We start from the raw sequence: 115,343 nt of genomic DNA, 5'->3' as shown, positions 1-115,343 counted from the left end.
GCAAGCGCAGACAAAAACCAGCTTAGCGGAACATGCGCCCTATATTTTTAGGGCGTGAACCTTTGAAAGAACTATTGCAATCAACAAGATAATTTTAAAGCCTTTATTGCGGTGATATAGTGCATTTTTCTGTAGTCCACTTAGGTGAGAGAAATGCGCCCGCTATTTGCGTTAATGGCTTTGCTGTTGCTGAGCCCGCCAACTATTGGCAAAGAATTTTCAAGCTTTTCACAAGCAAAGAAACACCTCAATAAAACCTTACCTCAAGATGCCACCACGCTTTATTGCGGCTGTAAGATCAAACGCCAAGGCAAAAAACTTATCCCTGATGCATACAGCTGTGGTTATGAACCAAGAAAACCCTACACCCATGCAGGCAAACCAAATAGCCGCGCCACTCGTATTGAATGGGAGCACATTGTTTCAGCTTGGGAATTTGGCCACCAGCTACAGTGCTGGCAAAATGGTGGTAGGAAAAACTGTAGAAAAGTCAGTGCTAAATTTCGCAAAATGGAAGCTGATATAAACAATTTAGCGCCCGCTATTGGTGAAATAAACGGTGACAGAAGTAATTATCGTTTTGGTATGTTACCAAATACAGAACTAAAGCATGGTGCTTGCCCTATTAAAGTTAATTTTAAAACACGGACAGTAGAGCCGCCAGATTTTGCAAAAAAGCGTATTGCGGATGCTTACTTTTATATGCAGAGCACTTATGGCTTGAAGTTATCTAAAAAACAGCAACAATTATTTACAACTTGGCAAAAAAAGCACGGGTACAATTAGCATTAATTTCGCTTTATCGAGCTGTACCAATTGTGTTCACAAACGCTTGTTGGTATTTTGATCACACACAATGTGATAGGAATATATTATGAAACTAAATACATTAAGCTTCAGCATTGCGCTTGCTTTATCTGCAACAGTATTGGTTGGTTGTGGCGGTGGTAGCTCAAATAACGATAATCAACAAACAACAAATCCTACAACGCCTTCAACAAATACAGGAAGCACTGGTGGAACAGTAACAGAGCCAACTTGGACGCTAAATAAGTACGATCCTTCGAGCAGCTTTATAAATCAATGTGAAACGCCGCGTACTGGTACTGACCCTTATGAAAATGCACCTTACCCTGACAAAGCAGGGACTGCCATGCACGAAAAAATGTTTCTACGCTCATATACTAACGAAACTTACCTTTGGTATGACGAAGTAGAAGACAACGACCCTAAATCATTTGATTCAGTAGGTGATTATTTCGCACAGCTAAAAACTACCGCGATCACAGACTCAGGCAAAGCTAAAGACCAATTTCATTTCTCTGAAAGTTACGATGACTATAAAAAAGAAGCACAGTCAGGAGTGGTATCAGGGTACGGCGTAAAGTGGGCATTTATTAGTCGGACGCCCCCTCGCATACTTAAAGTTGCCTTCACACAAGATGGCTCACCAGCAGCAAATGCAGGGCTACTTCGTGGCGATACTATTACAGCCATTAATGGTGCGGATATAAGTACTGCAGATTCGGCAGAAGTAGATAAATTAAATGCAGGCCTTCAACCAAAAGCCGGTGAAGAACATACTTTTACCATCAAGCGCGAAGGAAGTGAAGACCCCATAGAGATTGTAATGACCGCCGGTGACGTACAATCAACACCAGTCCAAAATGCTAAAGTAATTCAGCATGCTGATAAAAAAGTGGGCTATGTACAATTCAACCAATTCATTTCTGTCGGTCAAGATCCACTCGTTGCAGCATTCCAGCAGTTTTCAAATGAAAACATCAATGAGCTTGTACTCGACATGCGTTACAACGGTGGCGGTTTAGTTGTGATGTCTGCGCAGCTTGGTTACATGGTCGCCGGTGAAGAGCAAACTCGAGCAAGTGAAAACAACGGAGCCGCTAAAAGCGCTCAAAATAATGCCAAGGTGTTCAGCCGTACGCTGCGCAATGACAAGCTCGAAGCAGCAAGTGCCGAGGAAGATTATTATACGTTTGAGAATCGTAAAATTGATTGGAGCAAAAGCGTATATACCAATCAAATATTACCAAGTGTCGACCTAGATACTGTGTATATACTTTCAAGTGCTGGAACCTGCTCTGCCAGTGAATCCTTGATTAATGGTCTACGCGGTATAGATGTGAATGTGGTGCTTATTGGTGGACAAACTTGCGGAAAGCCATATGGTTTCACCCCGACTCCAAACTGCGGTGAGGTTTATTACACAGTGCAATTTAAAGGTGCAAACGCCAAAGAGTTCGGAGATTATGCAGATGGTTTTATACCCGTCGAAAATGAGAACTCTGAAGCTGGACTTTCAGCGAGAGTACCTGGTTGTAACATCGCTGATGACTTCTCAAAACAGCTTGGTGACACTCAAGAGGGTATGCTAGCGGCTGCACTCACACATATCGAAACGGGCGCTTGTCCAGTCGTAGCAAAAGAGACCGCTAACCGCGCTCCAAGTATTAAGCAGTCTATTAATGATAACAGCCTCAGTATCTCTCAACCATTCCACCCAATGCGCAATGGTTTGGTTGATATCAAGGTGAAAGAGCAGTAATGCGATACACTTTCGTTACTCTGCTATTAGGTTTAACATTACTGGCTGGGTGTACTCACACTCAGCCTTCTAAACCTATTCCAGCAGTGATTGAATACGCCACCCCAACAATGAAAGCTGAATTGCAACAGGCTATCGTTTCATTGAAAGGCGGAATTGCTCCACTTCTATCTGATACCGCTTTTATTAACAGTAGCGAATTGTTGCTTGAGCATGGTCTCTCAACCGATCACTCAAGTAACACTGCTTTTGGTACAAATTCATTTTCTATTCAGCGATTCGTGCTACAACTTAGAGAAGTGGGGTGTGTGCTTTTTTACACCGAAACATCGCAATTTATAATACTGAATAGCGTACCTTGTCATCCCATGGTCGAGTGATTTACTCATAATATAACCACACATTGCACTTTGAGGATTTTATGAAAAAACAATGGAATAGAATATTATTATCTGGCGCTATGATAGGACTATTAACTGCTTGTCACCACACACCTACGCCAGTAGGTCAGCCAGATAAAGTATATGACTTTGATCATAAGGTGCATTACGAACAAACTAAGTTTAATGATGAACATTATTTCCTGAAAATTCGCTCAGATGCTTACGCACATTTCACACAACAAAGCGTATTTTTATTAAGACATTCAGAAAAGCTTTGCCAAGGCATGAATGCGCAACTAACCTTACAAAAAGGCGTGCAAGCCTTTGAAAGGCTGCCCACTCATCCTCGCGCTTATCAACCTGACCTACAGGTCGAAGTAAAGTGCGTATCTAAATGATACCTGATTAAACTCAGCCCTTAAAAGCATGGGCTTTCATTACGGTTGCAATCATCCGAAATGTATCCACCCAGGCTTGGCGCAATTCAGGTGTCCACGCATCCCCTAGTCCCATTTTTAATGTATATAAAAGCGCATTACCGACCGGGGTGAAGTCCTTGGCCTGCACCCCATACCCTACGTGCCGCTCTGCCAATTGAACGAGCACAGGCACCAGCGCATTGACATCATCAAGCCCCCTCACTGCAACGCGTAAAGTCATCATAAATTTGTGCCCTTGGCTTTTTATATCATTTTTGAATAGTTGCTTTAGTGACGGGTCATATTGGAAAAGTGTTTGGTAGAAAAGCTCTGCGGCTTCTTCAGCATAGTGCTCTATTTGAACAAAACTACGTTGTACTAGCTTTTTTTGCCTATCGGTAATCGACATAACTGACCTCACATTGGCAGATGCCGAGCCACTCGACACCATCACGACATGTTTAAAGCTAGTCGCAATAGTGTCAAAAAGCGAATCAACCAAAACCTTGGAAATTTAAAGAAACTTATCGACTAAGTATCAATGTTTTCGTAAATCGCTTTACCAAAGCTTAGGTTAATAGAGAAAAAGGCTAGTCTTTATAACCCCAAGGTGCTTTTGGTGGTGTAATGGGTTTCGTTAAGTCAAAGTCGACTCTGAATTCACGACCTTCACGTACCAAACGGTAAGTAAACTTATCGTCATAAATGTACATTTGCCAAGTGTTGCCCATTGACTGAGGGATACCTTGGCTCACAAATAATTTTTTTGAATATTGATCAGCTGGGAATGACTGTACATTCGCAAAGCCAGCATCCGTTGTGTGACCACCATACATAGTTGATGGGTCATCCTCTCCATTTTCTAAACGGTGATCATGTTTCAAGCTCAAACCACTACCTGTTTTTGTGATGATCCAAGTGCGAGATGCATCGTCTCCAACATGAAAAGGGACTTGTAACTCGATGTGATTACAACGACGAACATGCATCACTAACTTAGACTTATCAAACTTACTTGGTCCCTGGTTATCAACAGTTACTTTACCTTGATACGCTTTACCACAATGCGCAGCAATTTTATCGAAAAATGCATCATGCGTTGCAATTGATACGATCGGGGCTGGACGCCCAAAGGCTGTGCCACTAACAAGTAAGGCAAGCAATGCTAGGCTTTTTTTCATTATTCTTATCCTAAAAAGAAAAACCAGAGAGTAGTCAGTTCTCTGGTTATATGCAAAAAAACGCGATTAACGTTAATTATTGTTTTATTGCCAAGGGCGAACAGCTGCTAGATTCGCTTCAAACGCATCAATTTGTGCATTCAATTGCTCCGTCTCACCAATAAAATCTAAACCACTTAATAAGCGCGCTTTGATATCAGAGCGAACATCAAACTCAATGGCATCGAAGTATTGACTGCGGATCAGTTGATTTTCTAAGTCGATTTCAACCCTTATATCTTGATATTGCTCTGTAATCGCGAACAAGTTATCTAATGTCTCTGCTGATAAAGCGATACATAACATTTGGTTATTACCACAGTTATTAAAGAAAATATCAGCAAAACTTTGCGCCAATATCACAGTAAATCCATACTGCTTTAATGCCCAAGGCGCATGCTCACGAGATGAGCCACAACCAAAGTTATCACGAGTCAGTAACACCGAAGCACCTTGATAACAGTCTGCGTTTAACACAAATTCAGGATTTGCACTGCCGTTATCTAGATAGCGCCAGTCATAAAACAACGCTTTATCAAAGCCATCGCGACTGGTTGAAGTTAAGAACTGCTTTGGAATAATCTGATCAGTATCGACGTTATTTTTGTCTAAAGGTGCCAATAAACCCTGATGATAAACAGCCATTACACCGCTCCTCTGATATCTGTAAAGTGACCGGCTATCGCCGCAGCTGCAGCCATCGCAGGGCTTACTAAGTGAGTACGGCCTGCACGGCCTTGACGGCCTTCAAAGTTACGGTTAGAAGTCGACGCACAGCGCTTCTCAGCCCCTAATTTATCATCGTTCATTGCTAGACACATAGAGCAACCAGGTTCACGCCATTCAAACCCTGCTGCCTTGAAGATATCCGCTAATCCTTCTTGTTCTGCCTGCTGTTTTACAAGACCCGATCCAGGTACTATTAAGGCTTCAACACCCGTCGCAACCTGCTTGCCATTGACAATCTCAGCGGCTGCACGTAAATCTTCAATACGACTGTTAGTACAAGAACCGATAAATACGGTATCGACTTTTGCATCAGATAACTTCTGGCCCGCTTCTAAACCCATGTATTTCAACGCTGCTCGCATAGCATCAGCTTTAATTAAGTCGGCTTCTTCATCAGGGTTTGGTACCAGCTCATCAATACCAATGACTTGCTCTGGGCTTGTGCCCCAAGTCACTTGTGGTTGAATATCTTGTGCGTCTAACTCAACCACTAAATCAAAGTGTGCGTTTTCGTCTGACTTCAGAGTTTGCCAATATTCAACGGCTGCTTTGAAATCATCCCCTTTGGGTGCGAAAGGACGACCTTCAAGATATGCAAACGTCGTGTCATCTGGTGCGATTAAACCCGCTTTGGCACCCATTTCGATACTCATATTACACAGTGTCATACGCGCTTCCATTGACAGGGCTTCGATGCCTTCGCCACAAAACTCTGCCACATAACCCGTGCCACCAGCTGTACCTAGCTTGCCAATCACAGCTAAAATTAAGTCTTTTGAAGTGACGGTTGGACGTAGTACGCCATTAATTTGGATCTTCAACGATCTGGCTTTTTTCTGCTGTAGTGTTTGCGTAGCTAGTACGTGCTCTACCTCAGAGGTGCCAATACCATGTGCTAAAGCACCAAATGCACCATGCGTTGAGGTATGACTATCACCACATACAATGGTGGTACCTGGTAAGGTGATCCCCTGTTCAGGACCCATTACATGCACTATGCCTTGGTTAATCGAGTTTAAATCATACAACTCAATGCCAAAGTCTTTACAGTTTTGCGCAAGCGCCATTAACTGATTTTTCGACACGTCACTCGCTGCATCTAACGAACGACTCTTAGTCGAAACGTTATGATCCATCGTCGCAAAGGTTTTCTCAGGACAACGTACTTTGCGGTTATTTTCGCGCAACCCAGCAAATGCCTGAGGTGACGTTACTTCATGTACTAAGTGACGATCAATATAAAGTAAATCGGTTTGTTCGTTAATGTTAGCAACCACATGAGATTGCCAAATCTTATCGTATAAGGTCTGAGCCATTGCTACATCCTCTTATTTGGCTGCTGACGGTGCAGCCATCAGCCAAAATTAAATGCGAGCAATAATTGCCTGTGCTACATCTTGTGTTGTATATCCACCTTCAGGGTAAATATCTGGCGTACCCACACCTGCAGCGACAGCTTCAGCAACTGCTTTCTCAATGGTACGCGCCGCTTCATCTTGGCCAAGAGAATAGCGAAGCATTAGAGCGGCACTTAAAATTTGCGCAATTGGGTTTGCAATACCTTTACCAGCGATATCTGGCGCTGAACCACCTGCAGGCTCATATAGGCCAAAGCCAGATTGGTTTAAGCTGGCCGATGGCAGTAAACCCATTGAACCAGTGATCATGGCGCATTCATCAGACAAAATATCACCAAATAAGTTATCACAAAGTAACACGTCGAATTGACTTGGCTGTTTAACCAGTTGCATCGCTGCGTTATCAACATAAATATACTCAAGCGTCACTTCTGGATAATCTTGACTCACTTCAGTAACGACTTCACGCCACAATACACTTGAAGCTAATACATTAGCTTTATCTACTGACGTAACATGGTTACTGCGAAGACGCGCTGCCTCAAAAGCAAAGCGCGCGATTCTTTCTATTTCTTTGCGCGAATAACGCTGAGTGTCGAACGCAGCTTCACTGGCCCCCTCACCTTCACGACCCTTTTCACCAAAATAAATTCCACCCGTTAATTCTCGTACGCACAAAATATCGAAGCCTTGCGCACTAATATCAGCTCGTAGAGGGGATGCCGCACTGAGTGCAGGTAAAAGTTGTGCAGGGCGAAGGTTGCAAAATAAGCCAAAGTGCTTTCTCAACGGCAACAAAGATGCTCGCTCTGGTTGCTCATTCGGTGGTAGATGCTCCCAATCAGGCCCACCTACAGAACCAAATAAAATGGCATCTGCCTTTTCACATGCCGCTAGCGTTTGATCTGGAAGTGCCACACCAAATTGATCTATGGCGGCACCGCCAATCGCATGATGTTTTCTTTCTAAGGTAAAATTAAATTTGGCGCTCACAGCGTCTAATATTTGCTCGGCGGCAGACATGACTTCTGGGCCGATGCCATCTCCAGCTAAAACGGCGACTTGGTAACTTTGTTGGCTCATCCTGCTTTCCTTTGTTGTTTTAAATCAGACACTTTTTGTGCCCTATCTATTAAGTTATAAACACGGATCATCGCTCGCACAGAGGCTTCTACGATGTCGGCAGCAAGGCCAGCGCCGTGGTATTGGCGACCATCATATTTAGCAATGATATTTACTTGACCAAGCGAGCTTGCACCTTGGCCTGTGGCATCTAAGTTATATTCAATCACGTCAACGGCCATACCTGTAATACGTTCAATGGCCTTAAACGAGGCTTCAACTGGACCATTTCCTGTTGCCGCTTCTTGTCTTGATTGTCCGCCCACTGTCATACCAATTGTTGAGCTGGCTACTGATTGAGAATTTGAAGCTGAGTTTACAAACTCAAGTTGGTAAGTTTCGTCTTTATCACTGATCTGATTAAAGTAGATCATAGCCTCTAAGTCATAGTCATAGACCGTGCCTTTTTGGTCAGCTAGCGCTAAAAAGCTTTCATATAAGCTATCCATATCATAATCAGATTTTTGATAACCTAACTCTTCTAAGCGATGTTCAATGACATGACGACCTGAACGTGAGGTCATATTTAATTGATTATTTGGTACGCCCACCGTTTCTGGGGCCATGATCTCGTAGGTATTTTGTGCTTTTAACACGCCATCTTGGTGAATACCCGAACTGTGCGCAAAAGCATTTTCGCCGACAATGGCTTTATTTGGTTGCACAGGCATATTACAAATGGTTTCAACTTGGCGCGAGGCACGGTAAATTTCTTCGCTGCGAATATCGGTGTAAACGCCTAAATGGTCTTGACGCATTTTCATGATCATTGCGACTTCTTCTAACGAGCAGTTGCCCGCTCGCTCACCGATACCATTAATCGTACATTCGATTTGTCGCGCACCCGCTTGTACCGCAGCAATCGAGTTTGCAACCGCTAAACCTAAATCGTTATGACAATGCACGCTTAAACGCGCTTGATCGATATTTGGCACGTTATTCATTAAATGATGGATCATCGCGGCATACTCGTCTGGCGTTACATACCCCACGGTGTCAGGTAAGTTGATGGTTGAAGCGCCCGCTTTAATCGCTTGCTCGACAATGCGACATAAATCCCAATGCGGTGTACGGCCGGCATCTTCACATGAAAACTCCACATCATCAGTGTAATTGCGTGCTAGCTTGATTGATTTCACCGCCATCGCGGTAGCATCATCTAGGCTCATGCGTAACTTATGTTCAAGGTGTAAAGGGCTGGTTGCAATGAAGGTATGAATGCGACTTTGCTCTGCGGGGCGTAGAGCTTCACCACAGGCTTCTATGTCTTTTGCCACGGCCCGAGCTAAACCACAAATTGAAGGGCCTTTGATTTCAGTGGCGATGCGCTGTACTGCACGAAAATCTGCAGGACTTGAAACCGGGAAACCAACTTCCATAACATCCACATTAAGTCGGCTGATTGCATGTGCAAGCTGTACTTTATCGTCTTCAGTTAAACTGGCCTTTAGCGCCTGCTCACCGTCTCTTAATGTTGTATCAAAAATCCAAACCTTATCATTCATACCTTAACTCCTCACCCCTTTGTATCGCCCTTCGAATACCTCTGCCATAAGCAAATAGTTCTAATCAATCATTTGATTACAGCGTTAAAACAAAAAACCCCGCAATGTGCGGGGTTTTCGTAATGCTGCAATTCACGCGCACACTGCCCCGCACCGATACTTGATCAGTAAGAGGTTTAATAGCAGTGACAATTGCGTGAATTTTTTCATTTTTTTAATCTGCATGTTTTGTGTTTATGCTGTAACTGATGCGATTTTTAACATGGCACCACACCAAAGATCAAGCATAAACAATTCACTAAAGCAGCGAAATAAGAATTAAAAAAGAAACCAAAAAGCAATAAAACTTCAAAATAAGAATAAAAAAACCCTTAAACATAAATTTAAGGGTCTTTTTAAATTTGAACAGTAAACAATCGAGTAGATTAATTTTTATATAATTTTTTATGAAGGTTTTGAATTTACCTGATGCGTGCCGTAATGATTCGCACCTTTTGCGATATAACGTAACTGCCAAATCAGGCGCTCAGTCAACTCTTCTCGTTGCTGTGTGTCTTGATCAAGTGCATCAGCGCCGGCATTAAATACCAAGGTAACCATGGCTTCAGCTTGCATGTAAGCATGATTCGCATCGCATGGAGTTTCTGCTTCTAAGTAATGCGCAAGCTCTAAAATAAAATGCTGAATTTCACGAGCGACTGCAGCACGAAATGCTTTTGATGTGCCAGAACGCTCTCGTAACAACAATCTAAATTGGTTACTCGATGTATCGATGAACTCCATAAAAGTCAGCACAGAGGTATTGATCACACTGCCACCACTGGCAATACGACGGCGTGCTTGGCGCATCAGTTGGCGTAACGTCAAACCTGCTTCATCAACCATGGTTAAACCAAGTTCATTCATGTCTTTAAAATGTCGATAAAACGATGTTGGCGCAATACCCGCTTCTCTTGCCACTTCCCTTAAACTCAAATTAGAAAAACTGTGCTCTGCACTGAGTTGATTAAATGCAGCTACAATCAAGGCTTGTCGGGTCTTTTGTTTTTGTTGTGCACGAACGCCTGACATATTTTCTCCTTAGAGTTTATCGGTAACTTGTGCAGTCTAATACTTGACGTGATGAGAATGAAATACTATTTTAGCGTACAAGTGTACGCTGAGATTTTTTAAGATGAAAAAACCCCCTCTTCTTTGGACAAATGTGTTGTTTTTTGCCCTGTCATTTTTGGCAGCAATTACCCTAGTGCCTTGGTATGGATTCACCCATGGCTTTGAAACCAGCACTTGGATCGCTTTTGTTGCTTGTATGTTTTATGCCGGCTTGTCTATCACCGCTGGTTACCATCGCTTATGGGCGCACAAAACGTACGAGGCTCATCCTGCTGTGCAATGGGTATTTGCGCTAGGTGGTGCATTTGCATTACAAAATAGTGCATTACATTGGAGTAGCGACCACCGTGTGCACCATGGTCAAGTCGATGATCCAGTAAAGGACCCTTATGCTGCGACGAATGGCTTTTGGTATAGCCACATTGGTTGGATGTTGCGTGACTACCAAGGTAAAAACTATGGCGACTACAGCAATGCTAGAGACTTACAACGCAACCCTATCGTGATGTTTCAACACCGTCATTACATGAAACTTGTGTTACTAACGAATGTGGGTATTCCATTACTGCTAGGTGCACTGTTTGGTGACATTATTGGTATGTTGTTATTGGCAGGTGTATTAAGACTGGTATTAAGTCAGCACTTTACTTTCTTTATCAACTCACTGGCGCATATTTGGGGCTCTCGCCCATATACTGAAAAAAATACCGCCCGTGATAATGGCTTTTTAGCGTTGTTCACCTATGGTGAGGGTTATCACAATTTCCACCATATTTTTGCCAGTGACTATCGCAATGGTATTCGTTGGTACCACTACGACCCAACAAAATGGATGATCCGTGCATTTGCAGCAGTCGGCCTTGCCAGCAAACTCAAACGCACACCAGTCGAGCGTATCGAAAAAGCCAAAGCTGAAACCTTGTTACTTAAGACTAAAGTTAAGCTGGCAAAATTGCCTTTAGCCCAAGATCAGCTTACATTGTTACAACAAGAATATGATTTGCTTCTAAAAAAGTTACAAACCTTTTGTGCGGCACAAAAGCAGTTATTAGAAGCAAAAGCTGATTCCATGCGTGAGCAATGTGATACTTCGGCAATTGCCAAGCAATACAAAGAACTTGAAGCTGCTTGGCAAACGCAAAAACAAGCATGGTTAGCACTAAATGCAAGGCTATTATCGAACGCTTATACCAAACCGCTTAACTAAGTGGTCTATTTTGAGGCAAGAAAACCTTGTTGGTAGCAAGGCAAAGATTTCGTTATTTAGTTGTTCTAAATGAGAAACCTTTAACGCGGCTATCATCAGGTTTAATCCCTCAAAATAATTAAGTGTTATTGCGGATTGGTATTAATTTGTTCGGTGATAGCCAACTCGCAAGTTGAGGAGGGGCTGTGGCCAAACAAAAAGCAGAATCAAATACAGACAAGCCGGCGTCATTTATGTATGACGCCATTATCATAGGTTCAGGTCCTGGCGGTGAAGGTGCCGCCATGAACCTATCTAAAAGTCACAAACGTGTTGCCGTTATCGAGCGCCATAAAGCGGTTGGTGGGGGTTGCGTTCACTGGGGCACTATTCCTTCAAAAGCACTCAGACACTCTGTTAGCCGTTTAATTGAATATAAACAAAACCCACTTTTTAGCCTCACTGAAAAGCCGCAGCGTTTAACCTTTGGTGACATTCTTAGTCATGCCAGTAATGTGATCTCTAAGCAATCAAATCTGCGCAGCAGCTTTTATGACAGGAACCGCATTGAGTTATTTCAAGGTGACGCCAGCTTTATCGACCGTTACTCAATTAAAGTCACACATGCAGATGGCTCTTATGAAGTGATCACAGCACCGATTATTGTGATTGCCACAGGCTCACGTCCATATCGTCCACCTGGTGTCGATTTCTCTCACCCTAGAATATATGACAGTGACACCATTCTAAGTCTAGAGCATGACCCTCAGCGCGTTTTAATCTATGGTGCCGGTGTTATTGGCTGTGAGTATGCCTCTATCTTTAAGGGCCTTGGTGCCAAAGTTGATTTGATCAATACCCGCGATAGATTATTGGCGTTTATGGACGCGGAGATTTCTGATGCACTCAGTTACCACTTCTGGAATAGTGGCATTGTTATTCGCCACAATGAAGAATTCGCCAAAGTTGAACCACATGAGCATGGTGTAATACTCCATCTACAATCAGGAAAGCGCGTACGTGCCGATTGTATTTTATTTGCCAATGGCAGAACCGGTAACACGGATAAGCTTAATCTTGCCGCAGTAGGCCTAAAAGCAGATGGCCGCGGACAGTTAAAAGTAAATGAGTGCTACCAAACTGAAATCGATAACATTTATGCCGTTGGTGATGTAATTGGTTATCCAAGTTTAGCCAGTGCCGCTTTTGACCAAGGACGTATCGCAGCCAAAGCCATTGTTTCAGGTGGTTGTAGCGAGAAGCTGATCAATGACATTCCGGCTGGTATTTATACCATTCCTGAAATGAGTTCAGTGGGCAAAACAGAGCAAGAGCTAACAGCAGCTAAAATCCCTTACGAGGTTGGTAGAGCGCAGTTTAAACACCTTGCACGTGCGCAGATCACAGGCACACAAGTTGGTAGCTTGAAGCTGTTATTCCACTCGGAAACTAAAGAGATTTTAGGTGTTCACTGCTTCGGTGAGCGTGCCTCAGAAATCGTCCACATCGGCCAAGCAATTATGGAACAAAAGGGCCCGGGTAATAACATCGAGTACTTTGTTAACACTACTTTTAACTATCCAACCATGGCTGAAGCCTACCGTGTAGCAGCGTTGAATGGTTTAAATCGATTGAGTGATTAAGTAGCTCACCACATAAAATGCAAAAACCCGAGAAACTAAGTTTATCGGGTTTTTTATTCACTCAAGTTTTGGCTTATGCAATCAATTGACTTAAAGGCTCCATGCCCCACAAGAAAATTAATACCGCCGCTAACAGAGCAAAGATGATATAAGCTATCCAACCAGCCTTCATTTTTGGTTGTTGCAAGCTTGATTCTGCTGTTCCCGTTAAAAGCGTCTTGATGAGGTTTTTACCTTTAAAACGATAGGCAATGATAGCCAAAATATGCAATGCAATTGCGGCAATTATAAAATCGATATTACTGTGGTGTATTGATCCTGCTAACTCGACAAGATCATAGCTGACATACTGAACTAACGGACCATCAACAAGAATATCGTCTGTGGTAAATAACCCTGTAACGAGTTGTAGAAGGATCAACACAAAAAACAGCACAACCATCAGACTGCCTGCAGCATTGTGGCCAACTCTGTCTTCTTTGCCTTTTAATGCATTAACAACCTTTGCCGGGTGATTAATCAACTTGCTTAGTCTGGCTGTTTCACTACCAATTACACCCCAAATTAATCTGGCTAACATCAGTGCTAACAACATATAACCAGTAACAAAGTGCAATTCTAACCAGCCTTCTTCACCACTGATATAAAGCACACCTAGCGCAGTAACCAACAACCAGTGAAAGCCTCGAATAAAACCATCCCAAACCTTAACTTTGCCCATATTAATCTCAAACTATTTTATGCCATGTGCACCATTATGCCGCACTGCGAGAGCGTGTCTAGATAGTTGAGATTTAACGCAGAGCTACTGCCTGATCTGACTTTGATTTAAACCAAGAAACTCGCTTCTAACAGCTCGCTTTGTTTAATCAATATCTCCAAACTCATCATCGCCTAAACATTCGCGTAAGCGCTTCTGTTCAAAATAATCTTCTAACCTTTTTCGAGCACGGCGCTTTTGTATGCTAGAAGACTCTGTATTTAAATCATCTAACTCCGCACCAAATTCATCATCAATAGGCACATCTTCAGAAAAGGAATTACGCATGGCAACAACCTCATGACTATAAGCACAATACTGAATTAATAATTAGCCCGATTTTTTAGGTTTGCAAACTTTACGATGTCATCTTGCGTGAAAGCAGCGATGTTAAAAATCATAATAATTGGTTAAATAGACCACTTTTATTTTTGTTTTAGCTATATACACACTTACCAGTAGAAAACAAAAAACACATAAACCGCTGATTTTAAACGATTTTAACTTTTGGCATTCATCTTGATAAGTAATCATCGAGTCTATCAACAGGAATGATAATTATGAAAAAGTTTATGCTAGCAACATCGCTAATTTTAAGTACTTCAGCAATCGCTCATGAAGATCACGGTATTCAAATTAGCAGCGATCAGTGCCAAGTCGATTTCCAAAACGATGTTCGCATCACACCGAATCAACTACAGATCACTGCAGAGAATAATAAACAACTAACGATTGACAGTTATGGTGAGCTTTATGTTGATGGACAGGCAATAACATTAACTCATGAACAAAAAGACGCCTTAGCGAATTATGCCGATTCACTTAGGGTGCAACTGCCACAAGTAGCGAACATCGCCCTTGACGGCGTGAAGCTTGCGGGTGTTGCATTGGATGAAGTCGCGCAAGCGTTCAACCTACAAGGACTAGAGTCCCTTAACGGTCTGATGGATGAACTACACGTTGAGATCAGTGATACCTTCTATCAACAAGGTGCATTTGTCATGGGCGAAAAGACCTTTCATGAGTTCGGAGAAAATTTTGATAACCACTTTGAAACTCACATAGAAGAAGCCGTCGAGTCAGCCATGATGGAATCAATTGGCAGTATCTTAATGTTGATCGGCTCTGAAATGGTCAGCTCAGGTGGCGACATGGAAAGCTTTGAAGCGCGCATGGAAAACATGGGTAAACAAATTGAAGAAAAAGTACAGCTACAAGCAAAACAAATTGAAGAACAAGCAAATGGCTTATGCGATAAATTTGAAGGTATTGCACATGCAGAAACTAATTTAGTTGCGCAGATCCCAGCAATGAATGGCTACCAGCTTTTTAACTTTAAATCTAAATAAGCTTTATTAAATTACAGTATTAATTATCTCCCTCTATGAGCTGACTAATGTCAGCTCTTTTTTATAACCTCATTTTCAGAGCGCCGCGACAGACTTTAATGACTGCCGGTGTCACGCCTATCATTTCACCATCAGCTTCAATTAACAGATCAGGATCAGAGATTTCATACTCCATCAACTCACTCACCTCAAGGTGAGATGACTTTTCATGTTGTCGTACTAGCATCAGCAAAAAGCTCCAAAGCCTACTCAATATAGACTCTGCCCTAAAATGCAGCATTAATAGCTTGCCATTATCAACCCTAGCACTCGGCGCCACTTTTAGGCCTGCAGCAAAAAACTGACCATTTGCAAATACACGCATCAAAGAAGGGTCATGCGATGAAGTGTGTTTAAAGCTAAACAAGTGCTTAATACCCGCAAAAATATAGCTCAGCTTATGACGGATTTGGAACGTATTCATATCTTTTACAACTGCAGCATTAAAGCCTATACCAGCCACATTAATGAAAAAGCGCTGATTGACTTTACCTAAATCTAATAACCTATAAGATTCAGAAAAAACCAAGGCTCGCCATTGCTGTTGAGAATAGGCGAACTGTCTAACAAAATCGTTACCCGTGCCAGCAGGCAGCACAGCAAGCGAAACAGCTGAATTCGCCAATGCATTCGCGACCAAATGCAATGTCCCATCACCACCAACTGCAACAACTGTTTCTACTTCTGCCAACTTTTGCTTGATAGCGGTGACATCGGTCTCAAAACACCCTGATGTAAAAAACCACTGATTTTTGCGCCCTCTTTTTACACATTCTTCTTTTATCCATTTAACCTGCGCTTCGATAAAAGGCGAATCACTTGGCTTTACAACAACGAGCATAAAATTAATTAACCTAGCTTATTAAATAATTATTCACAAAGAACCAAGAAGGCCCTTAAATCATGAAAAAAAGACAAGAATAACTATTCAAAAAACACAATGAAGAATTAAACCCATTAGAAAAACTTATCCTAAAATAGCAATTTTTATTGTTTTTAAATTAACCAAATCGAATGCAAAATACACTCAATCAAGCATTACTCACTTACATAACTTAGGAGCTCATCATGATCCAGACAGCTGCGGCGTGCAGCAACACGCAACCTCGCTTAAAGAAATCAACGATTAAAAAGCCAAGCTTTAGCTGGCAGTCTCTTTTTGCAGTCTGCGGTCAAAAGTTGTCTATGGCTCATATGTGTCTTTATAAATAACAGAAATAATGAAGTTATGTTTTTGATTTCACTATACACAATTTAACCGATGTGGCTATCTAAGCTAAAAAAAAGAATTTTTTCTTTAATTTTAGGTTAAATTTTAGGCAAACAAATCAAAAGCTATTTACAGCAGCATAATCGCTGAGTATTATCTTTGCCCATGGAGAGATGGCTGAGTGGTTGAAAGCACCGGTCTTGAAAACCGGCATACGTTAATAGCGTATCTAGGGTTCAAATCCCTATCTCTCCGCCACATTTAAAGTTTGCGCCGGAGAGGTGGCCGAGTGGCTGAAGGCGCTCCCCTGCTAAGGGAGTATAGGGTTTGTAGCCCTATCGAGGGTTCGAATCCCTCCTTCTCCGCCATTAACTTGTATTAAAACCGCTTAATAGCGGTTTTTTTATGTCTGCAATTCAACATCAATACAAGAACTACTTACACCAATCCTCTTGGCAAGGAAAACTGCTCTAGTACCGCTCACGCGCCCTGCTATCGCTGAGGTACCTACTTGGCAAAACTTCTTATTTAGTTGTTCTAAATAAGAAGTTTTTAACAAAGCTAGCGTCAGTTTTAGTCCCTTAAAATGATTGCGTATTATTAAGGCTTGCTATTACTAAATCGAGCAGTCTATTTTCAAGTTAAGAAAGTTTAGCCTAATTATCTAGAGCCTTATCATTAACCTCAGCTCAAGTTAAAGCAATTCATATAGTGCCTAAAGCACAGGTTCATATTCTCTATGCTTGAATAAATCATCAATAGAATGCACACTGGATAAAAAAAGAGCGAACTAACTTATGCAAAAAGCCATTATACTAACAGCCGTTTTACTAGTTTTATCTGGGTGTGGTCAAACTGATAATGTAAGTAATGCTGAGCAACAAAAGCCACAAAGTGCGACCAAGGTTTCTTCTAAGGTGGAAGATAAGCCTGCCCCAGCACCTAGAGTCACTGAGCTTGCAAAAATAAATCAAACAGAACTTGGTCTAGAAACAGTGTCTCAAGAAAAGCTAAACTCCCTTAGAGCAAAAGTGACCTTAATAGAGCAAGCTAATGAATGTGATTCTAATGCACAGTGCAAAGTCATTGCTGCCGGCAATCGACCTTGTGGGGGACCAAGTCATTATATGCTCTACTCCACTAAAATCACATCTGACGAAAAAGCCAAATCTGTAGCTGATGAACTTACAAAGTATGAAAGCCTTCATAATGCGCAAACGGGTATGCAAAGTATATGTGCCATGTTAACTAAGCCGACGACACAATGTATCAATAACAAGTGTGTTACACTAAGCGACAGTACTTATATCGCGCAATAAAAGGAACATACATGAAAACAGTTTTGGCCCTAGTTACATCAACTCTGCTCATGTTGTCAGGCTGCCAGTCCCCAACAGGTACTCAGATCGAAGAGAGCAACACCCTGAAAGCTTATGTAGCTGATCTAAGCTGTGATGCCAGCTTTCAATGTAAAGTAATAGGTGTGGGTGAGAGAGCAGCGTGTGGTGGCCCAAGTAACTATGTTGTGTTTTCGACTAAGAATGTTGATGAAAATGAAGTGGAACGCTTAGCTGATGCCGAAACTGCACAAGAGCGAATACTCAACGAACGACAAACCCCTGATGAAACTTGCAAGCAAGTGCTTCCTATTCAATCTCTGTGTATTAAAAGCAAGTGTGAGAGCTTCACACAGTAAGTAACTAAAACAGCAAAGCCCCTATTGCTGACAATGTCATAATCAATAGGGCACACCCCCCAGCTTTATAGATCAGCATTTGATCCATATCTTTATGAACCCAATAGCGATAAATAAAACGCGCAAAATAACTCGCTGATGTGCCGAATAAAGCAAACATAACAAGTAAATAAATTAAGTATATCGACACACATCAAACCTTTTCTAAATACCTTTTAAGCATAGCCATTAGTTAAGCTTGTTTCAAATTAGGTGCAAAGTTAATGACAGCGAGCAAAGCGAGTGCATTTACTTTGCGCAAGGTGAGATAAACCAGTTTAGCTGAAGATAAGGGCGTAGGTATTTACGCGTGTGAAAAGAGTTTCAAAATGAGCAGAGTGGCTTCAGTGAAGGTTGCTCATTTCACCTTGCGCTAATTCGTCTTTTCATCACCGAGCTTTGCCTCATCACCGTGCAGGACGATTTAGCACCATAAACGCAAAAAAGCCCGACTCTTTCGAATCGGGCTTTCTTTAAATAGGTGCTTGGCAATGTTCTACTTTCACATGGGAGACCCACACTATCATCGACGCTGTTTCGTTTCACTTCTGAGTTCGGCATGGAATCAGGTGGTTCCAAAACGCTATGGTCACCAAGCAAATTTGGTTAAAATCTGGAAAAAATCTGATAATTCTAAAACTTTCTACTTTAGTTCATATTAGCTTCTGAGCTAAAACCACTTTGGCGTTGTATGGTTAAGCCTCACGGGTAATTAGTACTGGTTAGCTTAATGTATCACTACACTTCCACACCCAGCCTATCAACGTTGTAGTCTCCAACGGCCCTTCAGTTAACTTAAAGTTAAAGTGAGAACTCATCTCGAGGCTCGCTTCCCGCTTAGATGCTTTCAGCGGTTATCGATTCCGAACGTAGCTACCGGGCAATGCAATTGGCATCACAACCCGAACACCAGCGGTTCGTCCACTCCGGTCCTCTCGTACTAGGAGCAGCCCCTCTCAATTCTCAAACGCCCACGGCAGATAGGGACCGAACTGTCTCACGACGTTCTAAACCCAGCTCGCGTACCACTTTAAATGGCGAACAGCCATACCCTTGGGACCGACTTCAGCCCCAGGATGTGATGAGCCGACATCGAGGTGCCAAACACCGCCGTCGATATGAACTCTTGGGCGGTATCAGCCTGTTATCCCCGGAGTACCTTTTATCCGTTGAGCGATGGCCCTTCCATTCAGAACCACCGGATCACTATGACCTACTTTCGTACCTGCTCGACGTGTCTGTCTCGCAGTTAAGCTGGCTTCTACCATTACACTAACCGTACGATGTCCGACCGTACTTAGCCAACCTTCGTGCTCCTCCGTTACTCTTTGGGAGGAGACCGCCCCAGTCAAACTACCCACCAGGCACTGTCCACAACCCCGATTAGGGGCCTATGTTAGAACATCAAACATACAAGGGTGGTATTTCAAGGATGGCTCCACAACATCTAGCGACGCTGCTTCAAAGCCTCCCACCTATCCTACACATGTAGGCTCAATGTTCAGTGCCAAGCTGTAGTAAAGGTTCACGGGGTCTTTCCGTCTAGCCGCGGGTACACAGCATCTTCACTGCGATTTCAATTTCACTGAGTCTCGGGTGGAGACAGCGTGGCCATGGTTACACCATTCGTGCAGGTCGGAACTTACCCGACAAGGAATTTCGCTACCTTAGGACCGTTATAGTTACGGCCGCCGTTTACCGGGGCTTCGATCAAGAGCTTCGCCTAAGCTAACCCCATCAATTAACCTTCCGGCACCGGGCAGGTGTCACACCGTATACGTCATCTTACGATTTTGCACAGTGCTGTGTTTTTAATAAACAGTCCCAGCCACCTGGTCACTGCGGCTCCCGTCCGCTTAGAGAGTAAATCTCATCACAGATAGGAGCGTACCTTCTCCCGAAGTTACGGTACAATTTTGCCTAGTTCCTTCACCCGAGTTCTCTCAAGCGCCTTAGTATTCTCTACCTGACCACCTGTGTCGGTTTGGGGTACGATTCGGTATAATCTGAAGCTTAGAGGCTTTTCCTGGAAGTAGGGCATCAGCAACTTCATTTCCGTAGAAACTCGTCTCGTGTCTCAGCCTTAAGAACCCGGATTTGCCTAAGTTCTCAGCCTACTCACTTTCACATGGACAACCAACGCCATGCTTGCTTAGCCTGCTCCGTCCCCCCATCGCAATTATACCAAGTACGGGAATATTAACCCGTTTCCCATCGACTACGCTCTTCAGCCTCGCCTTAGGGGTCGACTTACCCTACCCTGATTAACATGGGATAGGAACCCTTGGTCTTCCGGCGTGCGGGTTTTTCACCCGCATTATCGTTACTCATGTCAGCATTCGCACTTCTGATATGTCCAGCATGCCTCCCGGCACACCTTCAGCCACTTACAGAACGCTCCCCTACCCCGCATACTAATGTATGCAGCCGTAGCTTCGGTGGTATGTTTAGCCCCGTTACATCTTCCGCGCAGGCCGACTCGACTAGTGAGCTATTACGCTTTCTTTAAAGGATGGCTGCTTCTAAGCCAACCTCCTAGCTGTTTTAGCCTTCCCACATCGTTTCCCACTTAACATACACTTTGGGACCTTAGCTGACGGTCTGGGTTGTTTCCCTCTCCACGATGGACGTTAGCACCCACCGTGTGTCTCCCGGATATTACTTTACGGTATTCGGAGTTTGCAAAGGGTTGGTAAGTCGGGATGACCCCCTAGCCTTAACAGTGCTCTACCCCCGTAAGTATTCGTCCGAGGCTCTACCTAAATAGATTTCGGGGAGAACCAGCTATCTCCCGGTTTGATTAGCCTTTCACTCCAAGCCACAGGTCATCCCCTAACTTTTCAACGTTAGTGGGTTCGGTCCTCCAGTTGATGTTACTCAACCTTCAACCTGCCCATGGCTAGATCACCGGGTTTCGGGTCTATACCTTGCAACTCAACGCCCAGTTAAGACTCGCTTTCGCTACGGCTACCCTAAACGGTTAACCTCGCTACAAAATATAAGTCGCTGACCCATTATACAAAAGGTACGCAGTCACCCTCGAGGGGCTCCTACTGCTTGTACGTACACGGTTTCAGGTTCTATTTCACTCCCCTCACAGGGGTTCTTTTCGCCTTTCCCTCACGGTACTGGTTCACTATCGGTCAGTTGGGAGTATTTAGCCTTAGATGATGGTCCACCTATATTCAGTCAAAGTTTCACGTGCTCCGACCTACTCGATTTCACTTTAGATAAGTTTTTGTGTACGGGACTGTCACCCTGTATCGTCAAACTTTCCAGAATGTTCCACTAACTACACTAAAGCTTAAGGGCTAGTCCGATTTCGCTCGCCGCTACTTTCGGAATCTCGGTTGATTTCTTTTCCTACGGGTACTTAGATGTTTCAGTTCTCCGCGTTCGCCTCGTTAACCTATGTATTCAGTTAACGATACCTGCAAGCAGGTGGGTTTCCCCATTCGGAAATCCTAGTCTCAAGCGCCTCTTACTGGCTTGACTAGGCTTATCGCAAGTTAGTACGTCCTTCATCGCCTCCAACTGCCAAGGCATCCACCGTGTACGCTTAGTCACTTAACCATACAACCCAAAATGGTTTGTATCGTCAAAGACAGTTTTAACTTCGCCAGAAGTTAATATTGAATACTAAAGTAGACGCTAATAAACAATTAAATGTTTATCGGCATTGTTTTACTTTTGAAAACTCTTTTTAGAATTTCTTCTAAAAGAATTAATTATCAGCTTTTCCAAATTTTTAAAGAGCAAGAGAATTACTTCTCAGAGTTAAAGACTCTGAAGTCAAAGCATTTATCTATGAGGAGTAAGTAGTAAAGTGGTGGAGCTAAGCAGGATCGAACTGCTGACCTCCTGCGTGCAAGGCAGGCGCTCTCCCAGCTGAGCTATAGCCCCACATTACTAGGAATACATTGTTTGACCGAGCTTCTTTTTGAGGCAAGGCATAAAGCGAGGAAGTTTAGTTCGACTAAACGACGAGCTTTATAACGCAGCATCGAGAAGAAGTGGTGGGTCTGAGTAGACTTGAACTACCGACCTCACGCTTATCAGGCGTGCGCTCTAACCAGCTGAGCTACAGACCCAAACAATGTTTGTGTTCTCTAATTCTATTCAACAATCATCTGTGTGGACACTACGAACAAATCTGTTCTAAATCGTTAAGGAGGTGATCCAGCCCCAGGTTCCCCTAGGGCTACCTTGTTACGACTTCACCCCAGTCATGAATCACTCCGTGGTAAGCGCCCTCCCTAAGGTTAAGCTACCTACTTCTGGAGCAACCCACTCCCATGGTGTGACGGGCGGTGTGTACAAGGCCCGGGAACGTATTCACCGCGGCATTCTGATCCGCGATTACTAGCGATTCCGACTTCATGGAGTCGAGTTGCAGACTCCAATCCGGACTACGACGCACTTTAAGTGATTCGCTAACTCTCGCGAGCTTGCAGCACTCTGTATGCGCCATTGTAGCACGTGTGTAGCCCTACACGTAAGGGCCATGATGACTTGACGTCGTCCCCACCTTCCTCCGGTTTATCACCGGCAGTCTCCTTAGAGTTCCCGACCGAATCGCTGGCAACTAAGGATAGGGGTTGCGCTCGTTGCGGGACTTAACCCAACATCTCACAACACGAGCTGACGACAGCCATGCAGCACCTGTATCAGAGTTCCCGAAGGCACCAAACTATCTCTAGTAAGTTCTCTGTATGTCAAGTGTAGGTAAGGTTCTTCGCGTTGCATCGAATTAAACCACATGCTCCACCGCTTGTGCGGGCCCCCGTCAATTCATTTGAGTTTTAACCTTGCGGCCGTACTCCCCAGGCGGTCTACTTAATGCGTTAGCTTTGGAAAAGTTGTCCGAAGACCCCAGCTCCTAGTAGACATCGTTTACGGCGTGGACTACCGGGGTATCTAATCCCGTTTGCTCCCCACGCTTTCGTACATGAGCGTCAGTATTGACCCAGGTGGCTGCCTTCGCCATCGGTATTCCTTCAGATCTCTACGCATTTCACCGCTACACCTGAAATTCTACCACCCTCTATCATACTCTAGTTTGCCAGTTCGAAATGCAGTTCCCAGGTTGAGCCCGGGGCTTTCACATCTCGCTTAACAAACCGCCTGCGTACGCTTTACGCCCAGTAATTCCGATTAACGCTCGCACCCTCCGTATTACCGCGGCTGCTGGCACGGAGTTAGCCGGTGCTTCTTCTGTAAGTAACGTCACAGCTAGCAGGTATTAACTACTAACCTTTCCTCCTTACTGAAAGTGCTTTACAACCCTAAGGCCTTCTTCACACACGCGGCATGGCTGCATCAGGCTTGCGCCCATTGTGCAATATTCCCCACTGCTGCCTCCCGTAGGAGTCTGGACCGTGTCTCAGTTCCAGTGTGGCTGATCATCCTCTCAAACCAGCTAGGGATCGTCGCCTTGGTGAGCCATTACCTCACCAACTAGCTAATCCCACTTGGGCTAATCTAAGGGCGAGAGCCGAAGCCCCCTTTGGTCCGTAGACGTTATGCGGTATTAGCAGTCGTTTCCAACTGTTGTCCCCCACCCTAAGGCATATTCCCAAGCATTACTCACCCGTCCGCCGCTCGTCATCTTCTAGCAAGCTAGAAATGTTACCGCTCGACTTGCATGTGTTAGGCCTGCCGCCAGCGTTCAATCTGAGCCATGATCAAACTCTTCAATTAAAAGTTTTTTGAATCCTAAGATTCGTGCTCAATGAATTCTGTATAAATTGACTATATAGTCACTCATAAGAAATTGAGACTCTAAATTTTTTGCTCCTGAATCAAGAGCTGTTAGAACTCAATCTGTACGAGTGCCCACACAGATGATTGCTTCATATTTTTAAAGAACATTCCGGTTACCCGGGTGTAACTCGATGAGTTACCGCAGACTCGCTGCGAAGTGGAGCGCCATAATAACGACTTCACTTTTTATGTCAACACTTAATTTTAAAAAGTTATTTAAGATTAAGTTTTATTTGACTCGACATCGTTTTGATTTGCTTTTCAGCGTTTCGCCCCGTGTCAGTGGGGTCGCATTATAGGGAGAGCAGAAAATTACGCAACCCCTTTTTTAAAGAAAAATGCAAAAAACTGACTGTTCGCGTGTATTTTAAACGAAACTGTATAATTTCGATGTTTTAAGTAGAATTTATGAGCAGTTTTAGCTACTAAACTGCCAATTTAACTTTGATTGATACACGCTTTCTTGTTCCAGTTCACTTTTCATAAGTGGGTGTTGAGCTAACCAGTCTTCTGAAAAGCTAATATTAAGTCTGTTTTTATCTGCTTTTACTTCAAAGGTAGGTAAAACATCATCTTTACGACGCATAGATAAGATAACGGCTAGCCTAATTATGCGTACTAACTTTTCGGTCAGCGCTTTATTAGCACCAAGATGTGAAAACAGTGCATCATTTAAATCGGCACGGTGGCCTTTTAAAAGACTCACAATGACTTTCTTTTCTGCTGGCGAGTAACCCGGCATGTCGGTATTACTTAATATATAAGCACTGTGTTGATGATATTGTTTGTAATCTATAAGCAAACCAATTTCGTGCAAGTGCGCTGTTGCGCAAAGCAATACATTGACTTGCTGTAAATCTAATTGCCAGGCATGCTGAAGTTGCTTTGCTATTAATAAGGCAACATCTGAAACGCGTTTAGCTTGCTCTTTATCAGTATGAAAACGCAGCGCAAAGCTTTCAAGCGTTCTTTCACGAATATTAGAATGGTGTAGATCTGAGATCATGCTGTACAGCACACCTTCACGAAGTGCGCCACCTGCTAGTCCCATCTGCTGAATATTCAGCGCTTCAAATAATGCAATGAGAATTGCTAACCCAGAGACAAACACCAAACGACGTTCTTCACTGAGACCTGGCAAAGAAAGTGTTGATACATTTTTAAGTTTTATCGCTTCGGCTTTTATATGCTGTAACTTTTCTAAAGAAAGTAGATCGGTTTGACCTGTCGCAGCTAAGATTTCTTGAATTGCTTGCACAGTACCAGATGCGCCAATAGCAAGCTCCCAACCAGTATCAATGTATTGAGACTTAATCGGCGCAATTACAGTATGTGCTGCGGCAATTGCTTGCTCAAAATTCTTCTCAGAAAGTAAGCCATTCTGAAAATAACGCTCTAAATAAGTGACACAACCCATATCTAGGCTTTTATAGAGCAGCGCTTCAAACCCTTTACCTATGACAACCTCGGTACTGGCACCACCAATATCGATCACTAATTGCTTCCCTTGGCATGCAGAAGTATGTGCCACACCTTTATATATAGTGCGTGCTTCTAATTCACCACTGATGATATTGATTTTGTGATTGAGGATTTTTTCAGCTTGGGCTTTGAACTTTTGGGCATTGGTAGCAAGCCTCAGCGTTGCCGTTGCGACAATGCTGATATTTTGCTTCGGTATATCTTGCAACCTTTCGGCAAATAGTGCCAAACACTCCCAACCTCGTTGCATTGCATCAGAAGATAACGTGTTATTTTCGTCTAAGCCTGCAGCTAGTCGAACTTTACGTTTAACTCGACCGATGGTGTGAACACCACCGGCAATGTGTTTTGCAATCAACATATGAAAGCTATTAGAGCCTAAATCAATAACGGCAAAAACGTTATTATTATCTATATTTTTGGCCACTTTGTACCTCTAGCTGCAAGATCCCGCAATTACAACTTCTTAAGTGTTCGCTTTCGATTTATTGTAATTTGATTGACGTCGGTTGTTTCCCTTTCTTGGGCCAGAGTGATGACGTCTTCTCTGCGTATTCGGTTTAGGTAAATCTTCAATTAATGCTGTTTTATCATAATGAGACAGAGGAATCGAATGTTCTATGTATTCTTCAATCTCATGTAAGTTGTATGCATACTGTTCACACGCAAAACTAATTGCATGACCTGATGCACCAGCTCGACCTGTACGACCAATTCTGTGTACGTAATCCTCACAGTCATCCGGTAAATCAAAGTTGAACACATGACTTACTTCAGGAATATGCAGGCCGCGCGCAGCAACATCAGTTGCCACAAGAATATCTAAATCGCCTTTGGTAAATTGTGCCAAAATTGACTGACGTTTCTTTTGATTTACATCACCCGTTAATAGACCAACGCGATGTTTATCTGCTTTTAGCCAAGCATACACGTTTTCACAACTTTGCTTCGTATTTGCGAATACGATTGCTTTTTCAGGCCACTCTTCTTCTATTAATGTAAGAAGTAACGGAATTTTGTCATCGTGAGATGAGTGGAATAACTCTTCTTGAATACGCTTACCCGTTTTCACATCAGGTTCAATTTGTACATGCTCTGGATTGGTCATGTGCTCAAAAGCCAACTCTTGTACACGGTAAGATAAAGTTGCAGAGAAAAGTAGGTTTAACCTTTCAGCAGTTGGTGGCATACGATTAAATAGATAACGGATATCTTTAATGAAACCCAAATCAAACATACGATCGGCTTCATCAAGCACCACCACTTCGATCTCATTTAGGTTATAAGCGCCTTGCTTATAAAAGTCGATTAGACGGCCCGTAGTACCAATTAAAATATCGACACCTTTTTCGAGTTGTGCCCGTTGTTTTTCGTAATCTTCGCCACCATATACTAAACCTAAGTTTAGACCACAGTGTGGCGCAATAATTTTTGCATCTTTATGGATCTGAATCGCAAGCTCTCTCGTAGGAGCCATGATCAGCGCTCTTGGGTGCTTTCTGGAACGACCTTCTGTTTGCATTAAACGGTGGCAAGTGGCTGTTAAGAAAGCCAATGTTTTACCAGTACCGGTTTGTGCTTGACCAGCGATATCTCGCCCGTCACAGACAAAAGGTAAACACTTTGCTTGGATTGGCGTGCAATATTCAAAGCCATTCGCAGCTAAACCGGCGACCACTTCCGGTGCAATAGCAAAGTCAGAAAATTTTTTATTGGTCAAATGTGTCTTAGTCATAGCAATTAAGCATAACGTTTAAACTTGCAATAAGAAACAAGAGTGTTTAAATACGCAATAAATAATTCGCCAATTTCTAACGGAGAACGCAATGAGCGACAAAATTATCCAGCTTACTGACGACAGCTTTGAAGCTGATGTAATTAAATCAGACCTACCAGTATTAGTAGATTTTTGGGCAGAATGGTGTGGCCCTTGTAAAATGATCGCGCCAATCTTAGACGAAGTTGCTGAAGAGTTTGCTGGTAAAGCAGTTATCGGCAAGCTAAACATCGACCAAAACGCTGGTACACCGCCTAAGTTCGGTATTCGTGGTATTCCTACACTGCTTCTTTTCAAAGATGGTGCTGTAGCTGCGACTAAAGTTGGTGCGTTATCAAAGACTCAACTTGTTGAGTTCTTAAACGACAACATCTAAGTCTGTATATATACGCCTCGCCTTTGCTAGGCGTATATCCCACCTGCCTGCCCATAGTTTTTTCGACTAAATTTGCTTAAAGACTGGACGACTAGCAAGCTAACTGCTAATTTATAAAGCCACTAACCTTTAGCTTTATCAAATCAACCTCTCATCACTGAGATGACAATTGTTATAAAGAACCCACCAATATGCATTTACGCGAATTAAAAGACAAGTCAATCAACGAACTTGTAAAACTAGCTGAGTCCATGGGACTTGAAAACGTAGCCCGTCTAAGAAAACAAGACATCATTTTTGCCATTCTAAAGGCACATGCTAAAAGCGGCGAAAACATTTATGGCGGCGGCGTTTTAGAAATTCTACAAGATGGCTTCGGCTTTTTACGTTCATCAGAAGCCTCTTATTTAGCTGGCCCTGATGATATTTATGTTTCACCAAGTCAAATTCGACGCTTCAGTATGCGTACTGGTGATACAATTAGTGGTCTTATACGTCCACCTAAAGATGGTGAGCGTTACTTCGCGCTGTTAAAAGTAAATGAAGTTAACTTCGATAGACCTGAAAACTCTCGCACTAAGATCTTATTTGAAAACTTAACGCCTATTCATGCGAATGAGCGTTTTGTGATGGAACGTGGTAACGGTAGTACTGAAGATATTACTGCTCGTGTTCTTGATTTAGCATCACCAATTGGTAAAGGTCAGCGTGCTTTGATTGTAGCTCCGCCTAAAGCGGGTAAAACAATGCTGCTACAAAATATCGCGCAATCGATTACCTACAATAACCCAGATGCAACACTGATGGTGTTACTGATCGATGAGCGTCCGGAAGAAGTTACTGAGATGCAACGCCTTGTAAAAGGTGAAGTTGTTGCTTCAACATTCGATGAGCCGGCAAGCCGTCACGTACAAGTTGCCGAAATGGTTATCGAAAAAGCAAAACGCTTAGTTGAGCACAAGAAAGACGTTATCATCCTGCTTGATTCAATCACACGTTTGGCACGTGCTTATAACACGGTTATTCCTTCATCAGGTAAGGTACTAACGGGTGGTGTTGATGCGAATGCACTACATAAACCTAAGCGTTTCTTTGGTGCTGCACGTAACGTTGAAGAAGGCGGTAGTTTGACAATTATTGCAACAGCCCTTATCGATACTGGCTCTAAGATGGATGAAGTCATCTACGAAGAGTTTAAAGGTACGGGTAACATGGAATTACACCTAAACCGTAAGATTGCTGAAAAGCGTGTATTCCCTGCCATTGACTTCAACCGCTCAGGCACGCGTCGTGAAGAACTACTGACTAAAGCCGATGAGCTGCAGAAGATGTGGATCTTGCGTAAGATTGTTCATGAAATGAGTGAAATCGACGCAATGGAGTTCCTCATCGATAAGCTCTCGATGAGTAAAACTAACGACGAGTTCTTTGAACTCATGCGTCGTAAGTAAATATCCTAAAAAAGCCTGCTTATGCAGGCTTTTTTGATCTTAATTACTATCGCATTGCCCCCAATTTTTGACTATTCTAGTTATAGACTTACGTGCTTAGACAGGGAGCTGTTCAGTTTATGAAGCCCTTTCAACTAATTCGAAACTTTCTAATCCTCAACACCTTAGTGTTATTGGTCATGTTGCCATTACTCTCGGTGTCTTGGTCAACAACGGCTATTGTTATCAGTGTGCAAATTATCTTAGGTGCTGCTGCACTTTGGTATTCGAGCCAAAAAACATCGCAAGCTGAGCATTTACAGACTTTAGTCAATTCTATAAACCATGATGGACAAATTGACCTCACTTATCGTTTTGATGACAGTAAGGCCTCAATACCGCCAGCTTGCTTAGCGATTAATGCCAGCCTTGCTACCATTGAACACATCATTGGTGAGGTTTATGTTTCTTCATCTCGCCTCTCACCTATGGCTGATGGACTCAGAGACACTTATGCGTCAATGACACAAAAGGCGACAATTCAGCACGCTCATGGGGAGGATTTAGCCGATTCGATCAACCGCATGCTCGCTGTATCTAGGGAGCTTGATGATAACCTAGAGAAAATTTACACGTCAGTGGAAGCTGCAACAGAAGCCGTTAAGAAAACACGAGTTGATACTGATAAGAGCCAGGCAAGCTTAATGAGCTTAGCGAAAAACATTGAAGAGACCAGTGAGCAAATTGAAACCCTCAAAGTTGATTCAGATGCGATTAGTTCTGTTATTGACGTAATTAACTCAATTGCAGAACAGACAAATCTACTGGCACTGAATGCAGCAATTGAAGCTGCGCGAGCAGGTGAGCAAGGTAGAGGGTTTGCAGTAGTTGCAGATGAAGTCCGGAGTTTGGCTGCTCGAACTAGCCAGTCAACTCAACAAGTACGTGAAGTGGTTAATAAAATACAAGCTGGAACTGACAGTGCCCACCAACTCATGCTAAATGCTCTTGAAGAAACCAAGCAAACAGTGACGTTATCAGAAGCGTCTACAAGAGAAGTAGATCAGATTGAATCAGCTATGCTTAACATCAACTCTATGTCTCACAGTATTCATGAACAGGTAAAAGATCAAAAAACCGTATCCGATGAAGCACAAACGAGCATTGAATCTATGGTTGAGCTTAACTCAGATGCGCTTTCAAGCTCTAAAATCCAAGCCGTTTCCAGTAATGACCTCATCAGTCTGGCGCAAAGCATTCACGACAAGCTGGCCATATTTAAAGTAGATGAAGCGGCGTTTGAGCATGATCATAGAAATAACAAATCTCGATTACATGCAAACACACAGGCTTCTGATACAAAAGCTGACGCTCAGCAAGAGTCAGGAGACATAGAGCTGTTCTGATAACTGCACTTGCTGCATTTCATCACACAATATTAAATACCAATGTTGCAACCCATGAGCGTCTACTTCATGTGGTTTTTTTAACGCCTGCTCAATGTGTTTTGCTGTTTTGGCGATATCCTCAAAACCAAATGTTGATGCAGCACCTGTGAGGCGATGGCACACTGCTCTCAACTCTACCCAATCTTGCTTTTGCCATAAGTCAATAACCGTAAAACGCTCTTGCTCAAGGCTTAATGCAAAACTTTCAATCAAATCACTAATATCAACTTGCATATCTTGCTTTTCGACGCCGTCAGCTTCTGCTAAGAAGTCACTTAAAGCAAGATGAAGCTTATCTCTATCAAGAGGTTTACCTAAATGGCCTGCAAACCCAAGCTCAAGATAGGATTGAATTTCATGCTGCATGACATTTGCGGTGAGAGCAAAAATAGGTCCATCAAAACCCGCTTGTTGTAGCAGCTTAAACGCTTCTAGCCCATCGAGAAGTGGCATTTGAATATCCATTAAGATTAAATCAGGGTATTCACTTAATGCTTTTTCTACCGCAACTTGGCCATTTTGTGCAGTAATGACTTCGACACCAAGCTGAGTAAGTATACGTTCAAATAGCGCACGATTATCATCATGATCTTCAGCAACCAATACTGTACCGCTTAGCTTAGCAAGCTGTGTAATTGGCCTAGCCGCTTTATGCACCAAAGTTGAATCTGACACGGAGTCTAGACGTGCACAAGGGATGACTATGTAAAATTGGCTGCCTTGTTCAGGAATACTGCTCACCTGAATACTGCCCCCCATCATAGTCGCCAATTGCTGAGATAAGCATAAACCCAGCCCAGATCCCCCAAAGCGACGCGTTATACTGTTATCCCCTTGCTGGAAACAATCGAAAATATGCTGTAATTGCGCGGCATCCATACCAATACCTGTATCATTTACCGAAAACCTGACCCCATTATTTTCTTGGTTGACCACCAGCTCAACATGACCATACTCCGTAAATTTAACCGCATTTCCAAGTAAATTAATGAGCACCTGCTTCAGTCGTACATAATCTAAACGCACAACATAAGGCGTAGGTAAATGGTTTACTACCATAAAGTTTAGCCCCTTAGCCTCACAGACGTGCTGAAACATTTCGGTGACATCATCTAATAGCTGCTCTAGGGAAAACTCTGTAAACTCTAACTCAAAACGCTGAGCTTCGATTTTACTCAGGTCGAGCACATCACTAACCAACTCTTTCAAATGCTCACCTTGCCTTTGGATCACCTGTAAAGGCCCTTGGATATGCTTGTCGTGTTGATACTCTTGTAATAACGCTTCGCTGTTTCCAATAATTGAGGTGAGAGGGGTGCGGATCTCATGGCTAATATTAGCCAAAAATTGACTTTTAACTGTATTTGCTTCACTGAGCTCATCTGCAAGCTTTTGTAGTTCCGCGGTGCGCTTTGCTACTTGCTGGCTCAACTCAATATTAGCAACGCGCTCCATACGTTTTCTATACATACTTACGACAGCGATTGTTCCTGTTATGAACAATAAAATTGCAAGCCAAGTAAGCTGTTCTCGCTGTTCAATTTGTAATGCCTGTACCGCTTGTTGTTGTTTCAGTAATTCAATTTCGCGGTTTAATTCCGTGGCCTCAATTTTGCTCTGATACTCATTTAAACGTGCATAAACTTGATCATTTAAAAGTTGCCGTTGTAACGTTTGAAATGCATTGAAGCTTTCCATTGCTTGTTCAGACTGTCCTAAATGAGCCTGAATAATCGCTAAAATTGCTAAACCATCTTTTTCACGTAACTTAGACCCTTGCGCACGCGCAATAGACAGCGACGTTTCGATACTTTTTAATGCCTCAGCAAAGTCGCCACGATGAACTTGCAACTTGGCCATTGGGTATAGTGCTTCCATATAGCCAGATTGCAAGTCTACTTTTTCAGCATAATAAAGGGCCTTTTTAGCCTCTTCATAACCTTGTTCCATCTCACCTAATGCAATACTCAGCGTTGCCAAATTACTGTATTCAAAGGTCAAGCTTCGCGCGGAGCCCACTTTTTCATAGTACTCCACTGCTGCCAGTAAGCTCGCTCTTGCCAACTTACTTTTTCCCTGCTCCATATACATGGCACCCAAATTAGCCTGAGCTAATGCGACACCGTACTCGTCATTAAGTTGATTGAATAAACCGATAGACCTTAAAAGCATATCTTTAGCAATGTCATAACGATGTTGGCGGATATACGCACCAGACAAGTTTAGTAGCATGTCTGCTTTGTCTTGTTCACTGCCATGTAATTCGTACAAACGATGCGCTTCTACATAATGTTGGACTGTATTTTCGAGATCATGTGCCTTGAGATAGGCCAGCCCTAGATTGTTGTACATATTGGCCAGCTCTAATGGCTTATTACGCAGTTTGGCAATATTTAGAGCTGTTTGATAATGCGCAATAGACTTGTCATATTCACCTTGGTAATACGTGCTAATTCCCAGCATTTTGAAGGCCATATATTTTGCATCACTACTCACAGAGTCGGAGGTAATGTCGGCTAGGCGTTGAAAATACTCTACTGCATCGGTTAATTTCTCACGTTTAAGAGACTCTCTGCCCATTTGTGTAAGAAAATAATTATAATCTTGAAAATTAAGCTGTAACGAATCACCCAGTATTTGTGCTTCCGCTTGCACAGTTTGCCAATCTGACAACTGGGTTATTTTTTCTATCTCAGCTTTTAATTGAGTCTCTGGGATGGCGAACGCAGGTGCTGATAAGTTAAATAGCGCGAACCCAAATAGCACTGACGTGAGTGATTTTAGCAATGGCTTAATCAACATCCTTGCCCTCATTGCCTAACAAAAAATAAACATGGTATGGTGAAGATACACCAACAAACTCAGAGGGACAATGTTGCGTCCAATTCTAGATGAAATTTTTTCGGTGCTGAGTAATGGCGCACACTTTAAAGTCCATACGTTAGCCGCACACCTTCAAACCGTTGACTTACTTCAGCAACTTGATGAAGACCCAAATCAAGATTTATTCAAACGTAACTTTGTGTTGATGAATAGCTTATATACTTTGCAATCAGAACTTATTGAAGAAGATATCTACCTGCATATAGATAGTATGGATATATACCTTGCTGACAAAGGCCAAGCCCCTGAATTAAACACACCTCTCAGCACTTATTATTTAGACTGGCAAAACTACCAAACAGATAATGAAGAAATAGCAGCGTTACTGGATTCTTTTTGGCAACGTTATGCTCAAAGCTTTCACCATCAACAGAATACATTGAATAAGCCCCACCTTGAGGACTTATGCTTGCAATGGCAGCTAACACAGCCGCTTGAAGAAAAAGCCATTCGACGACGTTGGCGGAAACTGGCCATTCAACACCATCCAGATAAAGGTAGTAACGACGATACACGATTCAAGCAGTTGCAGAGTGAGTATCAACAACTGCTTGGACACATTAAATCAATTTAATTGACGCGACGTACTTGGTATTTCTTACCTTTGATTTTGTTATCGCGAAGTTTTCTAAAAGCAGGTTTACTTGCTTCACGCTTAACAGCAACAAACGATTGGTTTTCAAACACCGTGATCTTACCGATTTGCGAAAAGCCAATACCCTCTTCGCCCGTTAAACAACCCACTATGTCACCCGCTCGTAACTTTTGCTTTTTACCGCCGTCAATATAGAGCGTTTGCATTTCTGGTTTATAAGGTGGTTTATCTAATAAGCTCAGCGAAGGTAAAACCGCAGGCTCAAATTCACGGTCATATAGTTGCTCAATTTGCTTAACTCTGAACACTTCTTTTTCACCAAAGATTGAACATGCCAAACCTTTTTTATCACCACGCCCCGTTCGCCCAACTCGGTGTACATGCGTTTTCGGGTCGAGTGCGAGATGATAGTTAATCACCATGTCCATATCATCAATGTCTAAACCTCGCGCCGCAACATCAGTCGCGACTAAAATTGATGCGCTCTTATTAGCAAAGCGCATCAACATCATCGCGCGCTCTTGCTGAGCTAAATCGCCATGCAGTGCCGAAGCATAAAAACCCGCATCTTTAAGTTCTTCAAATAAACGCTTTGCTTCAACCTTGGTATTACAAAACACCACACAACTTTTTGGTTGATGCTTCATCAGAAGTAGTCGCAGTGTATTAAAGCGCAGCTTGTTATTACTGAGCTTATAAAAAGTTTGTTTGATACTTTTATTGATCCCCACTTCTTCAACTTTAACTTGTTGTGGGTTGCGCATCAGCTGCACAGAAAGAGACTCAATATTTTTGGGATAAGTTGCACTAAATAAGAGACTTTGACGCTCAGGCGGTAAATAAGCAACGATGTTTTCTATCGCATCTGTAAACCCCATATCGAGCATTTGGTCGGCTTCATCAAGCACTAAGGTGTTTACTTGGGTTAAGTCGAGCGTGCCCTTAAACAAATGATCTTCTATGCGCCCTGGCGTACCGACAATAATATGCGCCCCATGTTCAAGAGAGCTTATTTGCGGCCCAATAGGCACACCACCACATAGGGTAAGAATTTTAACGTTTGCTGTGCCACTGGCTAGCTTTCTAATTTCTGTCGCCACCTGATCTGCCAGCTCGCGTGTTGGACACAACACTAAGCCTTGTACATGCATACTCGATACATCGAGTTTAGACAATACACCAAGCGCAAACGCCAGCGTTTTACCTGATCCTGTTTTCGCTTGTGCAATCACATCTTGTTGGTCGAGGATCAGTGGCAAGCTTTGCGCCTGAACCTCTGTCATCTGTTTAAACCCCAATTGCGCAATGGTCTCAAGTAATACGGGTGATAAAGCCAATGTGTTAAATTGCATGATGCTCATCGTCTCTCTAACAAAGCTAATTTAATGGCTTAGTTTACCAGTAAATACGCTCAACCACACATTTGCAACACGGTTATTAAGCTTCCAAATCAAACCGTTCAGAGTTTAAGCACATGACTCGATTATAAACTTATGGCAGACTGAAGTTTTAATCGGTACAGGGAAGCTGTTATGCAAACCATTTTTCAAAAGTCTCTTTTTTACTTCCACGACCAAACTGACAAGCTCTACAAACATCACCACCGCACTTTGTTTGTTATTGCACTCATTGTGATTGCTTACTTTGCTTACAGCATCTTTGAAAACAAGCAACAACAGGCTGAGTTTTTATCAGCACCTAAAGTTGATGATGTACTTATCTTAGATATGGGTCATCTGATTAAAGACCGTAAATACCAAACCCAATATCGTGTTGCGCAGGTACTCTCTGTAGAAGAAGACTCTATTACCCTAAAGCAAGGCAGTTACACTTATCGTAAAAAGCGAGGTGCAGAACGAGCCATTAAACTAGATAGCTTAATGCTCAATAACTATTTCCGCCCGGCACTAATTAGCTTTAAAAAATCAGAGTTAGCCGCGCTTTATGACCAAGGGGCCATTGACGAAATCTTTCGCCCTACAGACATCTATGTGATGGGTGGCATAGTCAGACACAGAGCGGCGCCTGAACATGTACCACATAAACTTAAAGTCTCATTTAATCAATTTAACCAAGAAGGCGTGCGAGCTTATTTAGCTAGAGACTTTGAGGAAGCAAAAAAACTGTTTACACAGGCTGCAGAACAGGGGTATGACTTTGGCCAATATAACCTCGCAGATATGCTTGAGTACGGAGAAGGCGGTGATGTTGATTTAGCAGGTGCGTATAAATGGTATAAAAGCGCTGCAGAGCAAAACAATTTAAAGGCTAAAGCTGCACTTGAGTTGTTTTGTGAAAAGCATAAAACTATGTGCCATTAAGCTCGTTTTACTTCATATAACCTCTTAAAAAGTTCTCGAATGCCGCTGCTTGCAGTGGCTTACTATGCAAGTAGCCTTGTGTAAAGTCACAGCCTAATTCATTCAATAGCCACAGCTGTTCGTCTGTCTCTACACCCTCAGCAACCACTTTAAGGTTTAGGTTGCTTGCCATCGAGATAATCGCTTTAACCATTTCGTGGTCGTCTTGATCATCTGGCAGGTCACGAACAAACTCTCTGTCAATCTTAAGCTTCGAAAGCGGGAAGCGCTTGAGGTAACTTAAAGAAGAGTAACCCGTACCAAAATCATCTATCGCTAACTCTACCCCCATCGCTCGGAGCGCCTTGAGCTGTAATAAGATACTTTCTGAATTATCAACAAGCACGGTTTCAGTAATTTCAATGGTCAGATATCTCGCGTCCAATCCAGTTTGTTCTAAAACCTTTTTAACCAATTCCACAACACTTTGACGTTTAAACTGGGTGCTTGAAACATTGACCGTTATGAATAAAGGTTTATCACACTGCTGCTGCCACGCTTTAGCTTGAGAACAAGCCTGATACATCACCCATTCACCAATCGCAATAATCAAGCCTAACTCTTCACAGATAGGAATAAAATCTGCTGGTGACACCGAGCCTAACGCTTTATTTTCCCAACGTAACAAGGCTTCACATCCAATTCTTACATCATCACGAGATAAAATGGGTTGGTAAGTAAGGTGAAATTCGTTATTCACTAATGCTTTATGCAAAGCACCTTCTAACTGGCTGCGAGCTTTAGCATGCTCATGCATGGCCGAAGTGTAAAATTGAAAACAGTTTCTACCCAGCTCTTTTGCTTTATACATCGCATTATCAGCATTACGAAGCAGTACTTTGGTATCATCTCCATCTTCAGGGTAGAAAGTAATCCCCATACTGCCAGATGCAAATACTTCGTGACTCTCAAGTTCATAAGGCTCGTGAAGCTTCTCAAGAACTTGTGTAGCAATTTGCTCAACTTTTGAGATGGAATCAACATCAGGCAGCAGTAACGCAAACTCGTCGCCACCTAAACGGGCGACGGTATCTGAATTTCTGGTACATTCTTCTAAACGCTTTGCCGCTTCAATAAGCATTAAGTCACCAATATGATGACCGAGCGTGTCGTTCACCGCTTTGAATCTATCTAAATCAATAAAGCAAACCGCTAGACGACTTTTATCTTTCTTCGCTTTTTTTAATGCTTGCTCGAACTTTTCGCGGTAATTTCTGCGATTCGCTAAACTGGTTAAAGTATCAAAGTTGGCTTGCTGCCACATCATATGTTCATGATGCTTGCGGGAGGTGATGTCATTAAACAAGGCAACGTGCATTTCAATCTCGCCTTGTTGATCAAACACTGCTGACACTTGCAGCCAACAAGGGAATACTTCGCCACTTTTACGACGATTCCACACTTCCCCTTCCCAATGACCCCGCTGGCTTAAGGTGTCATACATTTGCGAGAAAAATGCTGGTCCATGATGGCCAGAGTTTAAAATTGCAGGTGATTGGCCAATAACCTGTTCTTGAGTAAAACCAGTTATCTCAGTAAATGCTCGATTCACCATTTGGATCTGATTGTGTTTATCAGAAACCAACACCCCTTCACTGGTTGTCGCAAATACGGTACTGGCCAGACGCTGCTCACGCTCAATTGCCAGTTGTGCAGTTATGTCTTGCAACATATATAAATCACCAAGCGATTTATCGGCATTATTTACTGCCTGCTTATCAACCGTGAAGAAACGCCACTCATCTTGCACTTTTAAACGATGCTCTGAACATCCATAAGGTTGTGCTTCCCAGTTCACATCGCTTAAAAACACCTCTCCTAGCGCTTTGCCAATAATCGACTGCCTGTTTTCGATGTCTTTAAATACTTGTTGATTGGCATCCAGTACGGTTCCAGCTCTGGAGGTAAAGAGTAAGTAGCCTTCTATCGCATCAAAAATAGAAGATAAACGAGCACCTTGAGCCTCGGCTTTACGCTTCGCATTTTTAAGTTTGAAATAAAAACGACCTAATACAATTAATGAACCGACCAATAAAACAATAACGACAAAAGACAGCAACAGTTGCATTCGACTGGCTTGATGGATTGCCTCGGTCTGTATTGCAACCTGTTGCTCAAGGTTGCCCTGATAATGCCAAAGAGATTCTTGCAAAGTACGCTGTGCACTAATATCTGTAATTACAGATAAAAGCTGCAACTCTCCATGTTCATCAGTAAATGGGGCGGAGTGTACACTGACTGTTCGTATCTCCCCATTAGACAGTTGATGTCTAAAAATAAAGTAGTTTCTACCTTCAGCAGCTGCGTTCTCACGCTCTATTGCAACCTGCTCTGGCGTCAGTTGATTAATGTTCTGAATAAATTGCTCTTCAAGCTTTCCGGATTCATAGCCATAAAACTTATCGGCCGCATCATTAGCCGCAACAATCGCGCCTGTCGAAGGTGTAATCACGAGCATAACGGCACTATGTTGATCAAAGACCACTTCAGGTAAATGATCAGCAATAACATTTTGACTCAAGCTGAGTAAGGCACACAACAATATCGCTTTAAGTCGCTTCAAAACATCTACCCATAAACCAATTAACTTCTCGACTATAATCTAATCCGCAATAGTTGAACATAGTTCAATTTACTGCATTTGTGCAAAATCAAACAAAAATGCATTTACCTTCGTATACCTTACTCGACTTACACCAATCCTTTAAATTGAGAGAGTTAGTTTGAGGTTGAAAAGCTTGTCATAAATAAGGAAAAGCTTTGCTATTTGGCTATTCAAAGTAGAAAAATTTCATTTATTCGTGATAGTTCAAGGCCTTCAAAATGATTATGTCTTATTGAGTATTGGTATTAAGTGGTGATGCCATTTTCACCACATCTTGATATACTTCGCGACAATGAAAAGTGCCCTATGCCAACGATGAAATACAAAGACTTAAGAGACTTTATTACGCGCTTAGAAGAACAAGGCGAACTTGTTCGGGTTAAGCAGCCTATCTCTACCAAGTTAGAGATGACCGAAATTGCCGATCGCACCCTACGCGCTGGCGGCCCTGCGATTTTATTTGAAAACCCAGAGGGGTTTGATATTCCTGTTTTAGCCAACTTGTTTGGTACACCAAAGCGTGTTGCGATGGGTATGGGTCAAACCGATGTCAGCGAACTACGTGAAGTAGGCAAGCTGTTGGCTTTCTTGAAAGAGCCGGAGCCACCAAAAGGCATTAAAGAGGCCTTAGGGCAAATCCCCGTGTTTAAGCAAGTATTGAATATGCCAGCCAAAGAAGTGCGCAAAGCGCCTTGTCAGCAGGTGATATTAAGTGGTGATGATGTTGATTTAACTAAGCTGCCTATTCAACATTGCTGGCCAGGTGATGCAGCGCCACTTATTACATGGGGTTTAACGGTTACTAGAGGACCATATAAAAAACGTCAGAATTTAGGTATCTATCGTCAACAACTATTAGGTAAGAATAAGATAATCATGCGTTGGTTATCACACCGTGGTGGTGCACTAGATTATCAAGAGTGGTGTAAAGAGCACCCGGGAGAGCCATACCCGGTCTCAGTTGCGCTAGGTGCTGATCCGGCAACGATTTTAGGTGCTGTAACTCCTGTGCCAGATACTTTAAGTGAATATGCATTTGCAGGTTTACTACGCGGTTCAAAAACTGAAGTCGTAAAGTCTGTGTCTAACGACCTACAAGTACCGGCCAGTGCCGAGATTGTACTTGAAGGCTATATTGAACAAGATGAAATGGCACCTGAGGGGCCTTATGGTGACCACACGGGTTATTACAACGAAGTGGATGACTTTCCAGTGATGACCGTTACGCATATTACCCATCGTGAAAACCCGATTTATCACAGCACTTATACGGGTCGTCCACCCGATGAACCAGCCATTTTAGGTGTCGCACTGAATGAAGTATTTGTGCCAATTTTACAAAAGCAATTCCCAGAAATTGTCGACTTTTATTTACCGCCTGAAGGCTGTTCATATCGTATGGCCGTGGTCACAATGAAGAAACAATATCCGGGTCATGCGAAACGTGTAATGATGGGCGTTTGGTCATTCTTACGCCAATTCATGTACACCAAGTTTGTTATTGTCTGCGACGATGACGTCAACGCGCGTGATTGGAATGATGTCATTTGGGCCATTACTACGCGTATGGACCCTGCTCGTGACACGACAATGATCGAAAGTACTCCGATTGATTACCTCGACTTTGCCTCTCCGGTCTCAGGTCTTGGCTCAAAAATGGGAATGGATGCCACCAATAAGTGGCCAGGCGAAACTGATCGCGAATGGGGTGAATCCATCGTGATGGATGAATCAACAAAACAACGAGTTGATGAAATTTGGGACTCGTTGAACATTATGTCTCTTAATAAATAAACGCTGCACGCGTCGTGAAAGGTTTTATAATGCAAGTGTTAAATGCAGAAGTAGTAAGTATTACCCCCCTAACAGAATTTGTTTACAAGGTAGAGCTAAAACCAAGCGAACCTGCAGAGTTTAAAGCAGGTCATTACCTTCAATTAGTACTTGGCGAAAAAGACAAGCGTGCTTTTTCAATTGCGAGCCGCCCAAGCCAAAAAGAATTACTTGAGCTACACATTGGTGCCTCAGAAGAAAACAGCTATGCCATGCAAGCGCTTGATCATTTACGTGAGCACCACGCAAATGGCACTAAGGCGACAGTTGAAGTGGGCTTAGGTATTTCTGAGTTACGTACTGAATCACAATTACCAATCGTGTTATTAGCGGGCGGTACCGGTTTTAGCTATGTAAAATCAATGGCCGATCATTTAGCTGAGATTGATTCAGACCGTCAGGTGCATTTTTACTGGGGTGTACGTGACGAATCAGCGTTATATGCAGCAGAAGAGATGCAAGCTTGGGCCGCGAAAAAGCCAAACTTCACCTTCGTGCCTGTCGTTGATAATGCCAGCGATAACTGGGCAGGCCACACAGGTTTTGTACACAAAGCGGTATTAAAAGATTTCGACTCGCTAGCAGCCTACGAAATCTATATGGCGGGCCGTTTTGATATGATTGGTCCAGTGCGTGATGACTTTATCGCCCACGGTGCAATTCGCGAGAATATGTACGCCGATGCCTTTGCGTACATTAAGTAACGCAACTTAATAATAAAAAACGCCAGCATATTTGCTGGCGTTTTTATTTCCGTCGTATTTAAATCTTAAAGTGTATACCTTGTTTAGATTGCTCTATGTTAACCTGCCCCGTTTTAAGATAATACTCAGTTTCTTTGACAATAATTTCTTGTTTAAATGCCGCTATCTTCGTCCTCAATAAGGCATTTTTTAATTCATGCTTTAGCGATTTTAATAACTGAGTTTGATCTTCTGATACAGTAAATTTATTTATAAATTCAGTCAGGAAACTCGGGCCCATTTTTTCCATGGTATTTTTAACATGCTTGGTTGCTTCATAACTCGATTCAATACGCACTAACAACTCTACCGGTAATTCTCTGAGTTCATCACGCAACAACGCAAAACGCCATACACTGACACTTAAATCTTCTTGTGGAATAGAAAAAAGATAATTTTTATTAGCCGTTTTTTGATCTTCTTCAATAAGCTTATCGATGTAAGCGATACTTTTCTCATACCCTTTTAGTGCCGACTTTAGAGATACTAGGTTGCTTTTCATTTCGTAATGCGCTTTTTCAAGAATTTCATGGGCTCGCCTTTCTTCTTGATAGTTTTGAAACCACTCGTTAATCACGAGAGCGATTAGCACACCTAACGTTACTATCGTCAGCTCAAAGGTAACTTTACCTAAACTAGATCTCAATTTTTCTTTCATGTCCGTTGAACCTTTACTACAAGTACCGATTTTCATCTTACCGCTTTGATAGACATAAGAAAACGGCAAAGTTTATAACAGAGTCTAAATCGAATTGTCCTGCTGACAGCTAATAAAACCCTACTGACACTCCCTGACATGACGCTGTGGTTTACTTATTAACGTCAACCAACAACAGTCAATACGGAGATAATTATGTCTAATAATGCCATTGAAATCGTGCAATTCCAGTTGCAAGAAAACGCTGATCTTGCTCAGTTCGAAGCTGCAAACGCCGCTTTCCAAAGCTTCATTGATCAGCAACCTGGTGTGCTTTACCGCTCGCTTGCAAAATTAGCAGATGCCCACAGCTATGTTGATGTGGTGTATTTTGAAACAATGACTGATGCCAAGCGCATTGGAGATGCATTTATGGAAAACCCAATTTGTCAGCAGTTCGCGCAACTGATTGAGAAAGACACTGTGAAATTAGAGCGCTACAATGCAGTAAGTCAGACACCTTGTGAACAAAGTGCCTAAACATTTCATCACTTTAATCATCAAATAAAACAGAAAGGACAATGGTGTGCATAAATCTGAGCGGTTATTTCAACTGGTCAACATTCTAAAGAGTCGTCGACTCGCAACCCGAGCTTGTGACTTGGCAACGCGTTTGAATGTGTCAGAGCGCACCATTTATCGTGACATCCAACACCTTCAAAGTTCTGGTGTGCCCATTGAAGGTGAAGCTGGCATTGGTTATCTCATTAGTGACTATGATTTGCCACCAATGATGTTCACCATGGACGAGCTGCAAGCGCTGTTGCTTGGCAGCAAAATGGTCAGCGCATGGACCGATCCTGATTTAGCCGAAAAAGCACAAAGCGCTATCACCAAAATAGAAGCAGTACTGCCCGCCCAGTTAAAACAACAAACAACCGATCAGCCTTATTTAGTCTCAGGCTGGAGCCATAACGCCGAACATCAATCGTTTACTTATACCCTACGTCAAGGTATCGAACAAAAACGCTGTGTAGATTTGCATTATAGCGATGCCAAACAAGCGCTCACTTCACGAACGGTTGAACCTCTGGGGTTAGTCTATTGGGGTGGTAAATGGACACTGGTTGCTTATTGCCAACTCAGAGCTGATTATCGAGAATTTAGATTAGATAGAATTCAAGGTGCAACCCTACTAGACGAGGATTTTAACTTGCATGATGCGAAGAATCTCGACCACTATGTGGCACTTATCAAGGCGAAATATGAAGACTGTTAGTATTCATATACCAATCTATTCGTGACTAATAGATTTAAGAAACTTATCTTAGTCAGTCATTATCTGTAACACTTTAAATTTTAACATCTGGAATATTTTCTTCGTTTTAAAAAAGAAATATGAGATAAAAGATTCACTCCTCATGGAGTAATTCATTAATTTTAAGGAAAATAAAATGATTAAACTAAAGAAAAAAAGCATAAAATCACTTTCTCTTGATAAAGCAAAGTTGCCAATTGACTTAACTGCTGAAATTGCAGGCGCAGGAGATAAGCCTTACAGCTATTACGCTAATTGCACCACACAACCAATGACCAACTTATGTACAGACCTTTGTACTCCTAGTGTTGGAGCTGGTTGCGCAACATCTAACATGTGCTAAATCAACCTTAGCTAACTTTAAAGTCAGTAAAGTCCTTACTGGCTTTTTTAGAGCTCTAAAGCCGCAATCTATTTTACAAATTGAACCAATCTAAACAACCCATTTTACCAATCAACATTTATTGCTGATACTAATCTCAACCAACAGGAGAACCGTATTATGCAAGCAATTAAAGACATTATGACGAGCCAATTTCCGGCTATTTACGCACACACAGAATTAACTGACATTATTGAACAACTACAAAGCCATGGACTATTTGGTGCGCCCGTAGTCGATGCACAAAAGCAGTTAATTGGTTTTATCTCTGAACAACAACTGCTTAACCCACTGTTACAAAACAGCTATTTTTGTGACGGTCAGATCACCGCACAAGATTTGATGAGCCAAGACGTTTTAGCAGTAAAAAGTAACATGTTGGTGGTCGATTTAGCCACTCAAATGCAGGGAGATAAACCGAAAATTTATCCTGTAGTGGAAAACAATAAAGTGATTGGATTAGTGACGCGCTCACGCGTGATCAATGCGCTTAAACAAGCATATCTAAGCTGTGCAAAAGCTTCATAAGTTAATCAAATTTCAGATTAAACTAAAAGTGACGGTAACCACCAGGGTGTTACCGTCGTTTACTTTTATGAGTATAACTAAAGCTTAACCCGCTTTTTTAGCCAGTAAGGCTTGCTTATCTGAGTCACTTAAGAATGCAATTTCAAGCGCATTTTCTTGGGCTTTTTTCACGTCATTAGCGGTTAAACCCGCTACTTTAGCCGCTTCAATAAACTCATGTTGTAGTTCAATACCTTGTACTGCTGGGTCATCGGTATTAATACATGCCGCAATGCCGTGATCTAAGAATTGCTTAAGAGGGTGCTTAGTTAAATCAGCCACGGTACTTGTTTGAATGTTGCTGGTTAAGCAAGATTCAATACCAATGCGGTTATCACGTAAGTAATCCATTAGTTTTGGGTCTTCAATTGACTTCACGCCATGACCAATACGCGTTGCGCCTAGTTCTTGAATCGCCTGCCACACACTTGATGCGCCTTCAGCTTCGCCTGCATGAATAGTTACACCTAAGTACGCATCGCGAACTTGCTTAAAGTGATCAACAAATAACTCACCCGGGAAGCCAAGCTCATCACCCGCCAAATCAACAGCCGTCATATCGTTTTTAAATGCTAAGATTGCATCAAGCTCGTGCTGGCATTTTTCTACACCGAAAGTACGCGACATAATACCGATCAGGTTAACCTTGATATCACGGTTAGCGGTTGCCGACTTAATGCCATCAACCACGGCTTCTACGACACCTTGCGGGTGTAAGTTATGGCTTTGTGCCATATAGTATGGGCTGAATCTTAACTCGGTGTAATCGATATTTTGCGCAATGGCATCTTCTACGTTTTCTATCGCAATACGACGACATGCATCGTAGTCACCCAACACCTTCACACCCCAATCTAGCTTTTGTAAAAACGCCACAAGGTTGGGTTCAGTGCTCTGCACTTGAACATGTGGTAATAAGCCCTCTAGGTCATTGGCCGGAAGCGGTAAATTAAATTGCCTACCTAACTCCAAAATAGTGTTAGCACGCACATTGCCATCTAAGTGGCGGTGTAAGTCTAATAACGGGAATTTCTTATCGAACATAAATACCAATCCTCTATCAATCGTGACCTACTCAGAAGACTTATCGCACGGCTTCTAAGACTCGCTTCAAAAAGGCCTAATGTGGAATCGCAATACACACTCAGGTTTTAAGTAATATCTACTTTTTGAAGATAAAATTTTCCAGATCATACGCATGTAGCGATTATGATCAAGGACAGGTGTCCTCAAGAGAGAGCTCATTCGACCTCTTTTGATAAAAAAGCCCCAGCTACATAACTATAGCTGGGGCTCAATCTGTGTCTAATTTTCTAAATAGTTACTATTATTTTGCGGCCAATAATAAATAAGCTTTTTGGAACTGCTGGGTTTGCTCATAACTGTTTAAAACCGGTTTTAAATGGGCTTTATCGAGCTCTGTTAGCTGACAATTGTCGAATACTTTCGCAGCCAATTCATACTCACCAGCCGCGTTGGCTAGACAACCCATGGCAAATAACAATTGAGGTTGCTCTGGATGTTTTTTCAACGCATCTTGCAGTGATGTACGCAATTTAACATCAGGGTTTTTGGCATGCACAACCACATCAGCAAAGGCTTGATACTGACCTTTCTTTAGCCATTTTTGTAGTGTCGGCAGTAAGTTTTGCCATTGACCGGCACTGGCTTGCGACTGCATGTAAAGTGCTTCGCTTTGCACTTTTAATGCTTTAGGAAGTTGTTCAAATTGGCCAATCGCCTGCTCAGCGTTCGCAGTAAACCAACGCGCCATAAATGCTTGCCACTGTGCTTGAGTCCAATCTAAGCGCTTGTAATGCTGATTAATCGCCGTCGCTAATTCAGCGTGTTTTTCAGCCTGTAGTAACCCAGCCAAATAACTACTCACTGCAGCCTGCGTTGGTTTTTTCTCTGCCATTGGCGCATCTAACAAAGCCAAAGCCTGCTCGTTCTGATTGGCATCCAACCAAAGTTTAGGCACCTTGCTCTGCGCAGCATCACTGATGTTTTGTAAATGCGCCAGTGCCTGTGCTTTATCGCCTTGCTGTAATGCAGCTTTTGCCAGTAAGGCTTGCTGCGCGTCTTGCCACTCTTCAGGTGCTTGTCCTTTATTAAACGTACTTTGCACCACTGCCGAATCATCATTGATGCTTGCCCATAAACCTTGCTGCCACACTTGCTGTGCTTTAAGTGCTTTTTTACCACGCCAAAAACCCGTGGTTTTGCCGTACATGCGTAACAATGTTTTTAATAATTTAAGCACTAGCCACAACGCAATAAAGCTAAGTACAAACATGATCACAAAGGCGACGATTGTGCCTTCGATTGTGGTGTTATTAAATGCGATAAGCACATAGCCTTTCTCATCTATTAATAGATGACCTGCAGCCAATGCTGCAGCGACAAGGGCAAATGCTAAAATTGCTCTTATCATGGCGCAACCTCTTCGGCTAACCAGCTCTTCAATTCTTGTTCAGAGCTTAACTGCATTGGTCGACTAAACTGAAGCGGCTGTTGTTGTAACTCAATCAATGCGGATTGCATTGCTTTAACTTCAGCCTTATCAGCTGCGAAGTAAGCCTCAAGATGTTGCTGTGCTTGTTTTAATGCGGTGAAGAATACGCTGGCTTGTTTATCCATTAGCGCTGTTTGTGCTTGTGATAAATAGCCGCGTAGTTGTGCTTTTAATAGTTGCTGCTCTTGGGCATCCAGTAGCGGATCTATCACGGTCACATCACGTTCGCGGATCTTAATAAAGTCATCCACCAGCCCTTGCCATGTTCTCTTCAGATTGGTTTGCCAATCGCTAACCTCTGTAGATAGTTCAGCTGGTGCCTGCTGACGCGTCTCAGGTAACTGCAAAGTGACTAATGGTAGTGTATCAACCTGATTCAATAAGCCATGTAATTCTAAATAAATACTTTCCACCGCAGGTTGTGGCTGCGCGTTGAGTAATGCAATATCATCTGCCAGTGCCTTTAACACCTCAGTATTGTTGCTCTGTGCCAACAACACATCATGTACACGCTTTAATACCGCGGCACCGCCTTGGTAGTCTTGCTCTGCGGCCACTTTAAAAACCGCTAGACGATGCAAGTAAACCGCTTCATTAATTGCTGCGCCACTGAGCTGTTGATCCGCTTGGCGTAACTTGCTGTCTAACTGTGCTGCAAAGCTCTCTTGTAATTGCGCTGCTTGCGATGACAAAGACTGGTTCACCGCTTTTGACAAGCGTGATTGCTCACTTTGCAGAGCTGCTAAATTCTGTTGTGACTGTTTGAGTTCACTTTTTAAGGCGCTATTTTCAGTTTTTAAAGCATCTAGCGCTGCATAGGTTTTGTCGCTGATCTGCTGTCCATGGACGATTAAACCGGTTGTCATGACACCCGTTGCCGTTGCTATCAACAAGGCTAATACGCCTACTTTACTGATCTTTTGCTTCATCGGTTTGGTCTCTGGCACGCTCGGTTTTTCACTCACAGCGGTTGGTTGTTTTTGTTCTTCACTCATAGTGCTTACCTGCTGTTTTTGAGACGACTTAATGCAACTGAACACGGCATCATCACTGGCACCGTCGGCAAGGTATACCTGCGTCTCAGCAATTTGGTACTCTTGTTGTAAATAATCACAGCTACGTTGACTGACAAGATAAAAATCTCGTTGCTTTAACCAGTCTAAATGTTGTTCTGATTGTGTGTTAAAAACAGCATCAATCGCAGCATTACTGCTCAGCACTATAGCGGTTATCTGTTGTTCACGCCAGTGGTCTAACCAGCCATCAGCGGTTTCTTCTAACGCTGCACGTTCATATACAACACATTGATTTAGAATAGCACCGCGTGATTTACAGGTTGTTGCTATTAGCGTGCGACCACCTTTTCCTTTGACAAGCACGCATTGTTTTGCATCTAAATCTTGTAATGCTTTTAAGGCCAGTAAGCCTTCGGAATCTTGTTGGTGTGGGAAATCTGCTTTGCGAGAAAAATGTGTTTCTATGGCCTGTGCGGTTTGCTCACCCACAGCAAATAGTTTGGCATGGGCTGGTAAAGTAGGATATTGCTCTGCAAGAGATTGCACGGCATCTTGAGAAATGAAAATAATGACATCGGCATTATCGAGTGGCGCAAGCTGCTGGGCGTCCAGTGTTATCGAGGTAAGCGATAACACTGGGGTATGAAGATATGCAATCTGATGCTGCTCGAGTTGCGCCTTAAGCTGCTCACCTTTACCACTTGGCCGTGTGATTGCAATCTTTGTCATATTAAATTTAACCTTATTACGCGTCTCTATATACTTCAGCTAGAATCTTGTCAGCACCTTGCGCTAACAACTGCTCGGCAAGCTGAACGCCTAACTGCTCAGCATTCTCGACTGAACCTGACACTTCATCGCGTAAAATTTCAGAGCCATCAACTGCTCCAACAAGACCGCGAATATGAACTTGCTCCCCATTTACTAGTGCATAAGCACCGATCGGCACCTGACAACCGCCTTCTAAACGACGGTTCATGGCACGCTCTGCAAGTACACGAATACGTGTTTCAGTGTGCTCTAACGGCGCAAGCAATGCTTTTACTCGCTCGTCATCACTGCGGCATTCGATGCCTACTGCACCTTGACCATTGGCTGGTAATGATGTTTCTGGCTCGATGAAGTCAGCAATGCGCTCTGGCATTTCTAAACGAAGCAGGCCTGCTGCTGCCAAAATAATCGCATCGTAATCGCCATTATCTAGCTTAGCTAAACGGGTATTTACATTACCTCGTAAATCGCGAATGTCTAAGTCTGGCCGTAATGCACGTACTTGACACTGACGACGTAGACTCGAAGTACCGACTACTGCGCCTTGCGGCAGCTCATCTAAGCTTTTGTATTTGTTTGATACAAACGCATCGCGCGGATCTTCACGCTCACAAATGGTGTTAAGTTCTAACCCTTCAGGGAATTCAACCGGCACATCTTTCATTGAGTGCACCGCGATATCGGCGCGGCCATCTAACATGGCTTGTTCAAGCTCTTTTACGAATAACCCTTTACCACCGATTTTTGCCAGTGGCGTATCTAGAATAATGTCACCCTGCGTCGACATTGGCACCAGCTCAACGGTAAGGTCAGAGTGAAAACGCTCAAGTTCGGCTTTCACAAATTCTGCCTGCCACAATGCCAGTGCGCTTTTGCGGGTTGCGATACGTAAAATATTTGCTTGTTCTGTCATGCTTTTGCCTGTTAGACGCGATTAAAGCGCCGATGGAATAATTCGAAAAGTTTTTTGTGCCAGTAACTCGCCTTGCTCTGTTACGGCTTCAACACGCCATTGACCTGTTTGGCTTGGCATGATGTTTTTGCTTGAATAAGTACGGTAGCGGTCTGCGCTGATCGTCAATGAAATTTCTGCCATTAACTGATCTTGATGAAACCATAAATGACTAACAGTTTGACCCTTTAGCTTGCGCACCTCTGTGAAGAAAAATAGTTTTTCTTGAAACTCAGTTTGCTCAATCGATTCTTTCAAAACATCAACTGGCTCACGCTCACTGATGCCTGTAGTCAGTACAGCACGGCTAATAAATTGCACATCTATTTGTGCACCTAACGCCACTGAAGTCACTTTCGCGTTGTCTGAAAACTGTGTTGATGACGTTTCTTCATCTTGCTCAATCTCAAGTGAAGTAGTTGCCGTCTCAACAGTTTCTTTCTCAACGCTGATTTCATCAGTCACTTGCGCAAGCTCAGACTCGCTATCAAGGGTTTGCACTGTGTCTGTTTGCTCAGTTAAAACTTCACTGGTTGCTTCCACACCAGCTTGACTGTCAACAGTCGCGGCGTTTTGCTCTGGTTCTTTTAGCTCAGGCTCTGCTGCAGCAGTTTGCACTGGAGCCATAGCTTCTTCGGCAATCACCTCGGTTTCTGGCTCAGAGATAACCACAACCTCGTTATCTAACTCTTGCTTTGTTGTATCTGTAACAAGTGCTGGTTCTGAAATAACGACTGTGTTTGGCTCAACCATTTCAATATTTTGCACTTCATCAGCGTTTACTGAATTCATTAAGCCATACACGATAGCCACAGCGGTCAGCATTAACATGCTTGCTGCCATAAAAATGCGTCGCCAATGCCACTGATAATGCACAGCTTGCGGCTGGGCAGGTGCCTTACTCACACTGGTTTTTATGACAATCTTCTGTGACATGTTTTGCTCCGTTTAATTAAGCCAGTTTTTCAAGCAACCAAGTGCGAATTGCGGTTAGCTCTTCAGCACATACCTGATGTGCCATTGGGTAATCTTGCCATGATACCGAGTAACCTTGTGTAGTCAGCGTATCAAATGCTTGGCGACCCGCCATCATAGGCACGACTGGATCTTGCGAGCCATGCGCCATGAAAATATCTAGTTCAGCTTGCATTGCCTCGTCTGCCAGCTTTTGCGGCGCACACATGTAAGTCGATAACGCCATCACACCGGCTAGCTTTTGCTTAAGACGCGGTGCTAAATGCAAGGCTATCACCCCACCTTGAGAGAAACCAGCCAAGATGATTTTATCGGCAGGTATACCTTTGTCTAACTCAGCTTGAATTAAAGCTTCAACTTGAGCAGAAGAGTCTCTCACACCTGTTTCATCGGCTCTTTTATCTAGATCAAAAGACTTGATGTCATACCATGCGCGCATCACCATGCCACCATTTATGGTGACCGGTTGCTCTGGCGCGTGAGGAAAAATAAAACGTACGCCAAGTTCTGCAGGTAAGCCAAGCTCTGGGGCTATCGGTAAGAAGCCGTTACCTGAATCGCCAAGGCCATGTAACCAAATGATCGACGCTTTATGCGTGCTTTGTGCTGGGTATTCTACAAATTCAAGCATTAGTCGTGCTGCCACTCAATAGGTGCGCCAGCTTGCTTAGTCGCCGCTTCGCTCATAAATTGCCAGAACTCTGCACCCGAGCGGTTGTCGATCCACTGTTCGCCTTGTAGCTCAAAATGGTGACCATTGAACTTAGTTGCAACCCATACTTGATGAAGCGGTGCTTGTTTGTTGATGATGATTTTACTCTTATCAGGGAAGATGATCTCTAAAATGCCCGATTGAGACTCATAGTCTAAATCAACATCACAGTCATCAATTTGCTCTTCAATGGTTAACATTAACGCGTCGGCAAGTTCGTGGTATTCATGATCGGTCATCACGGCATCCTTCAATAAGCACGGTTGTATAAGTTATGACGAAATTTCACAGCCCCAATAGCTGCATTTTCTATGAATTCTGTTACTCTGCGATTATAAAGGCACTGACATCATTAATCTAATGAAAGCGAACCCCTCATTCACAAGCTTATTCTTTTTGGTCATCTTTACCAGCTTATTCGTGACTGGTTGTGGCCAAAGTGGCGTGCTCTATTTACCAGAGCAACAGCAACAAGATAACCAAACACCTGCGAGTAAACAACCTAAGCAAGACCAACAGAAACAACAGCAAGAGGAAAAGTAAGATGGATTTTTTCGAATACAAAAATAATCAGCTGTTTGCTGAAGGGGTTTCGGTGGCAGATATCGCCGAGCAATACGGTACCCCCTGTTATGTCTATTCTCGCAAAACTCTAGAGCGTCACTATCATGCATTTACCGATGCCGCTGATGGTCACCCGCATTTAGTCTGCTATGCAGTTAAAGCAAACTCGAACCTGGCTGTGTTAAATGTCTTGGCAAAACAAGGTGCTGGTTTTGATATTGTATCGCAAGGCGAACTTGCGCGCGTTCTTCAGGCAGGTGGCGATGCCAGCAAAGTGGTATTCTCTGGTGTTGCAAAAACTGCACAAGAAATAGCTTTTGCTTTAGTACAAAACATCAAATGTTTTAACGTGGAATCAGAAGCCGAACTGGAACGTATCAGTCATGTTGCCAGCGAACTAAATAAAACTGCACGCGTGTCTATTCGTGTGAATCCAGATATAGATGCTAAAACTCACCCTTACATTTCTACCGGTTTAAAAGAAAACAAGTTTGGCATCGACATCAATCAGGCCTTCGATATTTATCAAAAAGCCTATGCACTACCTGGTATTGAAGTGGTCGGTGTTGATTTTCATATTGGCTCGCAGCTGACCGAAGTCGCGCCATTCTTAGCCGCACTAGATAAAGTTTTGGCTTTGGTCGATAAGCTAAAAACCGCAGGCATCGAACTTGAACATTTAGATATTGGTGGTGGTCTAGGCGTACCTTATGACAGCGAAAAACCGCCTCACCCAAGTGCCTATGCCGCAGAGGTGAAAGCTAAGTTAGTAAACTACCCTCATCTAGAGTTAGTCTTTGAACCAGGTCGCGCTATTGCTGCTAATGCTGGTATTCTAGTGACGAAAGTAGAGTATATTAAGCCAACTAAAGACAAGCACTTCGCAATTGTTGATGCCGGTATGAACGACATGCTTCGCCCCTCTTTATATCAAGCATGGCAAAACATCATTGCTGTTGCGCCGCGTGCAGATGGCACACCAACACAAAATTATGATGTAGTGGGCCCAGTGTGCGAAACCGGTGACTTCTTAGGTAAAGATAGACCCCTTGCCATTCAAGCCGGTGATTTACTTGCGCAGCGCAGTGCCGGCGCCTATGGCTTTACCATGAGCTCAAACTACAACTCGCGCCCTCGTGTGGCTGAAATAATGGTGGATGGCGATGAGAGTCATTTAGTTCGCCAGCGTGAGACGCTCACTTCGCTTTGGCAAGGCGAGCAATTACTGCCTTAATTAAGCGCATTCCTGCACCAAGCTCAGTGGATATCACTGGGCTTTTGATAATTGCCATGGCAAAGTAGTAGCAGCTTGGAGTTACATTAAGACATTATGTTTGTAAATTTTTCTAAAATGCACGGTTTGGGTAACGACTTTATGGTCGTTGATAACGTCACTCAAAATGTATTTTTATCACGCGACCAAATCAAGAAACTTGCTGACCGCAATTTCGGTGTAGGTTTTGACCAACTACTCATGGTTGAAGCACCTTACTCTCCAGATCTCGATTTTCATTATCGTATTTTTAATTCTGATGGCACCGAAGTGGAACAATGTGGCAATGGCGCACGCTGTTTTGCACGCTTTGTGCGCATGAAGGGTCTCACCAACAAACATAAGGTCGCAGTCTCTACTAAGGGTGGCAACATTACCTTGTACACAGAAAAAGATGGCCAAGTCACCGTGAACATGGGTAACCCACACTTTGCGCCGAGCAGTGTGCCATTTAAAGCGAAAAAACCAGAGCTCACTTATATTCTTCGCGCCGGTGAAAGCACGGTTTTTTGCGGCGTAGTGTCTATGGGCAACCCTCATTGTGTATTAGAAGTCGACGACGTAAATACCGCTGAAGTCGAGACCTTAGGGCCATTACTTGAAAACCATGAACGCTTCCCTGAACGTGCCAATGTGGGTTTTATGCAGGTCATCAACCCTGAGCATATTAAATTGAGAGTATGGGAGCGCGGCGCTGCCGAAACACTCGCTTGTGGCAGCGGAGCGTGTGCTGCTGTGGCTGTGGGTATAATGCAAAAGAAATTAGCCAGCACAGTGCGCGTTGATTTACCTGGCGGTTCATTACAAATACGCTGGCAAGGCGAAGGCAACCCAGTACGTATGACAGGCCCAGCTGAGCACGTATTCGATGGGCAAATTTCTCTGTAAAGAATCAGCTATAGAGTGCGCTCAAAATAAAAAGTCGGAGTAATTAATATGAAGAAAACAGATCAAGAACAACAAGTCTGCGACTACTTAAAACGCAACCCCGACTTTTTTCAACATCACCCTTATGTGTTACTTGAGTTAGAGCTGTTCAGCAAAAGCCAAGGCTTACCTAATTTAGCACTGCAACAGCTGCGTTTATTAAGAGAACAAAACCAAGCATTAAAACAGCAGCTTTCCGGGATGGCTAAAATTGCACACAGCAATGAACAAACCTTCAAAATTCTGAGTGATTGCCAACGCCAGATTTGGCAAGCTAGCTCGCTAAATGAAATATCTAAAGTGATTCAAACAGCATTTGCCAATACACCTAATATTTCGGCGACAGAGCTACTCTTTCAGCCTGAGCAAGTAACCCAAGCCATAAACACCACGCTTGAAGATAAAGCCCAATACTTAGGCCGCACGCCAAAGCAGTTAGATAGCATCTGGGAAAAAGCCCCGAGCACTGGCTCTGTGGCACTGTATCAACTTCACGATAGTGATGCGGTGCTGGCTTTTGCCAGTGACAACCCTGCGCATTTTTGCCCAAATAACGACGACTTGTTGATGCAAGAGTTTTTAGCAGGCTTAAACCTGAGAATTGCAGCGCTTGGATAGCCCATTGTGACTAGTCAGCTCAATGCCTCTCAAAGTGAACTTAAAGAGGAGTTTTCACAACCAATCGATGCATTTATGGCTTATTTACGTCATGAAAAGCAATATTCAGAACACACTTTAGGACAGTATAAACGCCAACTTATACAAGCCGCTTTGGTCTTTCAGCAAGACTGCCATGATTGGTTAGGTGTATCCCCCGACCATATTCGACGTTTTAGCATGCAACTGCGCAGCAAGCAGTACAACCCTCGCAGTATTAATTTGAAGCTTAGCTGCATTCGCAGTCTGTATAAGTTTTTAAAAGCCAAACATCAACACCACCAAACTTTAATCAACCCAGGCGAAGGTATTAAAGGCCCTAAGTTTCAAAAACCACTGCCAAAAAATCTCGATGTTGACCAAATGGCACAGTTATTAGAGTTGCCTGAAGACGATGCCCTCGCAGTTCGTGACAAAGCCATGATGGAGTTAATGTATTCAAGTGGTTTGCGTGTCAGTGAGCTGGTGAATGCCAACTTAAATGATATTCGTGAAGGGGAAATTCGGGTACTGGGTAAAGGCAGTAAAGAGCGCGTAGTCCCGGTAGGCAATAAAGCCCTCGCCGCATTAGAGGCATGGTTGAAGCTACGCCCACAATTTGCCATTGAAGGCGACCCTGCCTTGTTTGTTAGCAAGCAAAAGCGCCGTATCTCAACCCGTCATGTACATGAGCGCATGAAAGATTGGGGCCTAAAGCAAGGTATTAGTACTCCAGTGCACCCACACAAACTGCGTCACTCATTTGCCAGTCACATGCTGGAATCAAGTGGTGATCTGCGCGCCGTGCAAGAGATGCTCGGGCACAGCAGTTTGTCAGCAACCCAAGTCTATACCCATGTCGACTTTCAACATCTTGCCAAGGTGTACGACAAAGCGCATCCGAGAGCGAAAAAATCCAAATAGCAGTTCATTTACGTATAATATGGATAACCTTAAAGGAGCCACTTAATGCGATTCAACCGAGCTATCACGCCCGTTAAAGTTTTAAGCTTTGACCTAGACGACACCCTTTATAATAATCATCCGATAATCAAAGCTGCACTACAGGCACAATTTGATCATCTTGCCACAATTGAGCAGTGGCATGCTAAAGGCCCAAACTACTGGCGTGAGTGTCGCAACCATATTGGTGAAACACAGCCTGAACTTCAGAGTGATGTGACGAAATGGCGTCAGGTTGCATTAAGGTATGGCTTTGCACAATTAGGTTTTTCTGACAGACAAGCACAAGAGTACGCAAACGCAGCGTACAAGGCATTCGCCGATGCGCGCAGCAATATTGTGGTTAGCGATGATGTACTTGAGTTACTAGCGCAATTACGTGAAAAATATACCCTCATCGCCATTACCAACGGCAACGTTGAAATCGAAAAATTTAACTTAAAAGGCGAATTTGATTTGGTATTACAAGCCGGTCCTCACGGTGAAGCTAAACCGAGTCGCGCCTTATTTGATAAAGCCTGTGCACTGTTAGAAGTGAAGCCAAGTGATATTCTTCATATTGGCGATAGCCTTGATACCGATGTACAAGGCGCAAATAATGCAGGCTGTTATAGTGTTTGGCTCGATAACCAAGATTGTGCATATAACTACAAAGGGCTTGCTGATATTGAAATAACTGACATTATGCAGTTAAAGCTTTTAGTAAATTAACAGGACTTTTAATGTCTCAGACCAAAATAATGATAACAGGCGCTACAGGCCTTTTGGGACGCGCTTTATTCTCAGAGTTGAACAGCCGCTTTAATGTAATTGGCACAGGCTTTAACCGTGCTGAGGGCAACATCATCAAATTAGACCTACACGACCAAGATGCAGTTGCAAACAGCTTAATTGAGCATAAGCCACAAGTCGTGATCCATGCCGCCGCTGAGCGCAACCCAGATATTTGCAGCAACAAGCCAGAGCAGGCCATTGCCCTGAATGTCGCCGCTTCAAAATTTTTAGCTGAACAGTGTGAAGCCATCGGTGCCAAATTGATTTTAATCAGTACCGACTATGTGTTCGACGGCCAAGATGCCCCCTATTTAGAAAATGCCGCACCGAATCCTCTAAACCTGTATGGACAAAGCAAGCAACAGGCAGAACAAGCTGTGTTAGCGGTTGCGAAAACTCATAGCGTGATACGAGTACCGGTTTTATACGGTGATGTCACGCATTTAGGCGAGTCAGCAGTCACCACACTTGCACAACAACTCAGTGCCACTGCGCCTTCTAGTCACGACAACTGGGCGATCCGCTATCCAACTCACGTAGCAGATATTGCCATGAGTATCCGCGATTTGATTCAGCAACAAGATAAATTAGGTGGTATCTTTCATATTTCTGGCACTCAGAAAATGACTAAGTACCAAATGGCATGCTTAATGGCTGATGCTCTTGGCTATGACAGCAACCTACTTGAGCCTTTAGGTCAACCAAACGATGGTACACCACGCCCTTATAACTGTGCCCTCGAAAACAAACGTTTAAAAGCTATGGGTATTCATTATGAGCGCGGCTTTGCCAAAGCGATTGCTGAGATTATTCGTGCACATATCAATAAATAAACAACCCGATGTCTAAAACGCGCCTTGCAAAATATATTGGCCATGCGGGAGTTTGCTCCCGCCGTCAAGCTTCTCGCTTAATTGACTTGGGTGAAGTGACGGTGAATGGTCGACCAGCAAACCACATCGATCACGTTGATGAACTTGATGAGGTTATTGTGCAGGGCGTGAAGCTTGAAGGCCCTGCCAAAAAGGTGCTCTACGCTTACCATAAACCTGTTGGGATAGACTGTAAGCTAAAACCTGAAGATCCAAGCAGCCTTATTCATCACTTACCGCAAGGCGAGCGTGTTTACCCAATTGGCCGCTTAGATAAAGACTCTCGAGGTTTGTTATTACTGACAAACGATGGGGAATTATGCCACCAGTTAATCCATCCAGATCACCATCAAGAGAAAGAGTATCTAGTCGAAGTCGATAAACCTCTTGATGCCAATTTCTGTGCCAAAATGGCTGCAGGCGTGCCTGTTGATGGCCAAATCACTCAGCCTTGTGAAGTTTCTCTGGTTGATGAGACCCGCTTTAAAATCATTCTTAAGCAAGGGCTAAATCGACAGATCAGGAAAATGGCCAAATATTGTGGTTATAAGGTGATAGATTTATACCGAGTGCGCATTGCCAACTATGTGTTAAATCCAAATGAAGTCAGCGAAAACACCTACCAAGCTATCACCTTAAATGAATTACTCTAGTGTTTTTTAAAAGCACACCACGACCATCGCCAGGGCACTGACTAACCCCACCAACCACACCGATGAACGGGCAATGTGCCAGTCAAGGTAATAACAGACGCAATAGGCAACACGGGCAATAATGTGGGTGACCGCCAAGGTTTGTGTGGTCTCGTTTATGGTATTCGTGCCCAACACCACTGCTAATGCGATGGCAAATACGGTTAATGCTTCAAAGCTATTTTGATGGGCTGCTAAAGCGCGAGCACCAAAGCCAGTAAGCTGCGTTTGTTGTGCTCTAGGGTGTCGATTATCGTAGCCGCCTAATCGATTCATCGCGATAGCAACGGGCGCTTTTGCCAAATAAGGCAACAACATGGCGATAAAAGCACAAACGAGTAGCGTGGTCATTTTATTAACTCCAAACTGACAATATTCATAGTCAAAATATTCTTAATTCAAAACAACACGCTAGCACAAAACTGTAGACAAAAAAAAGCCACCTAAAAAACAGGTGGCGAATCATTTTGTAGCATCTGATTCGAGTATACGCACAATAATCAAAAATACACTGCGACAGATTGTCGCAGCTTAGGTAGATGCCAATTTACCTTCAAACGTTTCTCTTTAGCTTAGTCCACTCTCAGTTTTATATTTTCAGGTGATGCGTCAAATAATGAAAATAAATGCCTAAAACTTGCGATGATTGATCAATGATAATGATAAATATTCATACCCCTCAATTGCTTGCAAGACAATCAGAGCATTTCGATATAGTGTTGTCGAGTATAAGCAGTTTTAGACGACGTGAGTGGGCTGTCGTGCTCACTAGATAAATCACTTAACAATAATAATTGGTATCCTATGACCTGGATCGCTTTCACGCTATTAGCCGCTTTCTCTCAAGCATGGCGAAACGCCCTACAAAGTAAACTAAGTAATCACGCGAGTATTGCAGGTGTCACCCTCGCCCGCTTTTTGCTCGCCAGCCCGCTTGCGGCACTCTATCTTTTCACACTATATCAATGGCAACCTGCTGAGGCACTATCTCCCAATAGCAGCTTTTTATTTTATGTATTTGCAGCCAGTATTATGCAAATTGCCGCCACAGCACTCATGGTAGTACTCTTTAAGCAAAATAATTACGCCGTCGGCGCAGGACTTGCCAAAAGTGAGGCCTTAGTCGCCGCCATTTTAGGTATGTTGTTCTTTGGCTCTACGCTATCGTTATTAGGTTGGCTGGGGGTTGCTATTGGTGGTGTCGCAGTGCTACTTCTGAGCGGTTTTACCTTAAAAAATCTCAATCCAAAAACAGCACTCATTGGCTTAGCCTCAGGTACCGCATTTGCCCTTACCTCTCTTTGGGTACGAGAAGCGAGTATCGCATCAGGGTTGCCTTTTCCACACAGTGCCGCTTGGGTTTTACTCTTTGTATTACTCACCCAAACTGTGATGCTATCAGCGTATATCAGTATTAAAGAATCACACACTTGGCGCACTTTGCTCAGCTATAAACCGCTGACTTGTGCGATAAGTGTTACCAGCTGCATTGGCTCAATTGGTTGGTTTAGTGCCATGAGCTTACAACACGTTGCTTATGTGAAAACCCTTGGGCAAGTTGAAGTGTTTTTTACCATCTTGCTGTCGATTTTCTGGTTAAAAGAACCGGTAAAGAAACACGATGGACTTGGGCTAGGCCTAATCGCCATTGCGGCTATATTGGTGATGATGACCTAAGCTCAGATTAATTTAAAAGCCCGATTTTCGGGCTTTTAACTTGTTTAGCTAATGGATTAAACAACATTAATCTACTTTAGGAATAAAGTTGATTTCATGGGTTATCACCTGCGGCAATAACGGCGTATTATCGCCTTCTGCATACTCATCAAAGCCACTGCGATAGAAAGGGGAAAGTGGGTGACCACTTTGTCCACCAGCCACGGTCATAATGGCTTTCTCTAACTTTCCAGGTTGCACAATAAAGCGCTGTGACGCACCAAATTCAGGGCGTTGTACCGCAGGCATGTAGCTATCACCAAAACCGTCGTATTTGGGCATATTTAGGAAGTGGCTCAATATTGGTAGTTGCTTGCTAAACGGATGTTGAATTTGTAATGCATTCACCTCACCCCATGTCCATGCGGCCATATTTGGGCCAAACTCTGCAGCCAATTTTTGCTTCGCTTGTTCGTAAGCTGCCAGTTGCAACGCTTGCCAGTTATCATGGCCGTGCAACCAAGATTCTGGCTGGGCGTTGATCAATTGCCAAAGCGCCGGCTCTAAATAATTTTTCAGTGCGCTTAAACTGCTACCTGACTTTTTCATGTTGCGCTCAACCGACACAAACACGGTATCAATGAGGCTATCACGATAATAGCGCACTAAGGTGTAGCCCACTGACTCAGCGCATGCGCATTGCTGCCAATCATCTAGCCAGCTTAAGTCGATTTGATACTTAAACTGGGTTTCGGTGTCTTGTCGTAATAGCGACGATAATTGCTTATGCCATGGCGTTAAGAAACGCGCTTCGTTATCGAGCTGGATGGCATAAAAATCTTTTTCACTAAATTGTGACTTCTCTAATAATCGATCTCTGATCTGCGCTGAACGCGCACCCAAAGCATAACCGCCATCACCAAAGCGCTGATGAGCAACAGCCGAGACCACACGAGAATTACCCGTCCAGAGTTTACCACTTTGCGGATTCACTACTTGTGGGCGCTGTACTTCATTAAATTGCCAAAGCTTGGCGTAGTGCTCACTGGATTGTGCAATATCTGCCGGATTTGTGCGCGCAGGCACGGCGCCCATTGGCTTCCATGCTGCATTGCCTTGGTCGTCTACCACCATTAAGTTTTGTACTGGAATACCCACATGCGGCGCCAGTGCGACGGCTTCTTCAACCGATTTCGTGCGTTCAAACCTAAGTAACTCTAGGTTTACTGCATAAGACTGGTGTGCCACCCAGCTTAATGCATATTGCTCACCTTGAATTTCTTTTACTGGGCCGTAATTAGACATGGTCAGCTCATATACCGCATGCTCACCGTTTGGTAATGCAATACGCTCGTTTACTTGCCATGTTTTGTCTTGCTCTGTTAAGGCTATCCAATCCGCGGTGTCTAAATAACCGTTGGTGAACCCCCATGCTATGTGATCATTACTACCCACTACAACGGCTGGTGTGCCCGGTAACGTCACCCCTGTCACCTGATATTTTTCACCTTGGTGGCTGTAATTTAATTGTGCACGATACCAAATTGACGGCACATTCAAACCCAAATGCATGTCATCTGACAGCATGGCTTTACCGGTCTTGGTTAACGCGCCGGTTACCGCCCAGTTGTTACTGCCGTAATGGTCTTGCTCTTTAATATGCGTTACTTGTGATATTACTTCACGACTAATTGGCTCTGGAATGGCAACGCGACCCTGTGGCAGTTTTGAGCCATCGAGTGCCGCCTGATACTGACTTGGCTGTAAGATAAACGCGCGCATTTGCTCGCCGTACAGCTTATCTAAATGAATTAATGCTTCATCCCTAAAATAGGTGCCCGCTTGTAAGTCGAGATACATGCTAAAAATCACCAGTAAGCTATCTTCGCTTAACCAAGGCTTTACCTCTGCGCCACTTAATAGGTATTCAAAGCTAGCTATGCCTGCTTGACTTCTACCTTCGTTAACCCCTTGCGTGTAAGTTGCCAATAGTTGTTGATCGGTTTCAGGTAATAATTTAAGAATTTCTTGGCTGCGAGCACGTAACTGGTGAAAGCGCATTTTTTTATCGAGCTCGAGCGCGCCTTTACCAAATAACTCACTTAACTCTCCCGCAGCGTTGCGGCGTAATAAATCCATCTGGAAGAAGCGATCTTGGCCATGAGCAAAACCCAACGCATAAGCGGCATCTTGCCGGGTTTTAGCGGTGATGACTGCTTGCCCCAATGTGTCTCTAGCCAGTGTGATAGGCTTAGAAATGGCATCGGATGTACCCTTACCGTCTAATGCCGGTAGGCTGAGCGATAACAAGCCATATAAGCCTGCGGTAAGAATTAAAATGAGGATCAACAACCCAGATAATCCACGCTTGAGCCAACTTAACATTGCGGTGTCTCCTTGTGCTTTATTATTTTTATACTAGCCATAAATAAATGACGCTATTGTGTCAGCGACACTGCATTATGTTCATGTTATACCCAGCTTTTCAATCTTGTTCCTCTCTGATAACCAACTAAATCTATTCTTATACCAATCCGCTTAATTAAGTGATCTATTTTGAGGCAAGTAAAATTGTTGATAGCGAGGCTAAAATTTTGCTATTTAGTTGTTCTAAATAAGAAATTTTTAACGAAGCTAGCGTCAGTTTTAGTACCTCAAAAATGATTAAGTATTATTGAGGCTTGGTATTACTGGTATATTAATTCGCCTTAACGTACATTTGAGAAATAGCCTAATTAAGGAGCTTGGCGATGGAATTAAATCAGATTGAACAACGTATTATTGGCGTGTTGCTAGAAAAAGAAATTACCACCCCTGACCAATATCCTCTATCTTTAAATTCTCTGACGACGGGTTGCAATCAAAAATCGAATCGTGAGCCGGTATTAGAATTAAGCGAAGCTGAGGTCTTAGATGCCGTTGATGGTTTAATTGCTAAAAGAATAGTGGTTCGAGATGAAGCTGTTTCGGGTCGAGTCGATAAATACCGCCATCGTTTCTGCAATACCGAATTCAGCGATTTACAATTTAACGAACAACAGCTCGCGGTTGTATGTGTATTACTATTACGAGGCCCACAGACTCCTGGCGAGCTTCGCAGTCGTACCAACCGCCTAGCTAACTTTGCTCAGGTCAGTGAAGTTGAACTAGTATTACAGGATCTCCAGCAGCAAAGTCTTGCTCAACAACTGCCAAGACAACCTGGCAAACGTGAAAGCCGTTATCAACATTTGTTTATATCGAGCACAGAAGCTGAACTAGCCAGTGCAGGGGCTGAGCCATTGGCTGAGTCTGACCTAGGTAGCTTATTAGAGGAAGTGCAGCAACTTAAGCAAGAATTAGCCAAGATAAAACAGCATTTAGGACTTTAAATGTAATAAATAGCGCTTTAAATTCAGCAAATATCACAACATAATAGAGCTTGCACTCAATAAATCAGAACTCACAGAGGAATCATCATGCGCCAAGCCATTTTAGTCGAAATGCGCGTTCAGCCTAATATCGACGTCGACTTTGAGATCACCCGTCGTGTTAACTTCATCAAACAACGTCTTGTCAGTGCACATTGTAAGTCACTGGTATTGGGTATTAGTGGTGGCGTAGATTCTTCAACTTGTGGTCGCTTATGTCAGCTTGCCGTTGACGAGCTTAATAACGAGTTAAACACCACTGAGTATCAGTTTATTGCAATGCGCTTACCTTACGGCGTGCAAGCGGATGAAGACGAAGCACAATTAGCTCTTGGGTTTATCAAGCCGAGCAAACGTCTAACGGTGAATATTAAAGATGCGGCAGATGCACTGCATGCTCAAGCCCTACAGGCCATGTCTGATAGCGATACTGCTTTACCTAGTGACAGCCATGTGGACTTTGTAAAAGGTAATGTGAAAGCTCGTCAGCGTATGGTTGCGCAATATGAGATTGCCGGTCTTACGCAAGGTTTAGTGGTTGGTACTGATCACAGCGCTGAAAACATCACAGGCTTCTATACAAAGTTTGGTGACGGTGCCTGTGACCTTGCGCCTTTGTTTGGCCTATCTAAACGCCAAGTTCGCGCATTAGCCAGCAAGCTTGGCGCACCAGCTGCTTTAGTAGAAAAAGCACCGACAGCCGATCTTGAATGTGATAAGCCAGGTCTAAAAGACGAAGATGCGTTAGGTTTGAGCTACGAGCAAATTGATGACTTCTTGGAAGGTAAAGACGTAGACGCTGAAGTGGCTGACAAGCTGATTGGGATTTACCTACGCACGCAACATAAGCGCCAACCTATTCCTACGGTTTACGACGAAGTATAAGCAATAAAGAAAACTGGGTTATGAGCTCACTAGCTCATAACCTGTCATACCCGCCTCGAGGACAATTAAACTCAGCAAAAACATCACCACATAACCCACTTTTACTTTTGCACATACATATGCTCCAAGTGGCGCGCCAATTACCACCACAGGAATAGCAGCAAGTAAGTAGCTATGAATTTCTGGCGTGATCTGCTGTAAATAAACCACATTGATAAGACTGCCGATCACTGAGGTAAACGCCATCACTAACACCGATGTCGCCGTCGCTTTTTTCACATCGGCTTTATAGCAAAGCAATAACAGCGCAAATAATGCGATATCGGCCCCTGAGCCCACCAAACCACTGGCAACGCCACCGATAAAAGCCACCAGCATTAAGCGCTGTGGATGAGGGTGAATGTCATCAATACTGTGCTCATGGTGGGCTTTGCGCCACCACCTAACCAGCATGGTCACGGCAAAGCACAGCAACAACACACTAAATACCGACTTAACCCACAGCCTAGGCACAACAGGGGCAACATACAATAAACTTAACATCACACCCAGTGATGCCATTGGCAGCGCAAGCAGCACCACATTACGATAATAAGGGATGTCCCGACAGATAATGGTTAAACTCGCCGCGGTCATACCAAAACTTTGTATTGCCAAAGAAAACACCTTGGCAGTGGCCGGTTCAATATCCAGTACCTTAGTCATAATCGGAAACGCCACTGCCCCACCTCCCAAGGCAGTGCCACCAGCTACAAAAGACCCTAACGCCATGGTTAAAGCAATCTCAAATTCTTGATAAATCTGCATCAATGCAGGCTTTAAGCCTTGTAACAATAACAAGGAGGCATAAACTCCAGCAATGAACCAAAACGGCCAAACTGACTTTTGCGTAACTCTTGCTAACATCCGACCTCCGTAGACAGCGCTGTCAATTATACCCGCGTTATATACTTTAAGTTCACATTTTTATGAGCGTTAATCTAAGCTGATGCAAGCGCTTGATCGATAAAAATAAAAAAAGCGTATACACTGGTTAAATAGAAAAAGTTTAACAACATAGATAGGTCTTACATGACAGCACCCATACTGATTACCGGCGGCGCACAGCGCATTGGCTTAGCACTCACAGAACACTTTGTTGCTCAAGCACAGCCCGTAATAATGACTTATCGCACCCGTCACGCATGTATTGATGAACTCGAAGCTCAAGGCGTTACTTGTATTCAATGTGATTTTGATAAGCCCGATTCAGTCAGCGAGTTAGTCAACCGAGTAACACCTATCACACCTAGCCTTCGAGCAGTGATCCACAACGCATCAAGCTGGGATTGTGAAGCCAGTTGTGACGACTATGCCAATTTATTTGATCGCATGATGCACATTCATGCCAAAGTACCTTATTTACTGAATATGGCACTAAGCCCGCTATTACAAAGCTCCGAAGACATCACCGATATTATTCACTTAACCGATTACGTGGTTGAGACTGGTAGCCCGAAACATATTGCCTATGCAGCAAGCAAAGCGGCTTTAGACAACTTAACTAAGTCTTTCTCCGCGAAGTTTGCACCGAGTATTAAAGTAAACTCAATCGCGCCGAGTTTGATCATTTTTAATGAACACGATGATGACGCGTATAAAGCAAAAACATTGAAAAAATCCTTGATGGGCATCGAGCCTGGCTGCCGTGAGATCATTAATAGCGTTGAGCTATTATTAAGCAGTAACTACATCACAGGCCGCACCCTAGCAGTTGATGGCGGACGCCACTTAAAATAAAGAGACAGATTATGCATGACGATTTAAAGAAAAGTTATCACGAAATCTTAACGGCGGTAGGTGAAAACCCTGAGCGAGAGGGTTTGTTAGACACGCCAAAACGCGCCGCCAAAGCGATGGAGTTTTTAACCAAAGGCTATCGTGAGACTCTAGATGAAATAACCAATAATGCCGTGTTTAGCTCAGATGCCGATGACATGGTGCTCATTCAAGATATCGAGCTTTATTCAATGTGTGAGCACCACTTACTCCCCTTTGTAGGTAAGTGCCATATTGCTTATATTCCTAATGGTAAAGTACTCGGCCTATCTAAGTTTGCGCGCATTGTTGATATGTTCGCACGACGCTTTCAAATTCAAGAGCAGCTTACTCACCAAATCGCCAAAGCAGTTGAAGAAGTGACGGGCGCAAAAGGTGTCGGCGTCATTGTTGAAGCAAAACACATGTGCATGATGATGCGTGGCGTTGAAAAGCAAAACTCAAAAATGCGTACTTCGGTGATGCTAGGTAACTTTAGACACGACCCTAAAACCCGCAATGAGTTTTTACAGCTAGTAAAAAACTAAGGAGCAGTGAATGCAAAACGCGATCATTAACATCACCAATTTAAGATTGCGCACTTATATTGGTTTTAACCAAGAAGAGCGTGAGAAGAAGCAAGATGTGGTACTGAATATTGAAATTCATTACCCCGCTGATAGTGCGTGTATCAATGGCGATATTGTAGAACATGCGCTTAACTATAAAACCATCACCAAAGCGGTGATCAAGCAAGTCGAAACGGGCCACTTTTTACTGCTTGAGAAATTAGTTGCTGATATTTTAGAGATCTGCCACGAACATGAATCGGTCACTTATGCAAAAGTACGTGTCGATAAGCCGCATGCGCTGCGCTTTGCTGATTCAGTCTCTTTGACTTTAGATTGGCGTAAAAGCTAACTTTTATTCAGTTCAAATGCGGCTATATCAGCCGCTCTATCCCCAATGCAACCGCAATAATAAAGCCGTAACGCAACGCTTTTCCGATACTCACCAGTAATACAAATAATGAAAGCCTAACTTTAAAAACGCCACCCAGTAACGTGAGTGGATCGCCAACCACTGGCAGCCAAGCAAATAGTAAGCTATACACGCCATATTTATCGAACACCTGTTGCCCTTTCGCGATTTGCTCCGCATTAATCGGGAACCAGTGCCTATCTTGAAACGCCATCATTTTTAAGCCCAGCCAATAATTAATGCAACTGCCCAATACATTGCCCACGGTTGCAGATAGCCAAAGTAGCCAGAGTAAGCCTTGCTGTTTGACCACCAGCCCTGAAAGCACCACTTCAGATGAACCGGGTAATAACGTGGCTGATAAAAATGACGAGGCAAACAGACTAAGATAAATCCACATTCGATAAAGTGTTCATGTGATGACGTATAGCGTTGCATTATCCTATCAAATAGCGGTTAATGTAAGCATGAAAACCGAGTAACCATCAACTTAATCTTAATAATTAGACAATACCAAAAACATAGCTGATTAATACACATCGCACTCAATAAAGAGGTTATATGTCACAAGATCCCGTTCACATCATAACAATTGCTAAAGTTATTCAAACTGCGGTTGCACCGGTTTTCCTAATCACAGGCATAGCAGCAACGCTTGGTGTTTTATCTAACCGTTTAGCACGGATTACCGACAGAGCAAGACTGTTAGATAGGAAACTGAATAACAGCCAAGACGACTCTCTAGCATCTTCTCTTACGCAAGAAATGCGTGCATTACTTAAACGCTCTCGCTGTATTCACATCGCATTTAGCATGAGTGTGCTCAGCGCCCTGCTCGTCTGCGCCGTAGTGATGATGATGTTTATCTCGCATCTATACACTATGCCGCTGAGTGTCACGATTTCTAGTTGTTTCATTGGTGCGATGATTTTATTGATTGGTGCGTTCTTAGCGCTGCTTGCCGAAGTATTTTTAGCAACGCGCAGTATGCGCAGAGGCATGATTTTTAAAGATATTCAATAATACCAACCCTCAATAATACTCAATCATTTTGAGGGACTAAAACTGACGCTAACTTCGTTGAAAATTTCTTATTTAGAACAACTAAATAGCAAAATTTCCGCCTCGTTATAGACTCGTTTTTCTTGCCTCAAAATAGACCGCTTAATTAAGAGGATTGGTATAACGAGTTGGCGAAAATATTCTCAATTCATTGAATGAAATCACATTCGGTAGCACCGACTTTAGGTCGCGTTTTGAGAATTGAAGAGTTTAAAAGTGCAACAAAAAACCCAGTCAAATTAAAGACTGGGTTTTTTAGTAACTAGCTGAGATTCAGGCAGCTAATCTATTTGCATTACTTCTGCTTACGACGACGAAGTGCTGCAAATGGTGCTGCAAGAAGTGCTAACCAAGCTAGTGAACCTGAATCATCAGAAACATCTACAGGCTCAACTTTGTTAACTCTAACTTCAACTGTTTCAGCATCAGAACGGTTACCATGCGCATCAACAGCAGTAACTGTGAAAGTAATCTTACGATCATATTCATAGTCTAGAGCTGAAGTAGTTAAAATATTACCTTGCGCATTTACTTCAAGCAGAGTAGTACCAGACACTTCGAATCCAATTACACCATTGTCTCTATCAGTGAATTGTAGCTGACCCACTTGATAACCAACTCTTGCATTTTCTTGTACTGTGAACTGTTGACCAGCAGCGATTGTCGCAACGTTTTCGATAATGGTAATTTTCACGCTTGCGCTTTCAGACTTATTACCTTCAGCATCAACAGCAACTACTTCTAGCATTACTTCAGTACCTTCGCCTAAGTCAAACTCACCTTTAACAGTGATAGTACCTTCAGCGTCGATTGCAAATGCCTCTGAGCCAGTTACTTCAAAACTTTCAAGGTTGCCATCTTGGTCCATTACTGAAAGCTGACCAACGATAGTACCGATTGCTACATTTTCTTTCACTTCAAATGCTTGCTCAGCGGCAATCATTGGTGTTTTCTCTGTAACTGTATCCACAACGTTCTGGATATTGATATAAATAGACGCTTCTTCAGACACATTACCCGCAACGTCAATAGCAACTACTTTTAGCTCAACTTCAGTTACACCTTGGTCATAGTCTAAAAGCGCAGCGTTAGCCACAACAATTTCACCGTCTTCAGTGATGTTCACACCTTCGTTAGACTGGCTGCGTACAAAGTATTCAGATAGCTCAAGCGCACCTTCTTGCTCAACTAATGATAGTTGGCCAATCACAGTACCATTCTCTACGTCTTCGCTGATATCAAAAGACATCGACTCTACCATTGGTAGAATTTCTCTGCTTTGCTCATCAAGTACAGCTTGATCAACAACAGCAACTGACTTTTGTAAATCTGTTCGGCTTAGAACAAATGGGCTATCGCTTTGAATAGTTACCTTGCCACCAGCAACAATTTTGCTTACATCTTCACCTTCCATATCTTCCATTGAAACGCGTGAAGATTGGTAAGTAACTGTGCCTTCTAGAGTGTCTGTTGTTAATAATGGACCACCTAAAGAATAGCCATTATCTGGACCAACAGTTGCTGTTACGCGAATGTTTTGACCTACAGGGCTTACCACTGTTGGTGTACCATCAACGTCAATAGTTTGGTCACCAAACCCAACTAAGAAGTCACATGCAGAATAAGTGATTGTGTCTGAACCTACTTCATGGTGAATATCAACATAATAACGCCAGCTGATTGAACCATCAGGGTTTACAGAACCTGAAACACCTCTCATGCTACCAGTTACGCCGGTACCACTGCTATTAAAGTCTGTGAAGTTATAGAATACCCAGTCATCCATTCCATCGTTGTTGATGTCAAAGTGAATACCATAGTCACCTTGTCTTAGATGTTGTACTGGATCACGTAATTGCATTGTTGCTGTAACTACACGGCCGCCATTAGGACAGCTATCAATACCACCATAAACGTTCATAGAAGTAGAAACGATATCCATCTCTACTGAATGGTTTGGTTCATCAGATGCTATAAGGTTGTCAGCATTTAACTCTAGGTCTTTTGTGCCGTTATTATAAACTACTAGCTGCTTTTCACCTTCAATGAACTCATACTTCATTTCAAGCGCCTCAATCGCTTTAGGCATCGCATGGAATACTAAATGTAGAGCATGATCTTCGCTAGATGAGATGTCATTGAATACAATTGCACCATCGTACTCAATCGCCGTTAAAGCATCGCGTCGTTGTTGATATTCAGCATCACGGCGAGCAGTAAAGTCTTCTGCAGACTCATCAAACATTCTTCTCATAGTTGTGCTTTTGAATGTCCACTCTTTCAGTTTACTAGGGTCGATATTCAAAGTTGCGTCAAAAGAAATTGTTTGGCCTGCAGGCACAGTAATTTCTTCTGGAAGATCCCAAGAGAATGCACCTGTTTCAGTATCATCTGCATAACGTGCTTCAGCACGCAGGCTATAAGTTTTCGCTTCTGAAGAGAAGTTCTTCACTTTAACGGACTTCGTATAAGATGAAGTTTCAGTTAATGTTAGTAAGCCAAATGATAATGCAGCTTGGTTAGTATCAAAATCTGCATGGTGAACCCATGCCGCTACTGGCGATTCAACTGCTTTGTTAACATCAACTAGACCAGCACCAATACGGCTGATTGGTGCTAACTTTGTATCTTCATTGATAACTGGTGATTCTTCAAGCACGTTTAAATCTGCAGTATTCATTAGTACTGCTTTCACTTCTTCAGCGTTCATTTCTGGGCGCGCATCACGCACCAGCGCTACTGCACCTGCAACGATAGGGCCTGAGAATGAAGTACCTGAGTTCTTCATTGTTGATTTGCCAATCGCAGACAGATCACTTTCAACTGAACCTGGCTTTGCAAGTACAATCTCAGAACCTGGTGCAGTAATTTCAGGTTTTAACAAACCATCCATTGAAGGACCTCGAGATGAGAAGCCTGCTACCGCATTACCGGCCATATTATCAACACGATAGGTTACTTGAAGCGAGAACGCATCACCTGATGTTAAGCTATCTTTTAGAACCTGACCATCTTCCTTAGATAACATAAACGATGGAATCGTTATCGCATCAGCACCTGGAGATTCAGCCATATTAAATGGCGCTTGACCATCCACTGCATTTACAATGATTACTAGCTCTGCGCCAGCATTTTGTGCATTTAATACTTTATCTGAGAAGCCACAACTCCCTCGATCTAGAATTACAACCTTACCGGTAAAGTCAGTATCTTCAGAAAATGCTTCACATGCCAGACGGTTAGTATCAGGATAAACAAAAGTTTTACCTTCACTTGAAAATTCAAGTTCTAAAGGACCGAATACAGGCGCACCCGCTTCAATTGATGCATCGTTTAGTGAGCCAGTAACCGCACCACTTTTGATAACTAATTGTTTAACTGGATGCGTCATTGCACCTACTGAAAGTGCATTTGGAGTTGTACTTGGACCACCTACAATGAATGGATGGTCAGCATCGTTACCTGCAGAAATAACTAAGTTAGTACCTAGTTTAACCGCTTTATGAATTAAGTATTGCGTACCACTTTGCGTGTGAGTTGAACCATAATCACCACCTAGCGACATATTGATAACATCAACACGGTCACTGATATTACCATCGCCATTCGGATCCATTGCTTTTTCAAGCGCTAAGATTTGTGCTGCACCGGAACAGTTTTGAGTTCGGTCGCCACACACTGTGTAAGCATATAGTTCAACATCTGGTGCAATGCCCGTTACCGAGTGTGAAACATTTGTACCATGGTTTGTTGCGTTTGGCGTGCCTGTTGTTGAATCATAACGAGGATCATTTTCGATTGGGTCCTCATCACCACGGAATGCATCATAACCACCAACAACTTGTCCTTGTGGCCATGCTACTGTTTTCTGATCATTTGCAGCTGCTTCATAGGCTTCCTTAGTACCTTCTCCACCTAAAAGTTGGTGTGTGTAATCAACACCAGTATCTAACACAGCCACTGATTGTGAGCTACCAGTGAAGCCTTTCTCGTTATTTACTACATCGGCTGAGATATATGTGTTTACATCAGCAACCTGAAGCTCGTTATCTAGTACAGGTAAAATTCTATCAACCAGAGGATGATTTTGAAGTGACTCTAATGCAACATCATCTGCATCGACAATTAAAGTCGCAGCTAAGATCTTCGTCTTTGCAATCACTTTTGCACCCGGATCGAAGCTAGATAGTGACGATAATACTTGAGCTTGAACTTCTTCGATAGAAATTGCAGCTTGCTGTGCAGCCGCTACTGAATATCGGCCTTGCTCTAATAAATCAGATGCACTTTCAGCTTTTAGAACAATCATATAAGCTTTTACAGCTTCATTTTGTTCGGCTTTAAATTCAATAGAGTTTGCCATCATGCTATGGCGATTTTCTAAGAAAGTTTTTGTATCGATTGCAGATGCATTTGCCGCAAACAAGACACCAGAAACAGCTGTTGCAACAGCTGTAGCTTTGATTAATTGATTAGACATAACTACCCTTCATTCTTATTTTGTTATTAGGACACAATTTGTAAACATGTTTCCATTGTTACAACCATACATCAATCTCAGCAAAACATTTATAGGTACTCTGATACTAACCACATACGAAACACTCTATTCAGAAAAAAAAACGCAAAATTTCATAAACTTAAATAGCAACAAAAAATGGTAAATAAACGTAAACAAAGACTACAAACAATTAACACAATAGAGTTTTTTATCTTTTTTAAACATATTTACCCACTCATCATGAACGACTTGCGTTTTTATCGTGTTTTACGTACAAAGTATTGACTAAACTTTTAGGGGCAAACCATGAAAAAAACTCTTATATTAGCCGCTGCTTTATTCGGCACACTTTCTCTGCAAACGAATGCACAATCTATGTTTGAAAAGCCAGAAGACGCAATTGAGTATCGTAAAGCGACTTTCCAACTTATTCGCTATCAGATTGGGGACATGGGGGATATGCTAAAAGGTAAGATACCTTTTGATGCTAAACGCTTTCAACAACGAGCTGATAGTGCAGCAACACTTTCAAACATGCCTTGGGAAGCATTTACCGCAGACTCACAAAAAGGTGATACAGGCGCTTTACCAGCTATTTGGTCTGACCGCGCTACATTTGACAAGAAAGCAGAACAATTTGCAAAGTATGCCCAAGCACTTGCTGTAGCTGCTCAATCTGGAGATAAAAAAGAAATCGGACCTGCATTTAGAAATTGGGCTAAAGGCTGTAAGGATTGTCACAAGTCATTCAAAGACTAGTCAAAAACACTCTGCAGCGATATGACTGCGCTGTTGTATGGAAAGACTTGAAGAGGTAATAAAGAATATTACCTCTTATAAATTCAAAGCTTATAACTTAACGTAACACGCCAAACCCTATCAGTAGTATTTAGTGGTAATCCACTTTTATATCGATAACTCAACCAACTATCCGAATATAACCATTCTATACCAAGCTTCCAATTATCATTTATAGAACGATTGATATGTAACGTAAGCGCTTGGTTGTCACTCGCATTTGGGTCAAACTCCCAATGATCTTTATCAATAACCTTTGACTTTTCAAAGCGGGCCGAGAATCGATATGCTGTCCATTTATGGCTTAATAAAGCGAACCAGCTACGAAAATCATTATCAACCCCTCTACCTGGGCCCATGGCCGTTGAGCCTGACATTGCTTGCACCAAAAGATGTGTTTGACTAGACAGCTTGCTCTTCCAAGCTATTGATAAGAAATTGGTATCCCAAGCATATTGACCAATCGATTCATTTATCGCAGCAGGGTCACCATTATTGTCATACCAGTAAACTCTAAGACTATGCTTTTTCAAATACGCTAAGTGCACACCAGCATAAAAACCAAAGCGACCATCTATCTCATTAAACGGATCTGAGTACTGCCATTGTTTTGAGAGTTGTGGCTTCTGCAATGAATACAGAGGTGCAAAACCAATTCGTTCATTAAGATGTGTTTGTCTGTCATGAGGCAACAGACCTCGCCAAGCTATCAAGGTTCCTGCAGGATCATTTCCTTTAAAAACAGCTGTGTGAATACTTACATCATACTTACTTCTAAAGCTTCTTGCCGGACGTTTTATCGTTAATTCTGTGCCAATAGCTCTAATCTCTTCACCTAACCAAGCATTCAAAGCAGAATAGTTATATGTATAAGGCGAAGACCAAGCAAACCCCGTATTTTCAAGAGACATTTTAGGGTAAAAAGCACCAACTTTGGCTGAAACCTGATATCCCTTAGCAATTGGCTTATATTGTAAATAGGCTTCTGTGAAGCCTAAAGTTGCTTTTGGCTCTGAAACATATTGCGCCACGCCAAAAAATGACCAACTATTTGCAAAGTCTAGTCGACCAGTAAAGGCTGCCCGAGATATTAGAAAGTTTTCATCATCTTTTCCAAATCGGGTTGTACCCCAGCCCTTATTTAACCAGCTCAATGAGTCAGAGCCTGAGTCATAGCTTGCTTCAATCAAGCCATCAAAATTTGTTTGAATATTGCTTGCTGTGGTGGCTGAAGAAAAGCTTAAACCTAACAGTACAAAAATAACTTTATTCATAACCATCACTTTCATCTACTTCAAAGTCAAAAACTTCCATGAGAGATTGCTTCACTTTATAGGTTTCATTTTGGGTATGGGAACTAAGATGTATTTTTACCTGCTCACTATCCTCTAACTTTTCAAAACGCTCATGCCAAACATGTAACTGCGCCGAACCTATTTGCGAAGGAGATAAGGCTATATTTGCTATACCTTGTGCATCAGTGATCGCATAGAAGCCAGAGTCGACTACTAAGATATATCCCAGCATCCAATCATGAATGTTACACCCTAATTCAATAACACCATTATTTTCGAAGACAATCTCTGATTTAGGCGTTTCTTTATATAATTTTAATTCAAATGGTTTTGGCTTCGAAAAGGAGTAAACATGATGCAAGATAGAGTCGAAATTAGGAAATTCAATTTTAGCGCCGGTTGGCACAACCAATATATGTGGCGTAAAAGCTCTATCTTTTTGCCCCATGCTAAACATTTCTGAAACCTGCTCAGCTTTAGGCTTATATAGATCGCCCTCAAGCCACACAACAGCATTACCTAAAGGGTTTCCAGCATTGTCTTTAATCAGAACTTCAAATGCATGAGACTGTGTTACAAAACATAAAGCTAAACTAAAGAGTAAACTTAATCTGTTGGGTATCATCTAAATTATCCATATTAATAATTGCCTGCTATATGCAGCTTATAGCAGCCATACGCGTATGTAAGTTAAGCATACACATAGATGACCGAGTTTTTTAATTTTATTATTCAAGAAAAGTGTAAATATGGTGCGAAAGGTTTATGACAAGCGCGTAGCGCTTGCATTCTTTTCGCGCAAGGTGAATATCGTGCGAAAGGTTTATGACACAGCGTGAAGCGCTGACATTCTTTTCGCGCAAAGTGAGATAAACTAGTTTAGCTGATGTTGAGGGACTTAAAGCAAAAAAGCCCGACTCTTTCGAATCGGGCTTTCTCTAAATAGGTGCTTGGCAATGTTCTACTTTCACATGGACGAAATGAGACCGAAGCGTAGCTTCGCAGTTCATTGAGATGAGCGCATGGATGTGCGATGGGACCCAGCTTCAGGGGTGAATAGGCAAACGAGGTTTATCTACATGGAAACTAATTCAACAAGATAAGACTAACCTCTGTGAAGGCTACTCATTTCACCTTGCGCTTATGGTGCAAAATTAGCGACTGCGAACGCAGTGAGAGCGCTTCTTTTGCGCAAGGTGAGATAAACCAGTTTAGCTGAAGATAAGGGCGTAGGTATTTACGCGTGTGAAAAAAGTTTCAAAATGAGCAGAGTGGCTTCAGTGAAGGTTGCTCATTTCACCTTGCGCTAATTCGTCTTTTTATCACCGAGTATTGCCTCATCACTGTGCAGGACGATTTAGCACCATAAACGCAAAAAAGCCCGACTCTTTCGAATCGGGCTTTCTCTAAATAGGTGCTTGGCAATGTTCTACTTTCACATGGGAGACCCACACTATCATCGACGCTGTTTCGTTTCACTTCTGAGTTCGGCATGGAATCAGGTGGTTCCAAAACGCTATGGTCACCAAGCAAATTTGGTTAAAATCTGGAAAAAATCTAATAATTCTAAAACTTCTACTTTAGTTCATATTAGCTTCTGAGCTAAAACCACTTTGGCGTTGTATGGTTAAGCCTCACGGGTAATTAGTACTGGTTAGCTTAATGTATCACTACACTTCCACACCCAGCCTATCAACGTTGTAGTCTCCAACGGCCCTTCAGTTAACTTAAAGTTAAAGTGAGAACTCATCTCGAGGCTCGCTTCCCGCTTAGATGCTTTCAGCGGTTATCGATTCCGAACGTAGCTACCGGGCAATGCAATTGGCATCACAACCCGAACACCAGCGGTTCGTCCACTCCGGTCCTCTCGTACTAGGAGCAGCCCCTCTCAATTCTCAAACGCCCACGGCAGATAGGGACCGAACTGTCTCACGACGTTCTAAACCCAGCTCGCGTACCACTTTAAATGGCGAACAGCCATACCCTTGGGACCGACTTCAGCCCCAGGATGTGATGAGCCGACATCGAGGTGCCAAACACCGCCGTCGATATGAACTCTTGGGCGGTATCAGCCTGTTATCCCCGGAGTACCTTTTATCCGTTGAGCGATGGCCCTTCCATTCAGAACCACCGGATCACTATGACCTACTTTCGTACCTGCTCGACGTGTCTGTCTCGCAGTTAAGCTGGCTTCTACCATTACACTAACCGTACGATGTCCGACCGTACTTAGCCAACCTTCGTGCTCCTCCGTTACTCTTTGGGAGGAGACCGCCCCAGTCAAACTACCCACCAGGCACTGTCCACAACCCCGATTAGGGGCCTATGTTAGAACATCAAACATACAAGGGTGGTATTTCAAGGATGGCTCCACAACATCTAGCGACGCTGCTTCAAAGCCTCCCACCTATCCTACACATGTAGGCTCAATGTTCAGTGCCAAGCTGTAGTAAAGGTTCACGGGGTCTTTCCGTCTAGCCGCGGGTACACAGCATCTTCACTGCGATTTCAATTTCACTGAGTCTCGGGTGGAGACAGCGTGGCCATGGTTACACCATTCGTGCAGGTCGGAACTTACCCGACAAGGAATTTCGCTACCTTAGGACCGTTATAGTTACGGCCGCCGTTTACCGGGGCTTCGATCAAGAGCTTCGCCTAAGCTAACCCCATCAATTAACCTTCCGGCACCGGGCAGGTGTCACACCGTATACGTCATCTTACGATTTTGCACAGTGCTGTGTTTTTAATAAACAGTCCCAGCCACCTGGTCACTGCGGCTCCCGTCCGCTTAAAGAGTAAATCTCATCACAGATAGGAGCGTACCTTCTCCCGAAGTTACGGTACAATTTTGCCTAGTTCCTTCACCCGAGTTCTCTCAAGCGCCTTAGTATTCTCTACCTGACCACCTGTGTCGGTTTGGGGTACGATTCGAAATAATCTGAAGCTTAGAGGCTTTTCCTGGAAGTAGGGCATCATCAACTTCACTACCGTGGTAGCTCGTCTCGACTCTCAGCCTTAGCGACCCGGATTTTCCTAAGTCACCAGCCTACAGCCTTTCACATGGACAACCATCGCCATGCTTGATTAGCCTGCTCCGTCCCCCCATCGCAATTATTCCAAGTACGGGAATATTAACCCGTTTCCCATCGACTACGCTCTTCAGCCTCGCCTTAGGGGTCGACTTACCCTACCCTGATTAACATGGGATAGGAACCCTTGGTCTTCCGGCGTGCGGGTTTTTCACCCGCATTATCGTTACTCATGTCAGCATTCGCACTTCTGATACGTCCACCCAACTTTACAATTGAGCTTCAGCCGCTTACAGAACGCTCCCCTACCCCGCATACAAAGTATGCAGCCGTAGCTTCGGTGGTATGTTTAGCCCCGTTACATCTTCCGCGCAGGCCGACTCGACTAGTGAGCTATTACGCTTTCTTTAAAGGATGGCTGCTTCTAAGCCAACCTCCTAGCTGTTTTAGCCTTCCCACATCGTTTCCCACTTAACATACACTTTGGGACCTTAGCTGACGGTCTGGGTTGTTTCCCTCTCCACGATGGACGTTAGCACCCACCGTGTGTCTCCCGGATAGTACTTTACGGTATTCGGAGTTTGCAAAGGGTTGGTAAGTCGGGATGACCCCCTAGCCTTAACAGTGCTCTACCCCCGTAAGTATTCGTCCGAGGCTCTACCTAAATAGATTTCGGGGAGAACCAGCTATCTCCCGGTTTGATTAGCCTTTCACTCCAAGCCACAGGTCATCCCCTAACTTTTCAACGTTAGTGGGTTCGGTCCTCCAGTTGATGTTACTCAACCTTCAACCTGCCCATGGCTAGATCACCGGGTTTCGGGTCTATACCTTGCAACTCAACGCCCAGTTAAGACTCGCTTTCGCTACGGCTACCCTAAACGGTTAACCTCGCTACAAAATATAAGTCGCTGACCCATTATACAAAAGGTACGCAGTCACCCTCGAAGGGCTCCTACTGCTTGTACGTACACGGTTTCAGGTTCTATTTCACTCCCCTCACAGGGGTTCTTTTCGCCTTTCCCTCACGGTACTGGTTCACTATCGGTCAGTTGGGAGTATTTAGCCTTAGATGATGGTCCACCTATATTCAGTCAAAGTTTCACGTGCTCCGACCTACTCGATTTCACTTTAGATAAGTTTTTGTGTACGGGACTGTCACCCTGTATCGTCAAACTTTCCAGAATGTTCCACTAACTACACTAAAGCTTAAGGGCTAGTCCGATTTCGCTCGCCGCTACTTTCGGAATCTCGGTTGATTTCTTTTCCTACGGGTACTTAGATGTTTCAGTTCTCCGCGTTCGCCTCGTTAACCTATGTATTCAGTTAACGATACCTGCAAGCAGGTGGGTTTCCCCATTCGGAAATCCTAGTCTCAAGCGCCTCTTACTGGCTTGACTAGGCTTATCGCAAGTTAGTACGTCCTTCATCGCCTCCAACTGCCAAGGCATCCACCGTGTACGCTTAGTCACTTAACCATACAACCCAAAATGGTTTGTATCGTCAAAGACAGTTTTAACTTCGCCAGAAGTTAATATTGAATACTAAAGTAGACGCTAATAAACAAATGAATGTTTATCGGCATTGTTTTACTTTTGAAAACTCTTTTTAGAATTTCTTCTAAAAGAATTAATTATCAGCTTTTCCAAATTTTTAAAGAGCAATATTAATTAGCAGCTTGTGCTAACTAACAATCATCTGTGTGGACACTACGAACAAATCTGTTCTAAATCGTTAAGGAGGTGATCCAGCCCCAGGTTCCCCTAGGGCTACCTTGTTACGACTTCACCCCAGTCATGAATCACTCCGTGGTAAGCGCCCTCCCTAAGGTTAAGCTACCTACTTCTGGAGCAACCCACTCCCATGGTGTGACGGGCGGTGTGTACAAGGCCCGGGAACGTATTCACCGCGGCATTCTGATCCGCGATTACTAGCGATTCCGACTTCATGGAGTCGAGTTGCAGACTCCAATCCGGACTACGACGCACTTTAAGTGATTCGCTAACTCTCGCGAGCTTGCAGCACTCTGTATGCGCCATTGTAGCACGTGTGTAGCCCTACACGTAAGGGCCATGATGACTTGACGTCGTCCCCACCTTCCTCCGGTTTATCACCGGCAGTCTCCTTAGAGTTCCCGACCGAATCGCTGGCAACTAAGGATAGGGGTTGCGCTCGTTGCGGGACTTAACCCAACATCTCACAACACGAGCTGACGACAGCCATGCAGCACCTGTATCAGAGTTCCCGAAGGCACCAAACTATCTCTAGTAAGTTCTCTGTATGTCAAGTGTAGGTAAGGTTCTTCGCGTTGCATCGAATTAAACCACATGCTCCACCGCTTGTGCGGGCCCCCGTCAATTCATTTGAGTTTTAACCTTGCGGCCGTACTCCCCAGGCGGTCTACTTAATGCGTTAGCTTTGGAAAAGTTGTCCGAAGACCCCAGCTCCTAGTAGACATCGTTTACGGCGTGGACTACCGGGGTATCTAATCCCGTTTGCTCCCCACGCTTTCGTACATGAGCGTCAGTATTGACCCAGGTGGCTGCCTTCGCCATCGGTATTCCTTCAGATCTCTACGCATTTCACCGCTACACCTGAAATTCTACCACCCTCTATCATACTCTAGTTTGCCAGTTCGAAATGCAGTTCCCAGGTTGAGCCCGGGGCTTTCACATCTCGCTTAACAAACCGCCTGCGTACGCTTTACGCCCAGTAATTCCGATTAACGCTCGCACCCTCCGTATTACCGCGGCTGCTGGCACGGAGTTAGCCGGTGCTTCTTCTGTAAGTAACGTCACAGCTAGCAGGTATTAACTACTAACCTTTCCTCCTTACTGAAAGTGCTTTACAACCCTAAGGCCTTCTTCACACACGCGGCATGGCTGCATCAGGCTTGCGCCCATTGTGCAATATTCCCCACTGCTGCCTCCCGTAGGAGTCTGGACCGTGTCTCAGTTCCAGTGTGGCTGATCATCCTCTCAAACCAGCTAGGGATCGTCGCCTTGGTGAGCCATTACCTCACCAACTAGCTAATCCCACTTGGGCTAATCTAAGGGCGAGAGCCGAAGCCCCCTTTGGTCCGTAGACGTTATGCGGTATTAGCAGTCGTTTCCAACTGTTGTCCCCCACCCTAAGGCATATTCCCAAGCATTACTCACCCGTCCGCCGCTCGTCATCTTCTAGCAAGCTAGAAATGTTACCGCTCGACTTGCATGTGTTAGGCCTGCCGCCAGCGTTCAATCTGAGCCATGATCAAACTCTTCAATTAAAAGTTTTTTGAATCCTAAGATTCGTGCTCAATGAATTCTGTATAAATTGACTATATAGTCACTCATAAGAAATTGAGACTCTAAATTTTTTTGCTCCTGAATCAAGAGCTGTTAGAACTCAATCTGTACGAGTGCCCACACAGATGATTGCTTCATATTTTTAAAGAACAGTGTAACTCGATGAGTTACCGCAGCCTCGCTGCGAAGTGGAGCGCCATAATAACGACTTCACTTTTTATGTCAACACTTAATTTTAAAAAGTTATTTAAGATTAAGTTTTATTTGACTCGACATCGTTTTGATTTGCTTTTCAGCGTCTCGCCCCGTGTCAGTGGGGTCGCATTATAGGGAGAGCAGAAAATTACGCAACCCCTTTTTTAAAGAAAAATGCAAAAAACTGACTGTTCGCGTGTATTTTAAACGAAACGTCTGTTTTTGATACTTTAACGCTGTAATTTTGGTCACTTCTGAGTGTTAACTGCTATTTTTAAGCCATGGTAAATTGCTCGCTTTGACTCTACACTAATTACAAAGCATAAATAACATCTCAATAAAACTCGGGGCTCTACAAAAATGATAAGAAGTTATAAAGGGATCTATCCTAAATTAGAAAAATCCGTCTATGTTGATGAATCTGCCGTTTTAGTCGGTGATATCACTCTTGGTGAGGATAGTAGCGTTTGGCCTTTGGTTGCAGCGCGAGGAGATGTTAACTATATACAGATCGGTGAGCGCACTAATATTCAAGATGGTAGCGTACTTCATTTAACGCGCAAGAGCGCAAACAACCCCGAAGGTTACCCACTTATTATTGGTGATGATGTGACAGTCGGCCATAAGGTCATGCTACATGGCTGTAAGCTTGGAAACCGTATATTAGTGGGTATGGGCGCGATTGTGATGGACAATGCGATTGTCGAAGATGATGTCATCATTGGTGGCGGTGCATTAGTGCCACCTAATAAGAAACTTGAATCAGGCTATCTATATGTAGGTAGCCCGGTGAAACAAGCTCGTCCGTTAACTGATTCAGAGTTAGCCTTCTTGAAAATATCAGCACTCAATTATGTTGAGCTAAAAGATGATTACTTAGCAGAGTCAGACTCGGCTAAGTAATACTTCCCCTTCTGCTGAGTAGCTTTCTTCTTCGATAAGCGCCTCAGCTTGCATTTCATAATCAAATTGATGCTCTGCAAAGTGGGTAAGCGCTTTAACCTCTTCTCCTTCAAATGCAACACAGCAACGAATGATTAAACCAGAATTCATCGCTGTGAACTCTATTCTTTGTTGAGTCGCATTAAAACTCGCATCATCATTAAATAAGATTGCTTGATTCATGTTAGCCCTTAGCAAATGTATTTATAACTGGTGTTAATTCGGGCATATCACCTTGCCAAAGATAATATGCTTCTGCGGCTTGCCCTATTAGCATACCAATTCCATCTACTAACTTGGTTTTCGGGTTAATAGACCCCACCCATTTTAAGAAGCTAGTTTGCTCATTGCTATAAAACATATCGTAAGCAAGGTGACATTGCGTAAAAACAGTCTCCGATATATTTGGAAGTTCACCGGTCACACTTGATGATGTCGAGTTAATCACAACTTGATAATTCGAATTTGTTATCTCGTCTAAGCCGATCCCTTTGACATGACCATAAGCAGAAAACTGCTCAGCCAATAACTCAGCTTTCTCTTGGGTGCGATTCGCAATGGTGATGTCTTTCACCCCAGCTTGAAATAAAGGATAAATACACCCTCTTGCGGCACCACCGGCACCTATAAGCAAAACAGATGCGCCATCCAGTTTGCATTCATTACGAATTAAGTCAGCCACTAACCCAGCGCCATCTGTGTTATCACCAAGTAATCGACCATCATCTAACTTCTTAATGGTATTCACGGCTCCCGCTAGCTGTGCTCTTTCTGTGAGTTCATCTACCAGCTCAAACGCACGCTCTTTAAAAGGCAAAGTGACATTAGCCCCTTCACCTGCTTGGTTTGTAAAAAAGTCTTGTGTGAATGCCTCAAATTCATCTAATGGCGCTAGCAAAGCTTGATAATCTATTTGCGTTGAAAACTGCTCTGCAAATTGCCTATGGATCTGTGGCGATTTAGAATGTTTTATCGGATTACCAAATACCGCGAATTTACCCATTAAATAAGCCCAGTGAATAGTTTATGAAGCAGCTAATTAAACGCATCTTCAACAAAGATGCAAGTAAAGAACAAGAGAGTAATATGCACGAAACCCCAACGGTAGAAAAATCACCTTATGAAATTTTAGGTGGGGAAGCAGGTGTTAAAGCCTTAGCGGATCGCTTTTACGATGTAATGGCAGAAGAAGAATACGCGAAACCGCTATATGACATGCATCCACAACCTCTAGATAGAATACGTTTAGTCTTTTTTGAGTTTCTATCCGGTTGGCTAGGTGGCCCTGATTTATTTGTTGAGAAATACGGACACCCTATGCTGCGAAAACGCCATATGCCTTTTTCGATAGATAAAGACTTAAGAGATCAATGGATGTTTTGCATGAATAAGGCGCTTGAAATTGAGGTTGATAACCCTCTATTAAGAGTGGGACTAAGAAAATCTTTTGAACAATTAGCTACTCACATGATCAACAAGGACTAAACTATTAACTAATTGTTAAATTAGCTGTGGCTCATTTGCGCTGAATCAAGCCCTCTTATCTCTAAAAGCTGCATAATGGAATGATATATGAGTGAGATTGAATGATTACTGTGAAATCGATACAACATAAAATTTATGCACTTTTAGCGATAACGGGCGTACTTGTACTCATTGCCAGTATTTGGAGTAGCTCAGATCAGCAACAAAAACTTGCTCAAGAGACCGTCGCCGAGAATATCAAGTTATTGGCAGATAACTACTTCGACTCAATTAATACCATGATGCTGACAGGCACTATGGCCAATCGCGAAATACTCAGTGAAAAACTTCGCGCTCACCCTAGCATCGAAGACGCCCACATCATTCGAGCAGAGTTAATCAACAAACTTTACGGTCCAGGCAACCCCAATCAAGCACCAACTACTGATGCTGAACGTGATGCACTAAGAGGTAAAGAAACTTTAGTCATAGAACAACGCGATGACATGCGTGTGATGACATTTCTTAGACCTATGATAGCCAGCAGTGACTATAAAGGCACGAACTGTTTGGGTTGCCACATGGCCAAAGAAGGCGATGTATTAGGGGTTGTTCGTATCAGTTATTCATTAGATGACATAGATAACACAGTGACCAGCAATACTTGGTTAAGCACAGGGTTACTATCGGCCATTTTCGTCTCAGCGTTTGTCATTTTAGGCATACTATTTAGAAAACTATTTATTGTGCGTCTAAAAACCCTTGGCCGCACCATGCGCCTTGCTACACAGAATAAAGATTTAAGCCTACGTATTGATGATGATATCGACGATGAACTTGGGCGTTTAGCGACGAACTTCAATAAAATGATGACAGCATTTAAAGAGAATATGGCGCAAGTCTCCCACTCTTCTCATGTGCTTATTCGCTCGGCAGAAAGTATTTACAACTCAGCAGATACAACAGAACAAGCTATTTTGGCGCAAAAGCAAGGCACAGATTCTGTTGCCGCTGCGATTAATGAATTAGAGAGCTCATCAAGCGAAGTTAAGAACACCACACATTTTGCCTCAGAGAAGTCGGACTCAAGTAATCATCTAGCAGAAGAAAGCATGGCTGTTGCAGAACACACCGAAGCCAGTATTAATCAACTTGCGCAAGATGTTCGCCAAGCCGCAGAGCAAGTGAGTCAATTACAAAACCAAACCCTTGAAGTAGGCAAAGTACTTGAAGTGATCAGTAGTATTGCCGAGCAAACTAACTTGCTTGCACTTAACGCAGCAATCGAAGCGGCACGAGCGGGTGAAGCAGGTCGAGGCTTTGCTGTGGTTGCTGATGAAGTAAGAACGCTGGCAACTCGTACTCATGACTCTACGGATGAAATAAAGCGCACCATTGAAAAACTGCAAAGCGAAGCTGCGCAAACCGTTCAGGCGATGAGTGCATCTTGTGAAGAAGCGGATGACAGAGCCTTACAAGTGAAAAAAGTCGCACAGGCACTCAAAGATATTTCAAATCAGATGCATGAGATTAATGACTTAAACGTACAAATCGCCGATGCCACAGAGCAGCAAAACCTGGCAGCAGAAGAAATTAATCACAGCGTCATTGGTATTCGTGATAACGCGGAAGAATCTTTAAAAGATGCGCACCGCAGTAAACAAGTCAGTGAAGAACTCCTGACTCTAGCGCGCTCTTTGGATGAGCAAGTGCGCAGCTTTAAAGTCGATTAATAATAAGCTTCTTTTATAAAAAAACGGCGCTCACTCGAGCGCCGTTTTTTTATGGACTGCTATTCAAGCTCTGAAGTTAAAGGCTCAACCAGTCTCTTGGTTTTAAGTAAGATTCATATAAATTGGCTTCTAATGAGCCGGCTTCTGGTGTGAAGTCATATTCCCAACGCGCCAATGGTGGCATCGACATTAAAATTGACTCAGTACGACCACCGGTTTGTAAGCCAAACAAGGTACCACGGTCCCACACTAGGTTAAATTCAACATAGCGACCACGACGATAAAGCTGGAATTGACGCTGCGCATCATTCGTTGGCGTGTCTTTACGCTTTTCAATGATTGGTAAGTAGGCATCTAAGAAACCATTCCCTACTGCTTGCATAAAGTCGAAGCTCTTCTCAAACCCCCACTCATTGAGATCATCAAAGAATAGACCACCTACGCCACGGGTTTCACCACGATGCTTTAGGTAAAAATATTCGTCACACCACTTTTTATAGTCGTTATAAACAGTGTCACCAAATGGATCGCATAAGTCTTTTGCAACTTGGTGCCAATGTTTAACATCTTCTAATACAGGATAGAAAGGCGTTAAATCAAAACCGCCACCAAACCACCAAATGGGTGCTTCGCCTTCTTTTTCAGCAATGAAGAAGCGTACATTGGCATGACTCGTTGGGATATGTGGATTTTTAGGGTGAATAACCAAAGACACACCACAGGCATGGAAGCTGCGACCCGCTAATTCTGGGCGATGTGCAGTTGCCGAAGCGGGCATTGACGCACCAAATACATGAGAAAAGTTAACACCGCCCTGCTCGATTACGTCACCATCGCGAATAACACGTGTACGACCACCACCGCCTTCCGCTCTTTCCCATGCATCTTCAACAAATTTCGCTTTACCATCAGCTTGTTCTAGGCCTGCACAAATTGTGTCTTGTAATTGTAATAAGAAGGCTTTGACTGTTTCTAAATTTACTTTTGACATGCTTACTCTCTAATTAGCTGTGTGGTAAAGGCATTTTTAATTTGACTTGGTTTGCTCTCACCACCAAGTGCCCCTTCAACATAAAAGTCGATTTGATCATTAAATACCGCTTTTACTTTGTCTAGTGTTGCTTCTGGTTGTTGCCCTGCAATGTTTGCACTGGTCGACACCAGCGGCTTACCAAATTGCTGACAAAGCTGCTTCACCACCGGGTGTGCACTAACGCGTACCGCGATTGTTGAATGAGCGCCCGTTAACCATTTAGGGGTTGAAGGCTTAGCAGGCAAAGCCCAAGTAATGGCTGCTGGCCACGAAGAAAAAATTTCAGCGCGTTTATCCATTGGAATTTTGCTTTCATCGACATAAGGTAAAAGCTGAGCAAAGTTATCGGCGATTAAAATCAGCCCTTTCTCTTCAGCTCTTTGCTTTAAAGTCAAAATGCGATGCACGGCACTGTGATCATCGGGATCACAGCCAAGACCATACACAGCTTCTGTTGGATAACAAATTACGCCACCAGCACGTAATACAGCTTCAGGCGTATCTTTGCTGGTTTGTTGTTCATGGCTCACTATGATTTCTCTACTTTATGTTGGCAGGATTTCTGCGGGCATTGTAACACAGCTTTATCGCCACGAGATTTCTCAACCATCACCCCCCAACCACATTGCGGGCAAGTCTCATCGACTGGGTGTTGATTCAAACTGTACTTACAATTTGGGTAGGCATCACAGGAGTAGAATTGTTTACCGAATTTATTGTTACGAACAACGAGCTTACCCTTTTTACATTTAGGGCAGTTTGGTAACCCTTCTTCTTCGGGTTCGTCTTCATGCACAATAAAATGGCAGGCAGGGTATCCAGTACATCCGATAAACATACCGTAACGACCATTGCGAATAACCAAAGGCTCCCCACAGTCAGGACACGGTGAGTCGTCGAGTACTTTGATGTCGTGATTATCATGCTGGGCGAGAGAGCGAATATAGTCACACGCAGGGTAATTGGCACAACCCAAAAATGGCCCATTTTTGCTGTGCTTCATCACCAGCTCAGAGCCACATTTAGGACAAATTTCATATTCCTTTTCTAATGCATGTTTATCAGCATTAAATAAAGAATGATCAATCTTACTCATACATGCCACCCACTTAGCTCGATTTGAATTGCGCCTAATATAACCGTGCTAAAGTTAGGGTCAAGTATTGTGCATCAATAAAAGCACGTCTAGTGCAAGTACTCCGTGGGCTCATCGAAGATCAGATCTTCCATTTGCGCATAGGCTTGCTCTTTACCTGGCACATTAAAGAGCACCATTAAGATCACCCACTTTAAGTCATCTAGACTGATCTCAGCCTTTTCAAGGGCCATTAATCGGTCAATGACCATTTCACGAGTCGTGCTATCAATCACACCAACTTGCTCAACAAACATTAAAAAGCCACGGCTTTCAACATCCAGAAGCTGGCACTCTTCTTCGGTATAAATACGGATGGCTTTATCGGCCGTCGCATTTAAGTAAGGAATTTCATCGCTATGTTGTAAATCAGCTAATTGCTCCAGCCAATCCAAGGCTTTGTAAATCTCATCTTGATTAAAACCAGCACGTAATAGCTCGTCAGTTAATTCGTTTTGTTCAACAAAAATATCCGATTCAGAATGGATATAGTTCTCAAATAAGTACATTAAAATATCAAACATGATTAACCCCTCGCTAATTTTATGTAGCCTTCCGCAGTGCGGGCGACTTTATCTTCGAGTTCGAGATCCAGCAGTCGTGCTAATACTTTCTCTACTGGCCATTGAGTCCTATGGGTTATGACATCGACACTGGCCGCTTCAAAACCAAGACTCTTTAATACTGGGCAATTCTCCTTACTGTCTTCTATTGGGGCATTTTCTGCCCTTTCTATATTATATAGACCGTTATTTGGCAAAAAGCTCACATCTTCTAAAATATCAGCCACATTTTCTACTAACTTTGCTCCTTGTTTTATCAGGTGATGACACCCTGCTGCCAGCGGATTTCTGATAGAACCGGGTATCGCAAATACCTCTCTATTTTGCTCAAGCGCATACTTGGCCGTGACTAAAGAGCCGCTTTTTATTTCTGCTTCAACAATTAAGGTACCTAGCGACAGCCCCGAAATAATCCTGTTTCGCCTTGGAAAGTGATGTTGATTTGCCACCGTACCCGGCAAAAACTCACTGATAACCAGCCCTTGCTCAGCCAGTTGCTGATATAAGTAGTTATGTCGCTTTGGATAAACCACATCGACACCTGTGCCTAACACTGCAATGGTATTACCATTACCTGCGAGCGCTCCTTTGTGTGCCGCCCCATCGATGCCCATGGCCATACCTGAGGTGACCGCTATACCTGAACGGGTTAACTGATACGCAAATTCTGAGGCACACTCCAACCCAGGCGGTGTTGCGTTACGACTTCCTACTATGGCAATTTGCGGCTCATTCAGTAATGTAATATTACCTTTGCAGAAAAGTATTAAAGGCGCATGACAGGTTTGTTTAAGTAATTTTGGATAAGTTTCATGCTCGGTATGAATAATTTGAATACTTTGTTGTTCACAAAACTTCTGGAGCTGCTCTATGCGTTTTAAATCAGGAGTGGCTATTTGCTCTGCGATGGTGGGGTTAATGCCGAGTGCTATGAGTTCATCATGGTGTAAGTCGAATAACTCAACAAGATCTATTTTGCTTTCTATGGCTGAGAGCGTTGCACTGCCCAGCCCTTTGGTTAAATACAGTATCAATCCTTGTAACTGCGAAAGTGTTGCCATACTCCCTCCTTAGAGTATCTTGTCATTTATAAGCTTTCGCCTAATTGGCGCTAATGGTGTCTCCCACTCTGATTGGTTGTTGAGAGCGAGTCACCATCGCATAGCTAATATTGTCGTAAACTTTAAATACCATCAGCTCACCGACTTTTTCTTTTGGCATCGTCCACACCACACTGTCTTCGTCGTTTTCTGTGCCAAACATTTCTCTAAAGCCAGTGATAAACTTTTCTAGCTTGTTGGCGTCTTCAACGTAGCGCGGGCCATGTTTGCCCTCAATAACTGTAGGTGACTGTTTGTTAATATCAAGAATATGGCCTTCTTTAAGATTATCGTCACGTCCACGGTTTAATACTACAATGGCAGTTGAACCAAATTCACGCATTTGGTTGTCGCTTGAAATAATCGAGCCGTTGATGGCTTCGGTAGGACGCGTCATATTAAATTGCGCCGAAAAGCTTTGATCTACATTAATCGGCATCAGAACATCATTGGTTTTGATTTCTTGGCGCACCGTTTCAATCTCAACTTTTGCCGGGTGGCCTGCCTCAATATCACCACCAAATATTACCCGCGCGGTACCCACTAAACGCGATTCATACGCTAACGTGTCACCATTCTCAGGATCAATATAGGCCTCACCGCGACGGTAAATACCATAGTTCGCAGATGGATTAAGATTACCCTTTACATATAACAACTGACCTTGGGTGTTACGCAGCACGTTACGATTTGACCCCAGTACAATTGGCTTGCCATCTAGATCATCGGCACCGATGGCTTGGTCGAAACGTAGAAACGGCTCTATCATGGCTAGAGGTAATGTCGGAATAGCGGTGTTTTTTTGCACTACCACGCGAGTTCGAGGAGAAAGCTTCTTCACCCCTTTCTTTAATACTAAACGCGGGTTGCCTTGGGCATCATATTGCAGCGCCAAAACATCACCGGGATAAATTAAATCAGGGTCGTCAATTTGCGGGTTCCATTGCCACAACTCAGGCCAACGCCAAGGCGTGTTTAGATACATGGTCGAAATGTCCCACAAGGTATCGCCTTTCTTTACCACATACTGTTGTGGCGCACCGGCTTTCAACTGTAAAACATCAGCCATGGCAGAAAATTGAGCGCCAACAGAGAGCATTAACGCAGCAATGGTATATTTCATTAAAGCTTCCTTGAGTTATTTTTCGATATTATCAACCAAAACCTGTAAAAGGGAAACGTGAATGGCTAAAATGAAAGCATACACGAATGCATATATAGCTCAATAGTAAAAGGTAACCATGGCTAAGTTAGAAGTATTAAGATTCCCAGATGAGCGTTTACGCACAGTTGCAGAGCCTGTGACTGAAGTAAACGACGAAATTCGTCAAATCGTTAAAGATATGCTTGAAACCATGTATGACGAAAACGGCATTGGTTTAGCAGCTACTCAAGTTGATATTCACAAGCGTATTGTGGTGATCGATGTATCAGAAGAAGGCAATGAGCCACTGGTATTAATCAACCCAGAGATCATCGCGAAAGACGGCTCTACTATCAGCGAAGAAGGTTGTTTATCTGTGCCTCAGTCTTACGCAAAAGTTGACCGCGCAGAACAAGTCACTGTCAAAGCGTTAAATGAAAACGGTGAAGAATATACCTATGAAGCAGATGGCCTACTGGCGATTTGTACTCAGCACGAACTTGATCACCTAATGGGTAAATTATTTATTGATTACCTATCGCCACTTAAGCGCCAGCGTATTCGCAAGAAACTTGAAAAAGAAGCACGCTTAGCGGCTCGTTCTTAATTTAACCTGACAACATTGGAATATTCTGTGACTCAACCATTACGTATTGTTTTCGCTGGTACGCCTGATTTTGCTGCGCGCCACCTTCAAGCACTTATCGATTCAGAGCACCAAGTTGTTGGTGTGTATAGTCAACCAGACCGCCCTGCGGGTCGCGGTAAAAAACTCAAAGCCAGTGAGGTAAAAACCTTGGCGCTTGAGCATGATTTACCCGTTTACCAACCTGAATCATTTAAAAGTGAAGAAGCTCAGCAAGAATTAGCCAGCCTAAACGCCGATGTAATGGTTGTTGTTGCTTATGGCCTATTGTTACCTAAAGTGGTGTTAGACACACCTCGCCTTGGCTGCGTTAACGTGCATGGCTCTATTTTGCCGCGTTGGCGTGGTGCCGCGCCAATTCAGCGTGCACTGTGGGCGGGTGATGCCGAAACTGGTGTAACCATTATGCAGATGGATGAAGGTCTAGATACAGGCGATATGCTGCATATTGCGACTTGTCCAATTACCGCAGAAGATACCAGCGCAAGCCTTTATACCAAGCTTGCCGAGCTTGGGCCACCTGCGCTCATTGAAACACTAAACAGCATGGCTGCAGGCACTGCGGTTGCAGAGCCTCAAGATGATACCCTTGCTAACTATGCCAAGAAGCTCAGTAAAGAAGAAGCTGATATTGACTGGCAAATGGATGCTGCACAACTAGAGCGTAACATCCGTGCATTTAATCCTTGGCCAGTGTGTTTTACTCAAATGCAAGAAAACACCGTGAAAATTTGGCAAGCTGATGTTGTTGAACAAAGTGGCGAAGCAGGTACCGTATTACATGCCGACAAACAAGGTATCGTGATCGCTTGCGGTGAAAATGCGCTACGTATCACGCAACTACAGCCGCAAGGTAAAAAACCTATGTCTGCACAGGACTTCTTAAACGGTCGTGCTGAGTGGGTTGCCGCTGGTAATAAGGTAGGCCAATAATGACCAATGTGCGCGCCCTTGCGGCGCAAACCCTATTTCAGGTTGTCGATAAAGGCCAATCGCTGAATACACAGCTTCCGCTTGCTGCAAAAAACTTATCGCCAAAAGACAAAGCGCTATTACAACAAATTTGTTATGGCGTTTTACGCTACTTACCAAGTTTAGAAAATTACTGCCAGCAACTGCTAGAAAAGCCGCTTAAAGGTAAAAACCGCGTTTTTCAATTTTTACTTTATGTGGGAATTTATCAGTTACAGCATATGCGTGTGCCTGAGCATGCTGCCGTTGCCGAAACAGTAAATGCATTGATGCAAATGCGCGCCGGCGGTCTGAAAGGTTTAGTTAATGCAGTACTGCGTAACTTCCAACGCCAGCAAGACACCTTAGAAGAAAGCAGCCAAGGTAATGATGTTTTAACATTCAATCACCCGGGCTGGTTTATTAAAGCCGTTAAAGAAGCCTACCCAGAACAGTGGCAAGATATTCTTGAGCAAAACCAATTACAAGCGCCTATGTGGCTGCGTGTTAACCAGCACATGGGCAGCACAGAAGAATACTTAGAGGCACTTGATGAGGCGGGTATTCGCGCCGAGTACTACCCAGAATATCAAGACGCCATCATCTTAGATAAAGCCTGTGATGTGGCCAAGCTACCTGGGTTTAAACAAGGTGCAAGTTCGGTGCAAGATGCTGCAGCCCAGCTCGCTGCACGTTTACTTGAACCGCAAGATGACGAACTTATATTAGATGCGTGTGCAGCGCCTGGTGGTAAAACTTGCCATATTTTAGAGCTTGCCAAGGCAAACGTTGACGCATTAGATGCTGACAGTGACCGCTTACTTCGCGTTGAGCAAAACCTTGATCGTATTGGCCTTGAAGCAAACTGTATTCATGCCGATGCGAGTCAGCCAGATACTTGGTGGAACGGTCAGCAATACGATCGCATCTTACTCGATGTGCCCTGTTCAGCCACGGGTGTAATTCGTCGTCACCCTGATATTAAATGGCTTCGTAGAAAAACTGACATTGACGATCTTGCCGAGCTACAAGGCCAGATCCTGAAAAACATTTGGCCACTATTAAAATCAGGTGGTACGTTACTGTATGCAACTTGCTCAGTACTGCCAAAAGAAAACAAACAGCAAGTCGCGCAGTTTTTAGCTGACAATAGCGACGCCATTCACCAGCCTCTTCATGAGAGTGACACACCTGAAGCACCCGGCTTACAGTTGTTACCTGGTTTAACCGATGGCTTTTATTACGCAAAAATAATTAAAAAGTAATTAATCACACTATGAAGATCATCATTTTAGGCGCCGGACAAGTTGGCGGCACCCTAGCAGAAAACCTTGTGGGTGAACAAAACGAAATCACCGTGGTGGATATCGACGGCGATCGTTTACGAGAGCTTCAAGATAAATATGACTTGCAAGGGGTTGCGGGTCACAGCGCACACCCAGATGTACTTCGCCAAGCGGGTGCCGAAGATGCCGATATGATCATCGCGGTGACCAGTTCGGATGAAGTCAACATGGTTGCTTGTCAGGTCGCCTACAGTATCTTCAATACACCAACAAAGATTGCTCGGATCCGCTCTGAGCAATATTTGAAGTATCGTGAGAAGCTATTCCATAACGACGACTTACCCGTAGACCACTACATTGCGCCAGAGCAGTTGGTGACCAAGTACATTCGCCGCTTGATTGATTACCCCGGCGCATTACAAGTACTTCAGTTTGGCGATGGCATGCTGTCACTGGTTGCTGTAAAAGCGTATTACGGTGGCCTGCTAGTGGGCTATGCGCTATCAGCCTTGAAAGAGCATATTCCAAATGTTGATACTCGCGTTGCAGCGATTTACCGCCAAGGTAAAGCCATTAAACCTCTGGGGACGACGGTTATTGAAGCTGATGATGAAATCTTCTTCCTTGCCGCAACCAAGCACATTCGCGCGGTAATGAATGAGTTACAAAAGCTCGAGCAATCTTATAAAAAGATCATGATTGCCGGTGGGGGTAATATCGGTGCGGGCCTTGCGCGCTCGCTTGAGAAAAACCACAGCGTGAAACTGATCGAACGTAATCAAGCGCGTGCCACTGAGCTTTCAGAAATGCTCGACAATACCGTCGTGTTCTGTGGTGACGCTTCAGATCAAGAGCTGCTTTCTGAAGAGCATATTGAACAAGTTGACGTGTTCATCGCGGTTACCAATGATGATGAAGCCAATATTATGGCTGCCATGTTGGCAAAACGTATGGGCGCACAGAAAACCATGGTACTGATCCAACGTGGTGCTTATGTTGACTTGGTCCAAGGTGGTGAGATTGATATTGCTATCTCGCCTCAACAAGCAACCATATCTGCGCTACTCACCCATGTTCGTCGTGGTGATATCGTCAATGTATATTCATTACGTAAAGGGGCCGCTGAAGCCATAGAAGCAGTTGCGCATGGTGATGAAAACACCTCAAAAGTAGTGGGCCGTGCTATCAGCGATATTAAGCTGCCTGTCGGTACTACCATTGGTGCCATTGTGCGTAATGATGAAGTGCTGATTGCCCATGATGACACTGTGATTATGTCTGGCGACCATGTCATCATGTTCTTAATCGATAAAAAGCAAATTGGTGTAGTCGAAAAGCTATTCCAAGTAAGTGCGCTATTCGTTTAGATTCAGCCTATGACGCTATTCTTTTTGATCGGCTTGTAACACTGACAGGTCGATCAAATACTCTTTCATTATGGCTTCCATAAAAGTCTGATCGTTCTTCAATTTTATTCCCAGCATGACCAAACCTTCTTTTTGTTTCACTCGGCAAATCTCACCATTGAGTTTAAATTGCTGGTTTTGTTTACCCTCAAGTAGAATTTCACAGTCTTGCTCTTTTAAATCAGTATTAGGACAAACATCATCACTGTGTAAATCAAACTGAAGACCCGACAAAGAAATATCCTTTATCACGCCAACTTCTGAGTGGTCACTGGTATTAAACACAGCAGGGATTAAAGTCGGAATACGGACTTGCTCACGGAGCTGATAGCTTTGTACGGCACGGGGAAGAAATAAAAAGATAAGCTTAGTCGGGTGTGTCGTCACGGCTTTAATCATACTTTTATAAGCAATGATCTGCCCATCGCCTTGCTCGAGTACAGCACGCACCACCACGTACGTCCCCTCTTTGACATAATCAAGTGCCGCACCTAAACGCTGTGCCGACGGGCAATTCAAAATGATATATTGCCCCGACATATAACCGACAAATTCCGTTTTTAAGCGTTTTGAGCCTGCCGGCATGATCACTTCAATATCTACCGTGCTCCCTGTTGGCAGCTGAGAAATGATAGATACATCTACACTGGTTTGCGACTTTAACATCTTTGACCTTTTACAACTTGCAGTCAGTACAAGTGTCCCTTTTATTTTTGTTATTCCTGTTTATATCGGCCGTCTACCGAAGACTTTAATCTGCTGACCTAAATTTTTCTTTAAGCCTTAAGACTAGTTTAACCTCGCCAAAATGTCGGCGTAAATAACACCAGTAGTGTGAATATTTCTAAACGACCAAATACCATGGCCAACGTTAAGATCCATTTAGCTGAATCGGTAATGTCGCCATAATGCGCAGCCACATCGCCTAGCCCAGGACCTAAGTTATTTAAACACGCTGCGGTCGCTGAAAACGCGGTGATGTTGTCCATACCCGTGCCTAACAAGGCAATCATGATGATCACAAACACCAAGGCATAAGCTGAGAAAAAGCCCCATACCGCCTCAACGACTTTATCAGGCAGTGCTTTGCGGCCTAGTTTAATAGAGTAAATCGCACGAGGGTGAACCAAGCGATTTAGCTCACGCACACCTTGAAGATACAGCAAGAACACACGTACTACCTTCATGCCACCACCAGTCGAGCCCGCACACCCACCAATAAAACTAGAGAAAATAAGTAAGATAGGTAAAAACAGAGGCCAAGCCGAGAAATTATCTGTCGCAAACCCAGCAGTTGTACTGATAGAAACTGCTTGGAACAAAGCCTGATCTAGGGTTTCATCTCCATCGGCATACACTTGATTTGACGATAAAACAGCAAAGCAAATGACGACCAAAGCAAGCTGTATAAATAAGAATACTTTGAATTCTGGATCGCGTAAGTACACTCGCACATTTCGACTCGACACCGCCGCATAATGCAGTGAGAAGTTCACTGCGGCGATAATCAAGAACACCACACAAATGAGGTTAATCAAAGGGCTGTCAAAGTAACCCATGGATGCGTCATACGTCGAGAAACCGCCGATCGCAATCGTCGAGAAGGCATGACATAACGCATCGAAAAAGTTCATGCCCGCCAACCAATATGCCAAAGTACAGGCTAACGTTAACGCCACATAAATATACCAAAGGTGCTTAGCCGTATCGGCGATCCGCGGTGTCATTTTCGAGTCTTTCACAGGCCCCGGCGTTTCTGCACGATATAACTGCATCCCACCGACACCTAGCATTGGCAAGACCGCAACCGCTAGTACGATGATACCCATACCCCCTAACCACTGCAGTTGCTGACGGTAAAACAATACCGACTTAGGCAAGGTTTCAATGCCCGTTAAAACAGTTGCACCGGTGGTGGTTAAGCCTGAAAACGCTTCAAAGACTGAATCTGCCAAGGAGAGGTTGGGTGTTTGTAAGAAGATAAGCGGTAAGGAGGCGAACGACCCCAGTACCAGCCAAAATAACACTACTATCAAGAAGCCTTCTCTGGCTTTCAAATCTCCTTTTTGATGGCGGTTAGGATAATACGCCAACATACCCATGATGATACTGAACACAAATGCCAGTACAAATGGTACACCCCCACCATCTTTATAAATCAGCGAAACCAGTGCAGGCGGCACCATGGTGATACTAAATAAGGCCACCAGCTGGCCAAGAATTTTTATTATGGTACGAAATTGCATGCTGCGTTACGCTTCAAAAATAAGAATGACAGAGTGTTATTACTTGATTGTCTTACTCTTTACAGACTAACTCAACCACTCCATGGGTTAAATCAAAAATTTCTTGCTGTGCTTGTTCAACTTGTCGACTATCAATGCTGATTTGCCAATTCACCGCTGAGTCATAGCTTTTATCAAGCTTCAGAATAGTGAAATGGGTATTTAAATACTGCTCAATAACTCCCTGCAACGCATAATCCGATCGCCCTATCAGCTCTGTTGCAGGCACTTTCAATGTTGTTTTTAGTACCTCAAGGGCATTGTTTAGCGTGCCGCCATAAGCTCGCACTAAACCGCCCGTGCCCAGCTTAATGCCGCCAAAGTAACGGGTTGTTACTGCGGTTATTTCACCAAGCCCAGAGCCAATAAGCACATTCAACATAGGTTTGCCCGCAGTGCCATTGGGCTCGCCATCATCCGAGAAACCATAAACATGACTCCCCCCTGGCGCCCCTGCCACATGTGCCCAACAATTATGTCTGGCATCTGGGTAGTCATCATTGATCTTCTTAATAAAGGCTTTCGCAGACTCAATGGTTGGCGTATGCGCAATATGCACTAAAAAAGTGCTCTTCTTAATTTCTTCATGATGACTAATGGATTCGCTCGGAATATAGAATTCTGACATAAAGTTGGGGGTCCAATATTTATACCAATCCTCAATAATACTTAATCATTTTGAGGGATTAAAGCTGCCGCTAACCGCGTTAAAAATTTCTCATTTAGAATAACTAAATAGCAAAATTTTCGCCTTGCCTACATGGAAGTAGGTACCTCAGCGATAGCAGGAGGCGTGAGCGGCGTTATCGACAAGCTTTCCTTGCCTCAAAATAGATCACTTAATTAAGAGGATTGGTATTAGATTCTTTAATAAAAAACGGGAAGCAACTGCTTCCCGTTAGTGTAACGAATTTCGTTTCAATGCGTCGACTTAATTAGTCTAAGTCTAAATCACGCGTCATATTTTCTAGACGATCGTCATGCACAATGATGTTGTCTTCGATACGAATACCACCATATGGCTTGAATGCGTCAACCTTTTCCCAATTAATGTATTGGTTATTATCCGTCTTCGATAAATCACCGAGTAGTGAATCGATGAAGTATAAACCAGGCTCGATAGTGAACACTTGGTTTGCTTCAATCTTGCGTGTGCAACGTAAGAATGGATGGCCTTCAGGTGGCGCTTGGTGCGTACCTGCTTCATCAGCCATGAAACCACCCATATCATGCACTTGCAAACCTAAATGGTGACCTAAACCATGTGGGAAGAATGTTGAAGTAATGCCTTTAGCCACAATGTCATCTGCCGCAAGATTTACAATTTTAAAGTCCGCTAAGGTTTGCGCTATGCGCTTATGACACTCTATATGTAAATCACCATATAGTTTGCCCGGCTGTAAACCTTTACCTAACTCAATTTGATGATCGTTCAGAACTTTAATCAGCTCAGCAAACTCACCTTTTCTTTCAAAATCATACGTACGGGTAATATCAGACGCATAACCGTTAAAGTTTGCGCCTGCATCAATTAAGAAAGATAAATGCTTAGCAGGTGCTTTGCGGTCAAAATGCGTGTAGTGCAAGATTGCACAGTTTTCATTAAGCGCCACAATGTTGCCGTATGGCGTGTCATTTTCCATATGCTGCGTAGCGTTTAGGTAAGCTTGTTGAATCGCAAACTCTGAGCCACCCGCATAAAACGTATCGCGTGCAGCTTTATGACCTAACACAGCTAGACGGTTTGCTTCACGTAGACAAGTTAATTCATATTGCGTTTTGTAAGCACGGTGGAAGTGCAAGTAGTTCATTACCGGCTCAGGGTTTACATTGGTAAAACCTAATGCCTGTGCCACTTCTAAGTACTCACCAATGTAAGCAAACTTTTCTTTATCGTATGGTAGATACTTTTCTACCTGATCTGGCTGTAATAATAGCTGGATATCAAAATACTCAGCCCAGAAGTCACTCGGCTCATCAGGCACTTTATGCCAGAAATCGACCGGACGATAAAAAATGAGTTTAGGCTTATCTTCGCCGTTTACCACAATCCAACAATGTGGATTATCGATCACAGGTAACCAAGCTTTAAACTGAGGGTTCACCTTAAACGGATAATACATGTCATCTAAAAACTGGCGCTTTGCTTGTCCAGAGTGGATCACTAAGCCATCTAAGCCTTCTCGCTCAATAATGGTTTTGGTGCGCTGCTGCAATGTTGCAATATGCTCAGCGTATAAATGTGCTAATTGTTCCATGGTGTACCCATTTCGTTTGGTTTTTCATTTTGCCAGTCTAGCATAAGGCCAGAAATGCAATCCAGCCAACACGCTAGATTGCCAGCTTCACTTACTTCTCTATTTTCATATCCAAGATTGGGGCCAATATATTGCCCTCTCGACCCAACTTAGTGTGATAAACCTGACGATATGCCATCACGTTTTTCACATAGTTTCGGGTTTCTTTAAATGGAATGAGCTCTATCCATAACTCAGCTGGCATACCTTGCTCGGGTAACCAGCGCTTAATTCGATGATACCCCGCGTTATAAGAAGCCGTAGCTAAAATCTCATTGCCACCATTCTTTTTCTTTAAATACTCTAAGTAATCGGTACCTAAACGAATATTAGTGGCTGGCTTATAAAGCTGACGTTTAGAGACTTTTTGCTTGCTAACGTATCGAGCCGTACTCGGCAATAATTGCATTAAGCCATGTGCATTAGCATGAGACACCGCATCTGGCGCAAACGAACTTTCTCTACGAGATATAGCTATACTCCACGCTAGGTCCACATGATTACGCTTACTGTAGCGCGTGAATAACGCTTCGAAGGCCATTGGGAATCGTAGGTCGACATAATTCCACGCTTTAATCTCTGCTAAAGTACGGATAGCACTGTCATACCACTCAAGATCTGCAGCGAGAACCGATGCAGCCAGCTTCTCGGCATTACTTGAAGTGTTGGTGAGATAATTCCATTCTCTGCGTGCAGAAGTAAAACGCTCAAGCTCATAAAGGGCTTTCGCTCTCAAAAAGCCCGGTGCCTGAGACACCTTATCAATGATGGGTTGTGGTACATCTAGGGTTTGCTTATTCAACGACACAGGCATATTTAAACGTGCCGCGGCTAAAAAGCCATAATAATCACGCTTTACCGCCAAAGGCTGCCATAACTGCTGTGCTTTTTCAGGCTCACCACGCTGATTGTAACTATAAGCAAGCCAATATTGTTGGCCGTTACTTAAGTTCTTCATCCCCGTAAATAAAGCCACAATCCCTGCCCAATCTTGCTCTTTGAGCATATTGGCCATCATCCACTGGCGCAGTTTAGTATCTTGTAACTCTTCTGGTACTTTGTTTAGCCAAAAGCGTGCATCATCATGCCCTTTTGATGCCAAAGCCAATGCAAAGCGATACGCCACTGCATCTTTTTGCGCTTGGCTGAATGTAAACATACCTTGTAGTTTGTCCCATGCTCTCAGCGCCAGCTTTTGGTCTCGCCAAATAAGACGTTTAACACCATAAACCGCGATTTCAGCCTCTTTACTTGAGCGCTTCTTATACCGATATAAGCCTGCAGAGGCACTTGGGTCACGCCTGACTGCTTTATATAAATCAGCCAAGTAAGCTTCTTTTTTAGGGAGCAACGTTTTTAAATAAGGCAACAGCGCAACTTGCCCGCCCTGCGCCGCTTTAGTGATACGCTGCCACACCAAAGCTTGTGTCATACGCCCGTCTTTTCGCCATACTCTAAATAACTTATCGCACGCTTTAGGCTGAGACTTTCCGACCGTCCAAAGTGCATCAACTTGATCAAGCAGCTGTGCTTTCGGTGCACCTAAATCAATTTGATACTGTAAATAGTAGCATTGTAACTCAGCATTGCTGGTGGGCTGGTAATACTCAACAAAGAGCGCTTTTTTTCCACGACGCTGCAAATACTCGAGCCAGCTCTTGCGCACCGGCCACTCTAACGGCGTGTTATCGTAGACACTTAAATAATGGCTGATGTCTTGCTGATATTTGAGGCGAGGGTAACGTTTATAAAACGCCAGTTCAGCATACGGTTTGAGCGGGTGATCTAAGTCGTTGATCGCCGCTTTAAACGCTTCGTAATTACCTGAACGTGCAACTTTTTCAGCATCTTTAAATGCTTGATGATCATTGCTCGCAGAAGAAAACCAGCTAAATGCGCCAAGGCTGGTAGCGGCAATGGTCATGATCCAAGATTTCATAATGACCTTTACACTTTAAATTTTAAATTAATGAATGAGATAAGTATTAATGCATTCATCTTGCCTAAACTTGGCTATCTCTAAGATGAATAAATGTACTCAAGGGCATTGGTTCTACGCACAAATAACACATCAATAAAAAACACAAACCAAGTTTGTACATCGACCGTTATCAAGACCAAACGCCATCAGGGTAAAAATGACTTGAGCATTGTGTCACTCAACCACCTTAGCAGCTCAACTGCAAATTTTTAAGGCAGGCGTAAACCTCTGGTAAATTTTTCATTGCAATTTTAATTTAAAGGGTCCAAACTGAGTAAATTAACAACTCATCGTACCAGTGTGATAACACGGGAGAACAAGCATGTTATACAAGAGCGAGTCCTTTGTTGTTGATTTTTACAAAGGCAATATCGCTGAGTTTAAGTTCTGTATGCCAGGTTCGGTAAACAAACTCTCTCAGCAAACCCTACAAGAATGTGGCAAAGCATTTGCCGAACTTAGCCAACGCGATGATATCGCGGCGATGGTTTTCACCAGTGATAAAGACCATTTCATCATCGGCGCCGACATTTTTGAATTCTTACCGACTTTCCAACGCCCAGAAGAAGAACTAGTTGGTTGGATCAAGTCAGCAACAGATATTTTCGATGCCATCGAAGACCTTCCGTTCCCAACTGCATCTGCTATTGATGGCCTTGCACTTGGCGGTGGGTGTGAATGGTTACTTGCAACGGATTACCGTATCGCAAGTCAAAACGCAAAAATCGGCCTACCAGAAGTTAAATTAGGGATCATGCCTGGTTTCGGTGGTACAGTTCGCTTACCACGTATTATCGGTGCTGATAATGCCATGACGTGGATCACCACAGGTAAAGAAAACCGTGCAGCAGACGCATTGAAAGTCGGTGCTGTAGACGGTGTGGTTGCAAAAGACAAATTAGTTGAAGCAGCAGTTAAAACTCTTGAGCAAGCTGTTGCTGGCAAACTTGATTGGCGTGCAAAACGTCAGCTAAAACTTGACCCACTGAAACTAAACCGCGTTGAGCAAGGCATGAGCTTCGCAATGGCTGAAGGTCTAGTGATGGGTAAAACCAAAGGTCACTACCCTGCACCTGTGATGGCTGTAAGAACAATTAAAGCCGCTGCCAATGCAACACGCGATGAAGCAATGGCAATTGAAAATGCCAACTTTGCAAAATTGGCTAAAACAGCAGAAGCAGCCGCGCAAACGGGTATTTTCTTAGCAGACCAATACATCAAAGGTGTTGCGAAGAAACAAGCGAAACAATCTTCTACAGAGATTAAACAAGCGGCAGTACTGGGTGCAGGTATCATGGGTGGTGGTATCGCTTACCAATCTGCTTATAAAGGGACGCCGATTGTCATGAAAGACATCAACCAAGCGGCCCTTGATCTAGGCATGAATGAAGCGGCAACACTACTTGGTAAGAAAGTAGAACGCGGTCACATGAAACTAGACAAGATGGTTGGCACGCTAGGTAAGATCAAACCAACACTGAATGATGCTGATTTAGCGGGCTCTGACATTGTGGTTGAAGCCGTTGTTGAACATCCACAAGTTAAGAAAACAGTACTTGCAGGGCTTGAAAAGCAATTACCTGAAGGCACAATTTTAACCTCGAACACATCGACAATCCGTATTGATGAACTGGCTGAAGCACTAGAAAAGCCAGAGCACTTCTGTGGTATGCACTTCTTCAACCCTGTGCCGAAAATGCCGCTTGTTGAGATCATCCGTGGTGAAAAGACTTCAGATGAAACCGTTGCAGCCGTGGTTGATTACGCACTAAAACTTGGCAAATCACCTATCGTAGTAAATGACTGCCCAGGTTTCTTTGTTAACCGTGTACTTTTCCCTTACTTTGCAGGTTTCAGCAAACTCGTTGTTGAAGGCGCTGACTTTACTAAAGTAGATAAAGTCATGGAAAACGTATTTGGTTGGCCTATGGGTCCGGCATACCTACTAGACGTTGTCGGTATCGATACAGCAAATCATTGTACGGGTGTGATGGCCGATGGCTTCCCTACTCGCATGGCTCGCCAAGATAAAGATCCGGTTGCGGTACTTGCTAATGCTGAGCGTTTTGGTCAAAAGAACCAAAAAGGTTTCTACAAATATGCACCAGATCGTCGCGGTCGCCTTAAGAAGAGCAAAGACGCTGACGCAGTTGCACTACTAAGCAGCATTTGCGATGCGGCAACTGAGTTTGATAAACAAACCATCATTGAGCGTTGTATGGTGCCAATGATCAACGAAGTCCTACTATGCTTACAAGAAGGCATTGTCGCTTCTCCACAAGAAGCTGATATGGCACTTATTTATGGTATTGGTTTCCCTCCATTCAGAGGCGGTGCATTCCGTTACCTAGATCAAATTGGCCTAGCTAACTTTGTTGCTATGGCTGACAAGTACGCACATCTAGGTGAGATTTACCAAGTATCAGAACAGACGCGTCAATGGGCGACTGAAGGTAAAGTATTCTATGCCGTGGAGGGCCAATAACATGACTATGCAAAATGCAGTAATCGTTGATTGTCTTCGTACGCCAATGGGCCGCTCTAAAAACGGTGTGTTCAAACACCGTCGCGCAGAAGACTTAAGTGCACACCTAATGAAAGGTATTCTTGAGCGTAACCCACAAGTTGATCCTGCAAGCATCGACGATATTTATTGGGGTTGTGTTCAACAAACGCTTGAGCAAGGCTTTAACGTGGCGCGAAATGCGGCACTGCTTGCTGGTATTCCTCACACAGTGCCAGCGGTTACCGTTAACCGCTTATGTGGCTCATCAATGCAAGCACTGCATGATGCTGCGCGCGCAATCATGACTGGTGCTGGTGACACTTACCTGATTGGTGGTGTTGAGCACATGGGTCATGTACCTATGACACACGGTGTTGATTTTCACCCTGGCTTATCAACTTCAGTGGCACAAGCTGCAGGCTCAATGGGTTTAACCGCTGAGTACCTTGCAACGATTCATGGTATCAGCCGTGAGCAACAAGATGCGTTCGCGGTACGTTCACACCAACGTGCACATGCAGCGACCGTTGAAGGTCGTTTCGCTCGTGAAATTTTACCAACTGAAGGTCATGATGATGATGGCGTGCCGGTATTAGTAGAAAACGACGAAGTCATTCGTCCAGAGACAACACTTGAAGGTTTATCGCAACTTCGCCCTGTGTTTAACCCAGCGTCAGGCACGGTAACTGCGGGAACTTCATCAGCACTGTCAGATGGTGCATCTGTGATGCTCGTAATGAGCGAAGAGAAAGCCAAAGCATTAGGCTTACCTATTCGTGCCCGTGTTAAGTCAATGGCGGTTGCAGGCTGCGATCCATCAATCATGGGTTACGGTCCGGTTCCGGCAAGTAAGAAGGCTCTTAAGCAAGCAGGTATCACGATTGATGATATTGATGTAGCCGAGCTTAACGAAGCATTTGCTGCACAGTCTCTACCTGTATTGAAAGATCTTGGTCTACTTGAAGTGGCGGACGAGAAAGTGAATCTAAATGGTGGTGCGATAGCCCTAGGTCACCCACTGGGTTGTTCGGGTTCACGTATCAGTACGTCACTTATCCACTTGATGGAAGACAAAGGTGCAAAATATGGTTTAGCCACCATGTGCATTGGTTTAGGCCAAGGCATCGCAACGGTGTTTGAGCGTGTAGAATAAGCCTAAAACAGTTTACTTACTGAGTGAACTGTTACAGCGCTTGCGCTCATTTCTCTTGTCGAGAAATTATTCAAAACGCAAAACTCAACTTGGTGAACCAGTATTTCAGTCATGAATGCTGGTACAAAGGCAAAGTGTGAAAACGCTTTGCCTTTTTTCGTTTTGAGTTCTAAATCTCTATAAAGCTCAAATTAGCAGCTTGTGATGGTTTATTTGTCATCGCGCAGTGGGTAAAATATTCGCCCTATTTTTAGCTTGTTTAAGAGAGTCACCATGCCATTTTCTAATCCCGATCATACATTAGATGCAATCGGTCTTCGTTGTCCTGAGCCTGTGATGATGGTGCGTGGTGCGGTGAGAAAAATGTCTGATGGTGAAACGTTATTAATTATCGCTGATGATCCATCAACCACCCGTGATATTCCAAGTTTCTGTGAATTTATGGACCATACATTGGTTGCCAAAGAAGTTGAACAAGCACCTTTCCGTTACCTAGTAAAAAAGGGCAAATAGCCCTTTTTTGTAAAGCATTCATTCGCTTTAACTTACCCTTTACTCACCATGACCATAGGTGATGCCGAATTTCGATAATCAAAGGTAATGGTGTACCAGCCCTTTTTACTCGGTGCAAAACTAAAGTAGTTATATACCGTGTCACAGTTCGCTGGTATTGGTTTATTTAATTGCAGTGAACCTGACGACTGATAACCACAGTTGAAACCTTTAGTCCAAGACTCATCAGCAATTTTAAATTCATACACTTTGCCCGGCGTCATAAACTTTGCGCGTACCGTGTAAATACCCGGTTCTTGTGCGCCCAGTTTATAGTGAGGTTCTGCATCCCATAAGGTGAAGTCACCACGCAGATACATATCTCTATCAAGGGGTTTTACATTCGGCTGAATAGTCTCTTGGCCTGGAACATATACCTGACTCGAACACGCAGAAAGTAATAAAGCCATTAACGCTGCGGATAGTTTTTTCATACTTTTAAATTCCTCTCAGCCATTTTGCTCAGCTTAGTTCTGAGCTGTTCTAATTCATACCCATTAGAATCAAAACAACTGTAAAAGTGCGAAGTATTTTGTAAAAGAGTTTGTAACCCTCTAACACTAAATGACAAAAAGCCAACCGCTGAGGTTGGCTTTTGACACGTTCTCAATCAAACAGATTAATTTTGAAGGACCGAGATATCCGCTGTATTTAAGAACAAGCGACTTAACTGACTTAGCAGCGCTAAACGGTTATTCTTCACCGCTTCATCATCAGCCATTACCATTACATTATCGAAGAAGTTATCTACCGCTTCTCGTAGGCTTGCCAGTTGCGTTAATGCACCTTGATAATCACCTGCAGCGTAAACTGGTGCAAGCGCTTCGGTTAACTCAGCAACTTGTGCTGCTAGCACTTTCTCTGCGTCTTCGGCTAATAAAGCGTTATCTACAGCTGCATCACTAGTCACATTATTCTTAGCAAGAATATTGTTTACACGCTTATTCGCTGCAGCCAAACTTTCAGCTTCTGCTAATGTACGGAAGTGACTTACCGCTTTAACACGACGGTCGAAATCAGCTGGTGAAGATGGACGACGTGCTAATACTGCTTGGATCACATCAACACTGATACCTTCATCTTGGTACCAAGCACGGAAACGACCTAACATAAATTCAAACACGTCTTCAGCCACATTGTCATTGCTTAGCTTGTCAGCAAATAACTCCTGAGACTTAGCAACAATGTCATGGATATCTAACTTAAGCTCTTTCTCAACCATAATACGAAGTGCACCGATGGCTGCGCGACGAAGTGCAAACGGGTCTTTGTCACCTTTTGGTGCTTGACCAATACCAAAGATACCCACTAGCGTGTCGAACTTATCTGCCAAGGCAACAGCATAGCTGATAGGATTTGATGGTAAGTTATCACCAGCAAAACGCGGCATATATTGCTCGTTTTGTGCTAGCGCAACTTCTTCTGCTTCGCCGTCAATACGTGCGTAATGCATCCCCATTACACCTTGTACGTCAGTGAACTCCATGACCATTTCAGTCATTAGGTCTGTTTTACTTAATAGACCTGCACGTTCAGCTAATGCCTTGTCTGCACCAACTTGCTCAGCGATATAACCCGCTAATGCCGCAATGCGCTCTGACTTGTCTTTTAAAGTACCAAGCTGCTTTTGGAATAATACGCTACCTAAAGATTCTAGGCGGCTTTCAAGGGTTTTCTTTTTATCGGTTTCAAAGAAGAATTGTGCATCAGCTAGACGAGGACGAACAACCTTTTCATTACCTGAGATAACCACACTTGGATCTTTACTTTCAATGTTAGACACAAATAAGAACTTATTAATTAAGTTGCCTGCTTTGTCTAATAGCGGGAAGTACTTCTGGTCGTCCTTCATGGTATAGATGAGCGCTTCATCAGGTACTGCTAAGAACTCTTCTTCGAATGACGCTGTTAGTGTAACCGGCCACTCAACGAGTGAAGTCACTTCTTCAAGTAGGTCTTCATCCATTGCCACAACCGCGTCAACTGCCGCAGCAGCTTCTTCGATTTGTGCACGAATTTGTGCTTTACGTGCTTCGTAATCTGCAACAACATAAGCTGACTTAAGCGTTTCGAATACCTCATCAGCGTGGTTTACAGTTACACGTGCTGGATGATGAAAACGGTGACCTTGCAGTTCATTACTGATCGCTTTACCTAGTACTTCACCTTGTACTTGTGTGCCGCCAAGAAGTGCAGCCACAGTATGCACAGGACGAATAAACTGTGTTTTATTCGCGCCCCAACGCATAGGTTTTGGAATAGGCAATTTAGCCAGCGCTTTGTTAATTGCATCTGCAAGTAGCTCTGTAGCCGCTTGACCTTTTACTGTCGCACGGTGAAGTAACCAAGCGCCCTTTTCTGTTTCTAGCGTTTCAGCTTCGCTCACTTCGATACCACAACCACACGCCCAACCCATGGCCGCTTTAGTTGGGTTACCATCAGCATCAAAAGCTGCCTTAGTCGCAGGACCACGTTTTTCTACAATTTTATCTTGCTGTTCGGTCGCAAGCGCTGAAACCTGTAAACCTAAACGGCGTGGTGATGCATACCAGTTAATGCTTTCGAAAGATAACTCTAATACTTTCAACTCTTCAGTTAGGTTGTCTGCAAAAGCCGTCGCTAGTTTGCGCAGTGATTTTGGTGGTAACTCTTCAGTACCAATTTCTACTAATAAATTTTCAGTTGTCATGATCAGTCCTTACAAAGCGGGAAACCAAGCGCTTCACGCGCTTCATAATATGCCTGTGCACAAGCTTTAGATAATGCGCGTACACGAAGGATATAACGTTGACGCTCTGTTACTGAGATAGCATGACGGGCATCTAATAAATTGAAGGCATGAGATGCTTTCATTACCTGCTCATATGCTGGTAGTGGTAAACCTGCTTCAATCAGTTTTTCACTTTCTTTTTCACATTGATCAAACTGTGCAAACAAAGCATCAACATCCGCGTGCTCAAAGTTATAAGTCGACTGTTCAACTTCGTTCTGATGGAATACATCACCATAAGTGACTTTACCCATTGGGCCATCAGTCCATACTAAGTCATAAATACTGTCTACACCTTGTATATACATAGCAAGACGTTCAAGACCGTAAGTGATTTCGCCAGTTACCGGTGCGCATTCTAAGCCGCCCACCTGTTGGAAGTAGGTGAACTGAGTCACCTCCATGCCATTTAACCACACTTCCCAACCAAGACCCCAAGCACCTAGCGTTGGTGATTCCCAGTTATCTTCTACGAAACGAACTTCATGCGTTAACGTATCAATGCCCATCGCAGCAAGTGAACCTAAATACAGCTCTTGAATATTATCTGGAGATGGCTTTAACACAACTTGGAATTGATAATAATGTTGAAGACGGTTTGGGTTCTCACCGTAGCGGCCATCTGTAGGACGACGACATGGTTGTACATAAGCACTCGACATTGGCTCTGGACCAATTGATTTTAAGAATGTCAGTGGGTGGAATGTACCCGCGCCTACTTCCATATCAAGTGGCTGAGCGATCACACAGCCTTGCTGTGCCCAGTAATCCTGTAGTGCCAGGATCAAGCCTTGAAAGGTTTTTAAATCGTATTTTTGCATAGTTGGCTTAATTTAATTTGGCTCATTGCGCTTTACTAGCTCACATCAAATGGCTAATCACGCAGGGTTTTGTGATTGAAAATTATGCTCAGTATACCGCGTGCTGTGCAGGGTTTTAAGCATCAAACATAAAAAAAGGCGGGAAAACCCGCCTTTTTAAATATTATTTTAGAACTCGATTAAACGTCTAAGTTCACAACACGCAATGCATTGCTCTCGATGAACTCACGACGAGGTTCAACTTGGTCACCCATCAATGTCGCAAACAATTGGTCAGCTGCAATGGCATCTTCAATGGTTACCTGAAGCATGCGACGTGCACCTGGATCCATCGTTGTTTCCCAAAGCTGGTCTGGGTTCATTTCACCCAATCCTTTATAGCGTTGTGTATACAAGCCACGCTTAGATTCACTCACTAACCAATCAAGGCCTGATACAAAATCAGTAACTGGGTGCGTCTTCTCACCACGTTGTACGTAACCGCTCTCTTCCATCAAGTTCGCCATTTGCTTACCTGTGTTTGCGATACGTACATAATCTTTAGACGTAATGAAGTTGTAGTCTAGTGTATAAGCTTTATCAACACCGTGCTGACGGATCTTAACCACTGGGTAGTACATATGACGCTCTTCGTCGTGCGCTACTTCAGCATTAAAGATAGTTGCATCTTCATCTTTTTCTACAAGGTCAGCGACTAAACGTTCTGTCCAGCTAGTTACTTTGTCTTTATCAGATAGATCTGCTTCTGTGATCTCAGGTTGATAGATTAAACGATTCGTTACTGATGCAGGGTATTTACGATTTAATCGCTCTAACACTTCTACCGTTTTCTGATAATCATAAACGATATTTGCTAGTGCATTGCCTTCAATTGCAGCAGCACCTTCAGCTGGATATAACGCAGCACCATTTAATGCTAACTCTAATAAGTAGCCAGTAAGCGCATTTTCATCTTTAATGTACTGCTCTTGCTTACCTTTCTTTACTTTATAAAGTGGCGGCTGAGCAATATACACATAACCACGCTCAATGATTTCAGGCATCTGACGGTAGAAGAAGGTCAATAGTAACGTACGAATGTGCGAACCATCGACGTCAGCATCGGTCATGATGATGATACGGTGATAACGCAGCTTTTCTGGGTTGTATTCGTCACGGCCAATACCACAACCAAGTGCAGTAATAAGCGTTGCCACTTCTTGAGAAGATAGCATCTTATCAAAGCGTGCTTTCTCAACGTTCAGAATTTTACCTTTCAGCGGCAGGATTGCTTGGTTCTTACGGTTACGACCTTGCTTCGCAGAACCACCCGCCGAGTCACCCTCCACTATATATAGTTCAGACAGTGCTGGGTCTTTTTCTTGGCAATCAGCCAGCTTACCAGGTAAGCCCGCTAAATCCATTGCGCCTTTACGGCGAGTCATTTCACGTGCTTTACGTGCAGCTTCACGCGCACGAGCAGCGTCAATGATCTTATTTACAACCGTCTTCGCATCATTCGGATTTTCTAGTAGATACTCGTTAAGTTTTTCAGCCATGGCTTGTTCAACAGCTGACTTAACTTCACTTGATACAAGTTTATCTTTGGTCTGAGAAGAGAACTTTGGATCTGGTACTTTAACACTCACAACAGCTGTTAGGCCTTCACGCGCATCATCGCCTGTCGCGTTACTTGCTGTTTTCGCTTTCTTGTTAAAGCCTTCCTTTTCCATGTAGTTGTTCAGAGTACGAGTCAGTGCAGCACGGAAACCCGCTAAGTGAGTACCACCGTCACGCTGAGGAATATTGTTCGTGAAACAGTAGATGTTTTCTTGGAAACCGTCATTCCACTGCATTGATACTTCAACACTAATGCCATCTTCACGCTCAGAAGTGAAGTTGAATACATTCTGATGTACAGGTGTTTTCTTACGGTTTAGATATTCAACGAAAGCTTGAATACCACCTTCATATTTGAAGTGGTCTTGCTTATTCTCTTCACGCTCATCGGTCAGGATAATACTCACACCTGAGTTAAGGAATGAAAGTTCACGAAGACGTTTTGCAAGAATATCGTAGTGGAAATTTGTATCAGAAAAAGTTTCAGCACTTGGCCAGAAGCGTAACTCAGTACCTGTAGTTTCAGATTCACCAATCTCAGCTAGCGGTGCATCTGGTACACCCATTGTATATTTTTGCTGGTGAAGTTTACCCTCACGACGGATTGTAAGTTGCAACTTTTCAGATAGCGCGTTTACTACTGAAACACCTACACCGTGAAGACCGCCTGATACTTTATATGAGTTATCATCGAATTTACCACCGGCATGAAGTACCGTCATGATAACTTCGGCAGCAGATACCCCTTCTTCAGGGTGAATAGAGGTAGGAATACCACGTCCATTATCTCGAACTGATACAGAACCGTCAGTATGAATAGTTACGAAGATATCATCACAATAACCAGCTAATGCTTCATCGATAGAGTTATCTACTACTTCGAATACCATATGATGAAGACCAGTGCCATCATCTGTATCCCCTATATACATTCCCGGACGCTTTCTTACCGCATCCAATCCTTTCAGTACTTTAATACTGGACGAATCGTAATTTTCAGACATGGGTTTCTTCCAATTTTATGTTGTTAAACTGCCATGTTTCACGTGGAACATTTTCTTTTCTCTTTGTATTGGTTCCACAACAGCAGAAATACTTTCAGCAGTAATAGCCGTAATAAATAGCTGTGACTGACATAATTTTAATAATTCAGCCACACTTGTCATCGTTTCTTCCCCTAACTCTGAGGGTAAATCATCGATTAGCAATATCGACTGCTTTTTCGTTTCGGTTTCAATTAAGGTGTTTTGCGTAATCTTTAACGCATACAACAACAGTTTTAACTGACCCCGAGAAAAAATATTTTCTATACTATGACCATTTATATAAAAGCTAAAATCAGCTTTATGCGGCCCTTTACTCGTATATCCAAGCTTAACATCACGCTCAAAGTTCGCTTTTAACGTGCTAGCTAAGTCTTCTTTCCAACCAGCATCATAACGCAATTCTAGGCCAGAAAATATAGGTATTTGACTCACTATTTTATCAAAAAAATACGCATTAAACCTCTCTATATAGGCTTTTCTTGCAATATTTATTTGATCGGCCACCTTAATAAATTCAACGTCCCAGAATTTGATTTGTTCGGCGTAATTATGTGGACGAGATTTTAGGAGTGCATTACGTTGCTTTAGAATTTTATTGAACTGCCGCCATGCATTAAAAAAAGAATGTTCCACGTGGAACACGCCTAAATCAAGAAACTTTCTACGCTCTTTTGGCCCACCAAAAAACAACTCATAACTTTCAGGAGTTATCACTTGCACAGGTAACAATTGGGCCAGTTCTGAGATTTTTCTACTGGCTTGTCCTTGTATTTTTAGCTGTGTTTCACCTTGCTTGTTCTTACTAATTCCTACAGGTATAGACAAGTTAAGGTGTTGTTTTTTAGCATGAACAATACAAGACTCATGCTCATAATGAATTAGGAGTTTCTGCTTGTTAGTACGAAAAGATTTGCCGTGAGAAAGGAAATAAATAGCTTCGAGAAGACTGGTTTTACCGCTGCCATTCGCACCATAAATAATATTAATGTCTGCGCTTGGCTGAAATGATAAAGCCTCAATATTTCGAAAATGATTGAGGCTAATATAATTCAAACTCATAAACTATAGGCGCATTGGCATCACAACATACATTGCATCATCTTGGCTTACACCCTCAATTAATGCACTTGAGTTTGAGTCAGATAAAGTGAACTGAACATCTTCTGTTTTTAATGTATTCAATACGTCTAAAACATAAGAAACGTTAAAGCCAATTTCTAAGTCATCACCTTGATAACCCACTTCAACCACTTCTTCTGCTTGTTCTTGTTCAGGGTTGTTCGCTGTGATCTTCAATAAACCACTTGATAAATTAAGACGAACACCACGGAACTTCTCGTTCGATAAAATAGATACACGCTGGAATGCACTACGTAGCCACTCACGATTTGCAGTCACTAATTTATCGCCACCGCGTGGTAGAACACGACGATAATCAGGAAAACGACCATCAACTAATTTACTGGTGAAAGTAAATTCACCATCAATTAGGCGCACATGGTTCGCACCAAACTGAATTGTGATTAGTTCATCGTCAGCAGGTAAAAGGCGCATAATTTCTTGCACACCCTTTCTTGGAATAATTAACTGACGCTGCGTATTTAAAGATTCAGACAATGGCTGAGCCGCAATTGCTAAACGGTGACCATCAGTGGCAACAGTTTTAATTTCGCTGTTATCCACTTCAAATGACATACCATTTAAATAATAACGCACATCTTGGTTCGCCATTGAGAAATGCGTGCTTTCTAATAAACGTCTTAACTCTAAACGGGTCGTCTTGAATTCAACTTCACCATCCCACTGTTCGAGGTTTGGAAAGTCTTCAGCTGCCAAAGTCGTTAATGAAAAGCGACTTTTTCCGCTAGTTAAAAGCACTTGATGCTCTTGCATTGAAAAAGTGAGTTCTGAACCATCAGGTAAGCTTTTACAGATATCGAGTAGCTTCTTAGCCGGTAAAGTCAGTTTGGCGTCTTCAGCTGGATTTTCAAGGTGCGAACTTGCAACCAATTCAATCTCTAAATCGGTACCCGTCATGGCTAAAACACCATCTTTAATTTCTAACAGTACATTAGAAAGAATAGGTAGTGTGTGTTTACGCTCAATGGCACCTGAAACCTGCATTAACGGCTTTAAAAATTGCTCTCTTGAAATTGTAATTTGCATAATAAATTAAGCCCGAAAATTAAGACGACAATGTTCTAATTAAATTTTGATAATCTTCTTTTACTTCATGACTCTCATCACGAAGTGATTTTACCTTACGGCAAGCATGTAACACAGTGGTGTGATCTCGACCACCGAATGCATCGCCAATTTCAGGTAAGCTGTGGTTTGTTAATTCTTTAGATAACGCCATCGCCACTTGTCTTGGTCTTGCAACCGAACGACTACGACGCTTAGATAATAGGTCAGAAACACGAATACGATAGTACTCAGCGACTGTACGTTGAATGTTATCAATCGTAACCAGTTTATCTTGCAATGCTAATAAGTCACGCAATGCTTCTTTTACGAAATCAATAGAAATTGGACGACCTGTGAAGTTTGCATTTGCAATCACACGGTTAAGCGCCCCTTCGAGTTCACGTACATTTGAACGTAATTTTTTCGCGATAAAGAAAGCCACTTCATGCGGTAAATTAATATTACTTTGCTGTGCTTTCTTCATCAGGATTGCCACACGCGTTTCAAGCTCAGGAGGCTCAATGGCTATGGTTAAACCCCAACCAAAACGAGATTTTAATCTGTCTTCTACCCCTTCAATTTCTTTCGGGTAACGGTCAGAGGTTAAAATAATTTGCTGGTTACCTTCTAATAAAGCATTAAAGGTATGGAAAAACTCTTCTTGCGAACGCTCTTTGTTTGCGAAGAATTGAATGTCATCGATCATCAAAGCGTCAACGCTACGGTAATAACGCTTAAACTCTTCAATGGCATTATTTTGTAATGCTTTAACCATGTCTTGAACAAAACGTTCAGAGTGCATGTAGACAATTTTGGCATCTTTCTTCTTTTCCATGATGCCATTACCCACCGCATGTAAAAGGTGAGTTTTACCTAAACCTGTACCACCATATATAAAAACAGGGTTAAACGCATTACCCGGGTTATCGGCCACTTGCGTTGCAGCCGCCTTTGCTAACTGGTTTGATTTACCTTCAACGAAGTTATCAAATGTATAGTTTTCTTTAATATTAGATTTATAACCAGATTTAGGTGCAGGTTCTACTTTTTGTTCTGCAACAGGCTGAGCGGTCACTTGAACTTGTTCGTTGCTGGTTGCTTGAGGTGACACATTATTTATCTGCTCTGTAGGAATATTTACTTGAGCAGCAACCGGAGTGCCAACGTCAAAACGTAACTCAGGCGCTTCATCACCACAAATTTCAACTAATAACTCATTGATACGATTAAGGTATTTTTCCCTGACCCAATCTAAAACAAAGCGATTAGGTGCATAAATGGTCAAAGTATCATCGGTACTCTCTGCTTGCAGTGGCCTAACCCACATACTAAATTGCTGAGATGGCAATTCATCTTGCAACACATATAAACAACTTTGCCAAACAGACAGATACACGCTGAACAACTCCAATGGGTTAATATTCCCGTACATCGAAAAGAGTACAAGAATTGATTAATTATTATCACAAAATATAAGTGGAAGCCGGGTATTATGAATTGATCTTATCCACAACTTCAATATTGACTTTTGCAAAAACTAGGATCTTGTTGATAAAAATAATTAAACACCTGTTTTGTAAGGTTTTTTATTTTAGATCCGAGCAACAGATCATAACAAAAAACAACCAAGATCACACGCGATAATTGTGATCAAATTAAGTTTTCCCAAGCT

At 43.2% G+C, this 115,343-nt stretch carries 99 protein-coding genes, 4 tRNA genes and 6 rRNA genes (1 of these 109 running past the window's edge); 50 read left to right on the top strand and 59 right to left on the bottom strand.

Annotated features, from left to right (window positions below; all coding sequences use genetic code 11):
- From PP2015_RS00540 to PP2015_RS00520, 5 genes are all read left to right on the top strand, one after another.
- Positions 1-26: the 3' end of a hypothetical protein gene (locus PP2015_RS00540; RefSeq protein ID WP_058028422.1), read on the top strand. It extends 682 nt beyond the left edge of the window; only the last 26 of its 708 coding nucleotides appear in the window; its start codon lies beyond the left edge, outside the window; it ends in the stop codon at positions 24-26.
- Positions 27-153: 127 nt separating this feature from the next.
- Positions 154-786 (top strand): endonuclease, encoded by a 633-nt coding sequence (locus PP2015_RS00535; RefSeq protein WP_058028421.1) that lies wholly within the window; start codon positions 154-156, stop codon positions 784-786.
- An 88-nt stretch (positions 787-874) separates the two neighbouring features.
- Positions 875-2,566, top strand: coding sequence for a S41 family peptidase (locus PP2015_RS00530; RefSeq protein ID WP_058028420.1), 1,692 nt, complete (start codon positions 875-877; stop codon positions 2,564-2,566).
- The gene (locus tag PP2015_RS00525; protein WP_058028419.1) at positions 2,566-2,946 is read left to right on the top strand and encodes a hypothetical protein; all 381 of its coding nucleotides are present in this window, start codon (positions 2,566-2,568) and stop codon (positions 2,944-2,946) included. Before PP2015_RS00530 ends, PP2015_RS00525 begins: the two co-directional genes overlap by 1 nt.
- A 41-nt stretch (positions 2,947-2,987) precedes the next feature.
- On the top strand, positions 2,988-3,347 hold the full coding sequence (locus tag PP2015_RS00520; protein ID WP_058028418.1) for a hypothetical protein: 360 nt from the start codon (positions 2,988-2,990) through the stop codon (positions 3,345-3,347).
- A 13-nt stretch (positions 3,348-3,360) separates the two neighbouring features.
- Here the strand turns inward: PP2015_RS00520 and PP2015_RS00515 are convergent, their stop codons facing one another.
- The 7 genes from PP2015_RS00515 to fabR form a co-directional block, all read right to left on the bottom strand.
- Positions 3,361-3,777: a globin family protein gene (locus tag PP2015_RS00515; RefSeq protein WP_058028417.1), complete on the bottom strand. Its 417-nt coding sequence runs from the start codon at positions 3,775-3,777 to the stop codon at positions 3,361-3,363.
- A 181-nt stretch (positions 3,778-3,958) separates the two neighbouring features.
- Complete coding sequence (locus tag PP2015_RS00510) at positions 3,959-4,549, bottom strand: hypothetical protein (protein ID WP_058028416.1); 591 nt, start codon at positions 4,547-4,549, stop codon at positions 3,959-3,961.
- 84 nt (positions 4,550-4,633) lie between these two features.
- Positions 4,634-5,233: a 3-isopropylmalate dehydratase small subunit gene (gene leuD, locus PP2015_RS00505; RefSeq protein ID WP_058028415.1), complete on the bottom strand. Its 600-nt coding sequence runs from the start codon at positions 5,231-5,233 to the stop codon at positions 4,634-4,636.
- Complete coding sequence (leuC, locus tag PP2015_RS00500; RefSeq protein WP_058028414.1) at positions 5,233-6,633, bottom strand: 3-isopropylmalate dehydratase large subunit; 1,401 nt, start codon at positions 6,631-6,633, stop codon at positions 5,233-5,235. Before leuC ends, leuD begins: the two co-directional genes overlap by 1 nt.
- A gap of 48 nt (positions 6,634-6,681) precedes the next feature.
- Entirely contained in the window at positions 6,682-7,758 is a 1,077-nt protein-coding gene (gene leuB / locus PP2015_RS00495) for a 3-isopropylmalate dehydrogenase (RefSeq protein ID WP_058028413.1), read from the bottom strand.
- Positions 7,755-9,302: a 2-isopropylmalate synthase gene (leuA, locus tag PP2015_RS00490; protein WP_058028412.1), complete on the bottom strand. Its 1,548-nt coding sequence runs from the start codon at positions 9,300-9,302 to the stop codon at positions 7,755-7,757. The genes leuB and leuA overlap by 4 nt, the downstream gene beginning before the upstream one ends.
- Before the next feature lie 444 nt (positions 9,303-9,746).
- Positions 9,747-10,373: an HTH-type transcriptional repressor FabR gene (fabR, locus tag PP2015_RS00485; RefSeq protein ID WP_058028411.1), complete on the bottom strand. Its 627-nt coding sequence runs from the start codon at positions 10,371-10,373 to the stop codon at positions 9,747-9,749.
- A gap of 103 nt (positions 10,374-10,476) precedes the next feature.
- On the opposite strand from fabR, the gene PP2015_RS00480 reads away from it, so the two are divergent.
- Together PP2015_RS00480 and sthA are read left to right on the top strand one after the other, a co-directional pair.
- Positions 10,477-11,622 carry an acyl-CoA desaturase gene (locus PP2015_RS00480; protein ID WP_058028410.1) on the top strand — a complete coding sequence of 382 codons (1,146 nt, stop codon included), beginning with the start codon at positions 10,477-10,479 and terminating at the stop codon, positions 11,620-11,622.
- 233 nt (positions 11,623-11,855) lie between these two features.
- Positions 11,856-13,244 (top strand): Si-specific NAD(P)(+) transhydrogenase, encoded by a 1,389-nt coding sequence (gene sthA / locus PP2015_RS00475; RefSeq protein WP_083496620.1) that lies wholly within the window; start codon positions 11,856-11,858, stop codon positions 13,242-13,244.
- 73 nt (positions 13,245-13,317) lie between these two features.
- Here sthA and PP2015_RS00470 read toward each other — a convergent pair whose 3' ends face one another.
- Both PP2015_RS00470 and PP2015_RS00465 read right to left on the bottom strand, forming a co-directional pair.
- The gene (locus tag PP2015_RS00470; protein ID WP_058028408.1) at positions 13,318-13,965 is read right to left on the bottom strand and encodes a cytochrome b/b6 domain-containing protein; all 648 of its coding nucleotides are present in this window, start codon (positions 13,963-13,965) and stop codon (positions 13,318-13,320) included.
- A gap of 144 nt (positions 13,966-14,109) precedes the next feature.
- Positions 14,110-14,292, bottom strand: a complete 183-nt coding sequence (locus PP2015_RS00465; RefSeq protein WP_058028407.1) for a PA3496 family putative envelope integrity protein — start codon at positions 14,290-14,292, stop codon at positions 14,110-14,112.
- A 272-nt stretch (positions 14,293-14,564) separates the two neighbouring features.
- On the opposite strand from PP2015_RS00465, the gene PP2015_RS00460 reads away from it, so the two are divergent.
- Positions 14,565-15,353 (top strand): YggN family protein, encoded by a 789-nt coding sequence (locus tag PP2015_RS00460; protein WP_058028406.1) that lies wholly within the window; start codon positions 14,565-14,567, stop codon positions 15,351-15,353.
- Between the two features lie 61 nt (positions 15,354-15,414).
- Here the strand turns inward: PP2015_RS00460 and PP2015_RS00455 are convergent, their stop codons facing one another.
- Complete coding sequence (locus PP2015_RS00455) at positions 15,415-16,233, bottom strand: diacylglycerol/lipid kinase family protein (protein WP_058028405.1); 819 nt, start codon at positions 16,231-16,233, stop codon at positions 15,415-15,417.
- Positions 16,234-16,460: 227 nt separating this feature from the next.
- On the opposite strand from PP2015_RS00455, the gene PP2015_RS21835 reads away from it, so the two are divergent.
- The 5 genes from PP2015_RS21835 (at position 16,461) to PP2015_RS00435 (ending at position 18,298) form a co-directional block, all read left to right on the top strand.
- Entirely contained in the window at positions 16,461-16,604 is a 144-nt protein-coding gene (locus PP2015_RS21835; protein WP_157599062.1) for a hypothetical protein, read from the top strand.
- Positions 16,605-16,769: 165 nt separating this feature from the next.
- Positions 16,770-16,860 (top strand) — tRNA-Ser (locus PP2015_RS00450).
- Between the two features lie 17 nt (positions 16,861-16,877).
- Positions 16,878-16,970, top strand: a tRNA-Ser gene (locus PP2015_RS00445).
- A gap of 429 nt (positions 16,971-17,399) precedes the next feature.
- The gene (locus PP2015_RS00440; protein WP_058028404.1) at positions 17,400-17,921 is read left to right on the top strand and encodes a hypothetical protein; all 522 of its coding nucleotides are present in this window, start codon (positions 17,400-17,402) and stop codon (positions 17,919-17,921) included.
- 11 nt (positions 17,922-17,932) lie between these two features.
- Positions 17,933-18,298: a hypothetical protein gene (locus tag PP2015_RS00435; RefSeq protein ID WP_058028403.1), complete on the top strand. Its 366-nt coding sequence runs from the start codon at positions 17,933-17,935 to the stop codon at positions 18,296-18,298.
- A 4-nt stretch (positions 18,299-18,302) separates the two neighbouring features.
- Here PP2015_RS00435 and PP2015_RS00430 read toward each other — a convergent pair whose 3' ends face one another.
- From PP2015_RS00430 to rhlB, 8 genes are all read right to left on the bottom strand, one after another.
- On the bottom strand, positions 18,303-18,488 hold the full coding sequence (locus PP2015_RS00430; RefSeq protein ID WP_058028402.1) for a hypothetical protein: 186 nt from the start codon (positions 18,486-18,488) through the stop codon (positions 18,303-18,305).
- Positions 18,489-18,820: 332 nt separating this feature from the next.
- A 5S ribosomal RNA gene (gene rrf, locus PP2015_RS00425) occupies positions 18,821-18,934 on the bottom strand.
- Between the two features lie 94 nt (positions 18,935-19,028).
- Positions 19,029-21,910 (bottom strand): 23S ribosomal RNA (locus PP2015_RS00420).
- Positions 21,911-22,164: 254 nt separating this feature from the next.
- Positions 22,165-22,240: transfer RNA gene (locus PP2015_RS00415), tRNA-Ala, on the bottom strand.
- 111 nt (positions 22,241-22,351) lie between these two features.
- Positions 22,352-22,428: transfer RNA gene (locus tag PP2015_RS00410), tRNA-Ile, on the bottom strand.
- 76 nt (positions 22,429-22,504) lie between these two features.
- Positions 22,505-24,037 (bottom strand): 16S ribosomal RNA (locus PP2015_RS00405).
- The 16S, 23S and 5S rRNA genes sit together here with 2 tRNA genes alongside, the layout of an rRNA operon.
- 481 nt (positions 24,038-24,518) lie before the next feature.
- Positions 24,519-26,009, bottom strand: coding sequence for a guanosine-5'-triphosphate,3'-diphosphate diphosphatase (gene gppA, locus PP2015_RS00400; protein ID WP_058028401.1), 1,491 nt, complete (start codon positions 26,007-26,009; stop codon positions 24,519-24,521).
- Positions 26,010-26,048: 39 nt separating this feature from the next.
- Positions 26,049-27,317 (bottom strand): ATP-dependent RNA helicase RhlB, encoded by a 1,269-nt coding sequence (rhlB, locus tag PP2015_RS00395; RefSeq protein WP_058028400.1) that lies wholly within the window; start codon positions 27,315-27,317, stop codon positions 26,049-26,051.
- A 91-nt stretch (positions 27,318-27,408) separates the two neighbouring features.
- On the opposite strand from rhlB, the gene trxA reads away from it, so the two are divergent.
- From trxA to PP2015_RS00380, 3 genes are all read left to right on the top strand, one after another.
- A complete protein-coding gene (gene trxA / locus PP2015_RS00390; RefSeq protein WP_058028399.1) occupies positions 27,409-27,735 on the top strand; it encodes a thioredoxin TrxA in 327 nt (108 codons plus the stop codon).
- 191 nt (positions 27,736-27,926) lie between these two features.
- Positions 27,927-29,186, top strand: a complete 1,260-nt coding sequence (gene rho / locus PP2015_RS00385) for a transcription termination factor Rho (RefSeq protein WP_058028397.1) — start codon at positions 27,927-27,929, stop codon at positions 29,184-29,186.
- 119 nt (positions 29,187-29,305) lie between these two features.
- Positions 29,306-30,571, top strand: a complete 1,266-nt coding sequence (locus PP2015_RS00380) for a methyl-accepting chemotaxis protein (RefSeq protein ID WP_058028394.1) — start codon at positions 29,306-29,308, stop codon at positions 30,569-30,571.
- Here PP2015_RS00380 and PP2015_RS00375 read toward each other — a convergent pair.
- A complete protein-coding gene (locus PP2015_RS00375) occupies positions 30,548-33,415 on the bottom strand; it encodes an ATP-binding protein (RefSeq protein ID WP_058028392.1) in 2,868 nt (955 codons plus the stop codon). The two genes, PP2015_RS00380 and PP2015_RS00375, sit on opposite strands and share 24 nt — an antisense overlap.
- A 70-nt stretch (positions 33,416-33,485) precedes the next feature.
- Between PP2015_RS00375 and PP2015_RS00370 the strand changes: the two genes are divergently transcribed.
- Positions 33,486-34,070, top strand: coding sequence for a DNA-J related domain-containing protein (locus PP2015_RS00370; protein WP_058028390.1), 585 nt, complete (start codon positions 33,486-33,488; stop codon positions 34,068-34,070).
- Here the strand turns inward: PP2015_RS00370 and dbpA are convergent.
- Complete coding sequence (gene dbpA / locus PP2015_RS00365; RefSeq protein WP_058028388.1) at positions 34,067-35,452, bottom strand: ATP-dependent RNA helicase DbpA; 1,386 nt, start codon at positions 35,450-35,452, stop codon at positions 34,067-34,069. The two genes, PP2015_RS00370 and dbpA, sit on opposite strands and share 4 nt — an antisense overlap.
- Positions 35,453-35,623: 171 nt before the next feature.
- On the opposite strand from dbpA, the gene PP2015_RS00360 reads away from it, so the two are divergent.
- Entirely contained in the window at positions 35,624-36,412 is a 789-nt protein-coding gene (locus tag PP2015_RS00360) for a tetratricopeptide repeat protein (protein WP_058028387.1), read from the top strand.
- A 7-nt stretch (positions 36,413-36,419) separates the two neighbouring features.
- Here PP2015_RS00360 and PP2015_RS00355 read toward each other — a convergent pair whose 3' ends face one another.
- Positions 36,420-39,014, bottom strand: a complete 2,595-nt coding sequence (locus PP2015_RS00355; protein WP_227009214.1) for a sensor domain-containing protein — start codon at positions 39,012-39,014, stop codon at positions 36,420-36,422.
- Between the two features lie 357 nt (positions 39,015-39,371).
- Here PP2015_RS00355 and ubiD point away from each other — a divergent pair, with 357 nt between their 5' ends.
- Both ubiD and fre read left to right on the top strand, forming a co-directional pair.
- On the top strand, positions 39,372-40,850 hold the full coding sequence (gene ubiD, locus PP2015_RS00350) for a 4-hydroxy-3-polyprenylbenzoate decarboxylase (protein ID WP_058031500.1): 1,479 nt from the start codon (positions 39,372-39,374) through the stop codon (positions 40,848-40,850).
- Positions 40,851-40,879: 29 nt separating this feature from the next.
- Positions 40,880-41,593, top strand: a complete 714-nt coding sequence (gene fre, locus PP2015_RS00345) for an NAD(P)H-flavin reductase (protein ID WP_058028385.1) — start codon at positions 40,880-40,882, stop codon at positions 41,591-41,593.
- A 58-nt stretch (positions 41,594-41,651) separates the two neighbouring features.
- Here the strand turns inward: fre and PP2015_RS00340 are convergent, their stop codons facing one another.
- Positions 41,652-42,326, bottom strand: coding sequence for a hypothetical protein (locus tag PP2015_RS00340; protein ID WP_058028383.1), 675 nt, complete (start codon positions 42,324-42,326; stop codon positions 41,652-41,654).
- Between the two features lie 159 nt (positions 42,327-42,485).
- Between PP2015_RS00340 and PP2015_RS00335 the strand changes: the two genes are divergently transcribed.
- The 4 genes from PP2015_RS00335 to PP2015_RS00320 all read left to right on the top strand — a co-directional run bounded on the left by PP2015_RS00335 (position 42,486) and on the right by PP2015_RS00320 (position 44,497).
- Complete coding sequence (locus tag PP2015_RS00335) at positions 42,486-42,809, top strand: hypothetical protein (protein ID WP_058028381.1); 324 nt, start codon at positions 42,486-42,488, stop codon at positions 42,807-42,809.
- A gap of 46 nt (positions 42,810-42,855) precedes the next feature.
- Positions 42,856-43,548: a helix-turn-helix transcriptional regulator gene (locus PP2015_RS00330; protein WP_058028380.1), complete on the top strand. Its 693-nt coding sequence runs from the start codon at positions 42,856-42,858 to the stop codon at positions 43,546-43,548.
- Between the two features lie 175 nt (positions 43,549-43,723).
- Positions 43,724-43,930, top strand: a complete 207-nt coding sequence (locus PP2015_RS00325) for a hypothetical protein (RefSeq protein ID WP_058028378.1) — start codon at positions 43,724-43,726, stop codon at positions 43,928-43,930.
- Positions 43,931-44,089: 159 nt separating this feature from the next.
- Positions 44,090-44,497: a CBS domain-containing protein gene (locus PP2015_RS00320; protein WP_058028376.1), complete on the top strand. Its 408-nt coding sequence runs from the start codon at positions 44,090-44,092 to the stop codon at positions 44,495-44,497.
- Positions 44,498-44,581: 84 nt separating this feature from the next.
- Here the strand turns inward: PP2015_RS00320 and add are convergent, their stop codons facing one another.
- From add to cyaY, 7 genes are all read right to left on the bottom strand, one after another.
- Positions 44,582-45,580: an adenosine deaminase gene (gene add / locus PP2015_RS00315; RefSeq protein ID WP_058028374.1), complete on the bottom strand. Its 999-nt coding sequence runs from the start codon at positions 45,578-45,580 to the stop codon at positions 44,582-44,584.
- A gap of 283 nt (positions 45,581-45,863) precedes the next feature.
- Entirely contained in the window at positions 45,864-46,970 is a 1,107-nt protein-coding gene (locus PP2015_RS00310; protein ID WP_058028372.1) for a heme biosynthesis HemY N-terminal domain-containing protein, read from the bottom strand.
- The gene (locus tag PP2015_RS00305; protein ID WP_058028369.1) at positions 46,967-48,796 is read right to left on the bottom strand and encodes a uroporphyrinogen-III C-methyltransferase; all 1,830 of its coding nucleotides are present in this window, start codon (positions 48,794-48,796) and stop codon (positions 46,967-46,969) included. Before PP2015_RS00305 ends, PP2015_RS00310 begins: the two co-directional genes overlap by 4 nt.
- Positions 48,797-48,812: 16 nt before the next feature.
- Positions 48,813-49,751 carry a hydroxymethylbilane synthase gene (gene hemC / locus PP2015_RS00300; RefSeq protein ID WP_058028367.1) on the bottom strand — a complete coding sequence of 313 codons (939 nt, stop codon included), beginning with the start codon at positions 49,749-49,751 and terminating at the stop codon, positions 48,813-48,815.
- A 21-nt stretch (positions 49,752-49,772) separates the two neighbouring features.
- Positions 49,773-50,726 carry a DUF2914 domain-containing protein gene (locus tag PP2015_RS00295; protein ID WP_058028365.1) on the bottom strand — a complete coding sequence of 318 codons (954 nt, stop codon included), beginning with the start codon at positions 50,724-50,726 and terminating at the stop codon, positions 49,773-49,775.
- Positions 50,727-50,742: 16 nt separating this feature from the next.
- On the bottom strand, positions 50,743-51,396 hold the full coding sequence (locus tag PP2015_RS00290) for an alpha/beta hydrolase (RefSeq protein WP_058028363.1): 654 nt from the start codon (positions 51,394-51,396) through the stop codon (positions 50,743-50,745).
- Positions 51,396-51,716 (bottom strand): iron donor protein CyaY, encoded by a 321-nt coding sequence (gene cyaY, locus PP2015_RS00285; protein ID WP_058028361.1) that lies wholly within the window; start codon positions 51,714-51,716, stop codon positions 51,396-51,398. Before cyaY ends, PP2015_RS00290 begins: the two co-directional genes overlap by 1 nt.
- 121 nt (positions 51,717-51,837) lie before the next feature.
- Here cyaY and lptM point away from each other — a divergent pair, with 121 nt between their 5' ends.
- The 8 genes from lptM (at position 51,838) to PP2015_RS00245 (ending at position 58,139) form a co-directional block, all read left to right on the top strand.
- Entirely contained in the window at positions 51,838-52,020 is a 183-nt protein-coding gene (gene lptM, locus PP2015_RS00280; protein ID WP_058028359.1) for an LPS translocon maturation chaperone LptM, read from the top strand.
- A 1-nt stretch (position 52,021) separates the two neighbouring features.
- Positions 52,022-53,275: a diaminopimelate decarboxylase gene (gene lysA / locus PP2015_RS00275; RefSeq protein ID WP_058028357.1), complete on the top strand. Its 1,254-nt coding sequence runs from the start codon at positions 52,022-52,024 to the stop codon at positions 53,273-53,275.
- 96 nt (positions 53,276-53,371) lie between these two features.
- The gene (gene dapF / locus PP2015_RS00270; RefSeq protein ID WP_058028355.1) at positions 53,372-54,202 is read left to right on the top strand and encodes a diaminopimelate epimerase; all 831 of its coding nucleotides are present in this window, start codon (positions 53,372-53,374) and stop codon (positions 54,200-54,202) included.
- Between the two features lie 48 nt (positions 54,203-54,250).
- Positions 54,251-54,859, top strand: a complete 609-nt coding sequence (locus PP2015_RS00265; protein ID WP_058028353.1) for a DUF484 family protein — start codon at positions 54,251-54,253, stop codon at positions 54,857-54,859.
- Positions 54,860-54,934: 75 nt separating this feature from the next.
- Complete coding sequence (xerC, locus tag PP2015_RS00260; protein ID WP_083496618.1) at positions 54,935-55,801, top strand: tyrosine recombinase XerC; 867 nt, start codon at positions 54,935-54,937, stop codon at positions 55,799-55,801.
- Positions 55,802-55,846: 45 nt separating this feature from the next.
- Positions 55,847-56,551: an HAD-IA family hydrolase gene (locus tag PP2015_RS00255; RefSeq protein WP_058028349.1), complete on the top strand. Its 705-nt coding sequence runs from the start codon at positions 55,847-55,849 to the stop codon at positions 56,549-56,551.
- 11 nt (positions 56,552-56,562) lie between these two features.
- Positions 56,563-57,447, top strand: coding sequence for a dTDP-4-dehydrorhamnose reductase family protein (locus tag PP2015_RS00250; RefSeq protein ID WP_058028348.1), 885 nt, complete (start codon positions 56,563-56,565; stop codon positions 57,445-57,447).
- Between the two features lie 8 nt (positions 57,448-57,455).
- Positions 57,456-58,139, top strand: coding sequence for a pseudouridine synthase (locus PP2015_RS00245; protein WP_058028346.1), 684 nt, complete (start codon positions 57,456-57,458; stop codon positions 58,137-58,139).
- A gap of 6 nt (positions 58,140-58,145) precedes the next feature.
- Here PP2015_RS00245 and PP2015_RS00240 read toward each other — a convergent pair whose 3' ends face one another.
- Positions 58,146-58,529: an MAPEG family protein gene (locus PP2015_RS00240; RefSeq protein ID WP_058028344.1), complete on the bottom strand. Its 384-nt coding sequence runs from the start codon at positions 58,527-58,529 to the stop codon at positions 58,146-58,148.
- A 453-nt stretch (positions 58,530-58,982) separates the two neighbouring features.
- Here PP2015_RS00240 and PP2015_RS00235 point away from each other — a divergent pair, with 453 nt between their 5' ends.
- Positions 58,983-59,855 (top strand): DMT family transporter, encoded by an 873-nt coding sequence (locus tag PP2015_RS00235; RefSeq protein WP_058028342.1) that lies wholly within the window; start codon positions 58,983-58,985, stop codon positions 59,853-59,855.
- Positions 59,856-59,921: 66 nt separating this feature from the next.
- On the opposite strand, the gene PP2015_RS00230 is transcribed toward PP2015_RS00235, so the two are convergent.
- The gene (locus PP2015_RS00230) at positions 59,922-62,219 is read right to left on the bottom strand and encodes a penicillin acylase family protein (RefSeq protein ID WP_058028341.1); all 2,298 of its coding nucleotides are present in this window, start codon (positions 62,217-62,219) and stop codon (positions 59,922-59,924) included.
- A gap of 365 nt (positions 62,220-62,584) precedes the next feature.
- Between PP2015_RS00230 and PP2015_RS00225 the strand changes: the two genes are divergently transcribed.
- Positions 62,585-63,205 (top strand): YceH family protein, encoded by a 621-nt coding sequence (locus PP2015_RS00225; protein ID WP_058028339.1) that lies wholly within the window; start codon positions 62,585-62,587, stop codon positions 63,203-63,205.
- An 87-nt stretch (positions 63,206-63,292) separates the two neighbouring features.
- On the top strand, positions 63,293-64,129 hold the full coding sequence (nadE, locus tag PP2015_RS00220) for an ammonia-dependent NAD(+) synthetase (RefSeq protein WP_058028336.1): 837 nt from the start codon (positions 63,293-63,295) through the stop codon (positions 64,127-64,129).
- An 18-nt stretch (positions 64,130-64,147) separates the two neighbouring features.
- Here nadE and PP2015_RS00215 read toward each other — a convergent pair whose 3' ends face one another.
- Complete coding sequence (locus PP2015_RS00215) at positions 64,148-65,035, bottom strand: sulfite exporter TauE/SafE family protein (protein ID WP_058028334.1); 888 nt, start codon at positions 65,033-65,035, stop codon at positions 64,148-64,150.
- A 165-nt stretch (positions 65,036-65,200) separates the two neighbouring features.
- Between PP2015_RS00215 and folM the strand changes: the two genes are divergently transcribed.
- From folM to folX, 3 genes are read left to right on the top strand one after another with little or no spacing between them, the layout of a single operon-like run.
- Entirely contained in the window at positions 65,201-65,908 is a 708-nt protein-coding gene (folM, locus tag PP2015_RS00210; protein WP_058028332.1) for a dihydromonapterin reductase, read from the top strand.
- A gap of 11 nt (positions 65,909-65,919) precedes the next feature.
- Positions 65,920-66,474: a GTP cyclohydrolase I FolE gene (gene folE / locus PP2015_RS00205; protein ID WP_058028330.1), complete on the top strand. Its 555-nt coding sequence runs from the start codon at positions 65,920-65,922 to the stop codon at positions 66,472-66,474.
- A gap of 10 nt (positions 66,475-66,484) precedes the next feature.
- Positions 66,485-66,847, top strand: a complete 363-nt coding sequence (gene folX / locus PP2015_RS00200) for a dihydroneopterin triphosphate 2'-epimerase (protein ID WP_058028328.1) — start codon at positions 66,485-66,487, stop codon at positions 66,845-66,847.
- Positions 66,848-66,869: 22 nt separating this feature from the next.
- On the opposite strand, the gene PP2015_RS00195 is transcribed toward folX, so the two are convergent.
- On the bottom strand, positions 66,870-67,307 hold the full coding sequence (locus PP2015_RS00195) for a YqaA family protein (RefSeq protein WP_058028326.1): 438 nt from the start codon (positions 67,305-67,307) through the stop codon (positions 66,870-66,872).
- Between the two features lie 161 nt (positions 67,308-67,468).
- Between PP2015_RS00195 and PP2015_RS00190 the strand changes: the two genes are divergently transcribed.
- Complete coding sequence (locus PP2015_RS00190; protein ID WP_058028324.1) at positions 67,469-67,930, top strand: DUF2721 domain-containing protein; 462 nt, start codon at positions 67,469-67,471, stop codon at positions 67,928-67,930.
- Positions 67,931-68,264: 334 nt separating this feature from the next.
- On the opposite strand, the gene PP2015_RS00185 is transcribed toward PP2015_RS00190, so the two are convergent.
- Positions 68,265-72,449 (bottom strand): S8 family serine peptidase, encoded by a 4,185-nt coding sequence (locus tag PP2015_RS00185; protein WP_058028322.1) that lies wholly within the window; start codon positions 72,447-72,449, stop codon positions 68,265-68,267.
- 327 nt (positions 72,450-72,776) lie between these two features.
- Here PP2015_RS00185 and PP2015_RS00180 point away from each other — a divergent pair, with 327 nt between their 5' ends.
- Entirely contained in the window at positions 72,777-73,229 is a 453-nt protein-coding gene (locus PP2015_RS00180) for a c-type cytochrome (protein ID WP_058028320.1), read from the top strand.
- Between the two features lie 83 nt (positions 73,230-73,312).
- Here the strand turns inward: PP2015_RS00180 and PP2015_RS00175 are convergent, their stop codons facing one another.
- The 5 genes from PP2015_RS00175 to PP2015_RS00155 form a co-directional block, all read right to left on the bottom strand.
- Positions 73,313-74,542, bottom strand: a complete 1,230-nt coding sequence (locus PP2015_RS00175) for a hypothetical protein (RefSeq protein WP_157599061.1) — start codon at positions 74,540-74,542, stop codon at positions 73,313-73,315.
- Complete coding sequence (locus tag PP2015_RS00170) at positions 74,535-75,188, bottom strand: cupredoxin domain-containing protein (protein ID WP_058028318.1); 654 nt, start codon at positions 75,186-75,188, stop codon at positions 74,535-74,537. The genes PP2015_RS00175 and PP2015_RS00170 overlap by 8 nt, the downstream gene beginning before the upstream one ends.
- A 791-nt stretch (positions 75,189-75,979) precedes the next feature.
- A 5S ribosomal RNA gene (rrf, locus tag PP2015_RS00165) occupies positions 75,980-76,093 on the bottom strand.
- A gap of 93 nt (positions 76,094-76,186) precedes the next feature.
- Positions 76,187-79,067 (bottom strand): 23S ribosomal RNA (locus PP2015_RS00160).
- Between the two features lie 257 nt (positions 79,068-79,324).
- Positions 79,325-80,857, bottom strand: a 16S ribosomal RNA gene (locus PP2015_RS00155).
- Between the two features lie 574 nt (positions 80,858-81,431).
- Here PP2015_RS00155 and PP2015_RS00150 point away from each other — a divergent pair.
- Positions 81,432-81,974: a gamma carbonic anhydrase family protein gene (locus PP2015_RS00150; RefSeq protein ID WP_058028316.1), complete on the top strand. Its 543-nt coding sequence runs from the start codon at positions 81,432-81,434 to the stop codon at positions 81,972-81,974.
- Here PP2015_RS00150 and PP2015_RS00145 read toward each other — a convergent pair.
- Positions 81,957-82,196, bottom strand: a complete 240-nt coding sequence (locus PP2015_RS00145; protein WP_058028314.1) for a DUF1488 family protein — start codon at positions 82,194-82,196, stop codon at positions 81,957-81,959. The genes PP2015_RS00150 and PP2015_RS00145 overlap by 18 nt on opposite strands.
- A gap of 1 nt (position 82,197) precedes the next feature.
- The gene (aroE, locus tag PP2015_RS00140) at positions 82,198-83,016 is read right to left on the bottom strand and encodes a shikimate dehydrogenase (protein WP_058028312.1); all 819 of its coding nucleotides are present in this window, start codon (positions 83,014-83,016) and stop codon (positions 82,198-82,200) included.
- A 23-nt stretch (positions 83,017-83,039) separates the two neighbouring features.
- Between aroE and PP2015_RS00135 the strand changes: the two genes are divergently transcribed.
- Entirely contained in the window at positions 83,040-83,498 is a 459-nt protein-coding gene (locus tag PP2015_RS00135) for a group II truncated hemoglobin (protein WP_058028310.1), read from the top strand.
- A 101-nt stretch (positions 83,499-83,599) separates the two neighbouring features.
- Positions 83,600-85,210 carry a methyl-accepting chemotaxis protein gene (locus tag PP2015_RS00130; RefSeq protein ID WP_227009215.1) on the top strand — a complete coding sequence of 537 codons (1,611 nt, stop codon included), beginning with the start codon at positions 83,600-83,602 and terminating at the stop codon, positions 85,208-85,210.
- A 76-nt stretch (positions 85,211-85,286) separates the two neighbouring features.
- Here the strand turns inward: PP2015_RS00130 and hemF are convergent, their stop codons facing one another.
- From hemF to PP2015_RS00100, 6 genes are all read right to left on the bottom strand, one after another.
- Positions 85,287-86,201 carry an oxygen-dependent coproporphyrinogen oxidase gene (gene hemF, locus PP2015_RS00125; RefSeq protein WP_058028308.1) on the bottom strand — a complete coding sequence of 305 codons (915 nt, stop codon included), beginning with the start codon at positions 86,199-86,201 and terminating at the stop codon, positions 85,287-85,289.
- Between the two features lie 2 nt (positions 86,202-86,203).
- Positions 86,204-86,773 carry an L-threonylcarbamoyladenylate synthase type 1 TsaC gene (tsaC, locus tag PP2015_RS00120; protein ID WP_058028306.1) on the bottom strand — a complete coding sequence of 190 codons (570 nt, stop codon included), beginning with the start codon at positions 86,771-86,773 and terminating at the stop codon, positions 86,204-86,206.
- Entirely contained in the window at positions 86,773-87,339 is a 567-nt protein-coding gene (locus PP2015_RS00115) for a DNA topoisomerase family protein (RefSeq protein WP_058028303.1), read from the bottom strand. Before PP2015_RS00115 ends, tsaC begins: the two co-directional genes overlap by 1 nt.
- Before the next feature lie 89 nt (positions 87,340-87,428).
- A complete protein-coding gene (locus tag PP2015_RS00110) occupies positions 87,429-87,902 on the bottom strand; it encodes a DUF494 family protein (protein ID WP_058028302.1) in 474 nt (157 codons plus the stop codon).
- A gap of 2 nt (positions 87,903-87,904) precedes the next feature.
- Positions 87,905-89,002 (bottom strand): DNA-processing protein DprA, encoded by a 1,098-nt coding sequence (gene dprA, locus PP2015_RS00105; protein WP_058028300.1) that lies wholly within the window; start codon positions 89,000-89,002, stop codon positions 87,905-87,907.
- Between the two features lie 40 nt (positions 89,003-89,042).
- Complete coding sequence (locus tag PP2015_RS00100; protein WP_058028297.1) at positions 89,043-90,164, bottom strand: LysM peptidoglycan-binding domain-containing protein; 1,122 nt, start codon at positions 90,162-90,164, stop codon at positions 89,043-89,045.
- Positions 90,165-90,282: 118 nt separating this feature from the next.
- Here PP2015_RS00100 and def point away from each other — a divergent pair, with 118 nt between their 5' ends.
- From def to trkA, 4 genes are read left to right on the top strand one after another with little or no spacing between them, the layout of a single operon-like run.
- The gene (gene def, locus PP2015_RS00095; protein WP_058028296.1) at positions 90,283-90,792 is read left to right on the top strand and encodes a peptide deformylase; all 510 of its coding nucleotides are present in this window, start codon (positions 90,283-90,285) and stop codon (positions 90,790-90,792) included.
- A 27-nt stretch (positions 90,793-90,819) separates the two neighbouring features.
- The gene (fmt, locus tag PP2015_RS00090) at positions 90,820-91,764 is read left to right on the top strand and encodes a methionyl-tRNA formyltransferase (protein ID WP_058028295.1); all 945 of its coding nucleotides are present in this window, start codon (positions 90,820-90,822) and stop codon (positions 91,762-91,764) included.
- The gene (gene rsmB / locus PP2015_RS00085; RefSeq protein ID WP_058028294.1) at positions 91,764-93,047 is read left to right on the top strand and encodes a 16S rRNA (cytosine(967)-C(5))-methyltransferase RsmB; all 1,284 of its coding nucleotides are present in this window, start codon (positions 91,764-91,766) and stop codon (positions 93,045-93,047) included. Before fmt ends, rsmB begins: the two co-directional genes overlap by 1 nt.
- A gap of 11 nt (positions 93,048-93,058) precedes the next feature.
- Entirely contained in the window at positions 93,059-94,435 is a 1,377-nt protein-coding gene (trkA, locus tag PP2015_RS00080) for a Trk system potassium transporter TrkA (RefSeq protein ID WP_058028293.1), read from the top strand.
- 15 nt (positions 94,436-94,450) lie between these two features.
- Here the strand turns inward: trkA and PP2015_RS00075 are convergent, their stop codons facing one another.
- The 5 genes from PP2015_RS00075 to PP2015_RS00055 all read right to left on the bottom strand — a co-directional run bounded on the left by PP2015_RS00075 (position 94,451) and on the right by PP2015_RS00055 (position 100,995).
- Positions 94,451-95,140, bottom strand: a complete 690-nt coding sequence (locus tag PP2015_RS00075; RefSeq protein ID WP_058028292.1) for a flagellar brake domain-containing protein — start codon at positions 95,138-95,140, stop codon at positions 94,451-94,453.
- Between the two features lie 128 nt (positions 95,141-95,268).
- The gene (locus PP2015_RS00070; protein ID WP_058028291.1) at positions 95,269-96,720 is read right to left on the bottom strand and encodes a TrkH family potassium uptake protein; all 1,452 of its coding nucleotides are present in this window, start codon (positions 96,718-96,720) and stop codon (positions 95,269-95,271) included.
- Positions 96,721-96,772: 52 nt separating this feature from the next.
- On the bottom strand, positions 96,773-97,387 hold the full coding sequence (locus tag PP2015_RS00065; protein ID WP_058028290.1) for a YigZ family protein: 615 nt from the start codon (positions 97,385-97,387) through the stop codon (positions 96,773-96,775).
- 307 nt (positions 97,388-97,694) lie between these two features.
- Entirely contained in the window at positions 97,695-99,017 is a 1,323-nt protein-coding gene (gene pepQ / locus PP2015_RS00060; protein WP_058028289.1) for a Xaa-Pro dipeptidase, read from the bottom strand.
- A 91-nt stretch (positions 99,018-99,108) separates the two neighbouring features.
- Complete coding sequence (locus tag PP2015_RS00055; protein WP_058028288.1) at positions 99,109-100,995, bottom strand: transglycosylase SLT domain-containing protein; 1,887 nt, start codon at positions 100,993-100,995, stop codon at positions 99,109-99,111.
- 364 nt (positions 100,996-101,359) lie between these two features.
- Here PP2015_RS00055 and fadB point away from each other — a divergent pair, with 364 nt between their 5' ends.
- The 3 genes from fadB to tusA all read left to right on the top strand — a co-directional run bounded on the left by fadB (position 101,360) and on the right by tusA (position 105,209).
- Positions 101,360-103,522 carry a fatty acid oxidation complex subunit alpha FadB gene (gene fadB, locus PP2015_RS00050; protein ID WP_058028287.1) on the top strand — a complete coding sequence of 721 codons (2,163 nt, stop codon included), beginning with the start codon at positions 101,360-101,362 and terminating at the stop codon, positions 103,520-103,522.
- Positions 103,523-103,529: 7 nt separating this feature from the next.
- The gene (gene fadA, locus PP2015_RS00045) at positions 103,530-104,696 is read left to right on the top strand and encodes an acetyl-CoA C-acyltransferase FadA (protein WP_058031497.1); all 1,167 of its coding nucleotides are present in this window, start codon (positions 103,530-103,532) and stop codon (positions 104,694-104,696) included.
- 273 nt (positions 104,697-104,969) lie between these two features.
- The gene (tusA, locus tag PP2015_RS00040; protein ID WP_058028286.1) at positions 104,970-105,209 is read left to right on the top strand and encodes a sulfurtransferase TusA; all 240 of its coding nucleotides are present in this window, start codon (positions 104,970-104,972) and stop codon (positions 105,207-105,209) included.
- Positions 105,210-105,241: 32 nt separating this feature from the next.
- Here the strand turns inward: tusA and PP2015_RS00035 are convergent, their stop codons facing one another.
- From PP2015_RS00035 to dnaA, 7 genes are all read right to left on the bottom strand, one after another.
- Entirely contained in the window at positions 105,242-105,682 is a 441-nt protein-coding gene (locus PP2015_RS00035) for an early set domain-containing protein (protein ID WP_058028285.1), read from the bottom strand.
- A gap of 185 nt (positions 105,683-105,867) precedes the next feature.
- Entirely contained in the window at positions 105,868-107,937 is a 2,070-nt protein-coding gene (gene glyS, locus PP2015_RS00030) for a glycine--tRNA ligase subunit beta (protein ID WP_058028284.1), read from the bottom strand.
- 2 nt (positions 107,938-107,939) lie between these two features.
- Entirely contained in the window at positions 107,940-108,839 is a 900-nt protein-coding gene (glyQ, locus tag PP2015_RS00025; protein ID WP_058028283.1) for a glycine--tRNA ligase subunit alpha, read from the bottom strand.
- Between the two features lie 179 nt (positions 108,840-109,018).
- Complete coding sequence (gene gyrB, locus PP2015_RS00020; protein WP_058028282.1) at positions 109,019-111,442, bottom strand: DNA topoisomerase (ATP-hydrolyzing) subunit B; 2,424 nt, start codon at positions 111,440-111,442, stop codon at positions 109,019-109,021.
- A gap of 15 nt (positions 111,443-111,457) precedes the next feature.
- Complete coding sequence (gene recF / locus PP2015_RS00015) at positions 111,458-112,543, bottom strand: DNA replication/repair protein RecF (RefSeq protein ID WP_058028281.1); 1,086 nt, start codon at positions 112,541-112,543, stop codon at positions 111,458-111,460.
- A gap of 3 nt (positions 112,544-112,546) precedes the next feature.
- Positions 112,547-113,650: a DNA polymerase III subunit beta gene (dnaN, locus tag PP2015_RS00010; RefSeq protein WP_058028280.1), complete on the bottom strand. Its 1,104-nt coding sequence runs from the start codon at positions 113,648-113,650 to the stop codon at positions 112,547-112,549.
- A 19-nt stretch (positions 113,651-113,669) separates the two neighbouring features.
- Positions 113,670-115,067: a chromosomal replication initiator protein DnaA gene (dnaA, locus tag PP2015_RS00005; protein WP_058028279.1), complete on the bottom strand. Its 1,398-nt coding sequence runs from the start codon at positions 115,065-115,067 to the stop codon at positions 113,670-113,672.
- Positions 115,068-115,343: the final 276 nt, after the last annotated feature.

Origin of the sequence: Pseudoalteromonas phenolica (assembly GCF_001444405.1) — a bacterium.
Classification (GTDB): domain Bacteria; phylum Pseudomonadota; class Gammaproteobacteria; order Enterobacterales; family Alteromonadaceae; genus Pseudoalteromonas; species Pseudoalteromonas phenolica.
This window is presented reverse-complemented; position numbering and strand designations above follow the sequence as displayed.

What these genes read in the sequence shown, in the direction of transcription:
- PP2015_RS00535 (WP_058028421.1), top strand. Translation starts at nt 154, where the DNA reads ATGCGCCCGCTATTTGCGTTAATGGCTTTGCTGTTGCTGAGCCCGCCA.
- PP2015_RS00530 (WP_058028420.1), top strand. Translation starts at nt 875, where the DNA reads ATGAAACTAAATACATTAAGCTTCAGCATTGCGCTTGCTTTATCTGCA.
- PP2015_RS00525 (WP_058028419.1), top strand. Translation starts at nt 2,566, where the DNA reads ATGCGATACACTTTCGTTACTCTGCTATTAGGTTTAACATTACTGGCT.
- PP2015_RS00520 (WP_058028418.1), top strand. Translation starts at nt 2,988, where the DNA reads ATGAAAAAACAATGGAATAGAATATTATTATCTGGCGCTATGATAGGA.
- PP2015_RS00515 (WP_058028417.1), bottom strand. Translation starts at nt 3,777, where the DNA reads ATGTCGATTACCGATAGGCAAAAAAAGCTAGTACAACGTAGTTTTGTT.
- PP2015_RS00510 (WP_058028416.1), bottom strand. Translation starts at nt 4,549, where the DNA reads ATGAAAAAAAGCCTAGCATTGCTTGCCTTACTTGTTAGTGGCACAGCC.
- leuD (WP_058028415.1), bottom strand. Translation starts at nt 5,233, where the DNA reads ATGGCTGTTTATCATCAGGGTTTATTGGCACCTTTAGACAAAAATAAC.
- leuC (WP_058028414.1), bottom strand. Translation starts at nt 6,633, where the DNA reads ATGGCTCAGACCTTATACGATAAGATTTGGCAATCTCATGTGGTTGCT.
- leuB (WP_058028413.1), bottom strand. Translation starts at nt 7,758, where the DNA reads ATGAGCCAACAAAGTTACCAAGTCGCCGTTTTAGCTGGAGATGGCATC.
- leuA (WP_058028412.1), bottom strand. Translation starts at nt 9,302, where the DNA reads ATGAATGATAAGGTTTGGATTTTTGATACAACATTAAGAGACGGTGAG.
- fabR (WP_058028411.1), bottom strand. Translation starts at nt 10,373, where the DNA reads ATGTCAGGCGTTCGTGCACAACAAAAACAAAAGACCCGACAAGCCTTG.
- PP2015_RS00480 (WP_058028410.1), top strand. Translation starts at nt 10,477, where the DNA reads ATGAAAAAACCCCCTCTTCTTTGGACAAATGTGTTGTTTTTTGCCCTG.
- sthA (WP_083496620.1), top strand. Translation starts at nt 11,856, where the DNA reads ATGTATGACGCCATTATCATAGGTTCAGGTCCTGGCGGTGAAGGTGCC.
- PP2015_RS00470 (WP_058028408.1), bottom strand. Translation starts at nt 13,965, where the DNA reads ATGGGCAAAGTTAAGGTTTGGGATGGTTTTATTCGAGGCTTTCACTGG.
- PP2015_RS00465 (WP_058028407.1), bottom strand. Translation starts at nt 14,292, where the DNA reads ATGCGTAATTCCTTTTCTGAAGATGTGCCTATTGATGATGAATTTGGT.
- PP2015_RS00460 (WP_058028406.1), top strand. Translation starts at nt 14,565, where the DNA reads ATGAAAAAGTTTATGCTAGCAACATCGCTAATTTTAAGTACTTCAGCA.
- PP2015_RS00455 (WP_058028405.1), bottom strand. Translation starts at nt 16,233, where the DNA reads ATGCTCGTTGTTGTAAAGCCAAGTGATTCGCCTTTTATCGAAGCGCAG.
- PP2015_RS21835 (WP_157599062.1), top strand. Translation starts at nt 16,461, where the DNA reads ATGATCCAGACAGCTGCGGCGTGCAGCAACACGCAACCTCGCTTAAAG.
- PP2015_RS00440 (WP_058028404.1), top strand. Translation starts at nt 17,400, where the DNA reads ATGCAAAAAGCCATTATACTAACAGCCGTTTTACTAGTTTTATCTGGG.
- PP2015_RS00435 (WP_058028403.1), top strand. Translation starts at nt 17,933, where the DNA reads ATGAAAACAGTTTTGGCCCTAGTTACATCAACTCTGCTCATGTTGTCA.
- rhlB (WP_058028400.1), bottom strand. Translation starts at nt 27,317, where the DNA reads ATGACTAAGACACATTTGACCAATAAAAAATTTTCTGACTTTGCTATT.
- trxA (WP_058028399.1), top strand. Translation starts at nt 27,409, where the DNA reads ATGAGCGACAAAATTATCCAGCTTACTGACGACAGCTTTGAAGCTGAT.
- rho (WP_058028397.1), top strand. Translation starts at nt 27,927, where the DNA reads ATGCATTTACGCGAATTAAAAGACAAGTCAATCAACGAACTTGTAAAA.
- PP2015_RS00380 (WP_058028394.1), top strand. Translation starts at nt 29,306, where the DNA reads ATGAAGCCCTTTCAACTAATTCGAAACTTTCTAATCCTCAACACCTTA.
- PP2015_RS00375 (WP_058028392.1), bottom strand. Translation starts at nt 33,415, where the DNA reads ATGTTGATTAAGCCATTGCTAAAATCACTCACGTCAGTGCTATTTGGG.
- PP2015_RS00370 (WP_058028390.1), top strand. Translation starts at nt 33,486, where the DNA reads ATGTTGCGTCCAATTCTAGATGAAATTTTTTCGGTGCTGAGTAATGGC.
- dbpA (WP_058028388.1), bottom strand. Translation starts at nt 35,452, where the DNA reads ATGAGCATCATGCAATTTAACACATTGGCTTTATCACCCGTATTACTT.
- PP2015_RS00360 (WP_058028387.1), top strand. Translation starts at nt 35,624, where the DNA reads ATGCAAACCATTTTTCAAAAGTCTCTTTTTTACTTCCACGACCAAACT.
- ubiD (WP_058031500.1), top strand. Translation starts at nt 39,372, where the DNA reads ATGAAATACAAAGACTTAAGAGACTTTATTACGCGCTTAGAAGAACAA.
- fre (WP_058028385.1), top strand. Translation starts at nt 40,880, where the DNA reads ATGCAAGTGTTAAATGCAGAAGTAGTAAGTATTACCCCCCTAACAGAA.
- PP2015_RS00340 (WP_058028383.1), bottom strand. Translation starts at nt 42,326, where the DNA reads ATGAAAATCGGTACTTGTAGTAAAGGTTCAACGGACATGAAAGAAAAA.
- PP2015_RS00335 (WP_058028381.1), top strand. Translation starts at nt 42,486, where the DNA reads ATGTCTAATAATGCCATTGAAATCGTGCAATTCCAGTTGCAAGAAAAC.
- PP2015_RS00325 (WP_058028378.1), top strand. Translation starts at nt 43,724, where the DNA reads ATGATTAAACTAAAGAAAAAAAGCATAAAATCACTTTCTCTTGATAAA.
- PP2015_RS00320 (WP_058028376.1), top strand. Translation starts at nt 44,090, where the DNA reads ATGCAAGCAATTAAAGACATTATGACGAGCCAATTTCCGGCTATTTAC.
- add (WP_058028374.1), bottom strand. Translation starts at nt 45,580, where the DNA reads ATGTTCGATAAGAAATTCCCGTTATTAGACTTACACCGCCACTTAGAT.
- PP2015_RS00310 (WP_058028372.1), bottom strand. Translation starts at nt 46,970, where the DNA reads ATGATAAGAGCAATTTTAGCATTTGCCCTTGTCGCTGCAGCATTGGCT.
- PP2015_RS00305 (WP_058028369.1), bottom strand. Translation starts at nt 48,796, where the DNA reads ATGACAAAGATTGCAATCACACGGCCAAGTGGTAAAGGTGAGCAGCTT.
- hemC (WP_058028367.1), bottom strand. Translation starts at nt 49,751, where the DNA reads ATGACAGAACAAGCAAATATTTTACGTATCGCAACCCGCAAAAGCGCA.
- PP2015_RS00295 (WP_058028365.1), bottom strand. Translation starts at nt 50,726, where the DNA reads ATGTCACAGAAGATTGTCATAAAAACCAGTGTGAGTAAGGCACCTGCC.
- PP2015_RS00290 (WP_058028363.1), bottom strand. Translation starts at nt 51,396, where the DNA reads ATGCTTGAATTTGTAGAATACCCAGCACAAAGCACGCATAAAGCGTCG.
- cyaY (WP_058028361.1), bottom strand. Translation starts at nt 51,716, where the DNA reads ATGACCGATCATGAATACCACGAACTTGCCGACGCGTTAATGTTAACC.
- lptM (WP_058028359.1), top strand. Translation starts at nt 51,838, where the DNA reads ATGAAAGCGAACCCCTCATTCACAAGCTTATTCTTTTTGGTCATCTTT.
- lysA (WP_058028357.1), top strand. Translation starts at nt 52,022, where the DNA reads ATGGATTTTTTCGAATACAAAAATAATCAGCTGTTTGCTGAAGGGGTT.
- dapF (WP_058028355.1), top strand. Translation starts at nt 53,372, where the DNA reads ATGTTTGTAAATTTTTCTAAAATGCACGGTTTGGGTAACGACTTTATG.
- PP2015_RS00265 (WP_058028353.1), top strand. Translation starts at nt 54,251, where the DNA reads ATGAAGAAAACAGATCAAGAACAACAAGTCTGCGACTACTTAAAACGC.
- xerC (WP_083496618.1), top strand. Translation starts at nt 54,935, where the DNA reads ATGGCTTATTTACGTCATGAAAAGCAATATTCAGAACACACTTTAGGA.
- PP2015_RS00255 (WP_058028349.1), top strand. Translation starts at nt 55,847, where the DNA reads ATGCGATTCAACCGAGCTATCACGCCCGTTAAAGTTTTAAGCTTTGAC.
- PP2015_RS00250 (WP_058028348.1), top strand. Translation starts at nt 56,563, where the DNA reads ATGTCTCAGACCAAAATAATGATAACAGGCGCTACAGGCCTTTTGGGA.
- PP2015_RS00245 (WP_058028346.1), top strand. Translation starts at nt 57,456, where the DNA reads ATGTCTAAAACGCGCCTTGCAAAATATATTGGCCATGCGGGAGTTTGC.
- PP2015_RS00240 (WP_058028344.1), bottom strand. Translation starts at nt 58,529, where the DNA reads ATGACCACGCTACTCGTTTGTGCTTTTATCGCCATGTTGTTGCCTTAT.
- PP2015_RS00235 (WP_058028342.1), top strand. Translation starts at nt 58,983, where the DNA reads ATGACCTGGATCGCTTTCACGCTATTAGCCGCTTTCTCTCAAGCATGG.
- PP2015_RS00230 (WP_058028341.1), bottom strand. Translation starts at nt 62,219, where the DNA reads ATGTTAAGTTGGCTCAAGCGTGGATTATCTGGGTTGTTGATCCTCATT.
- PP2015_RS00225 (WP_058028339.1), top strand. Translation starts at nt 62,585, where the DNA reads ATGGAATTAAATCAGATTGAACAACGTATTATTGGCGTGTTGCTAGAA.
- nadE (WP_058028336.1), top strand. Translation starts at nt 63,293, where the DNA reads ATGCGCCAAGCCATTTTAGTCGAAATGCGCGTTCAGCCTAATATCGAC.
- PP2015_RS00215 (WP_058028334.1), bottom strand. Translation starts at nt 65,035, where the DNA reads ATGTTAGCAAGAGTTACGCAAAAGTCAGTTTGGCCGTTTTGGTTCATT.
- folM (WP_058028332.1), top strand. Translation starts at nt 65,201, where the DNA reads ATGACAGCACCCATACTGATTACCGGCGGCGCACAGCGCATTGGCTTA.
- folE (WP_058028330.1), top strand. Translation starts at nt 65,920, where the DNA reads ATGCATGACGATTTAAAGAAAAGTTATCACGAAATCTTAACGGCGGTA.
- folX (WP_058028328.1), top strand. Translation starts at nt 66,485, where the DNA reads ATGCAAAACGCGATCATTAACATCACCAATTTAAGATTGCGCACTTAT.
- PP2015_RS00195 (WP_058028326.1), bottom strand. Translation starts at nt 67,307, where the DNA reads ATGTGGATTTATCTTAGTCTGTTTGCCTCGTCATTTTTATCAGCCACG.
- PP2015_RS00190 (WP_058028324.1), top strand. Translation starts at nt 67,469, where the DNA reads ATGTCACAAGATCCCGTTCACATCATAACAATTGCTAAAGTTATTCAA.
- PP2015_RS00185 (WP_058028322.1), bottom strand. Translation starts at nt 72,449, where the DNA reads ATGTCTAATCAATTAATCAAAGCTACAGCTGTTGCAACAGCTGTTTCT.
- PP2015_RS00180 (WP_058028320.1), top strand. Translation starts at nt 72,777, where the DNA reads ATGAAAAAAACTCTTATATTAGCCGCTGCTTTATTCGGCACACTTTCT.
- PP2015_RS00175 (WP_157599061.1), bottom strand. Translation starts at nt 74,542, where the DNA reads ATGAATAAAGTTATTTTTGTACTGTTAGGTTTAAGCTTTTCTTCAGCC.
- PP2015_RS00170 (WP_058028318.1), bottom strand. Translation starts at nt 75,188, where the DNA reads ATGATACCCAACAGATTAAGTTTACTCTTTAGTTTAGCTTTATGTTTT.
- PP2015_RS00150 (WP_058028316.1), top strand. Translation starts at nt 81,432, where the DNA reads ATGATAAGAAGTTATAAAGGGATCTATCCTAAATTAGAAAAATCCGTC.
- PP2015_RS00145 (WP_058028314.1), bottom strand. Translation starts at nt 82,196, where the DNA reads ATGAATCAAGCAATCTTATTTAATGATGATGCGAGTTTTAATGCGACT.
- aroE (WP_058028312.1), bottom strand. Translation starts at nt 83,016, where the DNA reads ATGGGTAAATTCGCGGTATTTGGTAATCCGATAAAACATTCTAAATCG.
- PP2015_RS00135 (WP_058028310.1), top strand. Translation starts at nt 83,040, where the DNA reads ATGAAGCAGCTAATTAAACGCATCTTCAACAAAGATGCAAGTAAAGAA.
- PP2015_RS00130 (WP_227009215.1), top strand. Translation starts at nt 83,600, where the DNA reads ATGATTACTGTGAAATCGATACAACATAAAATTTATGCACTTTTAGCG.
- hemF (WP_058028308.1), bottom strand. Translation starts at nt 86,201, where the DNA reads ATGTCAAAAGTAAATTTAGAAACAGTCAAAGCCTTCTTATTACAATTA.
- PP2015_RS00115 (WP_058028303.1), bottom strand. Translation starts at nt 87,339, where the DNA reads ATGAGTAAGATTGATCATTCTTTATTTAATGCTGATAAACATGCATTA.
- PP2015_RS00110 (WP_058028302.1), bottom strand. Translation starts at nt 87,902, where the DNA reads ATGTTTGATATTTTAATGTACTTATTTGAGAACTATATCCATTCTGAA.
- dprA (WP_058028300.1), bottom strand. Translation starts at nt 89,002, where the DNA reads ATGGCAACACTTTCGCAGTTACAAGGATTGATACTGTATTTAACCAAA.
- PP2015_RS00100 (WP_058028297.1), bottom strand. Translation starts at nt 90,164, where the DNA reads ATGAAATATACCATTGCTGCGTTAATGCTCTCTGTTGGCGCTCAATTT.
- def (WP_058028296.1), top strand. Translation starts at nt 90,283, where the DNA reads ATGGCTAAGTTAGAAGTATTAAGATTCCCAGATGAGCGTTTACGCACA.
- rsmB (WP_058028294.1), top strand. Translation starts at nt 91,764, where the DNA reads ATGACCAATGTGCGCGCCCTTGCGGCGCAAACCCTATTTCAGGTTGTC.
- trkA (WP_058028293.1), top strand. Translation starts at nt 93,059, where the DNA reads ATGAAGATCATCATTTTAGGCGCCGGACAAGTTGGCGGCACCCTAGCA.
- PP2015_RS00075 (WP_058028292.1), bottom strand. Translation starts at nt 95,140, where the DNA reads ATGTTAAAGTCGCAAACCAGTGTAGATGTATCTATCATTTCTCAGCTG.
- PP2015_RS00070 (WP_058028291.1), bottom strand. Translation starts at nt 96,720, where the DNA reads ATGCAATTTCGTACCATAATAAAAATTCTTGGCCAGCTGGTGGCCTTA.
- PP2015_RS00065 (WP_058028290.1), bottom strand. Translation starts at nt 97,387, where the DNA reads ATGTCAGAATTCTATATTCCGAGCGAATCCATTAGTCATCATGAAGAA.
- pepQ (WP_058028289.1), bottom strand. Translation starts at nt 99,017, where the DNA reads ATGGAACAATTAGCACATTTATACGCTGAGCATATTGCAACATTGCAG.
- PP2015_RS00055 (WP_058028288.1), bottom strand. Translation starts at nt 100,995, where the DNA reads ATGAAATCTTGGATCATGACCATTGCCGCTACCAGCCTTGGCGCATTT.
- fadB (WP_058028287.1), top strand. Translation starts at nt 101,360, where the DNA reads ATGTTATACAAGAGCGAGTCCTTTGTTGTTGATTTTTACAAAGGCAAT.
- fadA (WP_058031497.1), top strand. Translation starts at nt 103,530, where the DNA reads ATGCAAAATGCAGTAATCGTTGATTGTCTTCGTACGCCAATGGGCCGC.
- tusA (WP_058028286.1), top strand. Translation starts at nt 104,970, where the DNA reads ATGCCATTTTCTAATCCCGATCATACATTAGATGCAATCGGTCTTCGT.
- PP2015_RS00035 (WP_058028285.1), bottom strand. Translation starts at nt 105,682, where the DNA reads ATGAAAAAACTATCCGCAGCGTTAATGGCTTTATTACTTTCTGCGTGT.
- glyS (WP_058028284.1), bottom strand. Translation starts at nt 107,937, where the DNA reads ATGACAACTGAAAATTTATTAGTAGAAATTGGTACTGAAGAGTTACCA.
- glyQ (WP_058028283.1), bottom strand. Translation starts at nt 108,839, where the DNA reads ATGCAAAAATACGATTTAAAAACCTTTCAAGGCTTGATCCTGGCACTA.
- gyrB (WP_058028282.1), bottom strand. Translation starts at nt 111,442, where the DNA reads ATGTCTGAAAATTACGATTCGTCCAGTATTAAAGTACTGAAAGGATTG.
- recF (WP_058028281.1), bottom strand. Translation starts at nt 112,543, where the DNA reads ATGAGTTTGAATTATATTAGCCTCAATCATTTTCGAAATATTGAGGCT.
- dnaN (WP_058028280.1), bottom strand. Translation starts at nt 113,650, where the DNA reads ATGCAAATTACAATTTCAAGAGAGCAATTTTTAAAGCCGTTAATGCAG.